The organism is Rhodococcus sp. 2G (assembly GCF_001886355.1).
GTDB lineage: Bacteria > Actinomycetota > Actinomycetes > Mycobacteriales > Mycobacteriaceae > Rhodococcus > Rhodococcus pyridinivorans.
In genome coordinates this window covers 3,850,556-3,965,898 of sequence record NZ_CP018063.1, presented here as the reverse complement: position 1 = coordinate 3,965,898, position 115,343 = coordinate 3,850,556, and the positions used below count along the sequence as shown (strand labels likewise).

The window sequence follows — 115,343 nt, the reverse complement described above, 5'->3', positions numbered from 1 at the left end:
ACCCGTCGGCGGTGTTGCGGGCGAAATCGCAGCGCGACGACATGTTCCGCTCGTTCGTGCAGGACCTGGAACGAGCGGCCACGTTGTGACGGCTCAGCCGGTGGTCGCCAATCCGGCCGCGAGCCCGAGCGCCACCGACATCGCGCACACCTCGAGGACGGCGTTGCGCAGCGACTCCTCCTCCGGGAGACGGTGGGACGCGGCAGCGGGGAGCCAGTTGCTCCGCCAGTTCCACGCGAGCCCCAGCAGGGCGCACAGCACGATCGCCTTCGCGAGCACGACGCGTCCGTAGCCGGTGCCCAGCAGCGCGGAGACCGAGCCGAGCCGTACCGCCGCGTCGACCACGCCCGTGATCACCAACGCCACCACGCACCGCAGGGCCAGCTGCGAGTAGCGCGGCAGCAGTTCCGCCCACGCTCCGCGGCCCCGCACGGTGACGGCCAGCGCCACGAGCACCCCGAACCACACCGCGGCCGCGAGCACATGCACGGCGTTGAACAGCGACCCCAGCGGTTGCTGCGCCATGTGGCCGGTGACTGGCCGGGCGATCAACGCGAGCGCCGCGGCGACGAGCACCGGCAGGGTGGACCACGCCGCCGACCGGCGGTACGCCACAGCGGCGACGACGACGATCGCGGCGATGCACACCCATGCCGCCGCATCCACGCGTCCCGTGGTGGTGCCGACGAACTGCCCGAACCGCCCCACGTCCAGGTCCGCGGCGGGAACATCGGCCGCGGTGGACGCGGCCCAGGCGAGGTCGATGCTCGCGAGCATGAGCCAGACACCGCCGAGCGTGGCGATCGTCCGCCACAGCGTGTCGGAGGAAACCGCGGGACGGCGTTGCCGCTGCACCATCACGGCCAGGACCGCGAGTCCGAGCACGGTCGAGCCGACACACAGCCCGATCGCCCGCACCGAACTCGAGGGGGCGGGCAGGGCGAGGGAACCGGCCACGGCGATGCCCGCGACGGTTCCGAAGGCAACGCCGGCAGCGGCCACGACGAGCCACTGCCGGCGTTCCGGGATCATGCGGGTCAGGCCTTCGGCTTGCGCAGCGCGAAGGCGAGACCTGCGGCGACCACGACGACACCTGCGACGACGAACCACCACACGGCAGGTCCGCTGCTGTCGCTCTCACCCGACTCCGCGCCGGTCTCGCCGGTCGCGGTGTCACCGGACGCCGCTTCACCGGGCGTGCCGGTTCCCTCCTGGGTGAGCGTGAAGGTGCGGGTTCCGCTGATGGGATGTCCGTCGGCGGAGGTCACCCGGTAGGCGATCGTGTACTCGCCCACGGGGCCGAGACCGTCTAGTTCGACGGATGCGTTCGCACCCTCGATGATCGGGTCGCTCTTCGACCACAGGTTGCCGTCCGGCCCGACGACGGTCAGAGCCGCGAACTGCTCCTGCAGGTTCTCGTTGAACGTCACGGTCACCCGATCGGGTGCCTCGGCGATCTGCTCGCCGTCCTCGGGCGAGCTCGACAGCACCACCGAGTGGGCGGCTGCGGAACCGACGGACAGGGTCAGCGCCGCGATCAACGCGGTGAGGAGAACGAGGATGCGCTTCATGCTCGCCGCCCCCGGATCACGGCGCCGAGGCCGAGTGCGGCGCCGAGCGCACCGAGCACCAGGCCGATACCGCCGAGCCACCGCGCGGTGCTGTCGGTGGTGTCCTCCGACGCGCCGGCGGTCTGCTCGGTCTCGGTGGCGTGGGCGTCACCACTGCCGCCGTGCCCGTCGCCGCTGCTCGCCGCGAGGGTCAGGCTGGGGGCAGGACGTTCGGGTTCCTCGTCGCCGGTCGTGATCTCGTCCCACGCCACGACCTCGCCGTCGCTGTAGGTCTGGATCGCGGGGAAGGCGATCTCGTCCTCCTCGGGCAGCGGCCCGACGGACAGGACGAACTGCTGGAACTGTCCCGGCCCGACCTGCACGTCCGGTTCGGCGGTCCACGTCACGGAGGTCGCGAGCTGCGACTCGGGATCCTTCTCGACGGTCGCCGTCCAGCCGGGCAGCGGCTCGGTGCGCGCCGAGCGCAGCCCCGGAAGCTCGACGGTGAGGGCGGTCGTGCCGGCGGTCTCGGACTCGGTGGGGACCCGGAAGGTCAGGACGGTGTAACCGCCCTGCTCGGCTCCGGGTGCGACGACGGTGACGTGGGCCGAAGCGATGCCGGCGCCCGCGACCATCAGCGCAGCGGTTGCTGTCGCGCCCACGAGGGCGCGACGGGAGAACTCGAACATGTATGGGTCTTTCTCGTGGTTGGAGGATCGATCGTCACAGCGCAGCCGTGGCGAGCGGTGGTCCTCTCCGCGAGATGGCCGGGGGTGCACGTCCCCACACGAGCCGGTCGGTCGACGAGGTCGGGGCGAGCACGGCGGGCGCGGCGACCCGGGGGCCGCGCAGCAGCACTACCCGCAGCGCGGTGCCGCACGCCGCGTACACGTGGGCCGCGGCGGTGAGCAGCACCGCGCACACGGCGACGGCGAGCATGTGGGCGCCCAGCATGGACACCGACAGGTGTTCGTGACCGGGCACCAGCACGGTGAGCGCGACGTGCGTGGCCGCCTGCCCACCGGCGAGGAGCACGAGCGGGGACAGCGACGGCTGGTGCGCGCCGAGGATCCCGACGATCGCCGCGACCGCGACCAGCAGTACCGCGACCGGTCCCGTCGGCACACCACCGCCGGCGGCGCCGTGGGCGGCCACCGCCAGCACCGCGGTGGCGATGCCCGCGGTGGTGCCGAGAACGGTCGGATACCTGGTCACTGTCGGTCGTGCTCGTTCCTGATGTGCAGGCCGTGTCAGCGCACGCCGAGGCGCGCGAGCAGATCCGCTTCGATGCCGTCGAGTTCCGACGAGATCGCCGTGTGTGCCGACTTCCGGCGCGCGGCCGGCATCTGCTCGGCCGTCTGCACGGCGGCGGTCAGATCGGTGAGGCGTTCGCGGGTCGCGGTGGCGAACTTCTGCGTCTCCGCGTCCTTGGGGTTGCGCTGCTCGACCTTCTCGAGCGCCTGCTCCGCACCCGCGATGCGGGCACTGAGCCGGGCACCGTGACCGGTGAACGAACCCAGTTCCTCGATCGGCACCCCGAGCTGCTGCGCGCGACGCGAGTCGAGCTGACCGCGCAGCGCCGTCACGGCCTGGTAGACGATCGGGACGAGCACCGGCGCGAGCAGACGCGCGACGCCGAGATAACGGCGCACCTTCGCCGCGGTGAGCCCCTGGTTCTCGGCGGCCTTCTTCTGTGCCTTGAGGGTCGCGATCTGTTCCTTCTCGACCTTGGCTTGCGACCTCGCGAGTTCCTGGTCGAGCTTGACCTGCGACTTCGCGAGTTTCTTGTCGATCTTCGCCTTGGCCTTCGCTGCCCGCCGGTCGTTCTCGAGCCGATTCTTCGCGACCAGTCTGGCCTCGATCTTCGCCTTGGTCCTCAGCGCCTTCGCTTCCGCCCTGCGAGTCGCGCGACGCTTCCGTGTGAACAACCCCATCGAACAGCACCCTCCATTCGGTACGACACGACGCTCCGGCGCCCCGCGTCAGCCTAACGTGACGGTGCTGCTGCGAGCCGTCGCCTGCGCAGGGAATACCCTGGAATGTCGTGGACGCAACCGGAGAACTACCGCGGCCCCGACGCGGAGTGTCACAGCGCACAGCCGTCTCCCTCGAGGCCGCTGCGCTGACGAGGTGCCGCCACCGGGTCTATCTCGACGCCACCTTCCCCGACGAACTCGCAGGTGCACCCGAGAATCCGGGTGCGCGGCAACGCCAGGAGGCGGCGGCTGCGCATCGCGAGGCGATCCGCCAGACGCTGTTCGACGCCGACCCGGACGGGTGGGTGCTCGTCGCCCCCGAAGGACCGATGTCGCAGCGCGCCGAGCGCACACTCGACGCGTGCCGCGCGGGCGCCGACCGCATCTGGGGTGCGGTGCTGCCGAGCGAACCCGACACCGGACGCCGCGGCCGCTCGGAGATCCTGCTGCGCGACGCCGAACACGGCGGCTACATCCCGGTGATCGTCGTCAACCACAAGGTCACCGATCCCGGACACGGCGCGCTCACCACCGATCTGTTCGCGTGGGCACCTGCTGTCGACGAGACCCGCAAGGTGCGCAGTCAGGTGCGCGACCAGATGCGCCTCGCGCACCTGTACCGGATGCTCGAACGTCACGGACTTGCGAGCCCCGCGAAGGTCGCCGGCGCGATCGGCTACGGCGGCGACTGCATCCTCGTGCACGATCTCGACCAGATCCTCGACGACTACGACGCCCGCCTGGCGGACCGACTCGAGATCGCGCGGGGTCTCACTCCGACGGCGCCGTCGCAGATCGGCGAGTGCAAGACCTGCCCGTGGTGGGACCGCTGCCGCGCCGAACTCACCGTCACCCGGGATGTGTCGCTCGTCGCGCCGGGGCAACGTGCCGTCGTGCTGCGCGAACTCGAGGTGCACACCATCGAGGGCCTCGCCCGGTGGGAGGGCGGGGAACCGGAAGCGTGGCCGCAGGGTTCGTTCGAGGACGCGATCGTCACGGCGCGGGCGTGGATCGCCGGTGCGCCGCTCGTGCGTCGCTACCGGCACGTGCACGTCCACCGCGCCGACGTCGAGGTCGACATCGATATGGAGAGCTACCACGAGCACGGCGCCTATCTGTGGGGCACGCTGCTCAATTCGAGATCGTCCTCCGAGTACATCCCGTTCGCGACGTGGGAGCCCGTGCCGACCGACGACGAGGCACGCTCGTTCGCCGAGTTCTGGCGCTGGCTGTCGGACCAGCGGCGCGCGGCCGAACGTCGCGGGAAGACTTTTGCGGCCTACTGCTATTCGCGGTCGGCGGAGGACAAGTGGTTGCTGTCGTCGGCGCGGCGGTTCCACGGTTTCCCGGGTGTGCCGGAGCTCGCGGAGGTCAAGGCGTTCATCGGTTCGAACGAGTGGGTCGACATCTTCCAGGCCGTCACCGACCAGTTCGTGTGTCCGAACGGCAAGGGGCTGAAGAAGATCGCACCGATCGCGGGGCATCACTGGCGCGACGCCGAGGCCGGGGGTGAGGCGTCGATGAGCTGGTACCGCGAGGCCGTGGGCATGGCGGGCGAGCCCGATCCGGCGCAGCGTGTGCGGTTGCTCGAGTACAACGAGGACGACGTGATCGCCACGAAGGTCCTGCGCGAGTGGATGAGTGATCGTGCGGTGCTCGACATCCCGTTCGTCGAGGACCTGTAGCGCAGAGCATGCCACGTGCGTGGTTCCGGCGGCCTCGGCCACCGGAACCACGCACGGGAGATCAGACCAGTGCGGCAAGAGCGAAGGCCGCCAGGGCGATGAGGACACCGCCGGTGAGGGTCTGGACACGACGGTCGACGACGCACATCGCCGACAGGAAGCCGGGCATCGAACCCCCGCGGTGGGTGTGCAGGATGGCCAGTACGCTCGGCATGCAGCGGCCGAGGCTGACGGTTGCGAACATCGCGGCGCCGAGCACCGGCGAACCCGAGGCGATCACGCCGAGGACCAGCAGGTAGTACGCGCTGGACCGGATGAAGATCATGAAGCCGGGGCCGATGAGCGCACCGAACAGCAGCGACACCTTCCACGGCGCCATCGTGCGCCGCAGGTGGCGGGGGAGCTGCTGACGCCGCATGGGCGTCGGCAGGGTGATCATGCCCAGCTCGTGCAGGCCGTAACCGAGCGCGATCACCCCCCAGGCCGCGAGCATCCACGCCCACGGCACCGAGCCGGTCACGAGCGCGCCGAGCGCACCGAAGAGCGCGCCGGTGGGGATGCCCGTCGCGAGCGATCCCAGGGCGTGCCAGCCGAGCCGGCGGATCGGGGTCGACGACCCACGGCGTCCCGGCTGCTTCGGTGCGGCGACCACGCCGGCCACCGACATACCGCAGGTCGACCAGTTGGCGGCCAGTGCGGTCACCGCGCCGGTGGCGATCACCGCGGCGGTCATGGCCGTCGGGGTCGAGGCGGCCGCGACGAGACCGGCGGCGGCGCCGACCACCGCGGCACCGGCGATCAGGCCGCCGCGGGTCTTCTTCGCGACGGCGCTCTCGAGCGTCGGGCGTATCTCCGGTACGTCGACTCCGAGGGGCGGGTGAGCCAGAGGCTCACGCACGAGTGTTTCTGTCATCGGGATGCTCCTTTGCTGTGGTGCTTACGGATACGACCGGACGGCGGACGGCGTTGTCCGTCACCCGGTCACGGTGACGGTTCCGGTCATGTACCGGTGGACCGAGCAGTGGTACTCGTAGACGCCCGGCGTCGTGAAGGTGTGCTCGAAGCTCCCTTCGGGGGTGATGCCGCTGTCGAACTCGCCCTCCGATCCGACGTGGTGCAGGACCCCGCCGTCGTCGAACGTCCACCGGACGGTGCCGCCCACCGGTACGGTCACGTCCACCGGCGCGAAGTGCACGTCGCGCACGACGATCTCCGCGTCCGGCCCGGTGGGGGAGCCGGCACACCAGGTCGCGGCCAGCATCGCGAACGCGGCCACCCCCCACCGGATCCGCATCATTCGACGATGATCGTGCCGACCATCGCGGGGTGCGGCGTGCAGTGGTAGGTGAACGTGCCGGCCTCGTCGAAGGTGTACTCGTAGGTGCCCTCGGTGAGCAGTTCGCTCTTCAGGTCACCTTCGAGCGGTCCGTCGCCCGCCACATCGTGCGGCAGTCCCGAGTCGTCGAAGTGCCACTGCACGGTCTGGCCCTTCTCGATGGTGACCGATGCGGGGCTGTACGACATGTTGGAGACCTCGATGACGACCGCGGGTTCGTCGGCGTCCGCACTGCCGCATCCGGTCAGCAGTCCCATCGCGAGTGTCGTGCCCGCGACCGCGGAAAGAAACTTCTTCATATCTCGTCCTCACCGGATGTACCGCAGATTCGCGGTCATTCCTGCCTCGAAGTGATAGGCGTTGTGACAGTGGAACATCCACTCGCCCGGATTGTCCGCGTCGAACTCGATGGCGAGTTCGGTCCCCGGAAGCACGTTGACGGTGTCGCGTCGCAGACCGCCGTAACCCGGTACGGCAAAGGTGTGGCCGTGGGTGTGCATGGGATGCCACATCGGCGACGAGTTGACCATCGTGATCCGGATCCGTTCACCCTCCTTCATCACCAGTCGGCCGGCGTCGGGGCCGGCCATGCCCCACACGTAGCGGTCGCCGGCCTGGATCAGCTCGACGCGGTAGTCGCGGTCGACGTCCCGCTTCTCGAGCAGCACCGATTCGGCGGGCCGCAGGTCGCTCTCGGGTACGAGTCGGCCGTTCAGCTCCGGGATATCCCCTCCCACATCGGGGTTCGACATCGCAACCGCGTCGTGGGACCGCAGCACGGTCGACGCGTAACCCCCGCGACCCTCGACCTTCGCCACGATCGGCCACGCACCGGAACGCACCGTGACGAGCACGTCCACCCGCTGCGCCATGCCGAGGATCACGGTGTCGGCGGTCGTCGGCTGCACATCGAAACCATCCACGGCGACGACGGTCAGTTCGTGACCGGCCACGGCGAAACGGTAGGGCGTCTCCGCGGCCGCATTGATGACCCGCAGACGCAACCGTTGCCCCGCAGCGGCTTCCACCACGGCGGGATCGTTCGGCGGACGCCCGTTGATCAGGTGCAGCCGGTACGCGATGTGCTGGGTCATGCCGCCGAGCGGGACGGAGTCCCCGTGGCCTGCCGACGTGATCTGTTGCGCCACCGAGGCATCGGCGTCCGTGTACTCGGCCGGCCCCGAGCCGTGCCCGGCATGACCGTCCCCGGCGACCTGCGGGTTGAGCGCGGCCAGGACCGCGTCGGGGGTGGTGCCCAGACCGTCGACCCAGTCGTCGAGCACGAGCACCGCGTCGGCGTCCGCGCCGGTGGCGTCGTTCGGGTCCTCGATGATCATGGCCCCGAACAGACCACGGTCGGCCTGCAGTCCGCTGTGCGAGTGGTACCAGTAGGTGCCCGGATCGGGTGCGACGAAGTCGTATTCGAACCGCCCACCGTCGGCGCCGATCGGTTCCTGCGTGACCGGAGCCGCACCGTCCATGTCGTTGCGGATCCGGATGCCGTGCCAGTGCAGCGTGGTCTCCTGCGGAAGCCCGTTGTCCACCGACACCCGCACCCGGTCGCCCTTCGACAACCGCAGCTCGGGTGCGACGGCGGCCCCGCCGTAGGTCCACGTGTTCACGATCCGCCCACCGAGGTCCACGGCGCCCACACCCGCAGCGAGCGCGAAGGCGGCCGTCGCCCCCGAGGTGGCGCGGGCCGCCTCGGCCGCGGCCACCTCGGGATCGGTGGGACGGATGTAGTCGAGCTCGGTGGCGACCGCCTGCTGTCCGGACGTACCGGAGCTGCAGGCGGTGGCACCGAACCCGAGCGCGCCGAGCCCCACCGCCCCGACACCGAGGGTGCCCAGGCGGAGGAAGCGTCGGCGAGCGAGCACGAGCCCGGAACCGGGTCGTGTCATCGGATCACCTGCGGGGTCAGGAGCGAACGGATGTCGTCGACGGTGCCGGTGACCTCGGCGGCACTGACCTCGGTGCCGTCGCTCGCCGAGACACCGACGATGCGCTGGGCCGACTCGCCGTCGACCTCGGGGCCCGAACCGACCACATACAGGATCGATCCGTCCACGGAGAAGGCCATGGACGCGATGTCCGTCATCCCCAGTGCCGCGAGATCGAGGGTGCGGATCGGAGCGAGGCCGGTCGCGTCGAACAGCTCGATCGTGACGATGTCGCCACCGCGCGCGGAGTGCGGATGGATCTCGCTGTCGGTGTACTCGATCGCGATCCGGTCGCCGGTGTTGTTGATGGCGTTCTCCGCGAAGCGGCCGCCGTCCTGTCCGGCGTTCCCGATGGGAGCGACGGGATCCTCCGGCAGACCGTTCGAGAAGTCGAAGACGAAGACGTCGCCGGTCGCGCCGACGAGCAGTGCCTTCTTCGCGTCCGCGGCCCAGGTCACCTTGCGGTTGCTGACGAAGTCGTCGGGCAGCACCTTCGTGCGCGCCGTCTCGGTGGGGACACCGGCATCGTCGATGGAGATCTGGATCAGCTCGCGGGTGTCCTCGCACACGCTGTAGAGCTCGTGGTCGACGAGCCAGGTGAACGGACCGCACCCGATGATCTGCAGCGCGCCGCTCTCCTTGCCGGCCTCGAGATCGACGACGCGGACGCCGTACAGGCCGTCGTCCCACGTCACGAAGTACTTCCCGTCCGAGGTGACGGCACTGGACCCGGGACGCGAGTGCGCGCGGGCGTAGTCGGGCAGTTCGATCTCGTCCGGCTCGAGCAGGTCGCCCGAGTAGGTGGTGACGGTGAAGTCCGCCTGGCCGCGCGAACCGCGCGGCCGCCACACTTCGGCGGCGAGAACCGCTGGGTCCGAGGAACTCTCGCCGACGAACCCGTGGATGACCGGATCCCAGATGCCGGGACCCACGACGATGCGACTGCCCGCGACACCGGTGACCGGGTCGAGGACGTTCACACCGATCTCGAGCCCGCCCGGAGTCCGGAGGACCGCAAGCAGGTCGTTCTCGCTCGCGGGCTGGATCTCCGAGACATGCACGGGTTCCGGGATGGTGTCGCCGATCTCCTGATCGTCGTGACCGAGGGAGATGCCCTCACCGGGAGTGGTGTAGGGGACGGTCGGGTAGGTGACCTCGCCCGCCGCGGAGGAGGAGTCGTCGTCGCTCGAGCACGCCGCGAGGGACAGTGCGAGAGCGAGCGGGACGGTCGCGGCGACCGCCCGTTGGGTGCGCTTCATGATCCGGCGCCCACCTTCGGTCGTGCGGCGGGACGGGTCTGGCAGTCCTCACCGATGATCGGTGCCATCGTGCAGGTGTACGACTGGGATTCGTCGGACACGCACCAGATGATCTCCTGGTCGAAGCTGCCCGAGACCGGGTTGTACATGATGGCCTGCATGTCGGGTTCACCGCAGAAGGCGTTCGAGCACGACGGTGCACCACAGCAGTCGTAGTAGGCGATCAGGTAGGTCTTACCGGTGTCGGGATGCGTGCAGCATCCAACCCAGAACTCCGCTCCGGGACGGCTTCCCGGCGCACAGGTGGTGACACCGCCGCCGTTACAGGCCGCGCACGAGGTGCCGTCCATGTTGCACCAGCGCCAGTACTCGCACTCGGCGGGGTCCTTGCCGTCGTAGACCGGAACGAGCGGTTCGGGTTCGGCGGGGGTCGGAGCCGGCGGCTCCTGCGCCAGCGCAGTGCGGGTGACGGGCAGCGAACTGATCAGTGCCACACCGGAAACACCCATGGTCCACCGGCCGATCTTGCTGATCACCGAACGGCGGGAGACCCGCTCGGACATCCTGCGGCCGGTGCGGCCGATGAAGGATCCGCCGCGGCCGGCCATCCATTCGGCTTGTTCCTTGACGGTGGCTTCGTCCACCGGATATCGATTCTCGTGCATCTCCGGTTCCCCGGATGAGGGTCTGAGGTCCAACGACGTACTCCGATCTCGAGAAGGGGATGAGATTCCGCCCGTACCGACGGGGCGGTCGGCGCTCGCAGATCACAGACCGGCTGCGGCGCGAGTCTTGGCTGCCTCGTGCAGGTGCTGCAGCGAGGGCGTGCCGGATTCGAGTGCGTTGAGGAGGGATTCGACCTGCGCCATGTGGTTGCACAGGCCCTTGGCCTGGATCTTGCCGTGCTCGTCGAGGATCACGCCGTACGGAGTGGTGCCCACCTGGTAGGCGATGCCCACATCGCGGGCGTCGACGTAGCTGAGCTCGGCACCGATACCCGAACCGGCAAGGAAACTCTGGTGCTCCTCGGGCGTGCCGTCGGAGATGATGACGACCTCGAGGTCCTTCTCCGCCTTCGCCATCGCCTTGACGCCGGGCAGCAGGCTCTTGCAGGTCGAGCACGACGGCGCGGTGAACAGCAGCAGCTGCGCCTTGTCGCGGTGGCCACCGACGCCGACCTCGCGGCCGAGGTGGTCCTGCAGGCCGCGGAAGCTCGGAGCGACCTGATCGATCTTCGGGCCGGTGTCCATCATCCGGGCGCCGAGGGGGCCGAGACGCACCTGCACGCGCCCGATCTCGCGGGCGAGGGCGAGCAGCATGAGGAACAGTGCCGCGACGGCGACGGCCAGCACGATGACCGCGATCAGCAGGAAGGTGTTCACAGATTTCTCCGTTCGGATGTGTCAGTACCGCGAGAGGGTCGAGGCGGCACGAAGTTCGATCGAGGCCTTCGTCAGGTGGTCGTCGACCGGGCGTCGGCCCGGATGCACGATCGACCGCAACTGCACCGCGGTGACGACCACGACCAGCACCAGTGCGGCGAGCGCGACGGCGAGGAGGTGCTCGGCGAGCGACGGTGCGCCGGCGGGAACGAGGGCCAGGGCTGCGGAGACGAGCACGAACGCACCGGCCCGCACCGCGTGGAACCACCCGATCCGCGGGATGTCGTGGGAACCGAATGCGAAACAGCCGCAGTCGAGGTCACGACGGCCTCGGAGAAGGTTGATCGTCAGGCCGCCGAAGAAGCACAGGAACAGCAGTGCGGCGCCTGCGGCCGCCCATCGTCCGGCGATGCCGGTGATGAGCGCGGCACCGAGGACGATCTCGGCCCACGGCAGCGCGAACGACACCGCGTCCTCGAGCGGCGCAGGCAGCAGCTTGTACCCGCGCACCGTGCGCAGCAGACCCTGGCGGTCCCGGGTCTTGGGGATGCCGGCGAGCAACAGCGTGCCTCCGACGATCGATGCGATCAGCACCCACAGCATGTGTGCGACCACTCCTTCCGTTTCGCTTCGGGACCTCGTCGAGGTCCCGGCGGATCCCTCGCAGGTGGGGATGGACACATCCTGCTGCGGTCTCGAGTCGGGCGTGCGACGCCGGAGAAACGAACGGGGACACCCTGAACGAGAACGCGAGCCTTCGAATTCAGGGACGTCGGGGCCCGGCGACGTGGGGTTTTGCGTTCGCCCGAGTCCGCGCGGAAGGCGGTGGCGTGATGCACCTCGCATCGCCTCTGCGAGCGGATTCCCACTTGGACGGCACGTCGTGTTCGCGCAGGTAATGCGGCTGTAACAGAACGGGGTTAGCGTCCGGACGAATCCAGTGAAAGGACCACGGCCGTGACGTCAGCACTCCGGGCGGCGATCGACCGCGCGCAGGACGCGGAACCCACCGGGGATCACGTGCGCTCACCCCTGCATGCGCTCGGCCGCCGGCAGTTGTCCCAGCTCGATCTGATCGGGCAGTCGCTGTCGACGATCGCTCCCGCAACCGGAATGGTGTTCATCGCCCTGTGGATGACCGTGAGCGCTCCGGGACTCGGGGGTGTGCTCACCATCGCCGCGACGACCGGCGTCGTCGTGCTGGTCGCATGGTGCATCACGCAGTTCACGCGACGCCTGGCCGCGGCGGGTTCGCTCTACAGTTTCGTCTTCCAGGGACTCGGTACGCGCGCGGCGCTCGTGACGGGCACGGCGCTCATCGTCGGATATCTCGGCATCTCGATCTCCGTGCTGGCCCAGGGAGCACGCACAGTATTGGATCTCGGTGAGCTTGTGGGACTGAATCTTCCGGGGACGGGACCGTGGCTGGTGACGGCGGCGGTGCTCGGTGGGGTCGTCGCCCTGATCGCGATCCGCGGCGTGCGGTTCGCGACCCGCGCGATCCTGCTCGTCGAAACGTGTTCGCTGGTACTGATCGTCGCGACGATGCTGGTCGCGCCGGCGGGCGGAACGACGACAAGCGAACTGCCGGTCTCACCGCTGAGCCTGCTGCCCTTCCTGGCGCTCATGACCGTCCTGTCCATGGCAGGATTCGAGAGCGCGGCGTTCTTCGGGCCCGAGGCCCGTCGGCCGCTCGTCACGGTCAGCCGGACGGTGCTGATCACCCCTCTCGTCGTCGGGGCGCTGTTCGTCTTCACGGCCGTCGCCTCGCTGACCGGGCGCGGATCGCTCATCATCGGAGCGTATTTCGACGGTGTCGACTCCGGTGCGTCGTGGGCGGTCGTGCTCGCCGTGAAGACGGGCATGGCGTGCTCGTGGTTCGCGTCGACACTCGGCTGCGCACAGGCAGGCTCGAGGCTCCTGTACTCGATGGGTGTCGAACGGGTGCTGCCGTCCGCTCTGGCCCGCGTACACGGCACCCTGCGCACCCCCTACCTCGCGGTGACGACGTTCGTCGCAGTGAGTGTCGCGGGTGCCGTCCTGTACACCCTGGTGGCGGAAGCGGATTCGTCCGTCTTCGACGGTGTCGTCGAGGTCGCGCTGGTCGCGGCGTACACGCTGGTCGCGGTGGCATCCCTGCGGTTCCTGCACCGCATCGGTGAGGACACCACGTGGACGCGGGTCGCGGCGGTGTTCGTCGCGTTGCTCGGTGGTGGTCTGCTGGTGGCCACGGCCGTCGACGGGGTCACGCACTCGCTGCTCGTCGTGCCGGTGGCGCTCGTCGCGCTCCTGGTGTCGGGACCCGTCTGGCGCGCGGTGCTGCGCCGGCTCCGCCCGCAGAGCCTCGCGACGATCGGAGCCTTCGACACCGTCGAGACCACGGATCTGCTGCCGGGTGCGGGGACACTGGTCCTCGACGAGCACGGGCGGCCGCGGATCGTCACGGGAGGCACACAGGAGGAGCGGATGTGACCGCCCACGTGCCCATCCGGTCCTCCGAGACTACTTTCGGAGGACGACAACCCCACGCCGTGCAGAAGGCGCTGGGGATGCTCGAGGCCGTCGCACAGCTCGGTCCCGGCACCACCGCCAAGGAGATCGCCGCGTTCGCCGGAGTGCCTCCCGCCACCGCCTACCGGATGCTGAACCTGCTCGTCGCGGACGGCTATCTCGTGCGTGTCCCCGACCTGTCGGGCTTCGCGCTCGGTCGTCGCACCGCCGAACTCGCCCAGGCCGCAGCGGAATCCACCCCGTCCGAGTCGCTCCACGACGTGATGGAGGACCTGCGGGGGTGCACGCGTTTCGGATTGCACGTCGCGTCCTTCGCCGGGAGCCGGCTCCGCTTCGTCGACCAGGATCCGGACCACGAGATCGTCGCCATCGCCACGCTGTCGAAGTCGTTGCACGCCAATGCCATCGGAAAGCTGATGCTGGCACACGTGCCGGGAGTGGGTCCGGATGCCGAGTTTCGCCGGCTCACCGAGTTCACGATGTGCGAGCGCGAGTCGCTGGCGCGGGAGCTGCGCGACATCATCTCGTCCGGTTACGCGAAGGAGTGCCAGGAGACACGGCTGGGCAGGGCGGCGCTGGCCGTCCCGATCCGCGACTCGTCGTCCTTCGTCGTCGGCGGCCTGTACCTGCACGGGTCGGCCGCGAAGGTGCAACCCGATCCCGATCTGGTGAGATTCCTCGTCGACGGCTCCGCCAGGCTCACAGGCCTGCTCTGAGCCGGATCAGGGCGTCCACCACGGGCGCGCCGAACATCGGCGGATCGTTGTGTTCGAGACCGTCGAGCTCGACCCGCTCGTGCAACAGCCGGGCGGCATCGGCGACTGCCGAGCTCTGGGCCGGCGGGACGATGCTGTCGGCGGTGCCGTAGACGACCGTGATCGGCACGTCGATGTGGCCGACGAGTTCGGCGACGGGGAACTCGTCCTTCAACAGTGCGGCGGGCACGAAGGGATAGTGGTGCCGGGCCACGGCGGCGAGATCGGTGAACGGCGAGCGCAGCAGCATTCCGGCGGGAGGTTCGTCGACGGCGAGCGCGGTGACCACGGCGCAGCCGAGGCTCTCCCCGAAGTACAGCACCCGGGCGGGGTCGACGTCGTCGCGTGAACGGAGATGCTCGAGGGCCGCGCGGGCGTCGGCGGCGAGACCCTCCTCGGTGGGGGAGCCGGGATTGCCGCCGTACCCGCGGTAGTCGAACAGGAGCGTCGAGAAACCCGCCGCGGCGAGGTCGGCGGCGGTGTCGACGCGGCCGAGTCGGTTGCCGCCGTTACCGGGAGCGAGGAGAACCGTGAAGCCGGCTCCGGGGCCGTCGGGAGCGCGACCGGGCACGAACCAGGCGTCGAGCGCGAGACCGTCGGAGGTGGTGAGCACGACGTCCTCCGCACCGGGCAGGACGGTCGCGGCGGACGGGGGAGTGGAGCTGTCGGGCAGGTAGATCAGGCGTCGTTGCAGCGCCCACCCGGCGACGCCGACGAGCGCGACGACGAGCACCACGGCGAGAACGATCCGCATGGGTCCGGTCTAACGCATGTGCGCGTTCCCGGCAGCCGGAACTGCCGGAAACGCGCACGGAAGAGGCGGGGTCACCGGAGGAAGGGTTACCGCGGCGCCATGCGCAGCGCGCCGTCCATGCGGATGGTCTCACCGTTGAGGTAGTCGTGCTCGACGATCATCTGCGCGAGCTGCGCGTACTCGGCGGGCTGGGCGAGCCGCGACGGGAACGGCACACCGGCCTCGAGGCCCTTGCGGTACTCCTCGGTGACACCGGCGAGCATCGGGGTGTCGACGATGCCGGGGGCGATGGTGTTGACGCGGATGCCGAACTGCGCGAGGTCGCGTGCGGCGGGGACGGTCATGCCGTGCACGCCACCCTTCGACGCGGAGTACGCGATCTGACCGATCTGGCCCTCGAACGCCGCCACCGAGGCGGTGTTGATGACGACGCCGCGCTGACCCGACTCGTCGACCGTCTCGGTCTTGGAGATCGCGTCGGCCGCGAGGCGCATGACGTTGAAGGTGCCGAGCAGGTTGACGGTGATGACCGTGCGGAACAGCTCGAGGTCGTGCGGGCCGTTCTTCGACAGGATGCGGCCGGCCCAGCCGACACCGGCGCAGTTGACGACGATGCGCAGCGGAACACCCGACTCGACGATGCGGTCGACGGCGGCCTGCACCTCGTCGCCGCTGGTCACGTCGGTGGCGAGGAGCGTGACACCCGCGGGTGCGGCATCGCCGACGCGGTCGATGGACTGCTGCAGGTCGAGGCCGAAGACGGTGGCTCCGGCGTCGGCGAGACGGCGTGCGGTTGCGGCGCCGAGACCGGATGCGGCGCCGGTCACCAGTGCGGCGGATCCCTGAATCTCCACTGTTCGTATCTCCTGTCCCGAGCCGAGGGCTGCGTGAACCCGACGGGTTCGGGCTCGTTGGCACCGAGTCCGACTCCGTCGGGTTCTCTCACAGAGCCCTACGGCGTGTGAGTGTCGTTCGTCACGAACCCTAACCGGTCACGGCCGCGGGTTCCGCGGGGGTCGCGGTCCGGCGGCGCAGTGCGACGACTCCCATCGCCGCGGCGACGAGACACACGACGGCACCGAGCAGCAATCCGGCCCGGCCACCCCACTGCTCGCAGACCCATCCGGCGATGGGACCGCCGATGGCCGTGGAGCCGAGGAAGGCGACCGACCACAGGGCCATCACCCGTCCGCGCATCGTCGGCGCGGAGGCGAGTTGCAGCGAACTGTTGGTGGTGGACGTGAACGTCACGCTCAGTGCGCCCACGATCACCATGAGCACGATGAGCGTGGTCAGGTTCGGGGCCGCGGCGGCGACCGCCATGGCGATGCCGAACGCGAGGGAGGTGAGGATCAGCGGCCGGGTTCCGGTGCGACCCCAGGTGGCGACGGCGAGGCCCCCCACCACCGATCCGGCGCCCATCGCGGCGGTGAGGAAGCCGTAGGCCCCGGCACCGGCAGCGAAGGTGTGGTCGGCCAGGACCGGCAGAACCACCTGGAACTCGAAGGCCAGACATCCGACGAGCGCCATCATCGACAGCGGGACGGCCAGGTCGGGCGTGCTGCGGACGTAGGCGAAACCCTCACGCAGCTGTCCCTTCGCGCGGGCGGCGGCGGGGGAGCGCTGGAGCCGGGAGACGTCGAGTCGCAGCAAGGAGGTGACGACGGCAACGAAGCTCGCGGCGTTGAGCAGGAAGCACACGCCGAGTCCGCCCGCGGCGATGACCAGGCCGGCGACGGCCGGGCCGATCATGCGGGAGCACGAGGCGAGGACCGACTGCAGGCTCACGGCGTTCCGCAGATCCTCCGGACCGACCAGTTCGAGCATGAACGACTGTCGGGCGGGGTTCTCGAAGCACTGGTTGAGGCCGAGCGCGACCGCCAGGACGTAGACGTGCCACAGGGCGATCGTGTCGGTGACGACGAGCAGCCCCAGGATCAGGGCCTGCACACCCATGAGGGTCTGCAACCCGATCATGAGCCGGCGTTTGTCGGAGCGGTCGGCGACCACGCCGCCGTAGGGGCCGAGCAGCAGCATCGGCACGGTCTGCAGTGCGAGCACGATGCCGATGGCGGTCGCGGAGCCGGTGAGCTGCAGGACGAGCCACGACTGCGCGACCGTCTGCATCCACGTGCCGATGAGCGAGACGGCCTGGCCGCTGATGTAGAGGCGGAAGTTGGGGCCGCGCAGGGCGGCGAAGGTCTGTCCTCTGATGTCGGCGAGCATTGTCACGGGCGACCCCTCTCGGCGGAGGGGCGCGGTGAATCGGCGACGCGCTGCGAGAGTGCCTCGAGGGCGGGCAGTGCGTCGTGCAGAGCTTCGAGGTGCCGGTCGCTCAGTTCGGTGAGGTGACGGGCGAACAGGGCGGTGCGGCGGTCGCGCAGTTCCGCCGAGAGTGCGGCACCGGCGGGAGTGATGTGGACGCGGACGACACGCTTGTCGTCGGTGTCGGGGGACCGGGTGAGCAACCCGGCATCTTCGAGTTTGCCCACCATGCGCGAACACATGGTGGGGTTGAGCCCTTCGATCTCCGCGAGGTCGCGGACTCCGATCGTCTCGTGGCGGGCGACGGTCGTGAGGAGGGTCGACTGCGAACGCGTCAGCCCTTCCTCCGAGGCGAACATGCCCATGCGGCGGGAGATCCGTCCGATCGCGATACGCAGACGATGGACGTCTTCCGCGTCGAACGGAGGAGTTTCGGATCGAGGGGTGCTGTCCGTGAGTTCAGACATGGAACCACCTCCGAATTTATTTGCCTATCGGCAAGCATACTCCTGTGCAGAGTGGAAAGACACTGTTCGGAACGGTGATCAGGGACGCATGAGCGCCGGGGCCTCGTCCTCCGTGATACGGCGGGCGCGCCGGCGGACGACCACCATCGCGGCGACGGACAGCAGCAGGGCCACCGCGCCGGCGATCGGTCCGACGACGCCGGTCGCCGGGAACAGGCCGTCGCCGAGCATCCACGCGCCGAAGCCGAAGAACAGGGCGGAAGCACCGTAGCGAATGGCGTTGTCGGGAAGATGCCGGCCGAACACGGCACCGATGACGATGGCCAGCGCGTCGGCGGCGACCATGCCGACGGTGGACCCGATCCACACCCCGGCCCAGTTGTTGTCGGTCGCGAGCGTGATGGTCGCGAGCATCGTCTTGTCGCCGAGTTCGGCGAGGAAGAACGCCGAGGTCACGGCGAGGAAGGCAGAGCGCGCGACGCGTCCGGCCTTGGATTGCTCGTCGTCGTCGAGGGAGTCGCCGCGCAGCGTCCACGCGCCGAAGATCAGGAAGGCGATGCCGCCGACGATGGAGATGGCGGTCGCGGGGATCGCGACACCCAGATAGTGCCCGACAGCCACCGACACGAGGTGCACCGCGGTGGTCGCGAACAGGATCCCCGACAGGACGACCCACCAGCGATACCGCAGGGCGAAGGTCATCGCCATGAGCTGGGATTTGTCGCCGAGTTCGGCGACGAAGACGACTGCGAAGGACAGGACGAGCGCGGACCACATATGCGTTTCCTCCTTTCGTGTGGAGGAAACGGGGCTTCCTCCGGACGCCGGACGCACGGTGCGACCAGCGGCCGAAGGTCTCGCCCACCGGAGGATGATCCGGTCCGCGGGGCCGGGCAGTGCCGTTGTCGGGCGCCGCCAGTATGTCGACCCTGCGATTGGGGGCTACTCCCCTTCGCCGACGACAACGTTAGCCCGGCGAACCGAATTCTGTAAAGGCAATGCTAACTTTCGGAGAACCGAACTCTCGTTTTCAGGGCGCCCTCACGAAGCGAGCAGCATGGCCAGAATCGCGGTGTCGGGGTCGTTGCCCGGATCCACTCCCACCTTGCTGACCAGTGCCGTCACCGTGCCGTCCGGTTCGGCCTCGACCCACGCGGCGCGATGCTCGAGTCCGAGATGTGGGATCCCGGGGAGCAGCACGCAGCCCGAGGCGGCGCCGGCGTTCTCCGGCAGTGACGGCGTCGTCTCCGACGGCGGATGCAGCATGATCAGTGCCGGCGGCTGATGCTCGGCGAACCGTCCGGGCTGCACGGCACGCTCGCCGAGCACCGGACCTTCGGCGACCACGAGGCCCACGGTTCCGGGCTCGGGGTCGTCGGGCAGTTCTTCTTTGACCCCGAACACCGTCGAGGTGGGCAGCAGTCCCGGCAGCGACGCGATCCGCACCGTCATCGCCAGCACCTGGGCCCATTCGCGGGTGGTCGCGGGCCATCTGCCCGAGACGACGAAACCTCGAAGCGACCCGGCGGACTGGAATGCGGACAGCTCGATGCGGCTGTGTTCCTCGGCGTTCATCCCACTCCTCCCTCTCGGTCGGTAAGGGGAGAATGCCCGTTTTCTTCGTTGGCACACAAGAGGTGCCGAGTGCCAGCACTGCCGCTACACCTTTTGCTATCCGCCTCGGCAATTGCTGCGGCGGATAGCGATTCCTGTAGCGGATAGGAAAGACCAGGCCCGGAGACGACGAAGGGCGCCGGTGTCCCGGCGCCCTCGCTGTCGGTCTCGCGACCTGTATGCCCGATCCGTACTAGACGATCAGGCCCGAGGTGGCGGTGCGAGCGCGCTCGAAGCGAGCCTGCACGTCCGCCCAGTTGACGATGTTCCAGAAGGCCTTGACGTAGTCGGCCTTGACGTTCTGGTACTGCAGGTAGAAGGCGTGCTCCCACATGTCGAGCATGAGCAGCGGGGTCAGGCCGATCGGGATGTTGCCCTGCTGGTCGTACAGCTGGACGATGATCAGACGCTGTCCGATCGAATCCCACGCGAGGATCGACCAGCCGGAGCCCTGGATGGAGTTCGCGTTCGCGGAGAAGTGATCGCGGAACTTGTCGAACGAACCGAAGGCGTCATCGATCGCAGCAGCGAGCTCACCCTCGGGCTTGTCGCCACCCTCGGGGGAGAGGTTGTTCCAGAAGACGGAGTGGTTGGTGTGACCACCCAGGTGGAAGGCGAGGTCCTTCTCGAGCTTGGTCGCCTGGGCCGCCATGGTGCCGTTCTCGCGGGCCTCGGCCAGCTTCTCGAGAGCGGTGTTCGCACCGGCGACGTAGGTGGCGTGGTGCTTCGAATGGTGCAGCTCCATGATCTTCGCCGAGATGTGCGGCTCGAGCGCTGCGTAGTCGTAGGGCAAGTCCGGAAGTGTGTATTCAGCCACGAAGGGTCCCTTCTTCACCGGGCCGTCCGGCCCGTGCAGTTATTCCGTACCTTCTCGGGTTTCCACCCAAGTCCATAACTACACCGTCCGCAACATTCCCCGTAATGCGGACACGATCGGACCGCGACTGTGTCGGAGAGCACCCGGAACGGCCCACGCGTCCGGAAAATAGCTCTCACCAGCGCAAACAGTCGGATATCGGGACCATCGGCAACGGCTGCGTGAACGGGACCTTAACATTGGCGCGTGTTTCGGCCCTTCCTGAACGAACCGACACGCGGGGCCGATGCACCGCGTGTGGATCTGCCGGGCGTCGATGTCGTCCGGTTCGTCGCGGTCGCGGCCGTGCTCTACTCCCACATCGCCTTCTACCTGATCGACGACCTCGGGACGGGCTGGTGGGGCATCGACCTCACCTACGAGGTACTCGTCAAGGGCGCCGGCCTCAACCAGCACCTGTCGTCCGTCGGGGTGACGGCGTTCATGATGCTCACGGGCATGCTCGTCACCCGGTCCGCGATCCGGCAGGACCGCCGGAAGTTCCTCATCGCCCGGGCCGCGCGGCTCCTGCCGGCCTTCTGGGTGGCGATCCTCGCCGCGGTCGTGCTCGTGTGGCTCGGCATCAACGGCACCTTCAGCGGCCACACCACGGTGTCGGTCTCCGAGGCGTTCCTGTCCTTCTTCCTGGCTGCGTTCTTCCTGAAACCACAGGTGATCGTGCTCGGCGTGGTGTGGACGCTCGCCGCACAGATCTCGTTCTACCTGTGGTGCGTGGCGGGACGGTCGCTGCTGCGGACGGCGCCGGTGGCGGTGCCGATGCTCGGCGCCGTGCTGTGCATGCTGGTGCTCCTCTACAACCTGTACGTGCCCGAGCCGTACACGGTGCCGTTCCTGTCGAAGATCGCGTCGACGCTGCCGACCTTGTTCCTGGGGCAGATCGTGTACTTCGGCTGGGCCCGCCTGATTTCGCTGCGCGCCCTGCTGGCGGCGATGTTCGCGCAGATCGCGGTGATCGTGATGGCCACGGACATCAACGTCTACTGGTCGGGCAGCCGCTATCTGTGGACGGTGACGGTGGTCTTCGCGGCGATCGTGCTGGTCGCGCGGTACGACGGGCGCCTCGCGCGCTCGACCGTCGTCTCCTGGGTCGCGACCCGCAGCTACTGCATCTACCTGACCCACACCCTCGTGATGTACCGGATCTACGAGAACACCGTGGGCATCGTCGGCACGACCGCGGCGATCGTGCTGCTGCTGATCGGCTGCGGTCTCGTCGCCGAGGTGCTGTACCGCAGCGTCGAGGTTCCGGCTGCGCACTGGATCAAGAGCCGCTGGCTCGCGCCGAAGCAGGTCGCTTCCGACGAACGGACTGTCGCTCCGACCCGCGCGTAGCATCGGGTCATGTCCTGGTTCGACGAGATCCTCGCCCGTGCAGGTTCGAAGTCGCAGATGGTGACGCGCGAGGACGCGCTCCCCGGTCGCGCCGAACCGCTGCCCGTCCCCGAGACCCACTACGTCAACGGCAACCGCATCGTTCCCCCCTTCCCCGAGGGCCTGCAGGCCGCAGTCGTCGGCATGGGTTGCTTCTGGGGCGCCGAGAAGGAGTTCTGGCAGCTCGACGGCGTCTACTCGACCGCGGTCGGCTATTCCGGCGGCTACACCCCCAACCCCACCTACGAGGAGGTATGTTCCGGCCGGACCGGGCACACCGAGGTGGTGCTCGTCGTCTTCGACCCGAAGGTGATCGGCTACGAACACATCCTGCAGCAGTTCTGGGAGAACCACGACCCCACCCAGGGCATGCGGCAGGGCAACGACCACGGCACCCAGTACCGCTCGGCGATCTACACCCACGACGAGACGCAGATCGAGGTCGCCGAGGCCACGGCCGAAGCGTTCGGCAAGCGACTGGCCGACGCCGGATACGGGCAGATCACCACGGAGATCGCCCCGCTCACGCAGTTCTACTACGCGGAGGACTACCACCAGCAGTACCTCGCGAAGAATCCCAACGGCTACTGCCCCGTCCACGCCACCGGCGTGAGTTGCCCGGTGGGCCTCGGCGCCTGAGAGAGCGTCGGGCCTCAGGGTTCGACGGTGTCGCGCACCACATCTCCGCTCGCAGTGCGAGTGTGAGATGCGTTGGCGTTCCTTGAACTTCCCCGAAGGCGGACGCATTCTGGAAGAAGGGATCATTCCAGAGGGGGAAAGGGACGGCTTGCCGACATGACGACCAGAGCGGGGTATCTGCGGCGTACACGGCGAAGTCTGCGCAGGCGGGATCCGCTCGTGCGTCGCACCGACAGGCTCGAGGCGCGCTGCTTCACCCTCATGATCGCCGTGATGGCGATCCTGATCCCCGTCGCGGTGTGGGTGTCCGCCACCATGTGGAGCTCCCAGCTCGAACTCTCCGAGAAGCAGAATGCCGAACGTGTCAGCGTCACGGCCGTCCTCGACGCCGATGCCCTGAGCGACTCCTCCGGATGGGGCGAGACCGTGAAGATCTCCTCGGCCCCGGCGACCTGGGGTTGGGGCGACGAGACGCGTCACGCGCTCGTCCAGGTGGACAGTCTCGCGACCGCGGGCAGCGAGGTGCAGGTCTGGGTCGAGGGGAGCACCGGCGAATACACGCAGCCCCCGCTGACCACCTCCGCCGCGAAGTTCACCGCCGTGCTGTCCGGGGTGTGGTTGTGGACGTTCTCCGCCGCCGCCGCGGCCGGGCTGTTCGCCCTCGCGCACTGGCGTCTCGAGGTGCGGCGCAGCCGCGAGTGGAGCCGGGACATCGAAGCGTTCCTCGGCTCCACCAGCAGCCACTGACCCGGCTAGGACTGCAGGCACCGCCTGCGCGTCAGAGATCCGCGACGGCGGGCATGACCTCGTTCGCCACCAGTTCGAGGTGCTCGAGATCGGCGAGATCGAGGACCTGCAGGTAGATGCGCTGCGTCCCGGCCTCGGCGAAGGTGCGGATCTTTTCGATCAACTCCTGCGGCGTGCCCGCGAGTCCGTTCTCCCGCAGTTCGTCGACCTCACGGCCGATCCGTGCCGCGCGACGCGCGATCTCGTCCTCGTCCCGGCCGCAGCACAGCACGAGTGCGTTCGAGTAGGTCAGTTCCTCGGGGTCGCGTCCGGCATCCCGGCAGGCCGAGCGCACCCGCTCGAACAGGACCTTCGTCTCGTCCAGCGACTTGAACGGCACGTTGAACTCGTCGGCGTAGCGCGCCGCCAGTGCCGGCGTGCGCTTCTTGCCTGCGCCGCCCATGACGATCGGTGGGTGGGGACGCTGGTACGGCTTCGGCAGCGCCGGGGAGTTCTCGATCCGCACGTGCTCGCCCTCGTACGAGAACGTCTCGCCCTCGGGGGTGTCCCACAGGCCGGTGATGACCGCGAGGGACTCCTCGAAGCGGTCGAACCGCTCCTTCAGCGTGGGGAAGGGGATGCCGTAGGCGAGGTGCTCCTCCTCGAACCAGCCGGCTCCGAATCCGAAGTCGACGCGTCCGCCGCTCATGGCGTCGACCTGCGCGACGGAGATCGCGAGCGGGCCGGGGTACCGGAAGGTCGCCGAGGTGACGAGCGTGCCGAGGCGGATCGTCGACGTGTCGCGGGCGAGACCGGCCAGCGTGATCCATGCGTCCGTCGGTCCGGGCAGGCCCTCGGCGTTCATGGCCAGGTAGTGGTCGGAGCGGAAGAACGCGCCGTAGCCGAGTCGTTCCGCGGTCTGTGCGACGGCGAGGAGGTCGTCGTAGGTGGCGCCCTGCTGGGGTTCGGTGAAGATGCGTAATTCCATGACCCGATCATTTCAGCGACGGAACCGGCGCGGGCCATCGGCGGGTGCTTGTCCACTGTGAGATGTCTCGAGCGTGATTCCCCATGCGTGGATAGGCCTGTTGATGAACCTGTGGAAACTGTGGATAACTCCAGCGGATGGGGTTGATGGGGAGTGTTGTGGAAGACCCACCTGCCCCACCTGCGGAACAGTATCGGTACGACCACACCCACATCCGTTCACGCCGCGTGCCACTATTGAGACGTGAGCTTTTCCGACGTGCCCACCGTGTCGGTCGACCTGGTACCCGAACTCGGCGACGAGGTCGTCCTCCTCGACGTCCGCGAGGACGACGAATGGGAACTCGGACACGCCCCCGGCGCGCTGCACATTCCGCTCGCCGACGTGCCCGCCCACATCGAGGAACTCGACCCCGACGCCGAGATCTACGTGATCTGCAGGCAGGGCGGCCGCTCCCTCGGAGCGGTCGAGTACCTGGCCCGCATCGGGTACGAGACCTTCCAGGTCGCGGGCGGCATGGTGGCGTGGCAGAAGCACGGACTCCCGCTCGTCTCCGAGCGCGACGAACCGGCAAAGATCTATTGATGTCGGCCTATCAGATCTGTGTGCGCTGTGAGAATCGCTGGCCGGTGACATATCAGCCGCGGCAGTGGTGCCCGGCCTGCCGCGGTGTGCTGCTCTCACCCGTCGCCCCCGACGGGACGGTTCCTCCGTCGCGCCGTAACTTCCGCTGGGTCGCGCGACCCGCGGGTGGTGCTCCGACGACCGAACCGACGTCGCCTGCGCACGGGTGTCCGGCTCCAGAGACCCCGTCCTATCGTGAGATGCCCCGCTGGGGACTGCTCGATCCGCTCCCGGACGAGGACGTCGAACCCGATCGCGCCGAGACCGCCGCCGACCTCGCGCCGACGCTGCTCGTCGGCGCCGCCGTCGTCTTCGGTCTCGCGGCGGTCGCCGAGGCCGTCCGGTACGGAGTGTTGCTGTACAACCGCACCCGTCTCGTCGACCCGCTCGTGCTCGCGTTGTCGGATGCCGCAGTGTGGGCGACCCAGGTGGTCGGGCCGGTCGTGGCGCTGGCCGCGGCGGTCGCATCCGGATTGCGGTTGATCGACCTGCGCCGGCGCATCTACGCCGAGCGTGGTCTCGCCGAGTCGCGGTCGCCGCTGTCCATCCTCGCGGGGCTGGTCGTTCCGGGCCTCAACCTCGCGATGCCCGGTGTCTTCCTCACCGAGATCGCCGACCGCGACCCGCGGTTGCTCCGCGCGATCCGCACCTGGTGGGTGCTGTGGGTGGTCAACGGTGTGCTCATGGTGGCGCTGCTCGCGTGGCGTCAGCGCGACACCCTGCAGGCCCGCGCCGACGGCGTCCTGCTCACCGCCGTCCTCGCGACGCTCGGGACGGTCGTCGCGCTGTCGACCCTGCACGTCCTGCGCCTGTTCGACGACGCCGACCTGTGGGGACGGCCGCTGCGCCGTCGCCGCTTCACCCACGCGGCAGGTCCGGCCTCGTCGCCGATCGCGCCCATCGTCCCCGCCGCCGTGCGCGAGCAGGAACAGGCCCGCGAAGAACAGGACGACGCTCCGGAATCGGCCGGAGAACGAGCGGACGACGAGGAGCGCGTTGAGGCGGTGGCGCCGTGACCCGCAGCGCGCATCCCCGGGTCGTCGCGCATCGCGGTGCGTCCGCCGCCCTCCCGGAACACACGATCGGCGCCTACGAGCTCGCGTTGAAGGAAGGTGCCGACGGCGTCGAATGCGACGTGCGGCTCACCCGCGACGGTCACCTCGTGTGCGTGCACGACCGCACGATCGACCGCACCTCGAACGGCACCGGTGTCGTCAGCGAGATGACCCTCGACGAGCTCGCGCAGTACGACTACGGACGCCCCGGCGAGCCCGCCGACCTGCTCACGCTGCGGCAACTGCTCGAACTCGTCATGGACTTCACGAGTGTCCCGGTGAAGGTCTTCGTCGAGACCAAGCATCCCGTCCGCTACGGCGGTCTCGTGGAGAGCAAACTGCTCGCCGAACTGGCCCGCTTCGGTCTCGCGACCCCGGCATCGGCCGATTTCTCCCGGGTGGTGGTGATGTCGTTCGCGGCGGGGGCCGTCTGGCGCATCCGCCGGGCCGCGCCGCTGCTGCCCACCGTGTTGCTGGGGGAGACCTCGCGCTACCTGCGCGGCAGTGCCGCGACCACCGTCGGCGCGACCGCTGTCGGTCCCTCGATCGCGACGCTGCGCGAGCACCGCGATCTCGTCGACCGGGCTGCGCTGTCGGGCCGGGCCACCTACTGCTGGACCGTCGACGACCCCGCCGACGTCGAACTGTGCCGCGAACTGGGCGTCGAGTGGGTCGCCACCAACCATCCCGGGCGCACCAAGCTGCAGCTCGACGCCGCCTTCGATCGGTGAGCACCCCCACCCGGTCCCGCGACCTCGACATCGCGACATGGGTCGCCGTGTAGTTTGACGCCGTGGCCAAGAAGAGCAAGAGAAACAGCGGACCCAAGCCCGGCAGCAACCGCGCCGCGAAGCTCGAGCAGCGCCGACTCGAGCGGGAAACAGCGGCCGCCGCGACGTCCCGGCCCTTCGAAGGACTCGCCTTCGAATGCGATCTCGTGGCACTGCGCGAGTTCGTGCCGTCGGCCCTCGCAGAGCTGCCCGCGGCCGAGGACGGCCGTCGCGTCGTGGGTGCGACAATCCTCCCCGGCGGGGTAGCGGCCCTGGTCCGCGAGGAGAACGGTGAGCCGGTCGCGTACGTCGGCTTGCAGCTCGCCGCCGGCTTCGGCCCGGACCCGGCGGGTGAACTGGCCGCGGCCCTGCGCTGGGCGCACACGGCCGAGCCGGGCTCGTCGCTGCAGGTCGCGAGCGTCGACGACGACACCCCGCCGCTGGCCGAGCTGATCGACCCTGCGGCCGTACCGGCGATCACCGTCCACAACGACTTCGACTGGTGGATCCCGGCCGGTGTAGAACCGAGCGCCGAGATCGCGCACACCGTCAAGCACGCGAACGAAGCCGTGCTGCCGTCCGCGCGTCTCGAGGGCGACGGTCTCCGCGGCGCGTGGTGGGTCGATCCGGGCGAGAAGGCGCACCTGCGCTGGGTGCGACCCGAGGACGAGGACGCGCTGATGGCGGCGCTGTCGCGCGTGCACGCGGCGGGCGGTCTGCACCTCGGTGAGGGATCGCGGTTCGCCGGTTCGTTCCGCACCCACGGTCTGCTGGTGCCGGTCTTCGACCTCGACCGCGAGAAGCACCCCGACGAATGGGTCACCCCGACCATCGAGTTCGGGCAGCGCCTCGACGAGGCCCTCGCCGTGGACGAACCGCTCACCGCCGCCGAGCGCCGGTCGCGCGACGGCCTGCGCAGCCGCCAGGTCACCCTGCGCTGACCCGCTCACGACAGCACGAAGGCCACCTCCTGCGGGAGGTGGCCTTCGTCGTTCCGGGTGGGCTGTCCCCGGATGGAGGAACGATCAGATGGCGCCGCCGGCGGCGAGCGGGGCATTGCCGCGCGGCTCGCGCACCTTCGAGTTGAGCTCGCGGGCCACGAAGTCCTCGAGGTTGAAGAGGTTGGAACCGGCACGGTCGGCCACGGTCAACAGGGTCGTCATCGTCGCAACCTCCTCGACCTGTTCCTGCAGGAACCACTGCATGAACTGCTCGCCGAGGTAGTCGCCCTCGTCGCGCGCGGTGCGGGCGAGCTCGACGATCTGGTCGGTGACCTTCTTCTCCTGGGCGAGGGCCAGCGCGATCGGCTCGCGGGCATCCTCGAACATCGACTGCACCGCGTCGACGCCGGTGAGGTCGACGGCCATGTCGCGGTCCAGGAAGTACTGGACGATCATCATGGCGTGGTTGCGCTCCTCGACGGCCTGCGCGTAGAAGTGCTTCGCCAGCTGCGGGAGATCGGTGTTGTCGTAGAAGACCGCGATGGCGATGTACTGATGCGACGCCGTGAACTCGTGGCGGATCTGGTCGTGCAGCAGCGTGTGGAACTTGGTCTTGGTCATGTCGCCCATCGTCGTCATGATCACGACGTTAGTGCAGGTCAACACGCTTTTCATCCAAGCCTTGGCTACCCTTGGGCAACGCAGCATCGGCTACCCTACGGAAAATTCGGACAGCCTTCCCCAAGATCGACGACGATTCGCGGCGTCCGTCAGGGGGCCGGAGCGAGCAGTTCCAGCGGGATCGGGTCGCCCTCCGAGATGGCTCCGAAGAACGGCACGGCGCGCTCACGATCCCACAGCAAGACGTTGCCGATGCCGTAGACGTCGTCGAATCCGCCCACCGGAACCGTCGTGGTGACCGTCTCGCCGCGCATCGCCCACGCGAGTCGTGCGAGGTTCCACAGGTGGTCGCCGTCGTCGACCCGCAGCGACCCGGCCGCACCCGACATCAGCGACCATGCCCGGAAGGGGTTCAGGAAGGTGCCGGGACTGGTGGCCTTGCTCAGCAGCGCCGACAGGAACAGGCGCTGGTTGTTCATCCGGTCCAGGTCGGCGAGCGGGGTGGCGCGGGTGCGCACGAAGCCCAGGGCCTGCGCTCCGTTGAGCTCCTGGCATCCCGGTTCGAGCCTGAGTCCGGCGAGGGGGTCGTCGATCGGATAGGGCACGCAGATGTCGACCCCGCCGACCGCGTCGACGATCGACGCGAACCCGCCGAAGCCGATCTCGGCGTAGTGGTCGATGTGCACGCCCGTGGCGCCCTCGACCGTCTGCACGAGCAGTTGCGGTCCGCCCAACGCGAACGACGCGTTGAGCTTGTCCTGGCCGAAGCCCGGGACGCTCACGTAGGAATCGCGGGGCAGCGAGATCATCGTCGTGGCGCCCCCACCGGGCGGGATGTGGACGAGCAGCACCGTGTCGGTGCGGTCGGCGCCGACCTCCCCGCCGGTCGCGAGTTCCTGTTCCTGCTCGGGGGTGAGGCCCACGCGGCTGTCGGAGCCGACGAGCAGCCAGTTCGTGCCGGGGGTGTCGCCGACCCGGCCGTCGTAATCGGCGAGCGCATCGACGCGCGCGAGTGTGCCGTCGAGGTAGACCATGCTCGCGCCCATCGAGACGACGAGCACCACCAGGACGATCGCGAGTCGCCGCAGGATGCGCCGGGCACCGAGCGGGCGGCGTGGTGCCGGTCGTGAGGGCGGGCCCGGTCGTGAAGGCGGTGCCGCAGGGCGTCGCGGGGGTGCGGGCGGTGGTGTGTTCCCGCGCGGCGGGCGACGGTTCGGGGCGGGGTCGGCGATCCGTTCGGGTCGCTGCGTCGGTGCCCAGTCGCGTCGTTGCTGCGGGGGCGGTTGCTGCCGGTCCTGCCGCGGAGCGGGCCGGTAGTTCGGGGCGGGTGCCTGCGACCATGCCTGCGGTGACTGCGGTCGTCCGTCGCGCCGGAGCACCTGGGTGCCCTCGGGGGACGGCGGGGGGCCGCCGCGACGCTGTGACGGAGGAGCGCCCCGTCGCTGTGACGGAGGAGCGCCCCGTCGCTGTGACGGAGGAGCGCCCCGTCGCTGCGGTGGCACCTCGCGCTGCGGGTTCGGCGGTACTGCCCGCCGGGCAGGAGGGCCCTGCGGGGGAAGTCCCTGCGGAGGCCGCGGCCGGTTCCGAGGGTCGCGAGGGTCGCCGTTCATCCGGACAACTCTACGTTCAGGGCAGCCAGGAGACGTGGCCTCTCAGTGCTTGGTAGCCCACGAAGGCGATGGTGTCGATGAGCGCGTGGGCGATCACGAGCGGCCACAACCGGCCGGTGCGCTGCCAGTAGCGCCCGAAGACCAGGCCCATGACGACGTTGCCGAACCCGCCGCCGACGCCCTGGTAGAGGTGGTAGCTGCCGCGCAGCAGGGCGGAGGCGAGCAACGACGAATTCTCCGACCAGCCGAGCTGCCGCAGGCGGGTGAGGAGATAGGCGACGACCAGGATCTCCTCCGCCCCGGAGTTGGCGATCGCCCACAGCATCTCGGTGGGCAGTCGCCACCAGTAGTCCTCGAGCAGGCTCGGCGCGACCGTCAGGTTCAGGCCGGCGGCCCGCGCCACCAGGTACAGCACCAGTCCGGGGAGTCCGATCAGGGCGGCCAGCCCCAGGCCGGGCAGCAGGTCCCGGCGCAGACCGGGTCGGGCGAGGCCCGCGAGTCGCGGTCCGACACCGCTGCGCCAGAGCAGGTACAGGCCGAGGGCACCCCAGGCGAGCAGGCGCACGATGCCGAGGAGTTGGCGGGCGAGATCGATGAACCCCTGCGACGAGCGTGGCGTGTTGAGGGCGACGGTCTGATCCGACAGCGGTTCTGGTGCCAGCGCCGCCTCGGCCAGCGACAGGATCGACGAGATCCCGCTCAGGCCGAAGGTGACGAGCAGGACGATGGTGATCTCGATCCACAGCGCGCGGCGCTCGGTGGGGTCGAGGGGCGGCTCGGGGTTGCGGGATGCGGGCCGCAGCCAGTCGCGAAGGGTCGTCACCGGAGCGATTGTGCCGGACCCTGCGTGGCCGGTCCTCTCGCCGCGGAGAGGCGCCCCACCGGTTCGCGGTGATGTGTCCAATTTGACAGCGGTCCATGTGACCCATCACACTTCACATCGCCCGACCGATCGATCGCTCGGGTGCGGATAGAGGCCTTGGGGGCCGAGGGGAATCTGCGACCCGGAAGTAGGGACATGAACATCGAAACACCTGAGAAGAATTCTGTTGCAACAACTTCGGTGACTCTCGCATCGAAGAAGAAGTCTCTTCTCGCCAGCTCCGTGGGCAACATCCTCGAGTGGTACGAGTGGAGCGCCTACGCTGTGTTCGCTCCGTTCATCGCCGCAGCGATGTTCAACAGCGACAATCCGGTCTCGGCATTGCTGTCCACACTCGCGGTCTTCGCCGTCGGATTCCTGATGCGACCGCTCGGTGGCATCGTGTTCGGCCGCATCGCCGACAAGCGCGGCCGCAAGTTCGTGCTCGTCACGACCATGCTCATGATGGCCGGTGGCAGCCTCGTCATCGGGCTCATGCCCACCTACTCGTCGATCGGCGTGTGGGCGTCGGTGCTCCTGCTGCTCGCCCGCGTGGTGCAGGGCTTCGCGCACGGTGGCGAGTCGGCGACCGCCTACTCGTACGTCAGCGAGATCGCGCCGCCGCATCGCCGCGGCATGTGGGGCAGCGTCGCCTTCGTCGCGATCTTCGGTGGTTCCGTGTTGGCGTACACGATCGGCGGAGCGGTCACCTCGACGCTCTCCGAGAGCGCCGTGGGCGAGTGGGGATGGCGCGTGCCGTTCCTCCTCGGCTTCTTCCTGGCGCTGTTCGCCCTCTACCTGCGACGCAGCATGGAGGAGAGCGAGGTCTTCGACCAGCAGGAGACCCGGGTCGACGAACCGCGCATCCCGCGCAAGGTGGTCGTGCGTGCGATCCTGCTGATGATCGGCATGACCTCGGGTGTCACGGCGGCGCACTACACGTGGACCTCGTACGTCTCGACGTACGCGATCACGCAGAAGGGCATGGACGCCGACACCGCCTACTGGATGCTCGTCATCGCCCAGGTCATCGCGCTGGTCTCGCTGCCCTTCTGGGGTCTGCTCTCCGACCGGATCGGCCGGCGCCCGATGCTCGGCGGCTTCGCGGTCCTCATGTTCGCGCTGCAGATCCCGCTGACATCGATGATCACGTCGGCCGGGTGGACGCTGCTCGTGTCGACCACTCTCGCCCTGCTCATCGTGTCGATCCCTGGTGCGATCCTGTCGTGCACCCTGTCGGAGAGCTTCCCGACCCGCCTGCGTACCCAGGCCATCGGCTTTGCCTACTCCTTCTCGGTGGCGGTCTTCGGTGGCACCGCGCCCTACCTGAATCAGCTGCTCACCGGCTGGGACATCGGCTGGGTCTTCGGGGTCTACATCATGGTGCTGTGCGTCGCGACCGGCATCGCTGCGCTGATCATGAAGGAAACGAAGGGTATCGACCTGCAGAAGGTCTGATCGTTCGGATGATCCCTGCCGCCGCGTACCGCTCAGGTGCGCGGCGGCAGTCCGTTGCGGAAGGGGCAGCCGACGAGCAGGCGCAGCGCGCGGCTCAGGGCGGCGGGATCGTCGACCGGTTCGTGGAAGGGGATCCGCACGTCGTGGTCGTCGCCTTCGGACTCGACGCGTAGCCGCAGTCCGTAGCGGTCGAGGCCCAGGGGGCGGATTCGTCCGCCGCGGTGCGCGGGCGGGATGCGTCGCGCGATCTGCCGCACGATGTCGGCGTGGTCCTCTTCGAGGTGCTGGAGCCACCCGGTCTCGAGTGCGGCGAACGGGTCGGGAGCGGCGTCGAGGACGTCGGCGACGTCGACGGCCTCGGCCCCGGTGGTGTCGGCGGCGACGACGGAGTCGAGCGTCAGGCACAGCAGTTCGGAGCGGTGTCCGACGTCGAGGAGTTCGGAATGCGGCAGGATCTCCGCGATCTCGGCGGCGACCCGGCGCGGATGCTCCACGGGACGCAGGGTGCCGCTGAGCCAGATGAGCGACCGGACCGGATTGCGCAGGGCGATCGGGGAGTGGTCGGTGAGCTCGAGCATGGCGGGGATGCCTGCGCTGCCGGACTGCCAGGCGAGTGCGACGGGGAGGCTGTCCTCGGCGACGACCACCGCGACCTGCCCGTCGTCGAGGAGATGATGAACCGAGGTGGGGAGTGGATCGCAGCCGTCGATCGCGAGCTGCGTCGTGTCGGCGCGGATGAGGGCGGTGCGTACGCGTTCGGCCGTGGTCGGCGCGGGGATGACGGATGTGGTGGTCTGCATGCCAACCCTCCTTCTCGATGTAGGTGAGGCAAACCTAAGTCATTGTGATCGCGGTCGCAAGTGGTCCGTCGGTAGCCTGGATCGGTGCCGATCCCACTTCCCCTCGGAATGCCGCCGTCCCGCGACGAGCCCCGCGGACTGCTCGACGCGCTGCTCACACACCGGCACGACAGCCTCACCGACGCCCTCGCCACGACCGGCCGCACGCTCGCCCCGCCGATCGTCCCGGCCGCTGCCGTCACCGGATCACCCACCCGCGAACTCGTCGTCGAGCTCGACGCCTCGGCCGAACTCCCCTCGCCCGCCGGGTGGCGTCCGGTCCGGTATCAGGTCGACTGCACGGCCGAGGACCTCGAGGACGTTCTCGCGATCACCGCGCCGGCACCGCTGGTCGTCTACCCGCACGTGCCCGACGCCGCGCTCGCCGACGCCGCCCGCGCGCTCACCGAGGCCGGTCACATCCCCGGCCTGACCGCAGGTCGCGGGGGCGACGCCGTCGCCGACTTCCTCTCCGTCCTCGCCCACGCCGACACCGGTTACGCCGCCCGCGCGACCGGCACCGACGACGTCGTCGCCCTACTCTCCGCCACCGTCGCGGCGCTGAGCGGTTTCGACGTCCGCGAAGCCCTCGGGACTCCCGACGTGGCCCGGCTCCGGCGACTCGTACCGGAGGCCGCCGCGGCGGTGCGGGAGATCCTGCTGGTCGTCGAGGTCGACGACACAGACGCCGTCGTCCGGGAGCTCGAGGCGCTCGACCTCACCACCGGCTGACACGGGCCACAGCTCGGGTGCGGTTCACGCAGAGTCCGCCTTCCCGTCACGACCGATGCGTAACCTCGTACACGTGCCACGTATCGCCTATTTCGGACCCTCGGGAACGTTCACCGAGATGGCCCTCGACCGCTTCGAGAGCCTCGGTGCACTCGACGTGCTCGGCGACGGATCCGCCGACGTCGAGCGCGTCTCGGCCGCCGGCCCGCCCGCTGCCCTGCAACTCCTGCGCGACGGGAAGGCCGACGGTGCCGTCGTCCCCATCGAGAGCTCCGTCGAGGGTTCGGTGCCGCCCACCATGGACGCCCTCGCGCTCGGGCCGCGCCTGCAGATCGTGTCCGAGGTCGAACTCGACATCGCGTTCACGGTGGTCACCCGCGAAGGGATCACCCGCGATCGGGTCCGCACTATCGGTGCCTATCCGGTGGCCGCAGCGCAGGTGCGTCGCTGGATCGAGGACCACCTGCCCTACGCCGAGGTCGTGACCGCGGCCTCCAACGCGGGAGCCGCCGAGGACGTCGCGTCCGGCAAGGTCGACGCGGCGGTGTCCACGGCGCTCGCCGGACAGCGGCTCGGCCTGTCCGTCCTCGCCGACAAGGTCGCCGACTTCGAGGGCGCCCGCACCCGCTTCGTGCTCATCACGCGGCCGCGGCCCGTGCCGAAGCGCACCGGTGTCGACCGCACCTCGGTGGTGCTGCAACTCCCCAACGAGCCCGGCTCGCTGGTGCGCGCCATCACCGAGTTCTCCACGCGCGGAATCGATCTGTCGCGTATCGAGTCCCGGCCGACCCGCAGGGAATACGGCACCTACTTCTTCCACTTGGACTGTGTGGGTCACATCGACGACGCGCTGGTCGCCGAGGCGCTGCAGGGATTGCACCGCTTCGCGCAGGTGCGGTTCCTCGGATCGTGGCCCGCTGTGTCCGAACACGGTGTCCCACCCGTGTCGGACGACGAGGATGCGCGGTGGCTCGACCGACTGCGGCGCGGAGAGGACTGACGGTGAGCGGCAGATTGATCCTGGCCCGGCACGGCCAGACGGTGGCGAACGTCGCCCGGAGGCTCGATACGAAACTCCCGGGCGCGGAGCTCACCGAGCTCGGCGTCGAACAGGCCCGCACGCTCGGGAAGAATCTCGTCGAGCGGACGCCCTCGCTGCTCGTCGCGTCGCAGGCGCTGCGGGCCCGGCAGACGGCCGACCACGCGGGATCCGCGGTGTCGCTGGAGACGAGCGTCCGCGAGGGCGTGCACGAGGTGCAGGTCGGGGAACTCGAGGACCGCAGTGACGAGGAATCGCACAAGCTGTTCATGAAGGTCTACGAGGAGTGGCACAACGGCGACCTGCGGGCGCGGGTCCCGGGCGGTGAGTCGGCGCTCGACGTGCTCGACCGGTACCTGCCCGTCCTTGAGTCGCTGCGCAGCGACTATCTCGATGCCGGTTCGGGTGACGTCGTGGTCGTCAGTCACGGTGCCGCGATCCGGCTCGTCGCCGCCTATCTGGGGAAGGTGCCGTCCGGCTTCGCCATCACCAACCACCTGGCCAACACCGAGACGGTCGAGCTGGTGCCGGTGGCCGGCGGTGGCTGGGAGTGCGCGCGCTGGGGAACCTTCTTCGCGCCCTTCCACGACACCGCGCGCGGTGGTGCCGACGACCCGATGGGGTGATACCGCCCACCTTTCGATCCTTCGAGCGCAAAACGTACGGGTATCCTCGGGGCGTCCGTATGAAGTAGCGATCGGTAGGTAGGTGCGGTTTCATGGGTGCTTCGAGCGACGGGGCCGACACCCTCACCAACGGTGAGGCGATCCCGGACTGGCGCATCCTCGAACCGATGCAGCTCAGTCCCATCCTCACCGCTGCCCTCGACGCCTTCTACGAGACCGGCTTCCACGGCACCTCGGTGCGGGAGATCGCGCGCCGCGTCGGCGTCACCGTCCCGGCGCTCTACTACCACCACGAGAACAAGGAAGGGCTGCTCATCGCCCTTCTCGAGCTCTCGACCAGCGACGTGCTCTCCCGAGCCCACGCCGCCGCCGAGGACGCCGACGGCGACCCGGTGCGCAGGCTGTCCAACGTCATCGAGGCGATTGTGCTGCGCATGACCCTGCGGGCCCGCCTCGCCGCGCTCGAGGGTGAGGCCCGCTACCTGAGCCCCGAGAACCGCCAGCGCTACCGTGCGGTGCGCAAGGGCGTCGAGCAGCTGGTGCGCCAGATCGTCGAGGAGGGCGTCGCCGCGGGCGTGTTCGACGTGGACGATCCCGCCGAGACCACGCGTGCCCTGCTCGGCATGTGCCAGTCGATCCCGCGCTGGTACCACGCGGAGGGCACGCTCAGCCCCGAGGCCGTCGCGCAGAAGTACGTCGGTATCGCCCTCAAGACCGTCGGGGTCTGACGGCCGGATCCGGTGTCGATCGAACTTCGGCGGTCGAAGTTCAGCGTCGGTCGAACCAGGTGACCTGCGTGCCGTTGCTGAACTCCTCGCGCGCGGTGACGTCGAATCGCGTGGGGACGAAGTTGCCCGACAGTGCCGGGATGCCGTCGCCCGCGATCACCGGATAGCTCTTGAAGATCAGCCGGTCGATCTCGGCGAACAGTTGCCCCGCGATGTTGCCGCCACCGCAGAGCCAGATGTCGAGCCCCTCTTCCGCCTTCAGCTTTCGGACCAGCTCGACCGGGTCGGTGTCGACGATCCGAACCTGCGGATCGTCGACCGGCGCGAGAGTGCGGGACACGACGTACTGCTGCATGTGGCTGAACGGGCTCGTGAGCCCCATCGAGAGACCGGGTTCGTAGGCACCGCGCCCCATGATCACCGTGTCCCATTCCTTGTTCGGCGTGTCGGCCGGCATGCCGACCTGTTCGCGGAGCGCGGTGGGGACGGCTTCCGGATATCTCGCGCTCATCGCCGCTGCCATGTCGTCGCAGATCGGATAGAAGTCGTACTCCCCGTTCGGCCCGGCGATATAGCCGTCGAGGGTCACTGCCACGTAGTAGACGAGCTTTCGCATGGTTGACCGCCATTCGTAGTACTATGAGTGAAGTGGTTTGAAGGTAGTACTACATATGGAGTGGTGTCAAGTGGTTCGGACGAATCCGGAACGACGACAGGCCTTGTTGGATGCCTCGATCGAGGTGCTGGCGCGCGACGGTGCGCGCGGGCTGACCTTCCGCGCGGTGGACAAGGAGGCAGGGGTCCCGACGGGGACGGCGTCGAACTACTTCGCCAACCGCGACGACCTGCTCGTCCAGGTGGGTCACCGCTACTACGAGCGGCTCCTGCCCGCCGACGAGGTCATGGCACAGTCGCGGGCGCCGCAGACCCGCGAATCCATGATCGAGCTGATGACGGAGGTGGTCGACCGGCTCATCCGGTTCCGCGCCGGCTATCTCGCGCTCCTCGAACTACGCCTCGAAGCCACCCGACGGCCCGAACTGCAGGCCCTGCTCACCGAGCGGGTCCGCGCCGACCTGGATTTCAACATCGCCAACTACCGGCACTCCGGCCTGCCGGGCGGTGAGAACGCCGTCGTGCTGCTCTATCTCGCGTTGAACTGGCTGGTGCTCGACCGGCTCACCCTCCCCGGGATCGTCGACGAGGACCGTGTCGCCGAACTGGTGCGGGCGGCCGTCGAACGCGTGATCCCCGACGCCTGAAACGACTTCGGTGGATCCGACCCCGCTCAGCGGGGCCGGATCCACCGGAATCGTCGACGGTTCAGCGACGGAAGTTCGCGGTGCGCTTCTCCTGGAAGGCCGTCACACCCTCGGTGAAGTCGGCGCTGCCGAGCAGGACGAGCTGCCCTTCGCGCTCGCGGGCGAAGGCATGGTCGAGTTCGGTGAGCGTCGCGTCGTTGATCGCATTCTTCGTCGAAGCGAAGGCGGTCGACGGGCCGTCGGCGAGCCGATGCACGAGAGTCTCGACCGCACTGTCGAATTCGTCGTCCGCGTAGACGTCCGAGATGAGTCCGGCGGCCAGCGCTTCACCGGCCGGAAGTCGCTCGGCCAGCAGGGCCATCTTCAGCGCCCGCGCGCGACCGATCGACGCGGCGACGAGCGCGGACGCACCCCCGTCCGGCATCAGACCGACCCGGGTGAAGGCCAGCAGGAAGTATCCCGACTCCTTTGCGACGGTGAGATCGCATGCCAGAGCGAGCGATACGCCGACACCCGCGGCCGCGCCGTTGATCGCTCCGACGACCGGCCGGGGGAACACCCGGATCGCGGCAACCGCGCGGTTGGCGGCGTCGATCGTGTCGGCGGAGGGCGGAGCGCTCAGGTCACGACCGGAAAGGTCGGCGCCGGAACAGAACGCGCGACCGACGCCGGTGAGCACCGCGACCCGCACGGAGGTATCGTCGGCGTACTTCTCGAACGCATCGGCGATCGCCTCGAGCGTCTCGGTCTTCACGGCGTTCATCCGCGAGGGACGGTTCAGGGTGACGCGCAGGACGCCGTCGTCGACGGTCGTGTCGACACCGGGCAGGTCGTCGGTCATGGCTGTTCTCCTAGGGTCGGGACGTCAGGGCGAGCGCGACCTTGCCGGTCGCGGAACGGTTCTCGAGCGAACGCAGTGCTGCCGGAGCTTCGTCGAGGGGATGGAGGGTGGGTTCGGGGACGACGAGCGTCCCGTCGCGCAGCAGCGGTTCGAGTGCGGCCCACTGCCGCGCCGGGTAGCCGGGGTCGGTGCGGAGGTACTCGCCCCACCCCGCGCCGACGACCGAAATGTTCTTCAGCAGATGGCGATTGACCTTCACGGTGGGAATGCTGCCGCCGGTGAATCCGAAAACGACGGCCCGTCCACCCGGCGCACCGTGGACGAGGACGGTCTCACCCGCCCGGTACCGGGCGCGCTCGTCGAGCGCGAAGTGCGCGGTGAAGTAGTTCATGAGCATCCCGGCGCCCGCGGTCAGCGACACGCTGTCGGGCAGCGGGAAGACCAGTTCGCGCGGCAGTGCGACGGTCTGCTGCCACGATCCGTCGATGGACAGCACGGCGACGCGTTGTCCGGCGGTGAGGCCGCTGCCCTCGGGTGCGCTGCGGACGATGCCCGCTGCTTCGGCGCCGAGCACGCACGGCAGCGGCCGGACCATCTGGTAGCCGCCGGTCGTCTGCAACAGATCGGGAAAGCACACGCCGGCGGCGTGTAGGTCGACGAGGACGAGCGAATTGCCTGCCTCGAGTTCGGGGATGTCGGTCACGCGGACGGCGTCGGGGCCGGCGTGTTCGGTCAATTGCGCTGCGCGCACGGGCGTCTCCTCGACTCGGGTCGTGATCCATCACTATCAGAGTGGCTTAGCGTGCGCTAGCTCTCAGAGATCATTGACCGAGCGCTAAGTCCGTGGTAGAGCTTTTAGCGATCGATAAGTACACCGCTGGGAACGTCTCCGGCCCGCACGCTGCACTTTCGAAAGGATCGTCATGACCAACGCTGTCATCGTCGACGTCGTCCGTACCGCTGTCGGTAAGGGCAAGCCGGGTGGTGCCCTGTCCGGCACCCACCCCGTCGAACTCCTCGCCCACGTCCTGCGCTCGCTCGTCGAGCGTAACGACATCGACCCCGCGCAGGTCGACGACGTGATCGGCGGCTGCGTCGCCCAGGTCGGCGAGCAGTCCCTCAACATCTCGCGCACCGCGCTCCTCGCCGCCGGTTTCCCCGAGTCGGTGCCCGCGACCACCATCGACCGCCAGTGCGGATCGAGCCAGCAGGCCGCGCACTTCGCCGCGCAGGGCATCATCGCCGGTGCCTATGACATGGTCATCGCGTGCGGTGTCGAGTCGATGAGCCGCATCCCGATGGGCACCGCCACCCTCGGCAAGGACACCCACGGCCCGAGCATCCGTGCCCGCTACCCCGAGGGCCTGGTCAACCAGGGCATCTCGGCCGAGCTCATCGCTGCGAAGTGGAAGTTCGACCGCGACGCGCTCGACGCCTACTCCGCGCAGTCGCACCAGCGTGCCGCCGCCGCCCACGAGGCCGGCCGCTTCGACAAGGAGATCGTCCCGATCACCGTCGAGAACGCAGCCGGTGAGCAGGTCGAGCACACCGTCGACGAGACGATGCGCGCCTCCACCACCGCCGAGGGCCTCGCCGGCCTGAAGCCGTCCTTCTACACCGAGGAGTACGCCGCCAGGTTCCCCGAGGCGCAGTGGGTCATCACCCCCGGCAACTCGTCGCCGCTCACCGACGGTGCGTCGGCCGCGCTCATCATGAGCGAGGAGATGGCGAACAAGCTGGGCCTGACCCCGCGCGCCCGCTTCCACTCGTTCTCCGTCGCCGGCGACGACCCGGTCTTCATGCTCACCGCCCCGATCCCGGCCACGCAGAAGGTGCTCGCCCGCGCGGGTCTGGGCATCGACGACATCGACGCCTACGAGGTCAACGAGGCGTTCGCGCCCGTGCCGCTCGCCTGGGCGCACGAACTCGGTGCGGATCCGGCCAAGCTCAACCCGTGGGGTGGCGCGATCGCGCTCGGCCACGCACTCGGCTCGTCGGGCACCCGTCTGTTGTCGACCCTCGTCAACCACCTCGAGGCCACCGGCGGTCGTTACGGCCTGCAGACGATGTGCGAGGGCGCGGGCATGGCCAACGCCACCATCATCGAACGTCTCTGACTTCTCGAAGTCTCGAAGATCTCCGAACCGCAACCACTCTCGAAAGGGTAATCAATGATCGTCAACGACAGCGTCGCCGTCGTCACCGGTGGTGCCTCCGGCCTCGGTCTCGCCACCGTCAAGGCCCTGCTGAACGACGGTGCCCAGGTCGTCATCATCGATCTGCCGTCGTCCAACGGTGAGACCATCGCCAAGGAACTCGGCGACCGCGTCCGCTTCGTCGCCGCCGACGTCACCGACGAGGCCGCCGTCACCGAGGCCCTCGACGTCGCCGAGTCGCTCGGACCCGTGCGTGTCGCGGTGAACTGCGCCGGCATCGGCAACGCGATCAAGACCGTCAGCAAGAAGGGTGCCTTCCCGCTCGACGCGTTCAAGAAGGTCGTCGATGTCAACCTCTTCGGCACGTTCAACGTCATCCGTCTCGCCGCCGAGCGCATCGCGAAGACCGAGCCGATCGACGGCGAGCGCGGCGTCATCATCAACACCGCTTCCGTCGCTGCTTTCGACGGCCAGATCGGACAGGCCGCCTACTCGGCGTCCAAGGGCGGTGTCGTCGGCATGACGCTGCCGATCGCCCGCGACCTCGCGTCGCTGCTCATCCGCGTCGTCACCATCGCACCGGGCCTGTTCAAGACCCCGCTGCTCGGCTCGCTGCCGGAGGAGGCCCAGGCCTCGCTCGGCGCACAGGTGCCGCACCCGGCCCGCCTCGGCGATCCGTCCGAGTACGGTGCCCTCGCCGCGCACATCGTCTCGAACCCGATGCTCAACGGCGAGGTCATCCGCCTCGACGGCGCGATCCGCATGGCTCCGCGCTGATCCGATCCGCATGGCTCCGCGCTGACCCGAGCACCGACTGTGAGAGGAGGGGGTCGATGACCCCGGCATACGAGGCCGAGGAATCCGACACGCCCCACGCGGACGTGCCGTGCGCGGACTGGCGTGAGTTCCAGCCTCTGGGGCTCGACCCCATCCTCGAACACGCCCTGGAAGCATTCAGCGAGAACGGCTTCCACGGCACCACCGTCCGCGACCTGGCCGGCCGGGTCGGCGTGACGGTGCCCGCGCTGTACTACCACTACGAGAACAAGGAAGCCGTTCTCGTCACGCTGCTCGACGCCGCCGTCCTCGACCTCATCGACCGTGTGTCGGCCGCGGTCGCGGACGGCGGCGACGACCCGGTCGCCCGCTTCGTCAACGCCGTCGAGGCGATCGTGCTGAACATGACCCACCGCGCACAGCGTTCGGGCCTGGATTCCGAAGTGCGCCACATTTCCCCGGAGAACCGCCGGACCTACGCCGCGACCCGCAAGCGTCTCGAGCTGATGATGCTCGACCTGGTGCGCGAGGGCGTCGAACAGCAGGTGTTCGACGTAGACGACGTCGAGGAGGCCGTGCGCGCCCTCCTCGGGATGTTCCAGTCCATCGTCCGCTGGTACCAGCTCGGCGGTCCCCTCACTCCCGCTCGGATTGCCCAGCGGTACATCGTGATCGCACTGCGGGTCGTGGGTCACCACCCGGCCGCCTGAGAGTCTTTCCAACCACCTCCACGCAAGGAGTCCATGCCGTGCTGACCACCGCCTTCACCGAAACCTTCGGCGTCCGCCATCCCATCGTGCAGGGAGGGATGCAGTGGGTCGGCCGTGCCGAACTCGTCGCAGCGGTCGCCAATGCCGGCGCGCTCGGCATGATCACCGCTCTGACGCAGCCGACCCCCGAGGATCTCGCTAAGGAGATCGAACGCACCCGCGAGCTCACCGACCAGCCGTTCGGCGTCAACCTCACGATCCTGCCGGCGATCACCCCGCCGCCCTACGAGGAGTACCGCCAGGTCATCATCGACTCCGGTGTGAAGATCGTCGAGACGGCCGGATCGAATCCCGCGCCGCACCTGCCCGACTTCCACGCTGCCGGAATCAAGGTGCTGCACAAGTGCACCAGCGTCCGGCACGCCGTCAAGGCGCAGGACATCGGTGTCGACGGCATCAGCATCGACGGTTTCGAATGCGCCGGGCACCCCGGTGAAGACGACGTCCCCGGCCTCGTGCTCATCGCCGCCGCGGCCGAGAAGATCACCATCCCGATGATCGCCTCCGGCGGCTTCGGTGACGGTCGTGGTCTGGTCGCGGCCCTCGCGCTCGGCGCCGACGGCATCAACATGGGCACCCGCTTCATGTGCACCGAGGAATCGCCGATCCACCGCACCATCAAGGAAGCCATCGTCGCGGCGAGTGAGACCGACACCGAGCTCATCTTCCGTCCGCTGCGCAACACCGCCCGCGTCGCGAGCAACACCGCCAGTCGCGAGGTCGTCGAGATCCTCGACCGCGGAGGACAGTTCGAGGACGTGCGCGAACTCGTCGCCGGTGCCCGCGGCCGCCTCGTCTACGAGAACGGCGATCCCGAGGCCGGCATCTGGACGGTCGGTACCGTCCAGGGAATCATCCACGACATCCCCACCGCGGGGGAATTGGTCGAGCGCATCGTCGCCGACGCCGAGAGTCTCATCGCGGAGCGTCTGAGCGGCATGATGTCGCGCGTGAACGCCTAGGAAGCCATGAAACGCACCCATTTCGACGACGATCGCGAGGTGTACCGGGAGACCGTGCGCGAGTTCCTCGCCCGCGAGATCGAACCGAACTACGAGCGGTGGGAGGAGGAGCGCCTCGTCGACCGGTCGGCGTGGATCGCCGCGGGCAAGTCCGGCATCGTCGGCCTCGGGGTACCCGAGGAGTTCGGCGGTTCGGGCGTGACCGACTACCGCTTCCGGCACATCGTGCAGGAGGAGATCGCGCGCACCGGAACGACCTCCTTCGGCGCCGGACTCGCACTGCAGGACGACATCGCGATCCCGTACATCCTCCACCTCGGCACCGAGGACCAGAAGGCGCGCTGGCTGCCGGCACTCGCCACCGGCGAACGAATCGGCGCGATCGCCATGACCGAACCGGGCGCCGGATCCGACCTGCAGGGCGTGAAGACCACCGCCGTACGCGAGGGTGACGAGTGGGTGATCAACGGACAGAAGACGTTCATCACCAACGGAATCCACTCCGATCTCGTCATCGTGGTGTGCCGCACCGATCCGAACGCGGGGTCGAAGGGCTTCTCGCTCATCGTCGTCGAGCGCGACACCCCCGCGAACGGCTGTGCCGTCGAGTTCGCGCGTCACCGGATCCGGGTCAACAGCGTGCTGCCGGGCCGGATCGCCACCGACATGACCGGTCCGTTGCAGGAGTCCGACGTCTTCAACTCGAACGTCATCGGCCGTGTGCCGCTCGGCCGGTGGGGCACCCCGGAGGATTTCGAAGGCATCGCCGTCTATCTCGCGAGCGATGCGTCGTCCTTCCAGGCCGGCAGCACGACGCTCATCGACGGTGGCTACAGCATGTTCTGACCGGTCCTAAGCTGGTCCGGTGAACCAGCACCCCGCGATTCGTGACCGTGTGATCAGAGTGAGCGCCGTCGTTCTCCGCAACGCCGCCGGTGAGGTGCTCACCGTGCGGAAGCGGAACACGTCGCGGTTCATGCTGCCCGGAGGAAAGCCGGATCCGGGGGAGACCCCCGCCGAGACCGCCGTGCGCGAGTGCGCCGAGGAACTGGGCGCCGAACTGGATCTGTCGTCGTTGCGTCTCGTCGGGGTCTTCGACGCCGAGGCCGCCAACGAGCCCGGTTACCGGCTCGAAGGAACCGTCTACGAACACCCGCTCGTGGAGGTCGCCGGCGCCGCCGCGGAGATCGCGGAGACGCGCTGGCTCGACCCGGCGGCCCTTCCGCTGCCCGACGATCTCGCGCCGCTGCTCGAGCACCACGTCCTTCCCGCTCTCGCCTCGGCCTCCCGATAATCCTGTTTCCGCAGAGGTATTGCGCAGTTCTCATCCATGGGGAAATGTGATGAGAGCAGTCACCTCGCACATCACGGAAGGTCTCCCATGGCGCTCACCGCTCTGCTCGAACTCGAATTCAAGGCCGACTCCCTCGACGACGCGAAGAAGGTCATGACCCGCGTGCTCGACGAGACGCGACAGTTCGACGGATGCGACGGCATCGAGATCCTTGTGGATCAGAAGAACGAGGCCCGTTGGGTGGTCATGGAGAAGTGGCGCTCGGCCGAGCACGACGCCGCCTACCGCAAGTTCCGCGCCGGCGAGGGTGCCATCACCGAACTCGGACCCCTCCTGGCGGGAGCGCCGAAGCTCGAGCACTTCACCACCCTCTGAGTCCCCCACCGGAGCGCGGGCGGAGTCGGTCGTCACCCGGCGGAACGCGGACGGTAGGGTGACCCCCGGGGCGGACGTGTGCCGTTTGCCTCGAAGTGACATCGACTGTGGAGGTAACCGGGCATGTTGGAACTCTTCGGCGTCATCGTCGTGTGGCTCACCGTGGCCGTCGTCGCTGTCGGAACCGTCATCATGTTCGTCGTGTCGACGCTCAGCCCGCACTTCGGTCAGCGCAAGGCCAAGGGACCCCGCCTCGACAAGGCGACCGCGGCCCGCAACAAGTAGCACCCGGTACCGATCGCGAAGAGCGCCTCAGCCCCAGCCCAGCTGGTGGAGGCGCTCTTCGTCGATTCCGAAATAGTGCGCGATCTCGTGGACGACAGTGACCAGTACCTCGTGCACGACGTCGTCGTCGCTCTCGCAGATGTCGAGGATCGCGTCGCGGTAGATCGTGATCGTGTCCGGTAGCGATCCCGCGTAGTGGCTGTCGCGCTCGGTCAGCGCGACGCCCTGATACAGACCCAGCAGGTCGGGTTCTTCCTCGTGGCGGGGCTCGACGAGGACCACGACGTTGTCGATCGCCCGCGCGAGTTCGCGGGGGATCTCGTCGAGCGCTTCCGAGACGAGCTCCTCGAAGTGCTCGTCCTCCATGTGCACCGGCACGTCACGACCCCGGCAGGGGAACGGCGCCCGGCAGCGGCGTCGGCAGCGACCGGCCTTCCGGCACGGGCGGCGGCGGCACGGGCGGCTGGCCGTCGATGAGGATGTCGCCCTTGGCGCTGCCGGTGATCGACGAGAATCCGCCCCCCTCGACCTGCTTGCCGATCGAGCAGTTCACCTTGCGGCTGCCGGCGAGCCAGCTGTCGTAGTCGAGGTTGTCCCAGAACAACGTGAGGGTCTTGTTGCGCAGAGCCTCGGGGTCGCCGAGGTACTCGTTCACCAGGCGCGTGCAGGTCTCCTCGAGATAGCCGTCCTGGTCCTCGATGCTCGGCAGACCGCCCGGGAACTGCCCACCGAGGTCGACGACCGCGACGACCTCGAAGGCGTGCGGCTTGGAACACTCCACCGGGTCGGCAGGCACACCGTTGTTGATGCCGATGCAGACGCCGACGTCCCAGGCCCGCGACTGGTCCTGATCGGCGACCCGGCCCTTGATGGGGAGCAGGTTGCCGGTGGTCGACGAGAACTGCAGGCCGCACCGCAGCGTGCGTTCGCCGGCCGCCCAGCCCGCCTCGCCGGGGTTGATGAGGCCGATGCTGAACTTGCCGTGCGGGTCGAACCGGCCGTCGAGATAGTCCATCGCGGCGGGTGCGCACTGCTCGTCGCGCAGCTCGGTGAAGCGTGTGACCGACGGGAAGCGTGATCCCGGTCCCCATTCGGTGCCGGGATACAGGCTCAGGTCGATGTCGGCGACCACCTCGAACAGATGCGTCTCGGCGCAGTCGACCTTCGCGAGGTCGCTCGCGTCGAGAGCACTCCAGGTCAGGCAATCGCCGGTGGTGGCGGTACCGAACGCTTCCCCCGCGACCGCGCCGGTCGTGCTGATGTTGGCGCCGGCGCTGTCGTCCCCGCTGCCGGCGCCCTGGAACCCCGCGACGACGAACGTCGCGATCGCCGCCAGGACGGCACCGGCCGCAACGAGCACGAGGGCGCGTCGGGTCAACCGCGCCGAGGGCGGGCGCCGGTCGGGCTTGGGCTTGTTGTCTTCGGCCATCACTTCCATCATGCCTGTTCGAGTGGACGCAGGTAGTTTCGGCTCATGGCCGACGACCCGATCGATCCCGAGACTCTCGAGATCGCCAAGCAGACCTTCGACGCCGCCCGCCAGGGAGACGTCGAGACCCTCACCGCGTACGTCGACGCCGGAGTACCGGTGAACCTCACCAACGAGACCGGCGACACGCTGCTCATGCTGGCGTCCTACCACGGTCATGCCGAGGCCGTACAGGTCTTGGTCGAGCGGGGAGCCGACGTGAACCGGCTCAACGACCGCGGCCAGTCGCCTCTCTCGGGGGCGGTCTTCAAGGGCGTCGAGGCAGTGGTGCGGGTGCTCGCCGAGGCCGGTGCCGACCCGCGTCACGGGCACCCCACCGCGGAGGACACAGCGAAGATGTTCGGGCGCGACGACTACCTGGAACTCTGGCAGCGGTAGGCTTCGATTCCGTGATCGACCTCAAGTTCCTCCGCGAGAATCCCGACGCCGTCCGCGAGTCGCAGCGTATGCGGGGAGAGGACCCGGGCCTCGTCGACGTGCTGCTCGAGGCCGACGCCTCCCGTCGTGCCGCTGTCCTCGCCGGCGACAACGCACGCGCCGAGCAGAAGGCCCTGGGCAAGAAGGTCGGCAAGGCGTCTCCCGAGGAGCGCCCCGCGCTGCTCGACGGCGCCAAGGAGCTGGCGGCGAAGGTCAAGGAACTCGAGGCCGAGCAGCACGCCGCGCAGGAGGCCTTCGATCGCGCGCACCTCGCGATCTCCAACGTCGTGCAGGACGGCGTGCCCGCCGGCGGCGAGGACGACTTCGTCACGCTCGAGACCGTCGGCGAGCTGCCCACCTTCGACTTCGAACCCAAGGACCACCTCGCGCTCGGCGAGTCGCTCGGGCTCATCGACATGGAGCGCGGCGCGAAGGTCTCCGGTGCCCGGTTCTACTTCCTCACCGGTTACGGCGCGCTGCTCCAGCTGGGTTTGCTGCAGCTGGCCGCCCAGAAGGCCACCGCGAACGGGTTCACCATGATGATTCCGCCCGTGCTCGTGCGCCCCGAGGTGATGCAGGGCACCGGCTTCCTCGGCCGGCACGCCGACGAGGTGTACCGACTCGAGGAGGACGACCTCTACCTCGTGGGCACCTCCGAGGTGCCGCTCGCGGGCTACCACTCGGGCGAGATCCTCGACCTGTCGAAGGGGCCGAAGCGCTACGCGGGCTGGTCGTCGTGCTTCCGTCGCGAGGCGGGCAGCTACGGCAAGGACACCCGCGGCATCATCCGCGTGCACCAGTTCGACAAGGTCGAGATGTTCGTCTACTGCCGCCCCGAGGAGGCCGCGGCGGAGCACGAGCGTCTGCTGGCCTGGGAGCGCGACATGCTCGCCGCCATCGACGTGCCGTACCGCGTCATCGACGTCGCCGCCGGCGATCTCGGGTCGTCGGCGTCCCGCAAGTTCGACTGCGAGGCCTGGGTGCCCACGCAGGAGCGCTACCGCGAGCTCACGTCGACGTCGAACTGCACGACCTTCCAGGCGCGTCGCCTCAACATCCGCTACCGCGACGAGAACGGCAAGCCGCAGACCGCCGCGACCCTCAACGGCACGCTCGCGACCACCCGCTGGCTCGTCGCGCTGCTCGAGAACCACCAGCAGGCCGACGGTTCGGTCAAGGTGCCCGAGGCTCTCGTCCCGTTCGTGGGACGTGAGGTGCTCGAACCCGGCGCCTGAGAACTGTCAGCGCAGGATCAGGCAGGTGGTCGAACCCGTCGCGAGCAGGCGGCCCTCGGAGTCACGGGCCTCGCCGCGCGCCGTCGCAGTGCGACGTCCGGTGTGCTCGCAGAAGCCCTGCACACGGATGACGCCCTTGCCGGTCTGCACCGGACGCACGTAGCGGACCTGCAGGTCGAGGGTCGTGTACCCGACCCCGGCCTCGAGGGTGCTCGACACGCAGAAGCCCATCGCGGTGTCGAAGAGGGTAGCGAGCACGCCGCCGTGGATGCTGCCCACCGCGTTGGCGTGGAACTCCTGCGGCTCGAGGGTGACCTCGGCGAAGCCCTCGCCGGCATCGGTGACGGTGAAGCCGAGCGTGCGGGAGGTGGGGTGGTGCGGGATCGTCCCGTCCATCAGCCCGCGCAGGAAGTCGAGTCCGTGCATGTCGCGGTTGGCCGCCGACGTCGGTGCCGGGTCCTCCCACGTGTAGGTACGCTGCCGCTGCTGTTGCTCGTCCGTGCTCACGATGACCGACCGTATCCCACCTCCGGAGGGGTGACATGTGGAGCCGGGCGTGCCATTCTCGTTGCATGCGCCGTCGATGTTGATCCGATCCGGTGACCTCGCTGTCCGCGCGGGTGGTCGCGTACGCGTCCGTCCGTGAGTTCGTGCCGCTCTACGGCCTGTACGCGTTGCTGTTCGAGGATCACGGTCTCGACACCCGTTCCATCTCCTCGCTGTTCGTCCTGTGGTCGGTGGTCGCCTTCGTCTCCGAGGTGCCGTCGGGTGCGTGGGCCGACACCGTCTCCCGTCGCGGTCTGCTGTTCGGCAGCGGAGCCCTGCTCACGGCAGCGTTCACGATGTGGCTGGTGTCGCCCGGTTACTGGGGATTCGCGCTCGGTTTCGTCCTATGGGGCATCAGCGAGTCGATGAAATCCGGCACCTTCGAGGCCCTCGTGTACGACGAACTCGTCGCGCGCGGGTGCGAACACCGGTACGCGGCGATCATGGGATACGCCAACGCGGGTGAGATGACGTGTGTCTTCGTCGCGATCCTCACGGCGGCACCGCTGTTCGAACTCGGCGGCTACGCGCTCGTGGGCTGGGTGTCGGTCGCGATCACCGTCGTCGACATCGCGCTCGTGGGAACGCTTCCCGCCGCACCGAAGGTGGAGGAGGCCGATGAGATCGCCGGCAGAGGCGACACCGTCCTCGTCCGCTACATGTCGTCGCTGCGCGCGGGAACGTCCGAGATCCGCACCGACCGGGTGGTGCGACGATCGGTCGTCCTCGCGGCCGCCCTGCTCGCCTGCCTCGCCTTCGACGAGTACTTCGCTCTCCTCGCACGCGAATCGGGAGCGGAGACCGGATTCGTGCCGGTGCTGGTCGCGCTGACGGCCGTCGGACAGGTGGTCGGTGCCGCGACCGCCGGACGGACTGCGACGATGAGCGGCCGCACCATGGGTGCCGTCGTGATCGTCGGATCGGCACTGATCGCCGGTGGTGCACTCGCCGGGGGGATCGCCGGATTCACGGCGATCGGTGTGGGCTACGGCGCGCTGCACAACACGGCGATCGTCGCCGAGGCGCGCCTGCAGGACACGATGTCCGGTCGTGCCCGCGCGACCGTCTCGTCCGTCGTCGGCCTGACGAGCGAGGTGCTGTCGGTGGCGGTCTTCGCCGCCTACGCGCTCGGCTCGCTGTGGTTGCCGATGGCGGCGCTGGTCGCGGTGACGGTGCTCCCGCTGGTCGGGTTGGGCGTGGTCGCGCCGAGGCTGTTGCCCGCGGCGCGACCCGCCGGGACCGAACGGGAGCGGTGACTACCGGATGCGGATCACAGCTTGGTGCTGCGCAGTTCGTGACCCTTCGAGGTCTTGCAGCGGCCCGATTCGAGATCCCACTGCCAGCCGTGCAGGTTGCAGGTCAGCGTGGTGCCGTCGACGACACCGAACTTCGACAGGTCGGCCTTCAAGTGCGGGCAGCGACGCTGGATCTCGTAGCCGCCCAACTCGATCGACGCCGAGTCGTCGTGCGCCTCGGCGAACCAGCCGTCGGCGTACGCGATGCGCTCGTCGGTCAGGCACTTGAAGAAGGTGTAGAGGAACTCGTTGTATCCGCCGATGCGCCAGGCCGTGAACCGGGTGGACAGGAAGATCGTGTTGACCCAGTCGGGCTCGTCGTCGCGCAGAACCGTGCGCACGAGCTCGGGAGCGATACGGAAACCGTAGCGGTACTTGCCTTCTCCCTCGATGGGTTCGCGCACGACGCGCTTGGGGAAGTCGAGCACCACGGTCTCGTCGCCCATCACCAGACCCACCGGGTAACCGATGCCGTCGCAGATGAGATCGGACTGCGCCATGATCGGCTCGAACTTCGCCTTGAGTGCGGGCAGCAGCGGCTCGCCCTCGGCGGGAGCCCAGGCCGCCTTCTGCGCCGCGATCACCGGAGCGAAGCGCTGCGCCATGTCCTCGATGTAGGCGGCCTTGTTCGTGAAGATCGCCTCGACCTGCTCGTCGGGGATCGGGTGCGTGAGCGTCATGTGCTCGCTGCCCTTCAGATCCACCACCGAACCCGGGATCATGAGCAGACCGCCCTCGCGGCCGTGGATGCGCAGTTGCTCGAGGAAGACCTGCTGGTCGGGGAAGATGTTGCCCTCGTCGCCGTGGTCGTCGTTGAGGTCGCGCAGGTCGTCGTCGAGGAAGACCGGCGGACCGGCCGACGGCACGATCCACGTCGCGTCGACCTGGTCGATGTAGCTGCGGCAACGGTCCATGCCGCGCTGGCGCTTCTGCTTGCCGAAGTTGGCCTTGGTCTTCTTCGGGATGTCGTAGACCATCGGGTACCAGATGGCGCCCGAGTACTGCAGCAGGTGGATGTCGATCTTCCCGAACGCCTCGTGCATGACGTCCATGTCGATCGGCCGCGCGTCGTTCATGTTGAACACGGTCGACTCACCGTCGGAGACGATCAGGCCCGAGTCGCCGATCGGTCCGTCGGCCGGCGCACGCAGCGCGATGATCATGATGTCGAGATCGCCCGGCGAGAGCGGAGCCTGCGGAGCGACCTCGATAGTGCCGTGCCGCAGCCGGTGCTTGACGGAGTCGGTGGTCTCGAAGAATTTCGAGAATCCGAGCTTCTCGAGCTCGCGACGCAGGTCCGGTACCGGATAGTCGGGCAGCAGGACGGTCGCGTCCTTGTTGACGTGCTTGCTCAGCGTGTCGGGATCGAAGTGATCCTTGTGCAGATGCGAGACGTACAGGTAGTCGACGTTGCCGAGAGCGTCCCAGTCGAGACCGGTGTTGTCCGGGAAGGGCACCCACGAGGCGAAGTACGCGGGCGTGACCCAGGGATCGCACAGGATGGACCCCGCTTCGGTCTGGATGTGGAAACCGGCGTGTCCGACGCTGGTGATCTGCACTTCGTACCCTCCTGACGTGCTGACCGACGCCTACCAGAGTAGGCGCCGCCCGTCAGTCCACTGCGCCCAGGCAGTACCCGTTGCTGCCCGTGGTGAGCAGGACCACCAGGTCACGGGGTGTACCGGCCTCGACGATCGGAATCGTCACATTCGTGTACACCTCCGAGACCGGGGTGACGGAAGCGGCCGCGGCGTCGAAGGATTCGAGGTCGCCGACGACGTCGGGATCGGTGGCCAGCGGCGGCACTCCGGGGTTCCCGGTGCCCCAGGGATCCCACGTGCCCCGCGCCTCGCACACCAGTGGGTACCGCTCCTCGGTGTCGTCCGGATCCACCGGCGCGCCGATCGCCCGTCCGAGGAATCGTTCGACGGCGTAGCGGGCGTCCTCGTCGGTGTAGCCCGGCGCGCCGGTCGGGTTCACGTACGGGCACGCGTAGCCGGACGAGATCTCGCTGCGCAGGACGGACAGGTCGATGCCACCGGCCGACCACGTCACCGCGTACTGGCCGTCCCTGCCCGGCTGCTGCACCGCGGCGGTGATCGCGTCGACGTCGGCGTACATCTGCCGGGCCCGTTCCGGGGCGATCGTCCAGCACTTGCCCACCACATCGACGCCGCCGACGAGGTCGTTCGTCCATGCCTGCAGCGCCGCGGTGGCGGCGGGATTACCGGGGACGTCCCCGACGACCACCGCGGGCGTCGCGGCGGGGGTGGTCTCCTCGACGGTTTCCGCCGCGGTCGGTTCCGGGCTCTCGGTCGGGATGCCGGACTGCCCGTCGCCCTCGCAACCGGCGACGGTGAGGACCACGGCGACGGCGAGGCCGGCGAATGCGAGTACGTCGGGCTTTCGGGCGAGGGTGCGCACAGTAGTGGCCTTTCGACGATGATCACGGTCGTTCCTCCACCGGGCCCCGCTAGGCTGACCGGCGTGGAACCCTTCTATCGGACCATCATCGGTGTCGCCCGCACGCTCTTCGCAGCGCAAGGGCTGAAGTTCGCGATCACCGGGGCGGAGAACATCCCGGCGACGGGTGGTGCGGTCATCGCGATCAACCACACCGGCTACATGGACTTCACCTACGCCGGGATCCCCGCCCGGGTCACCAAGCGGTACATCCGCTTCATGGCGAAGAAGGAAGTCTTCGACCACAAGATCTCCGGCCCTATGATGCGCGCGATGAAGCACATCCCCGTCGACCGCGGCGACGCCGGCGAGTCCTACCGACTCGCCGTGGAGGCGCTGCGTGCCGGTCAGCTCGTGGGTGTCTTCCCGGAGGAGACGATCAGCCGCAGCTTCGAACTCAAGGCGTTCCGGTCCGGCGCGGCACGGATGGCGAACGAAGCCGGTGTCCCGGTGGTCCCCATGGTCATCTGGGGGTCGCAGCGGGTGTGGACGAAGGGCCACCCGAAGCGGCTCGGACGTACGAACACCCCGATCACCATCGAGGTGGGCGCCCCCATCCATCCGTTCGAGCCGGCAGCGGAGATGACCGCGCAGCTCCACGCGACCATGGAGAAGATGCTTCACCGGGTCCAGGACGGTTACATCCACGAGGACGGTGCCTACTGGGTGCCCCGCCGCCTGGGCGGATCCGCGCCGACCCTCGAGGAGGCGACCGCCCTGGACGAGGCCGCGGCCGCCGAGCGTCGCGCCCGGAAGGCCCGCGAACGTGCCGCCCGTGAAGGTGCTGCCGGTAGCGGCAACGACGACGCAGGCGGCGACCGCGGTACTTCGGCACAATGACGGAGTGAACGCACAGTCGAGTCGAGAGCCGTATCGGGACCACATCACGGACGCGGTGCGTCCTGCTTCCACGGACGCGGTGCGTCCTGCTTTCACGGACGCGTCGCGTCCCGGATTGGTGGCCACGGACGTGGACGGCACCCTGATCGACGACACCGAGAAGGTGTCCGATCGGACCCGCGCCGCGGTACATGCGGTGGTCGACTCCGGTGTTCCGTTCGTCCTGGCCACCGGCCGCCCGCCGCGCTGGATCGCGCCGGTCGTCGAAGAGCTGGGCTACGCGCCCATGGCGGTGTGCGCGAACGGTGCCGTGCTCTACGACAGTTCCACCGACCGTGTGCTCAGCGCCGCGGTGCTCGAGGTCGACGAACTGGCGTGGCTCGCCGAGGTGGCCTCGTCGGTGCTTCCCGGTTGCGGTCTGGCCGCGGAGCGGGTGGGGGATCGGGCCCACGACGCGGCGACGCCGCAGTTCGTCAGCGCTCCCGGTTACGAACATGCCTGGCTGAATCCGGACAACACCGAACTCGCCGAGCACGAGGTGATCAGTGAGCCCGCCATCAAGTTGCTCGTCCGGCTCCCCGGCGCGACCAGCCGGGAGATGGCGGAGGCTCTCGTGCCGAAACTGCACGGGCTGGTCGACGTGACCTATTCGACGACCCACGGGCTCATCGAGATCTCCGCGGCGGGGGTCACGAAGGCTTCCGGTCTCCAGGAGATGGCGCGGCTACTGGGTGTCTCCCACGAGAATCTCGTGGCCTTCGGCGACATGCCCAACGACATTCCGATGCTGTCGGTAGCGCGTCACGGTGTGGCGATGGAGAACGCGCATCCGGACGCGAAGTCGGTCGCAGACGAAGTCACCGCCACCAACGTCGAGGACGGGGTGGCCCGCGTTCTCGAACGGTGGTGGCGGTGACTCGTTCCTACCGGTGCGCTGCGGGTCAGCCCGCGGGCGCCGGTTCGGGTGCCGGTTCCGGCGCAGGTGCCGGTTCGGGTCCGGGCGCAGGAGCACCCTCGGGTGCGGGTCCTGCGACGTCGGCCGGCTGATCCTGCATCGCCTGGTCGTAGGCGTCGTCGTAGGCGCGCAGCACCTTGGTGACGACACCCGTGACCTCGTTGAAGATCAGCGAGCCGAACTCGAAGTCCGAACGCCAACCGTCCGGCACCCGGTACTCGTCGCTGGTGGGCAACCCCAGCTCACCAGCGTCGAGTCCGTTCTTCTCCCACGCCTTGTAGATCTCGCCGAGTACCGTCCACGTGCCGCCGTTCGGTGACGTGTAGATGGCCCCGTTGACGAAATTCACTCGTTCGAAACCGCTCTTGACCGCGGGAAGGATCGAGGTCACCGCCTGTCCGAGCCGTCCGAGTTCGCCGCCCTCGGCGAGCCACTTCTGGACCAGCGGGTGACCGCTGAGGCGGATCAGCTCGTCGACGACACCTTCGGCGGTGCCGGCCGAGCCCGAGGCGAGCGCTCCGACGTTGATGTCCGGCACGTTCGGCGACGGATTGGACGGCGACGGGTTCGAGGGTTGCGGGTTCGAGGGTTGCGGGTTCGACGGCGACGGGTTCGAGGGCTGCGGGGCAGTGCCACCGCCACCGCCCTTTGCCGCAGCGACGGCGATATCGCGGATCTTGCCCATCTGCGAGTAGCCGGCATCACCCGGGCAGCTGGTGTTGCCCACGTCGCGGTGCGCGAAGATGATCGGCAGATCCACCGCCGCACCCTGCGGGTAGGGGGTGAACGATGTGCCCTCGGAGTACATCGTGGTGCGGCCCTTGGGGTTCAGTCCCGCGCGGGCCAGACGCCAGCCGAGGAACTTGCCGACCGACTCCACCGCGGCCTGCGGCGGGGCCTGGGTCGAGAAGTCGCCCATCATCGCGATGCCGTGGGTGTTCTCGTTGAATCCACCCGCGTGTGCGCCCTGGACGTTGCGGTCGAGACCACCGGCGCGGCCCTCGAAGATCTGGCCGTACTTGTCGACGAGGGTGTTGTATCCGATGTCGCACCAGCCGAGCGTGCGTGCGTGGTACGCGTAGATCGCGCGCACGATCTCGGCCGATTCGGCCTTCGAGTAGTTGTTGCTGCCCGCGGTGTGGTGCACGGTCGCGCCACCGAGGGAGTCGTCGTAGGTCGGGGTCTGGCAGCGCATCGACTCGTCGGCGCCCCACTGCTGGCGGGTGATCACCTTCAGGCCGGAGTTACCGAGCGGGCTCGCGATGTCCTCGAGTCGCGCGTCCGCTTCGCTGCTGCCGGGCGAGATGAGCACGGCACTGACCGCTTCGGCGGCCGCCTGCAGCGGGTTCTCGCGCAGCGGCTTGGACGAGGACGCGGGCACGTATCCGAGGTCGGGTGCATCGGCTGCGGGTGCAGCGACCGGCGCGGGTGCCTCGTCGGCGGGGACCGGGGCCTCCGCCGGGGCTGCAGGAGCAGGAGCTTCGGGCGCCGGTGCCTCCGGGGCGGGTGCCTCGGGAGTGGGAGCGGGGGCTTCGGGTGCCGGCGGGGCCTCCGCGCCGGCGAGATTCGGTTCGGGGCCGGGACGCGGCGTCAGCAGTACCTGCACCGCACGGGTGGCACCGACGTAGATCGGCTCCGTGCCCGTGCGTCCCTCGCTGGTGGCGTCGTCGGCGCGCGTCTCGATCGGCTCGGTCGCGGTCCAGGGACCCCAGCTGCCGTCGTCCTGCTGCGCGCGGATGAGCGCGTCGGTGGCGGCGACGTCCTCGGCGGCGAGCGCGACGAGGCTGAACGGGGTGTCGCGGGTGAGTTCCTTGACGGTCGCACCGACGCGCTGGACGAGTCCGCCGTTCGGGTCGGGAGCAGTCGTGATCTGCGGGAGCCCGTCGACGATCTCCTTCAGGCTGAGGTCCGGCAGGTTGAGACCGGTGAGCTCCTCGAGCGGGATGATCAGGTCGGGCACCGAGGCGAGCACGACTTCCGCGATATCGGGTGCCACTGCCTCGACGGTGTCGTTGGCATTCCGGATCTCGGGAGCGGTGCTGGTCAGCCCGGTGACGGCGAAGGGCGTCGCGACGGCCAGGGCGGCGACGGCACCCAGGACGATCGACGGCTTGGGGCGGCGATGCGGCACTGTTTGCTACTCCCTGTCGTTGGTGCTCCAGCGGACGGTTCCGACTTCGGATCGTCCCTTACGTGTCGCTTCCGTGGCCCGGTTCGGACACGAAAGTTCTGTAACTCGTGATTCTTGTGTTGCTTCTGTGACATTTGTTGCCTAGCTCCGTCACTCTTGTCACACTAGACGCAGCAAACCTTAAGCCTCAACCTGAGCTTGAGGATCGGTCGAAATTGTCCGATATCGCGGATCACGAGTTCGCGCCTACAGCGACAACGAGGGAGCAACGTCATGTCACGACAGTCCATCGGGCGCAGAGGCAAGATCCGGAGGCGGCGCATCATCCTCGGCAGGCCGCTGCGCAACGGATGGCGTCCCTCCGTCGCCCGTGCCGCCGCGATCGGGGTCGCTCCCGCGCTGCTCGTCGGAGCCGGCGTGGGCGCGCTCGTCCAGAGCAACCAGGCGGCACCAGGTGTCGTGCAAGCGGTTTCGGCCGACACGCCCTTCACGTTCAGTGGCTTCGGTCACGGCCACGGTCGTGGCATGGGGCAGTGGGGTGCCTACGGCTACGCCCAGGACGGGTGGACCGCCGAGCGGATCATCGGCCACTACTACGGCGGCACCGAACTCGGCACGGTCGACGACGCGATGATCGCGGTCCGTCTCATGGCGCGCGACGACCACACCCTCGACGTCTACTCCGACACCGGCATGATCGTCGCCGGTAAGCAACTCGCGCCCGGCGAGGCCGCGCACCTGACACCCACCCCGGACGGCGGCGCGAACGTCGTCGTCACCGAGGGCTGCAGCGGCGACGTGCTGTGGCAGGCAGCCACCGACCTGCCGTGGGTGGACCCGATCGACCTCGCCGAGGACCGTCCCGCGAACGAACACCTCACGATGTGCTCGGACGACAAGACCTACCGCGGTGCCCTCGGTGTGGTGCTCGACGGCACCGCCCCGCGCACCGTCAACCGCCTCCACGTCGAGGACTACCTGCGCAGCGTGGTCCCCGCCGAGGCGCTGCCCGCCTGGGCCGACACCGGTGGTGCCGAGGCGCTGCGGGCGCAGGCCATCGCCGCGCGGTCCTACGCCCTCGCCGAGAAGCGTCACGAGAAGTGGCAGACCTGCGACACCACGGACTGTCAGGTCTACGGCGGGTCGGGCGTCGAGGATCCGCGCACGGACGACGGTGTGCGCACCACCCGCGGAACCGTCCTGATGAAGGACGGCGAGGTCGTGCGCAGCGAGTTCTCCGCCTCCACCGGCGGCTACTCGGCCGGCGGCACCTTCCCGCCCGTCGAGGACGAGGGTGACAAGGTCGCCCCGAACCGCGAATGGGCCAAGACCTTCACCGCGGCCGAGATCGGCAGCAAGTTCGGCGTCGGCGACCTCCAGGCATTCGAGGTGCTCTCCCGCAACAATCTCGGACCCGAAGGCGGTCGCGTGACCCGGGTCCGCGTGGTCGGCTCCGACCGCACCATCGAAACGACGGGCGCCGAGGCACGGACCAAGCTGGGACTGCGTTCCGACTGGTTCACCGTCAAGGAAGGCATCGACGAGGACGCCCCGGAGATCACTCCGGCACCCGAACCCGGCCCCGAAACCGGCACCGATCCCTTCGGCAGCGGCACCGGCACCTCGCCCATCGAGCAGGCCTATCTGGACCTCGGCGGCGTCGACAGCGTGCTCGGCTCGCCCATCGGCCCCGAGCTGATGCTGCCCGACGAGATCGGCAAGTTCCGGATCTTCACCGGCGGCGCGATCGTGTGGACACCGGACCTCGGTGCTCAGGTCATCGACGCGAGCTTCCTGAAGGACTGGTTCCCGAGCACGGGTAGCGCCGAGTAACCCGACGGCACATCTCGACCGGCCGGTCGCCCCGAACAGGGCGGCCGGCCGGTGGCGTTCCGGCACCGCGACGACGATGGTTGACATTGACGCAACGTCAAGATGCACGCTGGGCGTAGCCGGAAAGAAGGAGGTGGGCACGTGCGGGAATGGTCGATCCAGCAACTGGCACGCGCCGCCGGTGTCACCAGCCGCACACTGCGGCACTACGGCGACGTGGGGGTGCTGCATCCGAGCCGCACCGGCAGCAACGGCATGCGGTTCTACGACGAGGACGCACTCGTGCGTCTCCAGCGCATCCTGCTGCTCCGCGATCTGGGACTGGCCCTGCCCGCCATCCGCGACGTGCTCGCCGGTCACGACGACACCGCGAGCGCACTGCGCACCCACCTCGACCTGCTCGAACACGAGCGCCGGCAGTTGGACCGCCGTATCGCGGCGGTGCGCACCACCTTGGCGAAGACGGAGAGAGGGGAGGAACTCGTGGCAGACGAAGTGTTCGACGGGTTCGACCACACGCAGTACCGGGACGAGGTCATCGAACGGTGGGGCAAGGACGCCTACGACTCGGGCGATCGTTGGTGGCGGGGCATGGACGACGCCGCCAGGCACGACTGGATGAAGCAGGTCGAGCAGCTGAACCATGACTGGATCGCGGCGGCCCGGGCCGGTCTCGATCCGGCGGGCCCCGAAGCGCAGGACCTCGCGCGGCGGCACGTCGCCTGGCTGTCGTCGATTCCGGGCACCCCGGGAGGCGGCACTGCGGCGGGCAGTCCGCGGGAGTACGTGCTCGGTCTCGCCGACATGTACGTCGAGGACGAGCGTTTCGCGGCGAACTACGGAGGACGGGAGGGCGCCGAATTCGTCCGTGACGCGCTCACCTACTACGTGTGAGTGTGACGGCCCTCTCGGTCCGCCCGGACCGAGAGGGCACCTCCGCGACGGAGTCGCATACCCTGGTCTCCCGTGACTGCTGCATCAGCGCCCCAGCCCTCCACCGGTGAGTACGACCTGATCGTCGTCGGCTCCGGATTCTTCGGACTGACGATCGCCGAGCGCGCGGCCACGCAGCTCGGCAAGCGAGTGCTCGTGATCGAGCGTCGCCACCACCTCGGTGGCAACGCATACTCCGAGCCCGAACCGGAAACCGGAATCGAGATCCACAAGTACGGTGCCCACCTGTTCCACACCTCCAACAAGAGGGTGTGGGACTACGTGAACCAGTTCACCGATTTCACCGGCTACCAGCATCGCGTGTTCGCGATGCACAAGGGCCAGGCCTACCAGTTCCCGATGGGTCTCGGACTGGTGTCGCAGTTCTTCGGCCGGTACTTCAGCCCCGACGAGGCACGCGCCCTCATCAAGGAGCAGGCCGCCGAGATCGACACCGCCGAGGCGAAGAACCTCGAGGAGAAGGCGATCTCCCTGATCGGCCGCCCCCTGTACGAGGCGTTCGTCCGCGACTACACGGCCAAGCAGTGGCAGACCGACCCGAAGGAACTGCCCGCCGGCAACATCGCCCGGCTGCCCGTCCGCTACACCTTCGACAACCGCTACTTCAACGACACCTACGAGGGCCTGCCGGTCGACGGGTACACGGCGTGGCTGGAGAACATGGCGGAGAACGAGCGGATCGAGGTCCGGCTCGACACCGACTGGTTCGAGGTGCGCGATGAAGTCCGTGCCGCGAGCCCGGAAGCCCCCGTCGTCTACACCGGCCCGCTCGACCGCTACTTCGACTACTCCGAGGGCCGGCTCGGATGGCGCACCCTCGACTTCGAGACCGAGGTGCTGCCCACCGGCGACTTCCAGGGCACCCCGGTCATGAACTACAACGACGCCGACGTGCCCTACACCCGCATCCACGAGTTCCGGCACTTCCACCCCGAGCGCGACACCTACCCGACCGACAAGACGGTCATCATGCGTGAGTACTCGCGTTTCGCCGAGAACGACGACGAGCCGTACTACCCGATCAACACCCCCGAGGACCGCGAGAAACTCAACGCCTATCGCTCCCTCGCGAAGAAGGAAGCCGCGGACAACAAGGTGCTCTTCGGTGGCCGGCTCGGCACCTACCAGTACCTCGACATGCACATGGCGATCGCGAGCGCGCTGTCGATGTTCGACAACGTCCTCGCCCCGCATTTCGACTCGGGAGCGCCCATCGCCGGGGACGCCTCGTGAGCGCCGCGAAGCACGCGGCCGTCGCGAAGCACGAGGCGGCGAGTACCCCCGCCACGGAGGACGAACTGCTCGGCCGGTCGCTGCTGCAGCGCATCATCCTGCCGCGCCCGGGCGAGCCCCTCGACGTGCGCACGCTCTACCTCGAGGAGTCGCCCACCAACGCGCGTCGCGCCCACGCGACGAGCCGGACGACGCTGGCGATCGGCGCCGAGTCCGAGGTGTCGCTGTGCACCTACTTCAACGCCTTCCCGGCGAGCTACTGGCGTCGCTGGAGCACGCTCGGCTCGGTGGTGCTGCGACTCGAACTCACCGGCCACGGCCGCGTCGACCTGTACCGCAGCAAGGCCGACTCGAGCCGCATCCACGTCACCGGCCGCGAGTTCCGCGGGTCCGACACGGTCGTCGAGATCGAAGCCGACCTGGGGCCGTTCGAGGACGGCGGCTGGCTGTGGTTCGACGTCACCACCGACAGCGAGGTCACGCTGCACGCCGCCGGCTGGTACGCACCTGTCGAGGCGCCCGGACACGCCTCGGTCGCAGTGGGCATCCCGACCTTCAACCGCCCTGCCGACTGCGTGAAGGCGCTGCGTGCGCTCGCGTCCGACCCGCTGGTGATGGACGTCGTCGACGCCGTCATCATCCCCGACCAGGGCACCCGCAAGGTTCGCGACGAGGCCGACTTCGCGGAGGCCGCCGAACCCTTCGGCGACCGTCTCGTCATCCACGACCAGGGCAACCTCGGTGGCTCCGGCGGCTACAGCCGCATCATGTACGAGGCGCTGAAGACCACTTCCAGCCCGTACATCCTGTTCATGGACGACGACATCGAGATCGAACCCGACTCGATCCTGCGCGCGCTCGCCCTGTCGCGATTCGCGAAGAAGCCCATGCTCGTCGGCGGGCAGATGCTCAACCTGCAGGAACGCAGCCACCTGCACACCATGGGCGAGGTCATCCACCGCTCGAACTTCATGTGGGGTGCCGCGCCGAACGTCGAGTACGACCACGACTTCTCCACCAAGCCGCTGCGCGACCGGGAGAACTCGAAGCTCCTGCACCGACGCATCGACGTCGACTTCAACGGCTGGTGGATGTGCATGATCCCGCGTGTCGTCGCGGAGGAGATCGGCCAGCCCCTGCCGCTGTTCATCAAATGGGACGACGCCGAGTACGGCCTGCGGGCACGGGACGCCGGCTACCCCACGGTGACGATGCCCGGCGCCGCGATCTGGCACATGGCGTGGAGCGACAAGGACGACGCCATCGACTGGCAGGCGTACTTCCATCTGCGCAACCGGCTCGTCGTGGCCGCGCTGCACCAGCACGGCGACGCCAAGCCGATGGTGCTCGACACGATCAAGGCCACGATCAAGCACCTCGTGTGTCTCGAGTACTCGACGGTCGCGATCCAGAACAAGGCCATCGAGGACTTCCTCGCCGGTCCGGAGAACCTGTTCGACCTGCTGCCGCGTGCCCTCGGCGAGGTGCACGCGCTCCGGAAGAACTTCCCCGACGCCGTGGTGCTGCCGTCGTCGACCGAACTGCCGATGGCATCCGGCGCCGAGGTCGGGGCCGTCGGACTGCCCGAGGGTGCGGTCGCGAAGGTCAGGCGTCTCGCGAAGGGTGTGCTGCACAACGTGCGCCCCGAGAACCGCGAGCACCACGAGCGGCCGCAGCTGAACGTGCCCACCATCGACGCGCGGTGGTTCCTGCTCTCGCAGGTCGACGGCGTGACGGTCACCACGGCGGACGGTCGGGGTGTCGTCTACCGTAAGCGCGACCGTGCTCAGGCCCAGGCCCTGCTCACCGAGGCGCTCAGGCTGCGACGCGAACTCGCGCGCCGGTTCCCCGAGATGAAGAAGCGGTACCGGGACGCGGTTCCCGCCCTGACCAGCAAGGAGGAGTGGGAGCGTGTCTTCGGAATCGGCAACTGACCCCGGCACTGCGGCTGCACGTCACTGGAAGAGCACCGGCACCGAGGTGCGGGTGCTGCAGACCGTCCAGGCCACCGCCGGTGCCGTACCCGCAGCGACGACGATCGCCCGCGGCATGTCGCACTTCGGTGAGCACGCTCTCGGCTGGATCGCGATCGGCGCCGCCGGCGCCCTCGTCGACCGTCCCCGTCGCCGCAAGTGGGCGAGCGTGGCGGTCGGCGCGTTCGGTGCCCACGCGGCGTCCGTCGTCATCAAGCGGGTCGTGCGCCGTCCGCGGCCGGTGGACCCGACGGTGCAGGTCAACGTGTCCACGCCGAGCCGGCTGAGCTTCCCGTCGTCGCATGTGACGTCCACGACTGCGGCGGCCGTGCTACTCGCCCGCACCACCGGGCTACCCTTTCCCGCGGTGCTCGTGCCGCCCATGATGCTGTCCCGCCTGGTGCTGGGCGTGCACTATCCGACGGATGTACTGGCGGGTGCGGCACTCGGTGCGGCGTCCGCGGCCGTCGTGGCGCGGGCAGAGACGAAGTGGGGAGATCGATGAGCGAGGAACCGGCGCCCGTCAAGGAGGCGCCCAAGAGCCTGGGCGCCGGGATCGTCAAGGCGGTCCGTCCCCGACAGTGGGTGAAGAACGTCCTGGTGCTCGCGGCCCCGATGGCGGCCGGCTCGGTCACCCAGGTGGACGTGCTGCTGCCCGTCGCGCTCGCCTTCGTCGTCTTCTGTATGGCCGCCTCGGGCATCTACCTCGTCAACGACGCGATGGACGTCGAAGCCGACCGTGCACACCCCACCAAGCGGTTCCGGCCCATCGCGGCGGGCGTGCTCCCGGTGCGACTCGCGTACATCCTCGCGACGGTGCTGCTCGTCGGCTCGATCGCGCTGTCGTTCATCGCGAACTGGCAGCTCGCCGTCGTCATGGCGGTGTACATCGGCATCCAGCTCGCGTACTGCTTCGGGCTCAAGCACCAGGCCGTGCTCGACATCTGCATCGTCTCGTCGGGCTTCTTGATCCGTGCCATCGCCGGTGGCGTGGCCGCCGAGATCCCGCTGTCGCAGTGGTTCCTGCTGATCATGGCGTTCGGGTCGCTGTTCATGGCGGCCGGCAAACGGTACGCCGAGTTGCGCCTCGCGACCCGCACCGGCGCGAAGATCCGCAAGTCGCTCGAGTACTACACCGAGACCTACCTGCGGTTCGTGTGGACCGTCGCGGCGACGGCGGTCGTGCTCTGCTACGGCCTGTGGGCGTTCGAACAGGACAACGTGGCCGGTTCCAACTGGTACGCCATCTCGATGGTCCCGTTCGTCGTCGCCATCCTGCGCTACGCGGTCGACGTCGACGGCGGTGAAGCCGGCGAACCCGAGGAGATCGCCCTGAAGGACCGGGTGCTGCAGTTGCTCGCAGTGGTGTGGATCCTGGTGGTCGGCGGTGCTGTCTACCTCTTCTGACGTCGTGCGCGGCGTCCACGACACCGAGGCCGGACCGTCCAGTACGGTCGGGCCCGTTCGGCGTGACCGCCTCACCGGCGGTGTGTTCGCCGCGGGTGTGGTCGTCTCCGCGTTCCTGATGTTCTGGGGAGCGTGGGAGCGGCGCTGGATCGCCGACGACGGTCTCATCGTCCTGCGAACCGTGCGCAACCTCCTCGCCGGCAACGGGCCGGTGTTCAACGCGGGGGAGCGCGTGGAGGCCAACACCTCCACCGCGTGGACGTACATCGTCTACGCGGGCGGATGGCTCACCGGCCTCCGCCTCGAATACGTGGTGCTCACGATCGCGCTCGTGTTGTCGACGGGCGCGATCGTCCTCGCCATGCTCGGCGCCGCACGCCTGTACCGGTGGCGACTGCGCGCGACCACGGGCACCGTGCTGCTCCTGCCCGCCGGTGTCCTCGTCTACATCGCGGTGCCCCCGGCCCGCGACTTCGCCACCTCGGGCCTCGAGTCCTGCCTGGTGATCTGCTGGCTCGGCCTGCTGTGGCTGCTCATGGCCCGGTGGGCGACCCCCACGCCGGGAGGGGACGGATCGCTCCCGGGTACCGGGCAGATCCTCGCCACGGCGTTCGTCGCCGGACTCGGCCCGCTCGTGCGACCCGAACTCGCGCTGGTCGCGGTGCTCGCACTCGCGATGCTGTTCCTCGCGCCCGGCCTCGACCTGCGCATCCGGGTCGCGATGGTCGCGGTCGCCGGGATGATCCCGATCGGTTACCAGATCTGGCGCATGGGCTATTACGGACTGCCCTATCCCAACACCGCGGTCGCCAAGGACGCCGGTGGTGCCAAGTGGTCGCAGGGCCTCGAATATCTCGGCAACCTCGTCTCGCCGTACCTGCTGTGGCTGCCGCTGCTGGTCCTCGCGGTCCTCGCCGCGCTCGTCCTCGCGACCAGCCGTGAGGTGGTGGGCCTCACCGCAGCGGCGGCGCGTCCCGATCCGCGCGACGTGCGGGCCATGCTGACCTGGGCGCAGAAGCTGTTGCGCACGCCGACCGCCGTCGTCGTGCTGTTCCTCGGCTCCGGTGTGCTGCTCGCGCTGTACTCGCTGCGTGTGGGCGGCGACTTCATGCACGGCCGCGTCCTCCTGCCGCCGCTGTTCTGCCTGCTCCTGCCCGTCGCCGTCGTCCCGCTGCGGATCCCGGACCGGGCGGAGCTCGGCAACAACCGGCCGACGCAGGTCGCGGGTGCGTTGGCCGTGCTGTGGCTGGGCACCGTCGTGTGGACGGCCGCCGCGGCCAACACGACCGGCATGACCGAGGGCGCCGTGGTGGGCCGATCCGGCATCGTCGACGAGCGCGCCTTCTACGCCCTCAACACCGGGCATCTGCATCCCATCCTGGCCGAGGACTATCTCGACTACCCACGTATGCGGGCCATGGTCGAGGCCATCGCGAACACCCCGAACGGCGGGCTGCTGCTGCCGACCCCCTCCTTCGACGCGTGGGACGTCGTGCCGCCACCCGAGCCCATCCCACCGGGCGGTGCCGGGCACACGGTGTTCTTCCTGAACCTGGGCATGACCAGCATGAACACCGGTCTGGACGTGCGGGTCGTCGACCAGATGGGCCTGGCCTACCCGCTCGCCGCGCACACCGAGCGTCTCGAGGACGGCCGGATCGGCCATGACAAGATCCTGTTCCCCGACTGGGTGGTCGCCGATTCGGGCATGGTCGACGTCCATCCGTGGATGCCGGGCTATCTCGACGAGGACTGGGTCGCGATGGCGAAGACCGCGCTGACCTGTCCCGAGACCCGGGAGATGATCGATTCCTCGAGCGCCGAACTCACGTGGGCACTGTTCAAGAGGAACCTGCGCAACGCGTTCGACTACGCCTCGTACCGGATCGAACGGGTGCCGAAGTACGAGATCCAGCGCTGTGACCTGCCGATGCCACCGCCGCGGGGGTGACGGCCGGACACCGAGATCAACTTGGCCCCCTTCGACTGTCTCGATAGGATCACGACGCATCACGGATAGGTAACATTCCGGCAGCGCGTGCTTGACCTATAGGTCAAGAGGTGCCCAAGAGCTGTTGAAACCAGGGTTTGTCAGAGATCACGCGGTCCTTTACAGTTTTGACCGCAGTGTGACTTGGGGCGGCCTTCCGCGGTCGTCATCGCCGGAATCCGGGGGACGCGAACGCGGACGCCGCAGACGAGAAAGAGAGCATTGTTCATGCGTTTTGTCCCGAGGTTGAGGCAGGGCCTTCGACGGCGACTGCTCGGCACCGCCGCCGCAGCTCTGGTCCTCCCCGTGGCTGCCGGCCTCGTCGGAACCACCGCCGCCGTCGCCGCGCCGGCGCAGGGAGCGCCGGTCTCGCACCGCGCGCCTGCAGGGGGCTTCGAAGAGGTCTTCGTCGAGTCCGACATGGGCCCGATCAAGGTTCAGATCCAGTGGGCCGCGCGCGGTGGCGACGCGGCGCTCTACATGCTCGACGGCCTGCGCGCTCGGGACGACGCGAACGCCTGGACGTTCGAGACGAACGCCCTGCAGCAGTTCGCGAACGACAACGTCAGCCTGATCATGCCGGTCGGCGGACAGTCGAGCTTCTACACCGACTGGTACGCGCCGTCCAACCTGAACGGCCAGGACATCACCTACAAGTGGGAGACGTTCCTGACGGAGCAGCTGCCCGACTATCTCGCCACCCGTGGCGTGTCGCGCAACAACAACGGCATTCTCGGCCTGTCGATGGGCGGTTCCGCCGCCCTGACCCTGGCCGCCTACCACCGCGACCAGTTCAAGTTCGCGTCGTCGTTGTCCGGCTACCTGAACCTGTCGGCTCCCGGCATGCGTGAGGCCATCCGCGTGGCGATGCTCGACGCCGGCCGCTTCAACGTCGACTCGATGTGGGGCCCGCCGTGGAGCCCGGCGTGGCTGCGCAACGACCCGTTCGTCTTCGCTCCGAAGCTCGAGGGTCTGTCGCTGTACATCTCGGCCGCCAGCGGTCTGCCCGGTGAGCACGACAACCCGCAGGGCTTCGTCGGCTACTACAACACCGCCAACGGCATGGCGCTCGAGGCGCTGTCCCTCGCCCAGACCCGCGCGTTCCAGCTCAAGCTGGCGACGCTCGGCATCCCGGCTACCTTCGACTTCCCGGCGCGCGGCACGCACGCATGGAAGTACTGGGAGGATCAGCTGTGGAAGGCACGCCCGCAGATCCTCGAGGCGCTGAACGCGTTCTGATCTCCGGTACGCACTGCTAGCAACGACGCCGCCCGCTCACCGATCCGGTGAGTGGGCGGCGTCGTAGCTTTCTGCAACAATTTTCTCACCTGTCACAGCGCGGCACCCGCGATTCCGGGTGCCGCCGGTGTAGAAACAACATCCGGGACTCCGGTATCCCGAGTCGGCATACCCAGCCGGGGCGCCCTGCCACTGCCGCCGTCGCGGTCCACCCGAAGCCGCACTTCGGCAGGAAATCCGGCAACGCAGAAAGTGAGCGATGCAGATGCGAACTGAGCTCGAGCACGGTGAGCGACGGACGGGTCCGAGCAGGAGAGCGGCTCGCGTCGCGGGTGCGCGGCGCAGAAGATCCCGTGCGCTCGCACTGATCGCCGCAGCCCTCGTCGCGCCCGTCGCCGCAGGTCTGACCACTGTCTCGGTGGCCACCGCCGATCCGCTCATCGCCCAGTCCGGCCCGACGAGCACTGCCGGTGCGACCGTCCGCTCTGTCGACTGGCTCACCGATCGCCGCGTCGCTCTGTGGATCGACTCGCCGTCGATGGGGACGCCGATCCAGGTGCAGCTGCTGCTCGCGCGCGACTGGAACAGCAAGCCCGACGCGAAGTTCCCGTCGGTGTTCATGCTCGACGGCATGCGCGCGCGCGACGACGAGAACGGGTGGACGCTCGAGACCGATGCGGAGGCCTTCTTCGCCGACAAGAACGTCAACGTCGTGCTGCCGGTGGGCGGCCAGTCGAGCTTCTACTCCGACTGGATCGATCAGAACAACGGACAGAACTACAAGTGGGAGACCTTCCTGACGAAGGAACTCCCTCCGCTGCTCGAACGCGACTGGCGTACCACTGACAAGCGTGGCGTCGTCGGCCTGTCGATGGGCGGTACCGCCGCGATGTTCCTACCCGCCCGCAACCCGGGCTTCGCGCAGTTCGCGGCGTCGTTGTCCGGCATCCTCACCACCACCACCCTCGGCATGCCCGAGGCCATCCACTACGCGATGCAGGACGCCGGTGGTTTCGACTCCGAGGCGATGTGGGGTGCGCCCGGCTCCGAGGGCTGGGAGTCGCACGATCCCTACCTGCTCGCCGACAAGCTCGAGGGCGTGAGCCTGTACGTCTCGAGCGGCAGCGGCACCACCGGCCCCCACGACGATCCGTCGGGCATCCCCGGGGTCAGCACCAACTACGCCGGCATGGGCCTCGAGATCCTCTCGCGCCTCACCTCGCAGGCGTTCGCGACGAAGCTCGAGAAGCAGGGCATCCCCGCCCAGATCGTGTACCGGCCGTCGGGCACCCACACGTGGAAGTACTGGGAGTTCGAACTGCACCAGCTGTGGCCGCAGCTCGCCAACACCCTCGGGGTCGAGGTCGACAAGCCCGAGTGCAACCCCACCGGCGCCTTCGGCGATGTGGCGAACGTGAACGGTTGGCTCGGCGACTGCCTCACCGGTGAATACGACGTCGCCGGTGGCAAGGTGCAGGACTTCCGCTTCGGCCGCGTCTTCTCGTCCGACGGCACGACGGTGCCGGTCGCGGGTGCGATCGGCGGCGCCTACCAGGGTGTCGGCGGTCCGGCCGGGCAGCTCGGCTATCCGACCACCGAGGAACGCGTCGCACCCGACGGACGCGGACGGTTCAACCATTTCCGGAACGGCGCGATCTACTGGACGCCCGAGCACGGCGCCCACGCGGTCCGCGGAAAGATCTTCGAGGAATGGAAGAACCAGGGCTGGGAGGGCGGACCGCTCGGCTACCCGATCCTCGACGAGGCGGCGACCCCCGACGGCCGCGGCGCGGTCCAGGGCTTCGAGATCGGCGCCATGTACTGGAGCGAGGACACCGGCGCCCACGGCGTGCAGGGCATGATTCTCGACAAGTACTCCCAGCTCGGCTACGAGACGGGAGTCCTGGGCTACCCGACGGCCAGCGAGCAGCCCGCAGGGCGTGACGGTCGCTTCAACGAGTTCCAGCACGGCAACATCTACTGGAGCCCGCTCACCGGTGCCTGGCCGGTCCGCGGCAAGATCCTCGAGGCGTGGCTCGCCGAGAAGGGTCCCGAAGGACGTCTGGGCCTGCCGATCAGCGACGAGTTCCCGGCCGTGGACGGCAAGGGTGTCCAGCAGAACTTTCAGAACGGCTTCATCACCCTCGACGGCGACGAAGTGAAGCTGCAGCCGTAACCGAACGACAGCAGGGTCGGCCCGTGTAACCGGGGGAGGAGGGACGCTCCTACCGGCCGCACGGGCCGCTCTGTAGCCTGGGGCGCATCTGACCAAGTTCGACCGACATCCCGGATGTGAGGACCCCACCACATGCCTGCACGGACCCGCTCACGCTCGACCCGAGTCCTCGGCGCCCTCGCTGCGGCACTGACCGCCACGGCCGTTCTCTCCGCGTGCGGAAGCGACGACTCCACCGCGACGAACACGCCGACGACGTCTGCCGCCACGGAAACCTCGGCGTCGACATCGACCTCCGCGGCCGAGACATCCCCCGGCGCGGCCGGGGCCGAGACCACGGGCGAGACCGAGACGAGCGAGGCGTCCCCGGCTCCGTCCTCGCCCGCTGCCGGAGACGACGATGCCGGAGAGGACACGGGCGCGGCACCCGCTCCCACGCCCGGCGCACAGGCCTTCCTCGACGGTCTCCGCGCCGAGGGCGTCGAGCCCAGCGACGAGACCGGCGCGGTGAACATCGCCGACTACATCTGCAGCGCCCAGGCGCAGGGCGGGTCGCCGGAGGAGATCAAGGTGTTCGTGACCGCGCTCGTGGGTAGTGATGCTGCAGCCGGTGGTGTCGAGTTGTCGGAGGATCAGGCCTCCTCGACGGCCGACACGTACATCGCCGTCGCCGGCGAGACGTACTGCAACTAGGGAACGCGGGGACAGCACGAATGGTCAGGACGAAGCAGCGTCGCGGACGCAGGATCGTGGTCGTGGGGGCGCTGCTCGTCCTGGCGATCGTGCTGGTGCTCTGGTACATGCTCGCGGGGCGGCTGGACATCCCGTCGCCGATTCCTACCCCGCCCGGGCCGGAGGAGCCGCAGTCGCAGCCGGCCTCGTGCCCCGACGTGCAGGTCGTCGCGGTGCCGGGCACCTGGGAGTCCGCGGTGGGCGACGATCCGTACGCTCCGGCCGCGAACCCGTACTCGCTCATGCTCAACGTGACGAGGCCGCTGCAGGAGCGTTTCGATGCCCAACGCGCCGATGTCTACACGGTGCCGTACGTCGCGCAGTTCTCGAACCCCATTGCGATCCCGCCGGACGGCCAGCAGTCCTACAACAACAGCCGCAGTGAGGGATTCGCGGCCACCACCGACATCCTCGCGCGACGCTCGGCCGAGTGCCCGCTGACCACCTACGTGCTCACCGGTTTCTCGCAGGGCGCCGTGATCGTGGGCGACGTCGCCGCGCAGATCGGTGCCGGCAACGGCCCGGTCCCCGCCGACCGGGTGCTCGGTGTCGCACTCGTTGCCGACGGTCGCCGCGACGGGGTCTCGGGCACCGACATCGGTGCGCCCGTCGCCGGAGTGGGCGCCGAATTGTCGCTCGACGGCCTGCGGCTGCCGGGGATCACGATGACCGGCGCGCGTCCCGGTGGCTTCGGGGAGCTCGACGACCGCACGATCCAAATCTGCGCGCCCACGGACAGTATCTGTGACGCACCACCGAACGCGCTGAATCCCGCCAACTGGATGTCGGCCGCTCCGCGCCTGCTCGAGTACGTCAACAACCCGATCCACGCGATGTACAACACCTACGTCGTGGACGAGAACGGCACGACCGCGACGCAGTGGATCGCGAACTGGGCGGCGGAGAAGATCGATGCCGCACCGGAACCCGCAGAAGAATGAGGTGCGGCCGTCGCTGCACGAGGGGGAGGTTCGGGCCCAAGTGAACCCTCCCACATATTACTCGCCGGTAGTGTCCGATCTCACCACCCGGTACACTCGAAAGACGGGCTGCCTTTAGACTCATCCCTCGGCTGCGGCCCGGCCGTCCGGGATCGTGGCGCACGACGACTGCCACAGGAGAAGAGGTTCATGGTGCCAGTGACGGCACGGCGAACGGCCGGCCCCCTCCGGGGGCGTAGCGACGGCCCGCGACCGGGAATGATCCTTGTCACGAGCTCTCGCCTCGGTCGGGCGTACGTACCGGGGCGCCGATCCTGGGCAGCAGAGGGCGGCGGGTTGCACCGTCGGTCGGTGTCGGCGTCGAAAAACCCTCGCACACAATCGGATCGTGTGCTCGTCTCGTTCGACGGGCGCGGAATGTGTGTGTGAAGACGACCATGTCGTATCTTTGTGTTTCCCGTGTGCGAGGGGAAGCGTTCTTCCCGGCGACCGCACTTTGCGTGGGTGCGCGTGATGCCGATCTGTAACATATTCGTGATCTGGGGTCGATGGACACGTTCGAGGAACGGACCGCCGGAAGCCGTGGGGGGCGGTATCGGTACGACGATCCGCCGGCGCGGAGGAAAAGTTAGTGGCGCAACCATGTCGAGTGGTTGTGGGATCGCTTCGACAGGGAGAAGGAATTGAGCGTCGGGTTCGAAGAGTTCATCGATGAGAACGGGCGGATCAGGCTGCCTGAAGGGCAGACCCTGCTCGATCACCTCGAGGGGAACTTCGCTTCAAACGGTGACGACCTCGCCTACCGGTACATCGACTACTCGCGGGAACGCGACGGCGAGGTGCACGAGCTGACCTGGGATCAGTTCGGCGTGCGCATCAAGGCCATCGCCGCGCGCCTGCAACAGGTCACCGCTCCCGGCGACCGCGTCGCGATCCTCGCTCCGCAGGGCCTCGACTACGTCGTGTCCTTCTTCGCCGCGATCTACGCCGGCACCATCGCCGTGCCGCTGTTCGATCCCGACGAGCCCGGCCACACCGATCGCCTGCACGCCGTTCTCGGCGACTGCACCCCCAGCGCGATCCTCACCGCCACCTCGTCCGCGGCCGGCGTGCGGCAGTTCTTCCGCCCGCTCCCCGCTGCGCAGCGTCCCCGCGTGATCGCCGTCGACGCCATCCCCGACTCGGTCGCCGAGTCCTGGAACCGGCCGCCCATCGGCACCGACGACATCGCGTACCTGCAGTACACCTCCGGCTCGACCCGCGTTCCCGCCGGCGTCGAGATCACTCACCGCTCGGTGCTCACCAACGTCATCCAGATGGCCGACTCCATCGAGCTCGACGAGTCGTCGCGCGGCGTGACCTGGCTGCCGCTGTTCCACGACATGGGCCTGCTCACGGTGATCCTGCCCGCGGTCGGCGGCAAGTACATCACCATCATGAGCCCGCGTGCCTTCGTGGCCCGGCCGAGCCGCTGGATCCGCGAGCTCGCCGCCGTCTCCGACGGTGCCGGCACCTTCGCCGCCGCCCCGAACTTCGCGTTCGAGCACGCTGCGGCACGCGCGGTCCCCAAGCCGGGCGAAGAACTCGACCTGAGCAACGTCATCGGCCTGATCAACGGCAGCGAGCCGGTCACCACGTCGTCGATGCGCAAGTTCAACGAGGCATTCGGGCCCTACGGTCTGCCTCGCACGGCGATCAAGCCGTCCTACGGCATGGCCGAGGCCACCCTGTTCGTCTCCTCCACCCGTCACAGCGACGAGGCGAAGGTCATCTACGTCGACCGCACCGCACTCAACGCGGGCCGGGTCATGCGCGTCGAGCCCGATGCCGAGAACGCTATCCCGCAGGTCTCCTGCGGTTACGTCGCACGCAGCCAGTGGGCCGCGATCGTCGACGCCGAGACCGGCACCGAGATGCCCGACGAGCAGGTCGGCGAGATCTGGCTGCACGGCGAGAACATGGGCATCGGCTACTGGGGTCGCAAGGAAGAGACCGACAACACCTTCCACAACCGCATCACCAAGCGTCTGGCCGAGGGCAGCCACGCCGAGGGCACCCCGGACGACAGCAAGTGGCTGCGCACCGGCGACTACGGCGTCTACATCGACGGCGAGCTCTACATCACCGGTCGCGTCAAGGACCTCGTGATCGTCGACGGCCGCAACCACTACCCGCAGGACCTCGAGTTCTCGGCGCAGGAGGCCAGCTCCGCGCTGCGTCCCGGCTTCGTCGCGGCGTTCGCGGTGCCGGCCAACCAGCTGCCGCGCGAGGTGTTCGACAACGACGCCTCCGGCCTGCAGTTCGATGCCGACGATTCGTCGGAGCAGCTCGTGATCGTCGCCGAGCGCGCTCCCGGCGCCGGCAAGGCCGATCCGCAGCCGATCGCCGACGCGGTACGTGCCGCGATCTCGTCCCGGCACGGTGTCACCGCCCGCGACGTGCTGCTCGTGCCGGCCGGTTCGATCCCCCGTACGTCCAGCGGAAAGATCGCGCGTCGGGCGTGCAAGACCGCATATGTCGAGGGAACGCTGCGTGGTGGTTACCAGCAGCAGGCCTTCCCGGACAGCGTGTAAGAACGAATGTCCTCTTTCCCGGGTAGCGTGGTGGGTTGATGTCTGACACTGAAATGACGGTTGCGCAGCTGCGCGAATGGCTGCGCAACTGGATCGCCGACGCGACCGGGCAGCCGGTCTCCCAGATCTCGGACGATCGTCCGATGGAGGAGTTCGGGCTGTCCTCCCGGGACGCCGTCGCCATGGCGGGTGAGATCGAGGAACTCCTCGGTGTCACCCTCAACGCGACGATCGCCTACCAGCACCCGACGATCGCGTCGCTCGCGACGCGCATCATCGAAGGTGAGCCCGAGGCACCCGCCGAGGACGACTCCGCCCTGTACACGGTCGGTGCCGCGGCGGGTTCGAAGGACGTCGCCATCGTCGGTCTGTCCACCCGTTTGCCGGGCCACGTCGACACCCCCGAACAGATGTGGGAGCTGCTCGCGTCCGGACGCGACGGCATCTCCGATCTGCCCGAGGGCCGCTGGTCGGAGTTCGAGAACGATCCCGCCGTGTGGGAGTCGATCCGCAACGCCAACACCAGGGGCGGCTACCTCGACGACGTCAAGGGCTTCGACGCCGAGTTCTTCGCGATGTCGCCGCGCGAGGTCGAGATGGTCGACCCGCAACAGCGCCTCGCGCTGGAGCTGACCTGGGAAGCACTCGAGCACGCGCACATCCCGCCGAGCGACCTCAAGGGCGGCTCGGTCGGTGTGTTCATCGGCAGCTCGGCGAGCGACTACATGCTCCTCGCGGTCGGCGATCCGTCCGCAGCGCATCCCTACGCGCTCACCGGCACCTCCACCGCGGTCATCGCGAACCGCGTGTCGTACTTCTACGACTTCCACGGCCCGTCGGTCACGCTCGACACGGCGTGCTCGTCGTCGCTGGTCGCCGTGCACCAGGCCGTACGTGCGCTGCGTAACGGCGAAGCCGACGTCGCCCTCGCCGGTGGCGTCAACATGCTGCTCGCCCCGGCCGGCACCCTCGGCTTCGACGAACTCGGCGTCATGGCACCCGACGGCCGCATCAAGGCGTTCTCCGCCGACGCCGACGGCATGATCCGCGCCGAGGGCGGGGGTCTCGTCGTGCTCAAGCGTCTCGAGGACGCCGAGCGCGACGGCGACGACATCCTCGCGGTGATCGCCGGTTCGGCCGTCAACCAGGACGGCCGCTCCAACGGCCTGGCCGCTCCCAACCCCGAAGCGCAGGTCGACGTGCTGCGCCGCGCCTACCGCGACGCGCAGATCCTGCCGTCCGGTGTCGACTACATCGAGGCGCACGGCACCGGCACGGTGCTCGGCGACCCGATCGAGGCCGACGCGCTCGGCCGCGTCGTCGGTCGTGGCCGCGAGGACGACAAGCCGGTCCTGCTCGGTTCGGCCAAGACCAACTTCGGTCACCTCGAGTCCGCCGCGGGTGCGGCCGGTCTCATCAAGGTCGTTCTCGCGATGCAGAACGATCAGCTGCCCCCGACGCTCAACTACACCGCGCCCAACCCCTACATCCCGTTCGACAGCGCGCACCTGAAGGTCATCCCCGAGGGCGCGAAGTGGCCGCGCTACACCGGTCGCGCCGTCGCCGGTGTATCCGGCTTCGGTTTCGGTGGCACGAACGCGCACGTCGTCGTGCGCGAGTACACCGGCCCCGAGGGGCTCGAAGCGTCCGAGGCCGAGGTCGAGGTCCTGCCGGAGGAGATCCCCGCCGCGGAGACCACCGAGCAGGCCCGCGAGCTGCCCGTCCTGCTCGCCGTCTCCGCTGCGATGCCGTCGCGTCGCCGCCGTGCCGCCGCCGATCTCGCCGACTGGCTCGAGACCGAGAAGGGCAGCACGACGCCGCTCGCCGACGTCGCCCGCACGCTCGCTCGTCGCAACCACGGCCGGTCCCGCGCGATCGTCGTGGCGAGCAACCACGGTGAGGCGATCGCCGGTCTGCGTGCCGTCGCCGCCGGCAAGCCCGCGCAGGGCGTGTTCACCGCCGACGCTCCCGCCTCCAAGGGCGCGGTGTGGGTGCTCTCCGGCTTCGGTGCCCAGCACCGCAAAATGGCCAAGCAGCTGTACCTGGAGAACCCTGTCTTCGCGGCGGCCGTCGACGAGGTCGACGAGCTGATCTACGACGAGTCGGGCTACTCCATGAAGGAGAAGTTCCTCGACGACGCGCAGGACTACGACGTCGAGACGGCGCAAGTCGGCATCTTCACGATCCAGATCGGTCTCGCCGCGCTGCTGCGCCACCACGGTGCCGAGCCCGCCGCGGTCGTCGGCCACTCGATGGGTGAGGCCGCCGGCGCCTACATCTCGGGCGGACTCTCGCTCGAGGACGCCGTGCGCGTCATCTGCTCGCGTTCGCGTCTGATGGGTGAGGCCGAATCCGGCCTGACCGGCGACGACATCCGCCTCATGGCGCTCGTCGAGTACAGCGCCGCCGAGATCACCGACGTGCTGCCCGACTTCCCGCAGCTCGAGGTCTGCGTCTACGCGGCGCCGACGCACACCGTCATCGGTGGCCCGCAGGAGCAGGTCAACGCGATCGTCGCGCGTGCCGAGGCCGAGGAGAAGTTCGCCCGGGTCCTGCAGACCAAGGGTGCGAGCCACACCTCGCAGGTCGATCCGATCCTCGGCGAGCTCGCGGCCGAGCTCGCCGGCATCGAACCGCACCGCCTGAAGGTCGACCTGTACTCGTCGGTCGATCAGGAGACCCTCTACCGCGCAGGTCACGAGGGCATCCACGACGTGGAGTACTGGACCAAGGGCATGCGCCACAGCGTGTACTTCACGCAGGCGATCCGGCAGGCGCTGTCCGACGGGCACACCACCTTCGTCGAGCTCAACGCCAACCCCGCGACGCTCATGTCGGTCGCGGCGACGGCCTTCGACGCCGGTGTGCAGGACGGCCAGTTCATCCAGACGCTCAAGCGCAAGGAGGACGAGTCCCTCGGTGTGCTGACCGCGCTCGCGCAGTTGTACGTGCACGGGCAGTCCGTCGATCTGAGGACGCTGCTGCCGGAAGGCGACTACGCCGACCTGCCGCGCACCGCCTTCCTGCGCAAGCCGTACTGGGTCGACGCCAGCATCGGCACCTCCGGCAACGGCCGCGCGCCCGGCGCCCGGGTCGCACTGCCCGACGGCCGCTACGTGTGGGAGGTGCAGGCATCCGCCGTCACCGATGCGGCCGAGCTGGTCGTCGCGGCGGCCTCGCAGGTGCTGTCCGATGTCACGCTCACCGCGTCCATCCCGCACACCGACGTTCCCGCGACCGGCACCCTCACCACGACGCTCACCCGGCACCCGGGTGGCGCGTCACTGCAGGTGCACGCGAACACCGGCGACGGTTTCACGCTCGTCCACGAGGGTGTCGTCACCTCCGGTGAGCCGCTGCCCGCGCCCGTCGCGGTGGCCGCGAAGCCGGCCGCGCAGGCCGAGGAGCTTCCCGAGGTCGTCGAGTCGTTCGGCGACCAGTGGGATCCCAACGGATCGCAGAGCCTCGACGACCGCCTGACGCTGATCGTCGCCGAGTCCATGGGTTATGCGCCCGAGGATCTGCCCGCCGAGATCCCGCTCATCGAGCTGGGCCTCGACTCGCTCATGGCGGTCCGCATCAAGAACCGCGTCGAGTACGAGTTCGACATCCCGCAGCTGCAGCTGTCGGCGGTCAAGGACGCGAGCCTGCGCGACGTCGCGAAGTACCTGCGATACGCCGTCGAGAACCGCGAGGAGGTCGCGCAGCTCGCCGAGCAGCAGGCCGCCGAGAAGGCAGCCGAACGCGCCGCCGCTGCGGAACAGGACGATCTTCCCGAAGTCGAGGACACCACCGCGGTGGGCGAGGCCGAGCAGATTCTCGCCGAAGCCGAAGCCGAAGCCGAAGCCGAAGCCGAAGCCGAAGCCGAAGCCGAAGCACAGACCGCGCCCGAGACGGCCGAGTCCGAGCAGGAGTCGAGCGGTGTCGACGTGCCGCCGCGCGACGCCGCGGAACGGTTGACCTTCGCCTCGTGGGCCGTGGTCACGGGCAAGTCGGCCAAGGGCATCTTCAACCGGTTGCCGAAGCTCGACCGCGATGTCGCCGAGAAGCTCGCGGCACGGCTGACCGAGCGGGCCGAGGGTGAGATCACCGTCGACGACGTGCTCTCCGCCCCGACCGTCGAGCAGCTCGCCGAGACCGTCCGTCAGCATCTCGAATCCGCCGATCGCATCGACGGACTCGTGCGCACCCTGCGGCCCCGCGCCGAGGGATCGGACACCGTGCCGGTCTTCGTCTTTCACCCCGCGGGTGGTTCGACGGTCGCGTACGAGCCGCTGCTGCGCCGCCTGCCCGCGCACACCCCGGTGTTCGGTTTCGAGCGCACCGAGGGCCCGATCGACACCCGCGCACAGGCGTACCTGCCGCTCATCGAGGAGATCCAGGGCGACGGCCCGTACGTGCTGTGCGGCTGGTCGCTCGGCGGTGTCCTGGCCTACGCGGTGGCCCGTCTGCTCCGTGAGGAGGGCAAGGACGTGCGTCTCGTCGGCCTCATCGACACCGTCATGGCCGGTGAGAAGGTCGAGGACACGCCCGACGAGATCCGCAAGCGCTGGCAGCGTTACTCGGCGTTCGCGAAGAAGACCTACGGGGTCGACGCGCCGCTGCCCTACGACCTGCTGGCCGAGGCCGGCAGCGACGAGGAGCAGATCGGCATCCTGATGGGTCTGCTCGAGCTGAGCGGGGCGCAGATCCCCGGCGGCATCATCGAGCACCAGCGCACGTCGTGGCTCGACAACCGCGCCATCCAGACCGCGGAGCTGCTGCCCTACGACGGCAAGGTCGTGCTGTACATGGCCGACAAGTATCACGACGACGCGATCGATCTCGAGCCGGCCTTCGGGACCCGGCAGCCCGACGGTGGGTGGGGCGAGGTCGTCGCGGATCTCGAGGTCGTGCACGTCGGCGGCGATCACCTGCAGATCGTCGACGAGCCGTACATCTCGAAGGTGGGGGAAGACCTGACCCGCAAGCTGGCCGACATCGAGGCCTCGAGGAGCTGAACGAAGAAGTGAGCACCACGGCACAGAAGCTGGCCGAGTTGCGCGAGAAGCTGGAGATCGCGAAGGAGCCTGCCGGCGAACTCGCGGTCGCCAAGCGCGCGAAGAAGGGCATCCCGAGCGCTCGCGAGCGCATCGACATGCTGCTCGACAGGGGCAGTTTCGTCGAGATCGGCGCGCTGATGAAGATGCCGGGCCGCGACGATGCGATGTACGGCGACGCCGTCGTCGTCGGGCACGGCACGGTCGACGGCCGCCCGGTCGCGGTGTTCTCCCACGACCAGACCGTCTTCGGCGGCAGCGTCGGTGAGATGTTCGGCCGCAAGGTCGCCGCGGTCCTCGACTTCGCCCTCAAGATCGGTTGCCCCGTCGTCGGCATCAACGACTCCGGTGGTGCCCGCGTGCAGGACGCCGTCACCTCGCTCGCCTGGTACGGCGAGATCGGCAAGCGTCACGAGCCGCTGTCGGGTCTGTGCCCGCAGATCTCGGTGATCGTCGGCAACTGCGCCGGTGGTGCGGTCTACGCGCCGATCAACACCGACGTCGTGGTCGCCACCGAGGGTTCGCACATGTTCGTCACCGGCCCGGACGTCATCAAGGCGGTCACCGGTGAGAACGTGAGCCTCGAGGAGCTCGGCGGTGCCCGTCAGCAGGCCGAGTACGGCAACGTGCACCACGTCGCGCCGGATGAGAAGGCCGCTTTCGAGTGGGTGCGGCAGTACCTGAGCTACATGCCGTCCAACGCGCAGGAGAAGCCTCCGATCATCAATCCCGGTCTCGAACCGGAGATCACGCCCGACGATCTCGAACTCGACACGTTCATGCCCGATGCCGACAACTCCGGCTACGACATGCAGGACATCCTGCTGAAGATCTTCGACGACGGCGAGTTCCTCGAGGTCCGCGCACAGACCGCGCCGAACATCATCACCGGCTACGCCCGCGTCGACGGCCGGGCGGTGGGCGTGGTGGCGAACCAGCCTCTGTACCTGTCGGGTGCCCTCGATGCGGCTGCTGCCGACAAGGCGGCGCACTTCGTGCGCGTGTGCGACGCCTACGACATCCCGCTCGTGTTCGTCGTCGACACCCCGGGCTTCCTGCCCGGTGTCGAGCAGGAGAAGATCGGCGTCATCAAGCGTGGCGGCCGCTTCTTGTTCTCATATGTCGAGGCGTCGGTCCCGAAGGTGACCGTCGTGGTCCGCAAGGCCTACGGTGGCGGTTACGCCGTGATGGGGTCGAAGCAGCTCGGCGCCGACATCAACTTCGCGTGGCCCACCGCGCGTATCGCCGTGATGGGTGCCGAATCGGCTGTCGCGGTGATCGGGCGCCGGCAGATCGAGGCCGCGGGCGAGAACGCTCCGGCGGTCCGTCAGCAGCTCATCAACTTCTACAACGAGCATGTCGCGACGCCGTACATCGCGGCCGAGCGCGGATACGTCGACGCGGTGATCGAGCCGTCGACCACCCGTCTCGAGATCCGCAAGGCGCTGAACCTTCTTCGCGACAAGGAAGTGTTCAAGAACCCGCGGAAGCATCACCTGCTGCCGCTGTAGAGCCGTTGCCGACGGGGCCTGTGCACCAGTGCGTGCACAGGCCCCGTCGTGTGTATCCGACGCCGCCCCACCGGGCCGGGGGTCAGGGAACGGTCCAGGAACCCCGGCCCGGCAGGAAGGTGATGTCGGTGGTCGTCACGACCGCCTCGATACGTCCGGAGCCGGTCTCGAACCAGGGGTATTCCCATCCTGCGGAGGGGATGGGCGGGTAGATCGGCAGGGTGACGGTGCCACGCTGTCCGGTGGTGACGTTCGTCCAGTTCACGAGGCACGGGCACTGGAAGCTGCTGCCGAATCGCGAGAAGCCGGGACGCTCGGGGTCCACACCGACGGTCACGCCCTCGTTGACGAGGAGACCTCCCCACCCTGCGGAACCGGTGCCACCGACCGCGCCGATCACAGGACTCAGGGTCGTAGCCGCCACAGGCTCCGCGGACGCTGCGGGAGCGGTGACCACACCGAGCGCGAGCGCCGCGCCCAGGGCTGCCGTGAATGCGATCTTTCTCGAGGTCGTCATGCCCTGTGTGTCGCCCGTCGGCGTCACTTCCGTTACTCGCGCCTCATCCGTCACTCGTAGACGCGCATCGGCGCGGGTTTCCACAACCCGGACCTCGTCACCTCGGTGGTGGTCAGTTCGGCCGGCTGCGCATTCGGGTAGAAGCGCACGTACCGCTCCACCGAACCCCAGTCGCGCCCCCAGTCGTTCTCGAGGTAGGTGGGCACCTGCTCGGGTCGCGCCAGGACCTCCGCGAAGCCGAGCGGGCCACCGTTGTCGGCCGACTGCCAGGTGTCGGTCGACGACACCGCGAGCGGACGGTCGGGGAGGACCCGGTAGTTCGGCATCTCGGCCACACCGGCCCAGTGGTCGAACGGCCGCTGGCACGGGAACTGCAGACCCACGGCCCAGTCCAGCAGGAGCGGCTGCTCGGAACCGAGCTGGGCGTCGAGCCGCTCGAGGGTGGGGACGCGCGGCGGCGTGAACGCCAGCCACTGGTCGCCGGTGAGGTTGGGGTCGTTGGCGACGATGCGGACGGCGTCGACGTCGTCGGGCAGGTCGGCGAGCGGCACACGCAGGTTCCGCCACGACGGTGCGGGGCCGATGTCGCGCGGCAGGTAGGTGCCCTTCGCCTCGACGCTGCCGTCGGCCTGGCGGGTGCCGTACTCGACGAGCAGCGACTGGCCGTAGGTCAGTGCACCGGTGTCGTCGTACGACCAGATGCGACCGGCCGCGGAGATGATCACCAGCGGCGTCTCGTCGGTGATCCCGGGAAGGGCGTACCAGCTGGAGGTGAGCGCGGCGGGTTCCTGCACACCCTCCTGGTAGCTGCCGAGCACCGGGGTGACGGACGGGTCGAGCCCGAAGGGCAGACGCACGGTGCTGCCGTTGACGGTCTGCTCACCGGAACCACCCGTGGTGCCGCCGCCCGCGCCCGTCTCGAAGGTCGGGCCGACGCTCTGGTTGTCGGTGTTGCCCTGGCCCGGCTTGACCTCGACGTAGTCGGCGGTCAGGTCGGACGGCACGCCGTCGGGAGTGAAACCGCGCGGCGCCGCACCGGCGAGCGGGTCGTCGTTTGCCGGCGGATCGGCGGGGTCGATGATCGGTTCGAGGCGTCCCTCGTTGGGGTCGGTCTCGACGAGCACGTCGTTCGCGAGACCGCAGGTCTGCCCGGCGACCGCCCCGATGTTGGAGCGAGCGAGCGAGTACGCCGGGTATTGCGACACCGCGCCCTTGAGCAGCGACAGCACCTCGAACAGCACCATCACCGCGGCGACGACCGTGAGCGGCGCAGCCGCGAGGGCGCGGATCCGCCGGCCCTTCTTCGTCTCGGGCGACTCCGGCGGCGGTGCGTAGCCCTCGCGGAGGTACTGCCACGCGACGAGCACCAGGGCGAGACCGAACAGGACCAGGAACAGCGAGCTCGACTGGTAGCCGCTCAGCGAGACGGTCTTGTCGAACCACGGCACGCCGTAGCTCGAGACGTACCACCAGCCGTTGATGCCGGCGAACGACACCGCCAGGACGAACAGCACTCCGGCGAGGAAAATCGTGCGGTTGCGCCGCGACCGCAATGCGCTCGCGGAGACCACGACGGCGGTGACCGTCGCGAGCGATCCGGCGATGCCTGCGTACGCCCCGAAGTGGTGGGTCCACTTCGTGGGGTTGAACATCATGAAGAAGATCGTGCCGAAGACGATGCCGAGCAGACGCCAGGTCGGGCTCACGGCGACGCCGGGGATCCGGCGGCGGCGCAGCAGCACGAACAGCGTCGTGAACAGGCACAGCAGCATCGTGAGGAACGCGAAGCGGCGCGGCAGCGACCCGTCGACGGTCTGCACCATCAGGTAGTAGTAGCGGAGGAAGTCGTTCCACCACTCCTCGTTGGGGCCGATGATGGTGCGCACGCGGGTCGCCTCGAGGACCGCGGCGAGGGTCTGGTCGGAGAACACCACGACGAGCACGAGCATCCCGGCGGCGCCGATCGGGGCGAGCAGTGGCAGGGTGCCGACCTCGCGGTGGCGGCGCACGATGATCCGCGTCATCGGCCGGATGCCGGCGATGAGCGCGGCGATACACATCAGGCCGGTCGGTGCAGCGGCGAGGGTGAAGGCGCCGATGAACACCGCCGTCGCGGCGGGCAGCAGACGACCGGTCGCGATGGCGCGTTCGATCGAGCACCAGGTCAGCAGCGCACCGAGCGCGACGATCGGCTCGGGCCGCAGACCGTTGTTGTAGGGCAGCCAGAAGGCGAGGAAGACCAGTCCGCCGGTCCACAGTGCGATGCGATTGTGCCGCACGGCCCGGCCGAGACGCGGCACCACCTCACGGCTGATGACCATCCAGCACAGGATTCCGGCGATCAGTGCCGGGATGCGCATCCATGGGCTGGCCGTGGAGATCTTCGCGAACGCCGCCAGCACGTCGTAGTACCAGCCGAAGGGAGCTTCGGGGACACCGAACCAACGGAAGTAGTTGGCCATGTAGCCGGAGTTCTCCGCCGCCCGGGCCATGGTCAGCAGGTAGCCGTCGTCCGAGGTGTTCGCGCCGAAGAAGTGCCAGCCGACGAGCGTGAGGACCACGACGACGTCGACGCCGGTGAACTTCCACCAGCGAGACGGCAGGAAGCGGCGGTGACCGCGACCGTCCGTACCGTCGAGCTTGGCCAGCGCGCCGAGCGCGAGTGCCGTCGACAGCACCGCGAGGACCATCGCGAGGGACTTGACCAGCGTCGGCGACGACGTGAACCGGGAATCGACATCGACGGTGACGTCGAGGCCGGGAACCGCGGTCGGCAGGTCGCTGAACACGCCCACGACGAGCGGCCGCAGGTCGCCGGTGAGCTCACCCGACCGCGGGTTGCCGTTCTCGTCCGAGAGGCCGACGAACTCGGCGGTGGTGCGTTCGGAGTCGGAGAAGATCTGCAGTTCGCTGCACGCACCCGACTCGACGTCGGCGCGCGGCGCGGTCGCGACCACCACGTTGCGGTCGAGCACGTCGACGTTCTCGGCGCCGACCCGCACGAACATCGCGTTGAGGGCGGCGTCCTGCCCGTTGGTGGGGGCGGTCGCGAGCAGCATCCCGCCGTCGCCGGGCATCTCCGCGACGGCGCTGCACGGCACGGTGGCGCGGAGCTGGAGGGGGACCTGCGACATCAGCGGCAGTTCGACGTCGGTCGCCGCCGCGTCCTGCGGCCACGACATCGTCGCCTCGGTCACGCGGACCGGGAGAAACGGTGTGGCCAGCGCCAAGATCATGCCGAGCAACCCGGCGACGACGGCGACGAGTCGCGCAGTCCGGTACCGAGTGCGAAGGTCCTCGCCCATCGACCGGGGGGCGGTCGGAGCGGGCGCGGGTGAGGTCGTCACGTCGTCGGGCACGGGAGTCGATGGTATCCGGCGACGTGGTGTGACGGCACTCGCCCTTACTCCAGCAGGACGGGGACCCCGTCACGGATGCGGCCCGGCGACCACAGGCCGGAGCGGGTCGTCACGTCGGTGGTGACCTCCGCGGGGGAGGCATCCGGGTCGATCGGACGGTACTGCTCGAGCGATCCCCAGTCGCGATCCCAGTCGTGGTTCAGATAGGTGGGGACGGCCTCGGCGTTCAGCAGAAGCGGGATCCAGCCGAGCGGTCCGCCGCCGATGTCGTCCTGCCAGCCGTTCGTCGCGTCGGCCCCGACCCGGTCCGGGAGGATGCGGTACTCGGGGACCTCGGCGACACCGTTGCGGTGCCCGAAGGGTCGCTGGCACGGGAAGGCGAGACCCACCGACCAGTCGATGAGGACCGGGGCGTCGGATCCGACGACCTCCTGCAGGGTCTGCATGCGCGGCATCCGCGGCGGCGTGACCGCGACCCACTGGTCGGGGGAGAGGTCACCGTCGTCGACGACGATCCGCACGGCGTCGGCGTCGGCCGGGATCGCGTCGCTCGGCACGCGCAGGTTGCGCCAGGACGGCGACGGGCCGATGTCGATCGGGGCGAGCGTGGCCAGCGGCGTCACGTCGTCCCCGGATGACGAACCGAACTCCAGCAGCACGTCCTGACCGGGGGTGATGACACCGTCGGGGTCGACGTAGCGGACGCGTCCCGCCGCGGTCACGACCAGCAGCGGTGTCTCGTCGGTGCGCTCCGGCAGCCCGTACCAGCCGGATTCGAGTTCGGCGGACTGCTGCACCCCGGAGCGGTAGCTGCCGAGGACGGGCGTGGTCTGCGGGTCGAGGCCGAAGGGCAGCTTCACGGTGCTGCCGTTGATGCCCTCGTCGCTGGTGCGGCCGCCCTCGGTGCCGGCGCTGGTGGATGTGGTGGTGCCGCCCTCCTCGCTGTCGACGGTGTTGGCGCCACCGGTCGTGGTGGTCTCCGCGTCGGCGGTGAGGTCGAGGGCCACGCCGTTCGGGGTGAAACCGACGGCCGTGCCCGCACCCAGGGCCTCGCCCGCATCACCGTCGAGAGGCTGCAACATCGTCGCGTTCGGTTCGGACTCGACGAGCACCTCGTCGGCGAGTCCGCAGGAGTTGCCCGTGAGGGCCGCCGCGTTCGACTTGGCGATCGAATAGGCCGGGTACTGCGAGACCGCGCCCTTGAGCAGCGACAGCACCTCGAACAGCACCACCGCCGCCGCGACCAGCGTGAGCGGGGCCGACGCCAGGGCCCGCACCCTGCCGTTGCGGTCGGGCCGCGGCGTGGTGAACGGCTCGCGCAGGTGGAACCACGCGGCGAGGAGCAGGGCGAGCACCGTGAGGCCGAGCAGTGCCGTGGAGAAGGCGTAACCGGAGATCGACGGCGGCTTGTCCCACCACGGGATGCCGTAGCTCGAGACGTACCACCAGCCGTTCGAACCGGTGAAGGCCATCGCCAGGACGAACAGCACCCCGGCGGTGAACAGCGCCCGGTTGCGGGCCGATCGGATGCCGACCGAGCCCACTCCGATCGCGGCGAGCGCAGCCACCGACGCGGCCAGGCCCGCGTACACACCGAAGTGGTGTGTCCACTTCGTCGGCGTGAGCATCATGAGCAGCAACGACGCGAAGACGATGCCGAGGATGCGCCGCGAGGGTCCGATAGCGGTGCCCGGGATGCGGCCCTTGCGCAGGATCAGCATGACGCACACGACCAGGCACAACAGCATCACGAACACGCCGAACCGGCGGGCCAGCGAACCGTCGGGGGAAACGGTGAGCAGTGCGTCCCACCGCAGTCGCTCGTCGAACCACGGCACGTTCGGGCCCACGGCCGAACGCACGCGGGTCGCTTCGAGGACCGACGCGAGCGTCTGGTCGGCGAAGACGGCGATGAGCACGACGGTGCCCGACGCCAGGATCGGCGCGAGGGGCGCGACGACACCGACGAGATGCCGGCGCGCGACAAGAACCTTCACCAGCGGGCGCATCCCGGCGACGAGCGCGGCCACCGCGATCAGGCCGGTCGGGCCGGCGGCGAGCGAGAAGGCCGCGATGAGGACCGCGATCGCGGCGGGCAACATGCGCCCGGTCGCGATGGCGCGTTCGATCGAACACCAGGTCAGCAGCGCACCGACCGCGATGATCGGCTCCGGGCGCAGACCGTTGTTGTAGGGGAGCCAGAAGGCGAGGAAGACCAGCCCGGCCGTCCACAGCGACACCCGGCTGTGCCGGACAGCGACACCGAGCCGGGGGATGACCTCGCGGCTGATGACCATCCAGCACAGGATCGCCGCGATCAGCGTGGGCAGGCGCATCCACACACTCGACGTCGAGACCTGCGCGAACACGACGAGCACGTCGTAGAACCAGCCGAACGGCGCCTCGGGCACACCGAACCAGCGGAAGTAGTTCGCCATGTATCCGGCCTCGCCGGACACCCGCGCCATGTTGAGGATGTAGCCGTCGTCCGAGGTGTTCGCGCCGATGATGTGCCAGAGCAGCAGAGTGCCCACGACCACCGCGTCCACGAGGGTGAACCGCCACCAGCGGGCCGGCAGGAACCGGCGCGCGCGGCGCCCGTCGATCCCGTCCAGACGATGCAGGGCGACGAGCGAGACCAGCGTCGCCAGCGCGCACACGATCATCGCGAGGAGCTTGAGCACCGTGGGGGTCGAGGTGAACCGCGAGTCGAGCTCGGCGCGCACCGACAACCGTTCCGTGGAGTCGTCCCCCTCGGGTTCGAACGCAGTCGCGGCGCCGGTGAGGTCGCTGAAGACACCGACCATCTGCGGCCGCTCGTCACCTTCGAGCTCGATCGCGACCGGAGGGTCCGCGCCCACGATCTCGGCGGCGGTGCGTTCGGAGTTCGATGCCACGGTCACCGCTGTGCACGGCTCGTCGAGCGGCGCCGAGACGAGCACCGAGTTGCGCAGGACGGCCTCGACGGTGCGGGGGGCGCCGTCCTCACCGGGTACCGCGCGGATCACCAGGCCCTCCGCCGTCGCGTCGGGGGATCCGGACGGGATGGTCGAGACGAGCGTGCCACCGTCGGAACCGACCTGCTCTGCCGCAGCGCACGGCACGCTGACCCGCAGCGTGAGCGGGGCGTACGTGACGAGCGGCGCCTCGACACTGTCGATGCTGCCGTTCTGCGGCCACTCCAGTTCGCCGGTCTCCTGCCGAACCGGCAGGAACGGCAGGGTCAGAGCCAGCACGAACCCGAGCAGTCCCGACACGATCGCGACGATCCGCGCTGTGCGGACGCGCGATGTCGGGTCGGACGAATCGGTTTTCCCGGGCGAAGCGGTATCGGCTGGCACAAGGGTCGATGCTAGGCGAGTCCCGGCACGGTCCGGACTCGCGCCGCTCCGCTCGCACTACTCGTGGGTACTCCACGGTTCTGTCCGACCACGTCCGGAGGGATACCTCCCGCCACTAGCATCGCTGTCTATGAGGACCTCGACCCCGATCGGGCGCGCTCTGCGCGCGGCGGGCATCGGGGAGGTCTGCGACGACTCGACCACGCGCGCGCTGTACTCGTCCGACGCTTCTCTCTATCGCGTCCCGCCACAGGCCGTGGTGCGCGCCCGATCGATCGACGACGTCGCCACGACCCTCGACGTGTGCCGCCGGGAAGGTGTCCCCCTCACCTCCCGCGGCACCGGCACCTCGCTCGCGGGCAACGCTGTCGGGCCTGGCGTGGTCATCGACTTCTCGCGTCACCTGAACCGGGTGCTCTCCGTCGACCCAGAGACCCGGACCGCGCGGGTGCAACCGGGTGTCGTGCAGGCCGAACTGCAGCGCGCCGCGGCACCGCACGGTCTGCGCTTCGGCCCCGATCCGTCCACCCACAACCGGTGCACGATCGGCGGGATGATCGGTAACAACGCGTGCGGGGCGCGGGCGCTCGGCTACGGCCGCACGTCCGACAACGTCGTCGCGCTCGAAGTGCTCACCGGCACCGGGCACCCGCTGACGCTGCCCGGCGAGGATCCGGTGCTGGAACCGTTGAGGGAGATCGTCGCCCGCGACCTCGCGACCATCCGCACCGAATTCGGTCGCTTCGGCCGGCAGGTGTCGGGTTATGCACTCGAGCATCTGTTGCCGGAGAACGGTTTCGACGTCCGGAAGCTGTTCGTCGGTAGCGAGGGCACACTCGGGATCACGACCGAGGCGACGGTGCAGCTGGTCGCCGACCCTGCCGTCCGCACGATGGTCGTGCTCGGCTATCCAGACATCGTCGCCGCCGGCAACGCCGCGCACGGACTACTGGGTTTCCGGCCCACGGCGTGCGAAGGGCTCGACTCGCGGATCGTCGACATCGTCCGGCACCGGCGCGGACCGCAGGCGGTACCGCCCCTGCCGTCGGGTGCGGCCTGGCTGTTCGTCGAACTGGCCGGTGACGACGCCGACGAGGTGCGCGGCCGGGCGAAGGCACTCGCGCAGGTTGCCGCCGCGACCGACGTCCTGCACGTCGAGGACCAGGCGCGTGCCGCTGCGCTGTGGCGTATCCGGGAGGAGGGAGCCGGCCTGTCGGCGAGAAGTCCGAAGGGACTGCCCGCGCACGCGGGATGGGAGGACGCCGCCGTCCCTGCCCACCGCGTCGGCGACTATCTCCGCGACTTCGAGGAACTGCTCGCCGGATACGACGTCACCGGCTACCCCTACGGGCACTTCGCCGACGGCTGCATCCACATCCGCCTCGACATCCCCCTCGAGGTTCCGGGTCTGTTCCGCGAATTCCTCTTCGAGGCAGCTCAACTCGTCGCCGAATACGGCGGGTCGATGTCGGGGGAGCACGGCGACGGGCGTGCCCGGAGCGAACTGCTGCCCGTGATGTACTCACCCGACGCGCTCGCACTGTTCGGGGCTGTGAAGTCGGTCTTCGATCCGGAGAACGTCCTCAACCCCGGCGTACTCGTCGACCCGCGGCCCGTCGACGCCGACCTGCGCGTCCCGGCGGCCCGGAAGATCCGGGAGGGCCTGGCCTTCCGCTATCTCGAGGACGGCGGCGACTTCACGCAGGCCGTGCACCGGTGTACCGGGATCGGCAAGTGCCGCGCCGACAACACCGGCACCGGCGGGGTGATGTGCCCGTCCTTCCTCGCGACCCGCGAGGAAAAGGACTCCACGCGCGGACGAGCACGGGCGCTGCAGGAGATGCTCAACGGTCACCTCGTCGCCGAGTCGTGGCAGTCGCCGGAAGTGCACGAGACGCTCGATCTGTGCCTGTCGTGCAAGGGATGTCTGTCCGACTGCCCGACCGGGGTCGACATGGCAACCCTCAAATCCGAAGTGCTGCACCAGACCTACCGGGGACGGCGACGGCCCGCCAGTCACTACGGTCTCGGCAGGCTGCCGCAGTGGGCGGCGATTGCCTCCCGTGCGCCACGCGCCGTCAACGCCCTTGTCCGCGCTCCGGGGGTCGCCCCGCTCGGGTTGACCGTCGCCGGTCTCGACCGCCGCCGCCGTGTACCGAGGTTCGCGCCCCGCACCTTCCGGAAGTGGTTCGCCGACACCCTCTCGCGACGATCCCGCACGGGCGATCCGGTGCTGCTGTTCGTCGATACTTTCACCGAGTACTTCACCCCGGAGATCGGGGTTGCCGCCGTGCGCGTGCTCGAAGCCGCCGGACACAGCGTGCACCTCACCGACGAACCCCGCTGCTGCGGCCTGACGTGGATCACCACCGGCCAGCTCGACCAGGCCCGGAAGATCGTGGGCCGCACCGTCGCCGAACTCTTCCGCAGCGGCATGCCGATCGTCGGGCTCGAACCGTCGTGCACCGCTGTCCTGCGCTCCGACGCGGTCGAACTGCTCGGGTCCGCACCCGCGCGTCTCGTGGCCGACAGCACCACGACCCTCGCCGAACTCCTCGCCGACTGGGAACCGCCCCCGCTGGAGGGGACACGGATCGTCGCACAACCCCACTGCCACCACCACGCCGTCATGGGCTGGGGTGCCGATGCCGCCCTGCTGCGACGCGCGGGTGCCGACGTGCAGCGCCTCGCCGGCTGCTGCGGCCTGGCCGGGAATTTCGGCGTCGAACGCGGGCACTACGACGTGTCGGTGGCGGTCGCGCGGGCCCAACTGCTGCCGGCCGTCGAGGCGGCATCCGACGACGCGGTGATCCTCGCCGACGGGTATTCGTGCCGTACCCAGCTGAGCGACCTCACGACGCGGCGCGGCACGCACCTGGCCGAGTTGCTGGCCTCACGACTGCCGTAGGTACGGCGGGCTCATCATCTGCGGCGTCGCCCTCTGGTGCGCTCGCTTCGGGAGGGGCGCGGCCCGAGATCGTAGGGGATCTTCAGGATGTGGCGGGTCTTGGCATCGATGTCGCAGTGGCCCGACGCGACGGAGTGGAGGATGCCGTTGTAGACGAGGTCCCACAGGTCAGGGTTGCGCTGGATCTCGCTGATCTTGAAAGAGTGGATTTTGTTGCCGTGGGCGTCTTTCAGTCGCAGGACACGACTGGGCCCATCAGCGGAGAAGCGGATGCGAGTGAGATGGTAGGTATCGACCCAGCTGTCGTGCCATTGGACCCAGGTGGCACCGGCTGCAGTCCAGTGGTTTCCCTTGCCGAAGAACAACAATAGTGAACTTCCAGGGATGATGACCCACATGATCCACCAGTGGATCCAGCGAAAGTCTCCATTGATGACGGTGAGGTACACGACCAAGATTGCCGCTATGAGGAATGCGCCGATGTATCGGTCGCGCACGGTGGGCTGGAGCCATTCGAGAACGGGGCCGAGATGCTCCGGTGCATCTGGTGGGTTCCGTGGATTGCGTTCGAGCGGTGTGTATTCCGTGCCGTGGTAGATGCGGGGCGCCCGGGGTGGGCGGGGTTCGCCTGTGATCGAATCCGGCATCGGTGGTAGATCGATGGGGTTCACCCTCTACGCCCCCGTCCTCTGGTGCGTTCGCTTCGGGTGGGGCGCGGCCCGAGTTCGTAGGGGATCTTCAGGATGTGGCGGGTTTTGGCGTCGATGTCGCAGTTGCCGGACGCGACGGAGTGGAGGATGCCGTTGTAGACGAGGTCCCACAGGTCAGGGTTTCCTTGAATGTCGCTGATCTTGAACGAGTGGATCTCGTTGCCGTGAGCGTCTTTGAACCGGAGGACGCGGTTCGTTCCGTCGGCGGAGAAACGTATACGGGTGAGGTGGTAGGTGTCGACCCAGCTGTCGCGACATTGCACCCATGTGGATCCTGCTGCCGTCCAATAGTTCCTGATCCCGCGAAACATCAGCCAGCCACCCGCAGTGATGATGAGCCACGCACCCCACCAGTGAATCCAGCGAAGATCCCCGTTGGAGATTGTGAAGAACGCGACCGTAATGGTCATCAGGGTAAATGCGCTGATGTATTTTTCGCGGACGTGAGGTTGGAACCATTCGAGAGTGGGACCGAGATGGTCCGGTGCATCTGGTGGGTTCCGTGGGTTGCGTTCGAGCGGTGTGTATTCCGTGCCGTGGTAGATGCGGGGCGCCCGGGGTGGGCGGGGTTCGCCTGTGATCGAATCCGGCATCGGTGGTAGATCGATGGGGTTCACCATCTGCGGCGTCGTCCTCTGGTGCGTTCGCTTCTGGTTGGGCGCGGCCCGAGTTCGTAGGGGATTTTCAGGATGTGGCGGGTTTTGGCGTCGATGTCGCAGTTACCCGACGCGACGGAGTGGAGGATGCCGTTGTAGACCAGGTCCCACAGGTCAGGGTTGCGCTGGATCTCGCTGATCTTGAACGAATGGATTTCGTTGCCGTGGGCATCTTTCAACCGAAGAACACGGCTGTAGCCGTCTGCGGAGAACTGGATGCGGGTGAGGTGGTAGGTGTCGACCCAGCTACTGCGCCACTGCACCCAGCCGGCACCGGCTGCCGTCCAGTGATTCCCGGAGGACCGAAACATCATCCACGGGAAGAACGCGAGCAAACCCCACGCCCACCATTCGAGAATCCAGCTGAAACCCCCTGCGCTTATCGTCCCGAATACCGCGAGTAGTCCGGCAAGCATCGCGGCATCGCCGTACTGGTCGCGAAGGGTGGGTTGGAGCCATTCGAGGGTGGGCCCGAGGTGATCCGGTGCCTTCGGCGGATTCCGTGGGTGCCGGTCGGTCGGTGTGTAGTCGGTGCCGTGATGGAGGCGCGGTGCGCAGGGTGGTCGCGGCTCTCCGGTGATCGGGTCAGGCATCTGAGGCAGGCCGGTTGCATTCATTCGTGACCTCAGAACAAGTTTCCAACCCAGCGGGCTGCGGAACCCGCCGCACCGGAGATGTCGTCCCAGTGCTCGATCACTTCACCCACACCGAACGCGACCCCGACTCCGGCGCCAACTGCCAGGAGTGTCACGGGTCCGCCTGCTGCGCTGGCAAGAATCAGTTCGGTCGCAACTGTTCCCGCGACGAAACCTCCCACATTCTTGGCAACCGCCTCGACCGCCTCGGTACTGTCATCGGCATTGCTGACATCGTGGAAGGTTTGCAATCCAGTCAAGGCCAACCCGACAACAGGAATCTTGGATCCGATTTTCGAGAGAGCTGACCCTTCCGGAAGGAAGCTGTCGACGTTCTTTCCGAACAGCTGGACGAACTTGTTGTCACCGAGCCCCGCAAGCAGTCGAGAGTTCTCTGCGGCGAACCGCGCAGCATCGTCAGCTCCGCCTTGGAAGGCTCGAACAGCCCTGGCGGCTGTTGCTTCCGGGTACGGATCGCCAATTCGCGCCGCCTCGGCAGCAAGCTCACGCAGCCGGGCGAGGGTCGCACCTCGCGTAGCGGCTTCGTTGCCCCATTTCGACAGCTCGGCGACTGTCGCCGCTATGTATCCGCCCACGGTATGCGCCAAGAGCCATCCCCACTGGGCTTCTGCGTCCTTCAGGATCGTCGTCGGCCCGCGCAAGGCTTCTGCGAGCGCGCTGTGCGCTGCGGTTTCGGCCGCGCGACCTTCCGCAACGAGCCCCGCAGACGCCTCGTAGGCTGCGATCTGTTTCGCCCGAAGTACCTGGGGTGCAATGTCGTACGAGTTGGGGTCGATATCGATCGGATCACCGATGCCGACGCCGAACTCCACAGGAATGCCGGCTTCGGCTGCTGTCGCCTCGGCCTGCGACATGCGTGACCGGGCGGTGACGAGCCCGTCGGCGAATGCGCGTAGGGCAGCGGAGATCACGTCGATCTGGTCTGCAGCCTCGGTCGTCCCGGTGATGATGCGGTCGAGCGTCGTACGGAACGCATCTCCCGCAGGACTTCCGAACTCGAATTCGGACTCGGTGCGTCCGTCACGTGCCGACTTCAGCCGGTCGTTGACTCCCGTGGCGAGGTCGGCGAGCGAATCCGCACAGGCGTAGCAGGAGGTGGGGTCGCCGAAGACCCGGGTGTCGAGACTCATCCCTCACCGGCCTTCGCGATCTCCTGAGCAGTGTGCGACTCGACGTCCTGGTAGGCGCGCAGACTGTCCTGGGTGGCGTCGGCTGCACCGGCCAGCGACCGGACCGCCGCGTCCAGTGCGGAAGCAATCGACCCGAGAGCTTCGACGAGCAGTGCGGTGGCGGCACCTGCGTCGGGTATCGGTGCGGGATCGGATCCGAGCTCGTCGATTCTTATCGCTCCGGTGGCCAGGAGCTTCGCGACCGCGTTGAGGTCGCCTATGTCGATGGTCACCGGGTCGCTCTCCTGCCGAGTGGATCCTCGAACGGACGGTCTTCGTCCTCGACAGCGGGTGGCGGTGGTTGTCGGCCGTCGAGCAGGACCACGTCGTACCCGGTGGTCCGGTGGATCTCCTGCAGCCCTGTGCTGTCGACGCCCATCCACGGCTGCTGCGGTCCGCAGCAGCGGGCCAGTTCCTTCGGTGAGGTGTAGGCGGGCAACGCCAGCCGGCCGTCGGGCAGTGTGCGCATCTCGAGCCGAACCTGCCCGGAACTGTCGCGGCGTCGGATCGGCACATACAGAACGTCGCTCATCGAATCCCCCGATTCCGTCGTACCCCCCGTACGACTCGCCGCGACCTTACCGCAGCGGCGATGAGTTTCCGGCTCCTGCCCGGTCGGTATCTGCGACAGCACCGCTGCCCACCTACCAGGAGGCCGTCATGAACACCTTCACCGCATCCACCACCGGCACCCGCGACGACACCGTCGCGGCGCCCTCACGCGCCGCCCGCATCGCAGGCCTGGTCGTCAGCGGTCTCGTCGTCCTGTTCCTGCTGTGGGACTCGATCATCCACATCGCCAACGTTTCGCAGGTGCAGGAAGCGATGGCCGATCTCGGGTTCGATCCGAGCCTCAACCGCGTGTTCGGCGTGGTCCTGCTGATCTGCCTGATCGCCTACGTCCTGCCGCCTACCGCGATCCTCGGCGCCGTACTCCTCACCGGCTATCTCGGCGGTGCTGTCGCGACGAATCTGCTCACCGAGCAGCCGATCGTCAGCACGACTCTCTTCCCGATCTACACCGGAATTCTGGTCTGGGGTGGATTGTGGTTGCGCGACATCGGGGTTCGTCGCATCATGCCGGTTCGTCCGTCGCGGTGACGACGACGAACGGCCCCACCTCGGTCACGGTGAATCGGGGATCGTCGAACAGTTCCTTGGGGAAGGTCACCGTGTACCGCCGCACATTGGGATCGTTCGGGTAGACGTCCTCGGCCAGACGCAGCGTGTAGCCCTCGGCGCCCTGTCGGAAGACGACGGCGTCGGGGGCTCTCCACGGCAGCTCCTCCCAGGCGGCGAGCAGTTCGCCGGGGGAGGAGAGTTCCGACCACTCCTCGATCGCTGCGGCCCGCGCGGAGAACTCCGCCAGCGGGTTGGCGTAGTGCGAGGTCAGGGCTTGGAAACCGAAGTACGGGTAGTAGGCGAGGAAGGACGTATCGGCCGTGAGGACCACGTGGTCGTCACGCTCGCCGCCCAACTGCGACAGCAGGACGTCGTCCACCTCGGCGTAATAGGACGCGGCACCGGCGGGTCGCTGGTCGGCGCGTTCGCCGGCCCCGTCGGTATCGGTGTAGGCGACGGTGATCTCGCCGGCGAGTACCTGCGGAATGTTCTGCGCGAACGCCAGCGCACCCAGAGCCCCCACCGCCACGAGCACCCTGCGCACGCGCGGATTCTCGCTGGTCGCCAGGCTGATCCACCGCGAGAAGTCGACGAAGGCGAATGCGCCTGCCGCAGCGAGCAGTACGAGCAGGATCACCTCGAGCCGGAACGCGAGCAGGGTGTTGCCCACGGCGGTCAACGCCATCGAGGCGAGGTACCACAGGTAGACCGCGATCACCCCGAGCCCGAGCGCCTGCGCCCGATGCGACGACGACGCCCGGCCCACGAGCCACACGGTGCCCAGCAACGACAACAGTCCGATCAGGGACATGTGGAACATCGGCAACGGCAGTCGCGCACCGGCATCGGGGAGATAGTGGGTCGCGGTCCCGGACTCGGACGGGGGATTACCGCCCAGCACGTCGAACACGAACGGCGCCCACACGATCAACGCGACGAGCACCGCGATCGACGCCATCACCACGAGACGGACGAGCACCGGAAGGACCGCGCGCCACGACCCGGTGGCGCGACGCGCGAGGTACGCCGCGACGACGGCCATCACCGTCACCGCGAACGCCGCGATACCGAGATAGAGGGTGTAGAAGGTCGCGGCGAGACCGAGGAACAGGCCCGTCCCCACGACTGCACCCCAGCCCTGCCGTCCCCGCCCACCACGCGTAGCGGGCAGGAAACCGCCCCAGGCCAGCACCAACGCCGGCGCGACCAGCACGGCGATCACCGCTCCGTAGGGTTCCGGCGAACCGTAGGCCAGCACGACGAGCGTCGTCGCGGTGGCGGCGAGCACCGCCAGGTCGGAGCGGACCAGTTCGGACCACAACACCAGGGCGACGACCGCCGCGACCGCCAGCGAACCGATCGCATACGGCTTGAACGCTTCCCAGCCGTCCATACCCAGCACGTTCGCGACACGGCCACCGATCCAGAACCACCCGGCCGGATAGAACGACGGTAGATCGGCGTAGTTCATGTCGCGCAACGCCGCGCTGTCCGTCAGCCGCGTGAGGAACTGGGTGCGGAACTCCTGATCGACGGAGATGCCGTGCAGATAGAGACGGGTCGCGGCCAGCGGCATCCCGAGGGTCGCGGTGACCAGACCGGACAGCGCCGCCCACGACAACACCCGAGCCCCCGTCACCCATCTGCGGCGACGCAACAGATAGATCGACAGGCCGAGCACGGCGAGTGCCGCGAACTGCATCACGGTGGTGACGGCCTGCGTCACGTTCGACGAATTGAACGCCGGCCACTGCACACGGTCGAAAGCGAACAGCCCCACCGCGGCGACGAGTGCTGCGACGAGCGCTGCGCAGACGAACTGCACGAGCGTCGAGACTGCACGGCGTAACGGGGCGACTGCTACAGGAGTGTCGGCGAGCACCCCACGAGCATAGAGATGCGTCCGCGAGACGAGTGGTGGCCCGATCCGCGCCGCAAAACGCCGCCGTCCACCGGTCGGGACGTTCATCCTGGAAGTTGCGTCGGGAAACCGGGCTGTCGGTACCGCCCGGGGAATCCGAACGGAAGGCTCAGATCATGACAGGTAAAGCGGTTCGTGCGGCCCTTGCAACGCTCGCGACGGCACCTCTCCTCGTCTTCGGGGCGGCGCAGGCCTCGGCGTATCCGGTGATCGAACCGGGTGCGCCCGGCGGTCCCATCGACGGCCGGTTGTACGACCACCACGGCGTCGATCCCTACCAGTGCATCGTCGTCGGGGCGCCGGGTGTCGGCTACGCGACGAACGAGGCGGGGCAGGACGGCATCGTGAACGGTGTCTTCGTGAACGAAGGGTCGATCAACCACTGGTGCTACGGGCCGCCCGGGATGATCCACAGCGAAACCGGCTACGTCCGGTAGACCCCGAAAAGACGACTGCCCCGCCGAAACGGGTCCGGCGGGGCAGAGGGTGCACGTCTGTCAGATCGGCAGCTTGCGGAAGATCGCGCGCGGCAGGTGACGCAGCACGATCATCACGAACCGGAAGGTGCCCGGCGCCCAGACGATCTCCTTGCCGCGATCGGAGGCCGCGACAGCGAGCTTCGCGACATCTTCCTTGTTCACGGTGAGCGGGGCCTCGTCGACGTGCGCGCTGAACTGCGTGCGCACCTGGCCGGGGCGCACGACGGTCACGCGCGGCCCGAACGGGCGCAGCGCCTCACCGAGTCCGAGGAAGAAGCCGTCGAGGCCGGCCTTGGTGGAACCGTAGACGAAGTTGGCGCGCTTGACGCGCTCGCCGGCAACCGACGACATCGCGATGATGCGCCCGAAGCCCTGCGCCTTCATCTTCTCGCCCACCAGCACACCCACGGAGACGGCGGCCGTGTAGTTGACCTCCGCGACCCGCACGGCCTTGCTCTGGTTCTGCCACAGCTCCTCGGCGTCGGCGTCCAGACCGAAGGCGACGATCGCGATGTCGACGTCGCCGTCCTTCCACGCCTGGTCGATGACGGCCGGGTGGCTCGCCGTGTCGAGCGCGTCGAAGTCGATCAGGTCGACCTGCGTCGCACCCGCGGACTTCGCCTGGGCGACGGCGTCCTCACGACGCGGGTCGCCGGGCAGGGCCGCGAGGATCACGCGGGCCGGTGCCTTGCGGAGGTACTCCTCGACGATGGCCAGGCCGATCTCGGAGGTGCCACCGAGCAGCAGCAGGGTCTGGGGATTGCCGACGGCGTTGATCATCAGTGGAGTTCCAACCTTCTGGACATATCGGAGGCGAAGACGTTCGTGGGGTCGACGGAGCGGCGCACCTTCAGCCACTCGTCGATCCGCGGGTACATGGCGTGGAAGGTCTCCGCGTCGGTCCGCGAATCCTTCGCGGTGTAGAGGCGACCACCGAACTCGAGGACCCGCTTGTCGAGTTCGCGCACGAACTCGTTCAGGCCCGGCTTGATCCGGAAGTCGACGCAGATGTTCCAGCCGGGGATGGGGAAGCTGAGCGGAGCCTTGTTCCCTTCACCGAACAGCTTGAACACGTTGAGGAACGAGTGATGTCCCGACGCCTGGATGTCGCGGATGATCTTCTTGAACTCCTCGACCGCTTCCGGCGGCACCACGAACTGGTACTGCAGGAAGCCGTTGGGTCCGTAGCCGCGGTTCCACTCCCCGAACAGGTCGAGGGGGTGGTAGAACGCCGTCAGATTCTGGACCTGGTTGTCGGCGTTCTTCGTCTTCCGGTAGTACAGCTCACCGATCACCGAGAAGTTGAACTTGTTGGCCAGCCCGTTCGGGAATACGTCGGGCAGGGTCAGCAGGGTCGGCGCGTCGAACTTGAGCGGGTCCTTCTGCAGCTTCTTCGGCAGCTGGTCGAGCTTCGCGAGGTTGCCCCGGGAGACTGCGGCGCGGCCGAGCTTCGGCTCCGGCGAGATGGCGTCGAACCATGCGCTGGAGTAGTCGTAGTTCGCTTCCGAACCGTCGCTGTGCAGGGCGATCGTCTCGTCGAGCGACTCGGTGCGGCGGCTGTCGGCGATGAAGTACGCCGTCTCCGTGGGGGTCATCTCGATGGTCGCGCGCAGGATGATGCCTGTCAGACCCATTCCGCCCACGGTCGCCCAGAACAGCTTGGCGTTGCGCCCGGTGGGGGTGCACGTGCGGACCTGGCCGTCGGCGGTGAGCAGGTCGATGGACTTGACGTGGTTGCCGAAGCTGCCCGCGCTGTGGTGGTTCTTGCCGTGGATGTCGGCACCGATCGCACCACCGATGGTGACCTGGCGCGTGCCCGGCAGGACGGGCACCCACAGACCGAACGGCAGCGCGGCGCGCATGAGCTGGTCGAGGCTCACACCACCGTCCACCACGACCTTGCGGGAGTCACGGTCGATGCTGTGGATCTTGTTCAGCGCCGTCATATCGACGACGAGCCCGCCCGCGTTCTGCGCGGGGTCGCCGTAGGAGCGTCCGAGCCCGCGTGCGATCACGCCGCGCCGCAGGTGCGACGGCTTCGACTCGTTGTCTTCCGCGACCCGCGCGACCGCCTTGGCGATCACTTCGATGTCGGGGGTGGACAGCACCTCTGCGGTGGTCGGCGCAGTGCGCCCCCAGCCGGTCAGGGTGCGGGTCTGGGTGGGGAGCGGCTCGCTCGCCTGCTCCGTAGCTGTCGTGGACATCGGGATAAAGGCTACCCGTGTGTCCTGGTCACCCGGCAAGATGCTGTTCCTCACGGGCGTTACCCTCGTCTGCGTGCCGGAATCCCACGACCATGTGCAGCCGCTGCCGGAGCATCACGCCCCACTGGCTCCCGAACTGCCGTTGACCGATTCGACGGCCGACGAAGCGCTGGACCTGAAGACGCAGCTCACCCGGTTCGTCCTGACCGGTGGGTTCTCGGCGATCGTCGACTACGGCCTGTACGTCCTGCTCATGGCACTGGGCGTCACGCGCGACGTCGCGAAGGCCCTGTCGTTCGTGGCCGGCACCACCACCGCCTACCTGATCAACCGCCGCTGGACCTTCAAGGCCCCGCCGAGCCGCGTTCGTTTCGCAGCCGTGGTGGTCCTCTACGCAGTGACGTTCGCCGCACAGGTCGGCATCAACCGTGTACTCAACGAAGCCCTCGGCGACGAGTGGTGGGTCACGCCCTTCGCCTTCGTCGTCGCCCAAGGCGTCGCGACGGTGATCAACTTCGTCGTCCAGCGGGTCGTGATCTTCCGCCTGCGCTGATCTGGTTGGTTCGACGGCGACATACACGGTCGGACCAACCAGATCCGAGCTGTGTGGAACCGGTCCGGCTCCTGTGGCGTCGAACCGGATATGTCACGCTCCCGAGCACACGCGATCATGGCCAGGCAGGACGGTGTCGTCACCCGCGATCAGGCGGTGCGGTGCGGTCTGAGCATCGCAATCATCGATCACTACGTGCGGTCGGGTGAATGGGTCTCACTGGTTCCCGGTGTGTATCTCCGTGCCGATCGGGAGCGGACCCCTTCGGTGCACCTTCGCGCCGCTGTCTACGGTGCGGGACGTGCGGCGACGGCATGGGGTCCGAGCGCCGCGTGGTGGCACGGAATCCTCGACAGGCCTCCCGCCCGTTACTTCGTCACCGTCCCACATGGGCGGGCCATCGTGAGAAACGGGAATGTGCACCTCCGTCGCAGGGACCTGCACGCCGACGACATCGTGACCGTGCGCGGGCTGCGGGTCACAGGTGTACCTCTCACGGTGTTGGAGGCAGCGGTCGAGCTGAAAGAGGGTTCCGTCCTCATGGACAGAGCACTTCAACGACACACGTCGTTGGCTCTGCTGGAGCGGTCCCACCTGAGGAATCCGGGACGTCGTGGGTCGCGCGCTGCGGAGAAATTGTTGTGCACCGCCCGGGACGGCGGGCATTCCCAGGCCGAACGCATCTTCCATCGGCTGCTACGTCAGGCAGGGTTCACCGGCTGGCGTGCACACGTGATGAGCTGTGGATACGAGATCGACGTCGCGTTCGAGGCCGAACGGGTGGCGATAGAGATCGACGGCTGGGCGTGGCATCGTGACGCAGACCGTCACTGCCACGACATCGAAAGACAGAACGTCCTGATCAACGCAGGATGGCACGTTCTGCGATTCACCTGGCACATGTTGACGCAGGACCCGGACGGCGTCGTACGCCGGATCCGTGCGGCACTCGGCCGCACCCGATGATCTGGTTGTTCCGACCGCGCTGAACGCCGTCGGAACAACCAGATCTGCTATCGGGCGGTCCAGTTGGCGACGCCACGAACGGCGGTGACGCTGACGTTGCCGTCGATGGTGACGTATGCCGAGATCTCCCCGGCACCCGTTTCCGAGGGGAGCAGAGTGCTGTTGGCACGTACCCTCCCGCGCTCACCTGTGGTCTCGTTGTGCCAGTGCACGGTGCACGGGCAGAACGGGGAGCCGATACCACCGACCCACAGCGGCAGTTCGGGAGAGGCGGGGTCGGTTCGGAGCACGACCGGTGCATCGATGAACGGGGTTGCGTTGCCGGCATACCCGCTCGAACCCGTATCGAGGTGCAGACCCACCGTATTGGTGAACGTGGTCCAGTTCGAGTCCGCGGAAGCGGTGGAAGTTCCGGCAACAGCGAGGCCGGCGGTAACGGCGGCTGCGACGCCGACGCTCGCTACCCGTCCGAGGGTGGTCTTCAAGTTCACGGTCGGATCCTGTCTCTTCGGTATGTCGGTGCGGAAGCACTGCCCTGGCTATCGGGAAGAGCCCCAAGATGTTACGGATCGGTGGCTGAGTCTTGTGCGTGCGGGAGACGACCCGCTTCGCGGGCGTCGGCGAGGGTGGGTGCCGTCCGGTCCTTGGCCGACAGTTCGTAGGTCAGCGACCTGCCGTCAGGTCCTGTTGTGGGCCAGTCGATCCCGATCTCCGGATCGAACGGGTTCACCTCGTGCTCACGGTCGGGGTCGTAGCCCGTCGAGCACAGGTAGACGACGGTCGAGTTGTCCTCGAGGGCAAGGAAACCGTGGCCGAGGCCCTCGGACAGGAAGATCGCGCGCCGGTCCTTCGTGTCGAGCAGCACCGAATCCCACTGCCCGAAGGTCGGCGACCCCACCCTCAGGTCGACGACAACGTCGAGCACCGACCCCGACACGCACGTGACGTACTTCGCCTGTCCGGGAGGGACATCCGCGTAGTGGATGCCGCGCAGTACTCCGGCGGCGGAGACCGAGCAGTTTGCCTGCGCCAACTCCAGGGGCCGGCCGACGGCGTCGACGAAGGTCTCCTGCTTGAACCATTCGAGGAACACGCCCCGGTCGTCGCCGAACTGTTTCGGCGTAATCTCCCACGCCCCGGCGACCTTCAGTTCGCGGTACTGCACCTAGCGGTCCTTTCCTCGTTCGAGCAGATCCAGCAGGTAGCTGCCGTAGCCCGACTTCACCAGCGGCTCGGCCGCGGCGCGCAACTGCTCGTCGTCGATGAACCCGAGGCGCCACGCGACCTCCTCGGGCGCACCGATCTTCAATCCCTGACGTTGTTCGATGGTGCGCACGTAGTTCGACGCGTCGAGCAGCGAGTCGAAGGTGCCGGTGTCGAGCCAGGCGGTGCCACGCGGCAACACCTCGACCTGCAGTTTCCCCGCTTCGAGATAGGTGCGGTTGACGTCGGTGATCTCCAGTTCGCCACGCGCCGACGGCTTCAGCGAGCGTGCGATCTCGACGACGTCGTTGTCGTAGAAGTACAGCCCGGGCACCGCGAAGTTCGACTTCGGGTCGTCGGGTTTCTCCTCGAGCGACAGGGCGCGGCCGGTGGAGTCGAACTCGATCACCCCGTAGGCAGACGGGTCGGACACCCGGTACGCGAACACCGCACCACCGTCGATGTGCGCGAAGCGTTTGAGCTGGGTGCCGAGGCCGGGGCCGTAGAAGATGTTGTCGCCGAGGATCAATGCGACCGGCTCGGTTCCGATGTGGTCGGCGCCGAGCACGAAGGCCTGTGCCAGGCCGTCGGGTGAGGGTTGGATCGTGTAGGTGATGTTCACGCCGAACTGCGAACCGTCGCCGAGCAACCAGCGGAACTGTCCGGCGTCGTGCGGGGTGGTGATCATGAGGATGTCGCGGATCCCGGCGAGCATGAGCGTCGAGAGCGGGTAGTAGATCATCGGCTTGTCGTAGACGGGCACGAGCTGCTTGCTCACGCCCTGGGTGATCGGATGCAGACGCGAGCCCGTCCCACCCGCGAGGATGATTCCGCGCATGTCGGACAGTCTCGCATGAGTAGGCTTGCGCCAATGAGGCTGCTCGTCACCGGTGGTGCCGGTTTCATCGGCGCGAACTTCGTCCATCAGACCGTCGCGGAACGACCCGACACGCAGGTCACCGTGCTCGACAAGCTCACCTACGCCGGCAACCGCGCCTCCCTCGACCCGGTCGCCGACACGATCACCTTCGTCGAAGGTGACATCGCCGACGCCGAGCTGGTCGACCGGCTCGTCGCCGACACCGATCTGGTGGTGCACTTCGCCGCCGAATCCCACAACGACAACTCGCTGGCGAACCCCGCGCCGTTCGTGCAGACCAATCTGGTGGGTACCTTCACGCTGCTCGAGGCCGTCCGCAAGTACGACGTGCGTTATCACCACATCTCCACCGACGAGGTCTACGGCGACCTCGCCCTCAACGACCCCGCCCGCTTCACCGAGACCACCGCCTACAACCCGTCGAGCCCCTATTCGTCGACGAAGGCCGGCTCGGATCTGCTGGTGCGCGCCTGGGTGCGCTCGTTCGGCGTCCGCGCGACCATCTCCAACTGCTCGAACAACTACGGCCCCTATCAGCACGTGGAGAAGTTCATCCCCCGCCAGATCACCAACGTGCTCACCGGTGTGCGCCCCAAGCTCTACGGCACCGGCACCAACGTGCGGGATTGGATCCACGTCGACGACCACAACAGCGCCGTGTGGACGATCATCGAACACGGCCGGCTCGGCGAGACCTATCTGATCGGCGCCGACGGGGAGACCGACAACCGCACCGTCGTCGAAACCGTCCTCGAGCTGTGCGGCAAGGGCCGTGACGAGTTCGATTTCGTCACCGATCGCCCCGGCCACGACCTGCGTTACGCCATCGACGCGACCCGCCTGCGCACCGAACTGGGCTGGGCGCCCCGCTACCGCGACTTCCGTGAGGGCCTGGCCGCGACCATCGACTGGTACCGCGCCCACGAGCAGTGGTGGACGCCACAGAAACGGGCCACCGAGGCCGCCTACAGGCGCGTCGAGCGCGTTCTGGGCGGATAACCCGCGCCGTTCGGGGTGGTCCCGGCACAATTCGCGAATGGGTCGAAACACCGGTACACGACGCACACAACCGTGGAGCTCCTGTTTCCGCTGCTACTGTCGCATCGAAAACAGCGGATCGACCACGAGCGGGGAGTAGCCCGATGGAGCAGGCAGCTGCCGGCGACACAAGCACGATCGGACATGAGGCGGACACACTGGACGAGGTTCTCACCGAACCGGTGCGTCGCGACCGGCTGATCGTCCAGCGCGGTGTCTTCGCATCTCTGTCGCCGCGCGTGCCGGAGAAGATGTACGTCCACACGAAGGGTGGCGCGGCGTCCGACCGCTACGGGCTGCAGCTCGCCGACGGCGCGACCGCCCACACCAACACCTATTTCGGCCGCTTTCCCGCGACGTTCTGGCAGCGCTGGACCGACGTGAAGACCGTGAACCTGCAGCTCACCTACGGCTGCTCCGGTACGGCTGAGTTCACCGTGTGGGCGTCCGATGCACGCGGACGCGAGCGGATCGTGACGGTCGAGACGGTGTCGGGTTCGGGCGAGCTCGACCTCGAGCTGCCGATCGAACGGTTCGTCGACGGCGGTGCGATGTGGTTCTCCATCGATGCCGGCAACGGATCGGTGCTCGTCTCCGACGCACGTTGGACGGTCGCCGCTCCCGAGCACCTGCGTCCCGCGGCTGTGGTCATCTGCACGTTCAACCGCGCCGACGACTGCACCGTCACCGTCGGCACTCTCGCCTCGGACGACGGGGCGATGGCCGACATCGAAGCGGTGTGCATCGTCGACCAGGGCACCGACCAGGTGCGCTCGCGCTCGGCGTTCGCCGAGGTCGCCGACAAGCTCGGCGACAAGCTCATCTACCTGACCCAGCCGAATCTCGGTGGTGCGGGTGGCTTCTCGCGCGGCATGTACGAGATCACCGGTTCCGCCAAGGCCGAGCACGCCAACGTCATCGTCATGGACGACGACATCCTGTGCGAACCCGAATCGGTGTTGCGTCTCAACGCTTTCGCGAACATGACGGTGCAGCCGACGATCGTCGGCGCCCAGATGCTGTCGCTGAGCAATCCCCAGGTCCTGCACGTCTCGGCCGAGCGTGAGGTGCTCGACGAGATCACCGCCGGCGCACTGACTCCGGGTGCTCGCATGGGCATCGACCTCGTGAAGAAGAAGCAGGACATGCGTTTCGACGCCGGCTGGAACGGCTGGTGGACCTGCCTGCTGCCCGCCGAGATCATCGCCGACTGCGGTCTGCCCATCCCGCTGTTCTTCCAGTGGGACGACATCGAATACGGCATCCGTGCCCGGTACGCGGGGCATCCGACGGTCACCCTGCCCAATGCGGGTGTGTGGCATGCCGACTTCTATCTCAAGGACTACGACGACTGGGCGCGCTATTTCAGCATCCGCAACGGCCTGATCGTCTCGTCCATCTACGGGCGCTTCGACGGTAACGACATGTCGAAGTACCTGTTCCGCAAGATCAGTGAGCTCATCGTCTCGATGCAGTACGGTCTCGCCGCGACCTTCATCAAGGCTGCGGAGGACTTCCTTGCCGGACCGGACTTCCTTTACGACGGCGGCCAGTCCGTGCTGAAGGAACTGCGCGAACTGCGCGACCGCTATCCCGAGACGAAGCCGCTTCCGGCCGCGCAGGTGGGCAAGGAATCCGATCCGCACACGCAGATGTCGGTCTGGCAGTTCGAGCCCGACAAGAAGCGCGAGGGCCTGGTGCTGCTCAAGCGTGCCGTGCAGCAGTTCGCCGGCAAGGTCGACCGCCGGACGGTCACCGTTCCCGCTCACTTCGCATCGTGGTGGCACGTGTCGTTGTTCGACAAGGCCGTCGTCACCGACGCCTCGCAGAACGCCGTGCGGGTGCGTCACCGCGACAAGGACACCGCCGTCGACCTCGCGAAGCAGGCCGCGAAGGTGTGCTGGCAGCTCCGCAAGGAAGCGCCCCGGATGAAGACGGTCTGGCAGGAAGCGCTCCCCAAGCTCACGAGCCGCGAGAACTGGGCGCGCCTGTACGGCATCGACGGGTAGACCGTGAGGGCATGGTCGTTTCCCCTGCTGATCGGGGTTGCGACCGTGCTCGTCGCAGGGGCGTTCTCGTGGGTCCCCTCGCTGTGGTGGGACGAGGCCGCCACCATCTCGAGTGCCGACCGGTCGGTCGAGGGGATGCTCCGCGTCCACACCCGGATCGACGCCGTCCACGGCTTGCACAATCTGCTGCTGCACTACTGGTTCTCCCTCGTGGGCGTCGACGAGTTCACCGCCCGCCTGCCCGGTGTGCTCGCGCTCGGGGTGGGTGCAGCAGCCGTCACGGCGACCGGCCAGGTGCTGGCGGGTCGTCGCGTGGGGATCGCCGCCGGGGTGCTGTTCGCGCTGTCGCCGCGGGTGACCTGGGCGGCCACCGAAGCGCGGTCCTATGCCTTCGCTGCGGCGCTGGTCGCGGTGTTGTCGCTGCTGGTCGCGCTCGGCTGCGCGACCGGCCGTAGACGGTGGTGGGCGCTGTACGCCGTCGTCCTGCCGGTCGCGACGGTGATGTTCGTGTACTCCGCGACGGTCGTTGTCGCGCATCTCCTCACCGTGCTGGTCCGTGGTCGTGGGCGCGGTGCGTTCCTGTTGTCCGCAGGGGTGGGCGCGGCCTTGTCGACGCCGTTCGTCCTGCTCGCCTATTCGCAGGCCAAGCAGGTCGCCTGGATTCCTCCGCTCGACTCGACGATCGTCCGCACGATCGCTCTCGATCAGTGGTTCCCGCAGGCCCCGTGGACGGCCGCCTTGTTCGCCGCGATCGTCGTCGCCGGGGTGATCGCCGCGTGCCGTCGTGGCGCGGAGCCTGGGGAGCGGACCCTGCTGTGGCTCGCTGTGCCGGGTTTCGCCGTGCCCATGGTGCTGTTGCTCGGCTACTCGCTGCTCGAGGACAACATGTACCTCGAGCGCTATCTGTCGTTCACGGTTCCCGCGATGGTGCTGCTCGTGGGCTGGGCGGCGGCCCGCATCGCAACCCGCTGGTGGTCGATGCTGGTGGTGCTGACTGCGGTCGCCGTCAGCGTTGCGCCGGCCTACGTGCAGCAGCGACAGCCGTTCGGCAAGGCCGGCGGGATGGACTACAGCGTGATCGCCGACCGGCTGGTCGAACGCTCGGAATCCGGCGACTGTGTCGCTTTCGAACCGCGCGTCTCGTGGGCACCGACCTCACTGCGCGCGGTCGTTGACGCCCGGCCCGACGCGGTGGAAGGACTCGACGACGTGGGGCTCGGCTACGACGCCGTCGACCGAGTGAACCTGTGGTCGACCGACGCTCCGCCGCCGGAACTCGCCCGACGCGCGGCGGCCCGATGCGAGGTGCTGTGGGTGGTCGCCGACGGCGAGCGCGAGACCGGCTTCCGGGTGTGGCACCCGAACAACGTGTGGTGGCGGTTCGAACCCCACCGGTTCACCGAGACCGACACCTACCGGGAGCTCGAGGCCGTCGGTTTCCGGATCACCGACCGGGAGCCGATCCACCGTTCACAGCTGGTCCGGCTCGAACCGGCTCAGACCCAGTAGGCGACGCGCGAGCGGTAGTTGCGCAGCGCGAGCAGGGCGATACCCCAGCCGACGACGGTGATGATCAGGACGATGACCCAGTGGTAGAGCTGCTGGTCGCCGCCGAGCAGTGGGGTCCGCACGATGTCGAGGAAGTGGTAGAGCGGGTTGATCTCCGCGATCCGCGCCCGCCCCTCGTTGCCGGTGCCCTCGAGCGTCTTCTCCGTCCAGATGATCGGTGTCATGAAGAACAGCAGCTGGACGATGCTGCCGAGCAGCGGCGCGATGTCGCGGTAGCGCGTGGCGAGGATGCCGAACACCAGCGACACCCACACCGCGTTGATCGCGATCAACGCCAGCGCCGGGATGGCGAGGAAGGCCGTCCAGTACAGCTGACGTGGGAAGAAGATGAAGATGCCGATGTAGATGACGATGTTGTGCGCGAACAGGATCATCTGCCGCCACACCAGCCGGTAGACGTGCACACTGAGCGGCGTCGGCAGCTGTTTGATCAGGCCCTCGTTGGACATGAACACGTCCGCGCCCTCGAGGATCGACCCCTGGATCAGGTTCCAGATGATGAAGCCGAGCGCGACGTACGGCAGGAACTCCGGGACATCGAGGTTGAACAGCGTGCCGTAGAGCACACCCATCGCGATCGCCGACACACCCGTGGCGATTGTGATCCAGAACGGGCCGAGCACCGACCGGCGGTAGCGCTGCTTGATGTCCTGCCAGCCGAGCAGCAACCACAGTTCGCGGTGGTTGAAGCCTTCGCGCAGATCCTGGAACGCGCGCCGGAACGAACGTGAGGACGACTCGATGGGTTCGTCGTCGACGGTGAGGGCATCAGACACGGGTCCCGAGCCTACCCGCGGCGTAAATGTGACCTGCCGGGGCGCGGGGTCGACGGGACCGCCGTGCGTGTGCAGGTCCTGTCGATCTTGCGCGGTATTCACGACGAGAAGTGCACGCCGGAGCCGGGGCTACAGGCCCCACGTCTGACGGCCGAGTACCCGGTTCTCGTAGTGGTAGACGTTCACGCGACTCGCGACGTAGAGCCACAGGCCGAGTGTGAGAGCGGTGTCGACGGTCGAGGGCAGCGCCAGCGCGACGACGAGGAGACCCAGCACGAGGCCGACGCCGAACACCACCAGCGCCTTCTTCCACAACCGTAGATACAGCAGATAAAAGATACCGAACAGGAACCCGAGCAGATTCATGTTCAGCTTCATGCGCTGCCGCAGCGGCAGGGCGCGGAAGGCCGCGGTGTATTCGGGAGACGTCTTCAGCGATCCCGGGACGCCGTATGCGGCGAAGAATTCGAAGCGGAACCGCCACGTCTCGCTCAGACCCTCGAACCTGTCGGAGCCGGCTGCGGGCATGCTGAGGTCGGTCATGATCCCCCTGATCGTCGCGGTCGTTCCCCCTGAACGACCCGCAACAGTATGCACATCTGTCACGCGGGAAACACGATCGGGTGCAATCGAGTCCGGCGTTGTTGTCGAGTTCTCGGCGTTTCCTCGCACACAAAGTCGGACTCGATGGCTCCTCGTCAGTCGCCGTCGTCCATATGGCCGGAGTCGCCCAGCCACTCGTACAGTTCCGACGTCGGTTGCATCTGCACCTGCTGCGTCTCGCCGAGCCATGCACCGGCGACGAGCGCGCCGAGGGTGATCGCGTACTTGTTGCGGCGAGGCCTCGGCGTGCGGGACTCGACGTCGGGATCGATCTGCCGCAGCGAAGCCTCGAAGTCGGGATGCCGATCGTTCATGTCCGCTCCTCCGGGCCGATGACCTGAACTGCTGACCTGCTTCGATCGTCGCATATCGGCGAGTTGCACGGAATCACTCGTCGGTTTCGCTTCCTGCATTACGGCAACGCCCTGTCGGGACATGTCGGCTACCGCGTCTATACAGTTCTGTTGGTCTCTTTCGAGTGGTCTCTTTCGAGCAGGACAAGGTGGTAGCGCCGAGTGATTACCGGTGACGTCAGAAGCAAGGTCGACGCGGTCTGGGATGCCTTCTGGACGGGCGGCATTTCGAACCCCCTCGAGGTGATGGAGCAAATCACATATCTGCTGTTCATTCGTCGCCTTGACGACGAGCAGACCCGCGCGCTCAACAAGGCCAACATGCTCGGGCGTGAGCCGGAGGGCAACCCGTTCCCGATCGGTACCGACGCGGAAGGACGTGACTACAACGACCTGCGCTGGTCGGTGTTCAAGAACATGCAGGCCGACGATATGTTCTACACGGTCGGTGAGCGTGTCTTTCCGTTCATCAAGAACATGCGTGGTGAGGAGTCGACCTACGCGCACTTCATGAAGGATGCGCGTCTCACGATCCCCAACGCCGCAATGCTGGTGCGAGTGGTGGACCGGCTCGACAAGGTGCCGATGGAGAACCGCGACACCAAGGGCGATATCTACGAGTACCTGCTCGCCAAGATCGCCAGCGCGGGCCAGAACGGCCAGTTCCGCACGCCGCGCCACATCATCCAGCTGATGGTGGAGATGACGCAGCCCAAGCCGGGCGACCGCATCGTCGACCCCGCGTCGGGCACGTGCGGCTTTCTCGTGGCTGCGTCGGAGTACATGCGCGAGAACCATGCGGACGAGATCAACTCGGGTGCGGGTCGCGAGCAGTTCCACCACGATATGTTCCACGGCTTCGACTTCGACAACACGATGTTGCGAATCGGTTCGATGAACATGCTCCTGCACGGCATCGAACAGCCCGACGTTCGTTACCGGGATTCGCTGTCGGAGGCCAATACCGATGATGCGGGCGCGTATTCGTTGATCCTTGCCAATCCGCCGTTTGCCGGGAACCTCGATTACGAGAGCACCGCGAAGGATCTGCAGCAGATCGTCAAGACGAAAAAGACGGAACTGTTGTTCATGGCGCTGTTCCTGCGTCTGCTGCAGCCGGGCGGTCGTGCGGCGGTGATCGTCCCCGACGGCGTTCTGTTCGGTTCGTCGAAGGCGCACAAGACGTTGCGGAAGGTCCTCGTCGAGGATCACAAGCTCGACGCTGTGGTGAAGTTGCCGTCGGGTGTGTTCAAGCCGTACGCCGGTGTGTCGACGGCAATCCTGTTCTTCACGAAGACGGATTCGGGTGGCACCGACAACGTGTGGTTCTACGACGTGCAGTCCGACGGTTATTCGTTGGACGACAAGCGCACTCCGCTGCTCGACGAGAGCAAGCTTGGTGTTCTCGCGGGCGAGCTGTCCGGCGAAGACCACCCGAAGAACAACCTGCCGGACGTGTTGAAGCGCTGGTTCGATCGCAACGACGGCGAGCTGGAACGTCCGCGCACGGAACAGTCGTTCTGCGTGCCGAAGGAAGACATTGCGGCGCAGGACTACGACTTGTCGCTGAACCGCTACAAGGAAATCATCCACGAAGAAGTGGAACACCGCACCCCTGAGGAGATTCTGGACGAGCTGGATCAGCTCGAGAAGGAGATCGTCGATGGGATGGCGCAGCTGCGGGGGATGCTGGCGGGGGGTGCGAAGTGAGACAATGGCCGATGGTGACTTTAGGAGAGCTCGCCGCCACCTCCCCCCAGTATGGGGTTGGTTTGTCCTCAAGAGAATGGACACCCGGGCGACCGCGATATATCCGCATCACTGACATACAGGACGACGGTGAGTTAACAGGGTCAAAGGTAGCCCCTGACGGTTCCAAGGAAGATTGGCAGAAGGCACTTCTCAAACCCGGGGACCTTCTTTTTGCTCGATCCGGAGCGACAGTTGGAAAAACCTACCTCCATCGGGAAGTAGACTTCGATGCTGTCTACGCCGGTTATTTAATCCGATTTCAATTCGATGCCGACCGGGTCATACCAGAGTACGTCTTTCGTTACACACAGAGCGTTCAGTACCGGTCGTGGGTTGCTGCGAGCCAACGTGCCGTGGCCCAACCGAACGTGAATGCTAAACAGTACGCATCACTCGCCATCCCGCTTCCGCCGCTTGAAGTCCAGCGTCGTGTAGTGGAGATTTTGTCCCACGCCGACTCCCTCCGCGCCAAGCGCCGCGAAGCGATCGCCCACCTCGATGAACTGACCCAATCGATTTTCATCGACATGTTCGGTGATCCGGTTGTGAACAGGAAAGCGTTCCCGGTTGTACCCCTCACTCAAGTGGGGCACCTCTACAGTGGGGGGACGCCGTCGAAAGCCACGCCAGGCAATTGGGAGGGGTCCTTGCCGTGGTTCTCGCCGAAGGACCTTAAAAGGGATGATCTGTTCGATTCGCAGGACCACATCAACGAGCGGATCACAGAGCGCACATCGCTGAAGTTGCTACCACCGAATACGGTGGTATTTGTTGTCAGAGGGATGATCTTAGCGCACTCCTTCCCCGTGTCCATTCTGCGCGTACAGGCAACTATCAACCAAGATATGAAAGCAGTTCTACCGAGTATTGATGTGACTTCCGACTTCCTCGCGCACAATTTGCGTGTACAGACGAACAACATCTTGGCGCAGGTATCCACGGCGGGTCACGGGACCAAAAGACTGGATTCTGATGGAATGTCACGAATTCCGGCCCTCCTTCCGCCAATCGAATTGCAACGCGAGTTCGATGCCCGGATCGAAATTATTCGACATTTGAGAACGCGGCATCAGGTCGCGCTCTCAAGCCTCGATATGTTGTTTTCGGCGTTGCAGGCACGCCTCTTCCGCGGTGCGTTGTGACGCCTCATGCGCCGCAGGGTCGTAGACGGTGACCAACTGCGGCTGGTCTACTGAGTGTGTTCACTCCTAACGTTGTCGCGGTCGACGAGAGCTAATTTGAATAGCAAGGACAACAATGGCTTTGAACCCAGCAGCCTCGGAAGAGAACTTCCGCAGGCTTGAACGAGACGAAGAGATGTTCGCGGGGTCCATCGGCTTGATCTCGGCCTACCTCGAATGCGCGTTCCCTGATCCGGTGGCCGAAGAGGTCGAGCAGTGGACGCTCAGCTGCCTGCCGTCCACCAACCGCGGCGCGCGACTTTTCACTCTCAACATCGGCCCGATGGAAGTGCTGTTTGTCGAGCGGGCCGATGCTGTAGGCGACGATCTCGCAGCAGGTTTCATGTCGCTGTACGTGTCGCGTTCCGCGCTCGAAGAAGAGAGCGGTACGTCGATCGACGCGGTGGCGCAGTCCGCTGCGGCGGTCGAGCTGGTGCCCAGTCGACTCGCATCGGCCGACGGGGATGCGATCAGATTGGTTGCCGATCTCGCGGATGAAGCTGCTGCAGATGAACTCGACGCGCTCATAGGTAGTGGACTCCCGATCCGTCGGCTGGCCGAAAAGCTGGTGGCGAAGGGAAAGGGTCCATACGAGCAGTACCACAACCCGTGGTTCGCTGCTGCCGTGCTCGAGGAGATCGAACGTAGCGCTGAAGCCGAGAAGAGATAAAGAAGCGGGCGCCCTTCGGGCGGCTGCGCCAACCGATCGGAGACCCTACGGGTCCCTGAGTCTTCGGCCCCTCCCCCAACGCTGCCCGGTCGCCATGCCCCGATAGACCGTCTCGGCCAGCACTTCTGGCCCCACGTCGCAGAGGACGTGCGGCTTGTACTGGACCCGGTCGTTCGTGTCGACCCTCACGATCGGGTGCTCCACCACCAGCTGTGGAGACGAAGGGTACTGGTGCCCAGTCGGTTTCGAATTCGGGGAATGTCACCCGAGATTCGCAGCGTCGAGCGCTGACGTCGGACTGTGGGAGACGAGCGACGAATGCGCCCGATGTGCCTCGGTCACCGGAACGGCCCTCGTGCACATCGATGCGCAAGAAATGACTCGAGCCCTCCGACCACGGTGGTCGAAGGGCGAAACAGTCAGAGCGTCAGAGAGGAACCTGGCGGCCAGGTGAAGCAGCGGCAGGCGACGGCCGATTGCTGGTGCACGCCTCTGATAGGCGTGTGGATAGAATCCACCCTACGGTGCATGACAGTCCTGTTCTGTCTTGTGCCCAGACCCCGGAGTGGTGTTCCCGCACCTTCCGGGGTCGACCTGTATTCAGGCCGGTGGTGGGATGATCGCACGGGTTGACTCCAAGGTCAACTCGAACACGCGTTCGTCCCGGGGCATTATCAACTTTTATATGGTCAGTCCTTATAAAGGCTGATAAATTCTGATACATGGATCCGGTGCTCAATCCGTTCAAGCCCGGCGCAGGCCTCCGCCCTCCGATTCTCGCAGGTAGAGACTCTCTTTTCGCCGACTTCGACGTGGTTCGGCGGAAGATCGCAGAGCTGGGCGAGGGAGATCGAAGCTGGATCCTCACGGGTCTCCGTGGTGTCGGCAAGACCGTGCTCCTTGGCGAGCTCCAGCGGATCGCTCTCAATGAGGGGTGGATCGTTGCCAAGTTCGAGGTCCGACGTGAGCATTCTTTCGCCGAAGAGTTGGCTACCGCTCTGTTCAGCAGCTTGCGGACTGCGAGACGGCAGGATAGGGAGGGGAAGCTGCACAACGCGCTGCGTGTGTTCAAGTCGTTCACTCTGTCGATGAATCTGGGTGTACTCGCGTTCGAGGCGGAGCTCGAACCCGCTGCGGGCTATGCAGCCTCCGGGCGCCTCTCGACAGACCTGACCGACCTGCTCGTCGAACTCGGCGACGCAGCACGATCTATCGGCATCGGTGTCCTGATCCTCGTCGACGAGCTGCAGGAAGCCGAGAGTTCCGAGATGGCGGCATTGAGTACCGCCGTGCACCAGATCAACCAGACATCGCCGGTGCTGCCCGTCTTCTTGGTCGGTGCAGGCCTGCCGTCCCTGCCCTCCCAGTTGGCATCGGCGAACAGCTACGCCGAACGGCTCTACCAGTTCCGCACGCTGTCCGTCCTCGGGGACCGGGATGCACGAGCTGCCCTGGTTCAGCCCGTCATCGAACGGGACGTCTGCTGGGATGAAGACGCTCTCCGGATCGCGCTCGATGCCGCTACCGGCTACCCATACTTCCTGCAGGAAGTGGGAAAGGCTGTATGGAACAACGCGCGAAGACCGGTATTCACGGTTGAGGATGCCGAGTACGGTACCGATGACGCCAGACGTGAGGTGAATGCCGGCCTGTATCAATCACGGTGGGATCGAGCGACTCCCGCGCAGAAGGAGTTGTTGCGTGCGCTGGCGCAGGAAGGGGGAGGCGAGGGAGTCGTAGTTCGTCAGCTTGCCTCGGCAATGGGTAAATCGAGCGCATCGGCTCTGTCGGTGCCGCGGGACGAACTGATCAAGAAGGGCCTTGTCTACGCTCCGGAACGAGGAGTACTGGCTTTTACCGTCCCGGGATTTCACGACTTCATCCTTCGCCAGGATTGACCGTCGTACCTTCGAACCTCGGTACCTCACCCGAGCGGACGATACATCGCACAATTCGTGTACCGCTATGCAGCTCGGCCAGAGGTTCATCTCGTCAGCCGATGTGCCGTTAGGGCAGGGAGCCATGCGAACCAGTGCGCTATCGGCCTCATCCAGAGGGTCCGTAGCCATGAGCAAGCAGAAGTGGTAGACACCTATCCGACTCCACCGAGGCCCATCAGCAGGACTGTACAGAACGACGTCGATAGATATATCGAGGCCGCCGTAACGATGTTCGGCCTCTGCGGCGTCGAACTCTTCGGCAACCCCCCTACAACGGAGCAGGCTACTCAACAGTGTGAGCGGCCGGCTCCGAAGCAGGGTGGCCGTGCTTCCTCATCTGTCCCGGAGCGTACGACCGGCGTTTCCGCTGCCGGAGAGAAAGCACAGTACGACGAAGACATGCAACTTCTCCTCCGTCTCGGGCTATTGAAGCCGAGCCAGGTACTCCGATTTCCGCAGCCACGAAAAAGATTGACACACAAGGCAACTGTGGAGTCAGACGGAACATTGAGGTTCCAGAACACTCGCTACCACTCGCCAACCGGTGCTGCCAATGCTGCGGCTGGAACCTCCAACAACGGCTGGCTTGTATGGCGTCTTGCGGATGGACGAAACCTTGATGCTCTGCGTGCCAAGGCTCGTAGAGAGATGAAGCGGAAGTAGCAGGCACGCCGAACGGATGGTCAGGATTGAAGCCGCACTTCGATCGGGAACTCCGCCAAGCAAACGGGGGTAGCCCCTGGGTGGTGAACACGCTGACACTGGCCCATACTGGGCCGGAGAATGCAGGACATCACCATGACGAAGAAGAAATACTCTGACGAGTTCAAGGCCGACGCCGTGCGACTCTACGAGAGTCGCCCGGAAGTGTCGTACTCGTCGTTGGCCGCGGATCTGGGAGTCGCTCGGGGGTCGTTGAAGACGTGGGTGCATTTGGCGCGTAAGAAGGCCGCGATGGCGCGGTCTGCGCCCGAGAAGAGCGTGGATGCCTCGGAGACACCCGAGGAGCAGTGTGCGCGGATGCAGGCCGAGATCGAGCAGATTCGGGCCCGCAACCAGGCTTTGGTCGCGGAGAACGACAAGCTCAGCGAGGAACGAGACATCCTGCGCAAGG

110 protein-coding genes and 1 pseudogene (2 of these 111 running past the window's edge) are annotated in these 115,343 nt (G+C 67.9%); 59 read left to right on the top strand and 52 right to left on the bottom strand.

The window, feature by feature from the left end:
* On the top strand, positions 1 to 89 hold the 3' end of the coding sequence (locus BO226_RS18635) for a UdgX family uracil-DNA binding protein (RefSeq protein WP_024102626.1). It extends 550 nt beyond the left edge of the window; the window shows 89 of its 639 coding nt (coding positions 551-639); the start codon falls outside the window, past its left edge; it ends in the stop codon at positions 87 to 89.
* A gap of 4 nt (positions 90 to 93) precedes the next feature.
* On the opposite strand, the gene BO226_RS18630 is transcribed toward BO226_RS18635, so the two are convergent.
* The 5 genes from BO226_RS18630 to BO226_RS18610 are packed head-to-tail and all read right to left on the bottom strand — an operon-like array spanning position 94 to position 3,484.
* The gene (locus BO226_RS18630) at positions 94 to 1,032 is read right to left on the bottom strand and encodes a copper resistance D family protein (RefSeq protein WP_064256883.1); all 939 of its coding nucleotides are present in this window, start codon (positions 1,030 to 1,032) and stop codon (positions 94 to 96) included.
* Between the two features lie 5 nt (positions 1,033 to 1,037).
* Positions 1,038 to 1,571: a copper resistance CopC family protein gene (locus tag BO226_RS18625; RefSeq protein ID WP_064256882.1), complete on the bottom strand. Its 534-nt coding sequence runs from the start codon at positions 1,569 to 1,571 to the stop codon at positions 1,038 to 1,040.
* The gene (locus tag BO226_RS18620) at positions 1,568 to 2,239 is read right to left on the bottom strand and encodes a YcnI family copper-binding membrane protein (protein WP_006553374.1); all 672 of its coding nucleotides are present in this window, start codon (positions 2,237 to 2,239) and stop codon (positions 1,568 to 1,570) included. The genes BO226_RS18625 and BO226_RS18620 overlap by 4 nt, the downstream gene beginning before the upstream one ends.
* Before the next feature lie 34 nt (positions 2,240 to 2,273).
* Positions 2,274 to 2,765 carry a hypothetical protein gene (locus BO226_RS18615; RefSeq protein ID WP_024102630.1) on the bottom strand — a complete coding sequence of 164 codons (492 nt, stop codon included), beginning with the start codon at positions 2,763 to 2,765 and terminating at the stop codon, positions 2,274 to 2,276.
* Between the two features lie 35 nt (positions 2,766 to 2,800).
* Complete coding sequence (locus BO226_RS18610) at positions 2,801 to 3,484, bottom strand: DUF6474 family protein (RefSeq protein WP_071935896.1); 684 nt, start codon at positions 3,482 to 3,484, stop codon at positions 2,801 to 2,803.
* Positions 3,485 to 3,633: 149 nt separating this feature from the next.
* Between BO226_RS18610 and BO226_RS18605 the strand changes: the two genes are divergently transcribed.
* Positions 3,634 to 5,211, top strand: coding sequence for a TM0106 family RecB-like putative nuclease (locus tag BO226_RS18605; RefSeq protein ID WP_064256880.1), 1,578 nt, complete (start codon positions 3,634 to 3,636; stop codon positions 5,209 to 5,211).
* Positions 5,212 to 5,272: 61 nt separating this feature from the next.
* Here the strand turns inward: BO226_RS18605 and BO226_RS18600 are convergent, their stop codons facing one another.
* From BO226_RS18600 to BO226_RS18565, 8 genes are all read right to left on the bottom strand, one after another.
* Complete coding sequence (locus tag BO226_RS18600) at positions 5,273 to 6,124, bottom strand: hypothetical protein (protein WP_064256879.1); 852 nt, start codon at positions 6,122 to 6,124, stop codon at positions 5,273 to 5,275.
* Between the two features lie 60 nt (positions 6,125 to 6,184).
* The gene (locus tag BO226_RS18595) at positions 6,185 to 6,508 is read right to left on the bottom strand and encodes a cupredoxin domain-containing protein (protein WP_082921077.1); all 324 of its coding nucleotides are present in this window, start codon (positions 6,506 to 6,508) and stop codon (positions 6,185 to 6,187) included.
* Positions 6,505 to 6,846, bottom strand: a complete 342-nt coding sequence (locus tag BO226_RS18590) for a cupredoxin domain-containing protein (protein WP_006553380.1) — start codon at positions 6,844 to 6,846, stop codon at positions 6,505 to 6,507. Before BO226_RS18590 ends, BO226_RS18595 begins: the two co-directional genes overlap by 4 nt.
* A gap of 9 nt (positions 6,847 to 6,855) precedes the next feature.
* A complete protein-coding gene (locus BO226_RS18585) occupies positions 6,856 to 8,448 on the bottom strand; it encodes a multicopper oxidase family protein (RefSeq protein ID WP_064256877.1) in 1,593 nt (530 codons plus the stop codon).
* Positions 8,445 to 9,746: a hypothetical protein gene (locus BO226_RS18580; RefSeq protein ID WP_064256876.1), complete on the bottom strand. Its 1,302-nt coding sequence runs from the start codon at positions 9,744 to 9,746 to the stop codon at positions 8,445 to 8,447. Before BO226_RS18580 ends, BO226_RS18585 begins: the two co-directional genes overlap by 4 nt.
* Entirely contained in the window at positions 9,743 to 10,411 is a 669-nt protein-coding gene (locus BO226_RS18575) for a methylamine dehydrogenase light chain (protein ID WP_033097867.1), read from the bottom strand. Before BO226_RS18575 ends, BO226_RS18580 begins: the two co-directional genes overlap by 4 nt.
* Before the next feature lie 102 nt (positions 10,412 to 10,513).
* Positions 10,514 to 11,128, bottom strand: coding sequence for a redoxin domain-containing protein (locus tag BO226_RS18570; RefSeq protein ID WP_006553384.1), 615 nt, complete (start codon positions 11,126 to 11,128; stop codon positions 10,514 to 10,516).
* A 21-nt stretch (positions 11,129 to 11,149) separates the two neighbouring features.
* On the bottom strand, positions 11,150 to 11,731 hold the full coding sequence (locus tag BO226_RS18565) for a MauE/DoxX family redox-associated membrane protein (RefSeq protein ID WP_033097895.1): 582 nt from the start codon (positions 11,729 to 11,731) through the stop codon (positions 11,150 to 11,152).
* A gap of 354 nt (positions 11,732 to 12,085) precedes the next feature.
* On the opposite strand from BO226_RS18565, the gene BO226_RS18560 reads away from it, so the two are divergent.
* Positions 12,086 to 13,600: an APC family permease gene (locus BO226_RS18560; RefSeq protein ID WP_064256875.1), complete on the top strand. Its 1,515-nt coding sequence runs from the start codon at positions 12,086 to 12,088 to the stop codon at positions 13,598 to 13,600.
* Positions 13,597 to 14,355 (top strand): IclR family transcriptional regulator, encoded by a 759-nt coding sequence (locus BO226_RS18555; protein WP_064256874.1) that lies wholly within the window; start codon positions 13,597 to 13,599, stop codon positions 14,353 to 14,355. Before BO226_RS18560 ends, BO226_RS18555 begins: the two co-directional genes overlap by 4 nt.
* On the opposite strand, the gene BO226_RS18550 is transcribed toward BO226_RS18555, so the two are convergent.
* The 7 genes from BO226_RS18550 to BO226_RS18520 form a co-directional block, all read right to left on the bottom strand.
* On the bottom strand, positions 14,339 to 15,148 hold the full coding sequence (locus tag BO226_RS18550) for an alpha/beta hydrolase (RefSeq protein WP_064256873.1): 810 nt from the start codon (positions 15,146 to 15,148) through the stop codon (positions 14,339 to 14,341). The two genes, BO226_RS18555 and BO226_RS18550, sit on opposite strands and share 17 nt — an antisense overlap.
* 86 nt (positions 15,149 to 15,234) lie before the next feature.
* Positions 15,235 to 16,002: an SDR family NAD(P)-dependent oxidoreductase gene (locus BO226_RS18545; RefSeq protein WP_006553390.1), complete on the bottom strand. Its 768-nt coding sequence runs from the start codon at positions 16,000 to 16,002 to the stop codon at positions 15,235 to 15,237.
* Between the two features lie 130 nt (positions 16,003 to 16,132).
* On the bottom strand, positions 16,133 to 17,380 hold the full coding sequence (locus BO226_RS18540; protein ID WP_197481878.1) for an MFS transporter: 1,248 nt from the start codon (positions 17,378 to 17,380) through the stop codon (positions 16,133 to 16,135).
* Positions 17,377 to 17,880 carry a MarR family winged helix-turn-helix transcriptional regulator gene (locus BO226_RS18535; RefSeq protein WP_006553392.1) on the bottom strand — a complete coding sequence of 168 codons (504 nt, stop codon included), beginning with the start codon at positions 17,878 to 17,880 and terminating at the stop codon, positions 17,377 to 17,379. The genes BO226_RS18540 and BO226_RS18535 overlap by 4 nt, the downstream gene beginning before the upstream one ends.
* Before the next feature lie 78 nt (positions 17,881 to 17,958).
* A complete protein-coding gene (locus tag BO226_RS18530) occupies positions 17,959 to 18,657 on the bottom strand; it encodes a TMEM165/GDT1 family protein (RefSeq protein WP_064256871.1) in 699 nt (232 codons plus the stop codon).
* 264 nt (positions 18,658 to 18,921) lie between these two features.
* Complete coding sequence (locus tag BO226_RS18525; protein WP_024102643.1) at positions 18,922 to 19,455, bottom strand: hypothetical protein; 534 nt, start codon at positions 19,453 to 19,455, stop codon at positions 18,922 to 18,924.
* A 232-nt stretch (positions 19,456 to 19,687) separates the two neighbouring features.
* On the bottom strand, positions 19,688 to 20,311 hold the full coding sequence (locus BO226_RS18520) for a superoxide dismutase (protein WP_006553395.1): 624 nt from the start codon (positions 20,309 to 20,311) through the stop codon (positions 19,688 to 19,690).
* Positions 20,312 to 20,608: 297 nt separating this feature from the next.
* Here BO226_RS18520 and BO226_RS18515 point away from each other — a divergent pair, with 297 nt between their 5' ends.
* The 3 genes from BO226_RS18515 to BO226_RS18505 all read left to right on the top strand — a co-directional run bounded on the left by BO226_RS18515 (position 20,609) and on the right by BO226_RS18505 (position 23,128).
* The gene (locus BO226_RS18515; RefSeq protein ID WP_064256870.1) at positions 20,609 to 21,703 is read left to right on the top strand and encodes an acyltransferase family protein; all 1,095 of its coding nucleotides are present in this window, start codon (positions 20,609 to 20,611) and stop codon (positions 21,701 to 21,703) included.
* A gap of 9 nt (positions 21,704 to 21,712) precedes the next feature.
* Positions 21,713 to 22,381 carry a peptide-methionine (S)-S-oxide reductase MsrA gene (gene msrA, locus BO226_RS18510; RefSeq protein WP_006553397.1) on the top strand — a complete coding sequence of 223 codons (669 nt, stop codon included), beginning with the start codon at positions 21,713 to 21,715 and terminating at the stop codon, positions 22,379 to 22,381.
* Positions 22,382 to 22,537: 156 nt separating this feature from the next.
* Positions 22,538 to 23,128, top strand: coding sequence for an Rv1733c family protein (locus BO226_RS18505; protein WP_231912062.1), 591 nt, complete (start codon positions 22,538 to 22,540; stop codon positions 23,126 to 23,128).
* Between the two features lie 31 nt (positions 23,129 to 23,159).
* On the opposite strand, the gene BO226_RS18500 is transcribed toward BO226_RS18505, so the two are convergent.
* Positions 23,160 to 24,095, bottom strand: a complete 936-nt coding sequence (locus BO226_RS18500; protein ID WP_006553399.1) for an LLM class F420-dependent oxidoreductase — start codon at positions 24,093 to 24,095, stop codon at positions 23,160 to 23,162.
* Between the two features lie 258 nt (positions 24,096 to 24,353).
* On the opposite strand from BO226_RS18500, the gene BO226_RS18495 reads away from it, so the two are divergent.
* The 4 genes from BO226_RS18495 to BO226_RS18480 all read left to right on the top strand — a co-directional run bounded on the left by BO226_RS18495 (position 24,354) and on the right by BO226_RS18480 (position 27,485).
* Complete coding sequence (locus BO226_RS18495; RefSeq protein WP_006553400.1) at positions 24,354 to 24,680, top strand: rhodanese-like domain-containing protein; 327 nt, start codon at positions 24,354 to 24,356, stop codon at positions 24,678 to 24,680.
* Complete coding sequence (locus BO226_RS18490) at positions 24,680 to 25,735, top strand: DUF4328 domain-containing protein (RefSeq protein WP_064256868.1); 1,056 nt, start codon at positions 24,680 to 24,682, stop codon at positions 25,733 to 25,735. The genes BO226_RS18495 and BO226_RS18490 overlap by 1 nt, the downstream gene beginning before the upstream one ends.
* Positions 25,732 to 26,505 carry a glycerophosphodiester phosphodiesterase gene (locus BO226_RS18485; protein WP_016694581.1) on the top strand — a complete coding sequence of 258 codons (774 nt, stop codon included), beginning with the start codon at positions 25,732 to 25,734 and terminating at the stop codon, positions 26,503 to 26,505. Before BO226_RS18490 ends, BO226_RS18485 begins: the two co-directional genes overlap by 4 nt.
* Before the next feature lie 62 nt (positions 26,506 to 26,567).
* Complete coding sequence (locus tag BO226_RS18480; RefSeq protein ID WP_064256867.1) at positions 26,568 to 27,485, top strand: DUF5926 family protein; 918 nt, start codon at positions 26,568 to 26,570, stop codon at positions 27,483 to 27,485.
* An 84-nt stretch (positions 27,486 to 27,569) separates the two neighbouring features.
* Here the strand turns inward: BO226_RS18480 and BO226_RS18475 are convergent, their stop codons facing one another.
* From BO226_RS18475 to BO226_RS18465, 3 genes are all read right to left on the bottom strand, one after another.
* On the bottom strand, positions 27,570 to 28,115 hold the full coding sequence (locus tag BO226_RS18475) for a ferritin (RefSeq protein WP_229568520.1): 546 nt from the start codon (positions 28,113 to 28,115) through the stop codon (positions 27,570 to 27,572).
* 140 nt (positions 28,116 to 28,255) lie between these two features.
* Positions 28,256 to 29,485, bottom strand: coding sequence for an LCP family protein (locus BO226_RS18470; protein WP_231912061.1), 1,230 nt, complete (start codon positions 29,483 to 29,485; stop codon positions 28,256 to 28,258).
* A 247-nt stretch (positions 29,486 to 29,732) separates the two neighbouring features.
* The gene (locus BO226_RS18465; protein WP_064256866.1) at positions 29,733 to 30,539 is read right to left on the bottom strand and encodes a CPBP family intramembrane glutamic endopeptidase; all 807 of its coding nucleotides are present in this window, start codon (positions 30,537 to 30,539) and stop codon (positions 29,733 to 29,735) included.
* A gap of 195 nt (positions 30,540 to 30,734) precedes the next feature.
* Between BO226_RS18465 and BO226_RS18460 the strand changes: the two genes are divergently transcribed.
* Positions 30,735 to 32,036: an MFS transporter gene (locus BO226_RS18460; protein WP_033097859.1), complete on the top strand. Its 1,302-nt coding sequence runs from the start codon at positions 30,735 to 30,737 to the stop codon at positions 32,034 to 32,036.
* Between the two features lie 32 nt (positions 32,037 to 32,068).
* On the opposite strand, the gene BO226_RS18455 is transcribed toward BO226_RS18460, so the two are convergent.
* Positions 32,069 to 32,836, bottom strand: a complete 768-nt coding sequence (locus tag BO226_RS18455; protein ID WP_064256865.1) for a DUF2470 domain-containing protein — start codon at positions 32,834 to 32,836, stop codon at positions 32,069 to 32,071.
* Between the two features lie 108 nt (positions 32,837 to 32,944).
* Between BO226_RS18455 and BO226_RS18450 the strand changes: the two genes are divergently transcribed.
* From BO226_RS18450 to BO226_RS18435, 4 genes are all read left to right on the top strand, one after another.
* Positions 32,945 to 33,607: a hypothetical protein gene (locus BO226_RS18450; protein WP_064256864.1), complete on the top strand. Its 663-nt coding sequence runs from the start codon at positions 32,945 to 32,947 to the stop codon at positions 33,605 to 33,607.
* Between the two features lie 73 nt (positions 33,608 to 33,680).
* Entirely contained in the window at positions 33,681 to 34,607 is a 927-nt protein-coding gene (gene pheA, locus BO226_RS18445) for a prephenate dehydratase (RefSeq protein ID WP_064256863.1), read from the top strand.
* Between the two features lie 2 nt (positions 34,608 to 34,609).
* Positions 34,610 to 35,272, top strand: coding sequence for a histidine phosphatase family protein (locus tag BO226_RS18440; protein WP_197481877.1), 663 nt, complete (start codon positions 34,610 to 34,612; stop codon positions 35,270 to 35,272).
* Positions 35,273 to 35,364: 92 nt separating this feature from the next.
* Positions 35,365 to 36,000 (top strand): TetR/AcrR family transcriptional regulator, encoded by a 636-nt coding sequence (locus tag BO226_RS18435; RefSeq protein ID WP_006553412.1) that lies wholly within the window; start codon positions 35,365 to 35,367, stop codon positions 35,998 to 36,000.
* A gap of 40 nt (positions 36,001 to 36,040) precedes the next feature.
* Here BO226_RS18435 and BO226_RS18430 read toward each other — a convergent pair whose 3' ends face one another.
* Entirely contained in the window at positions 36,041 to 36,616 is a 576-nt protein-coding gene (locus BO226_RS18430) for a dihydrofolate reductase family protein (protein WP_064256862.1), read from the bottom strand.
* Positions 36,617 to 36,686: 70 nt separating this feature from the next.
* Here BO226_RS18430 and BO226_RS18425 point away from each other — a divergent pair, with 70 nt between their 5' ends.
* Positions 36,687 to 37,262: a TetR/AcrR family transcriptional regulator gene (locus BO226_RS18425; RefSeq protein ID WP_064256861.1), complete on the top strand. Its 576-nt coding sequence runs from the start codon at positions 36,687 to 36,689 to the stop codon at positions 37,260 to 37,262.
* 61 nt (positions 37,263 to 37,323) lie between these two features.
* On the opposite strand, the gene BO226_RS18420 is transcribed toward BO226_RS18425, so the two are convergent.
* A complete protein-coding gene (locus BO226_RS18420) occupies positions 37,324 to 38,103 on the bottom strand; it encodes an enoyl-CoA hydratase (protein WP_064256860.1) in 780 nt (259 codons plus the stop codon).
* A gap of 10 nt (positions 38,104 to 38,113) precedes the next feature.
* A complete protein-coding gene (locus BO226_RS18415) occupies positions 38,114 to 38,854 on the bottom strand; it encodes an alcohol dehydrogenase catalytic domain-containing protein (protein WP_064256859.1) in 741 nt (246 codons plus the stop codon).
* Positions 38,855 to 39,026: 172 nt separating this feature from the next.
* Between BO226_RS18415 and BO226_RS18410 the strand changes: the two genes are divergently transcribed.
* The 9 genes and pseudogenes from BO226_RS18410 to BO226_RS27785 all read left to right on the top strand — a co-directional run bounded on the left by BO226_RS18410 (position 39,027) and on the right by BO226_RS27785 (position 44,722).
* Entirely contained in the window at positions 39,027 to 40,220 is a 1,194-nt protein-coding gene (locus BO226_RS18410) for a thiolase family protein (RefSeq protein WP_064060559.1), read from the top strand.
* Positions 40,221 to 40,274: 54 nt separating this feature from the next.
* Positions 40,275 to 41,036 carry a 3-hydroxyacyl-CoA dehydrogenase gene (locus BO226_RS18405; RefSeq protein ID WP_019290368.1) on the top strand — a complete coding sequence of 254 codons (762 nt, stop codon included), beginning with the start codon at positions 40,275 to 40,277 and terminating at the stop codon, positions 41,034 to 41,036.
* Between the two features lie 56 nt (positions 41,037 to 41,092).
* Positions 41,093 to 41,746: a TetR/AcrR family transcriptional regulator gene (locus tag BO226_RS18400; RefSeq protein WP_006553419.1), complete on the top strand. Its 654-nt coding sequence runs from the start codon at positions 41,093 to 41,095 to the stop codon at positions 41,744 to 41,746.
* A gap of 38 nt (positions 41,747 to 41,784) precedes the next feature.
* Entirely contained in the window at positions 41,785 to 42,768 is a 984-nt protein-coding gene (locus tag BO226_RS18395; RefSeq protein ID WP_064256858.1) for an NAD(P)H-dependent flavin oxidoreductase, read from the top strand.
* 6 nt (positions 42,769 to 42,774) lie between these two features.
* Positions 42,775 to 43,356 (top strand): annotated as a pseudogene (locus tag BO226_RS18390) (acyl-CoA dehydrogenase family protein); the annotation flags it as partial.
* 51 nt (positions 43,357 to 43,407) lie between these two features.
* On the top strand, positions 43,408 to 43,614 hold the full coding sequence (locus tag BO226_RS28180) for an SDR family oxidoreductase (protein ID WP_231912064.1): 207 nt from the start codon (positions 43,408 to 43,410) through the stop codon (positions 43,612 to 43,614).
* A 49-nt stretch (positions 43,615 to 43,663) separates the two neighbouring features.
* Complete coding sequence (locus tag BO226_RS18385; protein WP_170318549.1) at positions 43,664 to 44,062, top strand: NUDIX hydrolase; 399 nt, start codon at positions 43,664 to 43,666, stop codon at positions 44,060 to 44,062.
* 87 nt (positions 44,063 to 44,149) lie between these two features.
* A complete protein-coding gene (locus tag BO226_RS18380) occupies positions 44,150 to 44,437 on the top strand; it encodes a putative quinol monooxygenase (protein ID WP_064256857.1) in 288 nt (95 codons plus the stop codon).
* A gap of 123 nt (positions 44,438 to 44,560) precedes the next feature.
* On the top strand, positions 44,561 to 44,722 hold the full coding sequence (locus BO226_RS27785) for a hypothetical protein (protein WP_016933301.1): 162 nt from the start codon (positions 44,561 to 44,563) through the stop codon (positions 44,720 to 44,722).
* A 27-nt stretch (positions 44,723 to 44,749) separates the two neighbouring features.
* Here the strand turns inward: BO226_RS27785 and BO226_RS18375 are convergent, their stop codons facing one another.
* Both BO226_RS18375 and BO226_RS18370 read right to left on the bottom strand, forming a co-directional pair.
* A complete protein-coding gene (locus BO226_RS18375) occupies positions 44,750 to 45,088 on the bottom strand; it encodes a metallopeptidase family protein (RefSeq protein WP_033097890.1) in 339 nt (112 codons plus the stop codon).
* Between the two features lie 13 nt (positions 45,089 to 45,101).
* Positions 45,102 to 46,160, bottom strand: a complete 1,059-nt coding sequence (locus BO226_RS18370) for a septum formation family protein (RefSeq protein ID WP_037217412.1) — start codon at positions 46,158 to 46,160, stop codon at positions 45,102 to 45,104.
* Positions 46,161 to 46,196: 36 nt separating this feature from the next.
* On the opposite strand from BO226_RS18370, the gene BO226_RS18365 reads away from it, so the two are divergent.
* Both BO226_RS18365 and serS read left to right on the top strand, forming a co-directional pair.
* Positions 46,197 to 46,589, top strand: coding sequence for an ankyrin repeat domain-containing protein (locus BO226_RS18365; protein WP_064256856.1), 393 nt, complete (start codon positions 46,197 to 46,199; stop codon positions 46,587 to 46,589).
* 11 nt (positions 46,590 to 46,600) lie between these two features.
* Positions 46,601 to 47,863, top strand: coding sequence for a serine--tRNA ligase (gene serS, locus BO226_RS18360; RefSeq protein ID WP_064256855.1), 1,263 nt, complete (start codon positions 46,601 to 46,603; stop codon positions 47,861 to 47,863).
* Positions 47,864 to 47,869: 6 nt separating this feature from the next.
* Here the strand turns inward: serS and BO226_RS18355 are convergent, their stop codons facing one another.
* Positions 47,870 to 48,370 carry a PaaI family thioesterase gene (locus BO226_RS18355; protein ID WP_006553428.1) on the bottom strand — a complete coding sequence of 167 codons (501 nt, stop codon included), beginning with the start codon at positions 48,368 to 48,370 and terminating at the stop codon, positions 47,870 to 47,872.
* Between the two features lie 92 nt (positions 48,371 to 48,462).
* Between BO226_RS18355 and BO226_RS18350 the strand changes: the two genes are divergently transcribed.
* Positions 48,463 to 49,665 carry an MFS transporter gene (locus tag BO226_RS18350; RefSeq protein ID WP_064256854.1) on the top strand — a complete coding sequence of 401 codons (1,203 nt, stop codon included), beginning with the start codon at positions 48,463 to 48,465 and terminating at the stop codon, positions 49,663 to 49,665.
* Between the two features lie 14 nt (positions 49,666 to 49,679).
* Here BO226_RS18350 and BO226_RS18345 read toward each other — a convergent pair whose 3' ends face one another.
* Positions 49,680 to 51,263 (bottom strand): Rieske 2Fe-2S domain-containing protein, encoded by a 1,584-nt coding sequence (locus BO226_RS18345; RefSeq protein WP_019290360.1) that lies wholly within the window; start codon positions 51,261 to 51,263, stop codon positions 49,680 to 49,682.
* A 52-nt stretch (positions 51,264 to 51,315) separates the two neighbouring features.
* Complete coding sequence (locus BO226_RS18340; protein WP_064256853.1) at positions 51,316 to 52,128, bottom strand: hypothetical protein; 813 nt, start codon at positions 52,126 to 52,128, stop codon at positions 51,316 to 51,318.
* Between the two features lie 63 nt (positions 52,129 to 52,191).
* On the opposite strand from BO226_RS18340, the gene BO226_RS18335 reads away from it, so the two are divergent.
* Together BO226_RS18335 and BO226_RS18330 are read left to right on the top strand one after the other, a co-directional pair.
* Positions 52,192 to 53,007: a lysophospholipid acyltransferase family protein gene (locus tag BO226_RS18335; RefSeq protein ID WP_006553432.1), complete on the top strand. Its 816-nt coding sequence runs from the start codon at positions 52,192 to 52,194 to the stop codon at positions 53,005 to 53,007.
* Positions 53,008 to 53,086: 79 nt separating this feature from the next.
* Positions 53,087 to 53,923, top strand: a complete 837-nt coding sequence (locus BO226_RS18330) for a Cof-type HAD-IIB family hydrolase (protein ID WP_064256893.1) — start codon at positions 53,087 to 53,089, stop codon at positions 53,921 to 53,923.
* Between the two features lie 25 nt (positions 53,924 to 53,948).
* Here the strand turns inward: BO226_RS18330 and BO226_RS18325 are convergent, their stop codons facing one another.
* The gene (locus BO226_RS18325; protein ID WP_024102670.1) at positions 53,949 to 56,093 is read right to left on the bottom strand and encodes an N-acetylmuramoyl-L-alanine amidase; all 2,145 of its coding nucleotides are present in this window, start codon (positions 56,091 to 56,093) and stop codon (positions 53,949 to 53,951) included.
* 273 nt (positions 56,094 to 56,366) lie between these two features.
* Here BO226_RS18325 and BO226_RS18320 point away from each other — a divergent pair, with 273 nt between their 5' ends.
* The 14 genes from BO226_RS18320 to BO226_RS18255 all read left to right on the top strand — a co-directional run bounded on the left by BO226_RS18320 (position 56,367) and on the right by BO226_RS18255 (position 79,694).
* Positions 56,367 to 57,926 (top strand): SpoIID/LytB domain-containing protein, encoded by a 1,560-nt coding sequence (locus tag BO226_RS18320; RefSeq protein ID WP_024102671.1) that lies wholly within the window; start codon positions 56,367 to 56,369, stop codon positions 57,924 to 57,926.
* A gap of 141 nt (positions 57,927 to 58,067) precedes the next feature.
* Entirely contained in the window at positions 58,068 to 58,820 is a 753-nt protein-coding gene (locus BO226_RS18315; protein WP_006553436.1) for a MerR family transcriptional regulator, read from the top strand.
* A gap of 72 nt (positions 58,821 to 58,892) precedes the next feature.
* Positions 58,893 to 60,113 (top strand): UDP-galactopyranose mutase, encoded by a 1,221-nt coding sequence (gene glf, locus BO226_RS18310; RefSeq protein WP_006553437.1) that lies wholly within the window; start codon positions 58,893 to 58,895, stop codon positions 60,111 to 60,113.
* A complete protein-coding gene (locus BO226_RS18305; RefSeq protein ID WP_082921076.1) occupies positions 60,110 to 62,047 on the top strand; it encodes a glycosyltransferase in 1,938 nt (645 codons plus the stop codon). The genes glf and BO226_RS18305 overlap by 4 nt, the downstream gene beginning before the upstream one ends.
* Positions 62,048 to 62,093: 46 nt before the next feature.
* Complete coding sequence (locus tag BO226_RS18300) at positions 62,094 to 62,591, top strand: phosphatase PAP2 family protein (RefSeq protein WP_024102673.1); 498 nt, start codon at positions 62,094 to 62,096, stop codon at positions 62,589 to 62,591.
* The gene (locus BO226_RS18295; RefSeq protein WP_033097846.1) at positions 62,588 to 63,493 is read left to right on the top strand and encodes a decaprenyl-phosphate phosphoribosyltransferase; all 906 of its coding nucleotides are present in this window, start codon (positions 62,588 to 62,590) and stop codon (positions 63,491 to 63,493) included. The genes BO226_RS18300 and BO226_RS18295 overlap by 4 nt, the downstream gene beginning before the upstream one ends.
* 4 nt (positions 63,494 to 63,497) lie before the next feature.
* Entirely contained in the window at positions 63,498 to 65,444 is a 1,947-nt protein-coding gene (gene zomB / locus BO226_RS18290) for a flagellar motor control protein ZomB (RefSeq protein ID WP_082921075.1), read from the top strand.
* Positions 65,445 to 65,711: 267 nt separating this feature from the next.
* Positions 65,712 to 66,722 carry an alpha/beta hydrolase gene (locus BO226_RS18285; RefSeq protein WP_006553442.1) on the top strand — a complete coding sequence of 337 codons (1,011 nt, stop codon included), beginning with the start codon at positions 65,712 to 65,714 and terminating at the stop codon, positions 66,720 to 66,722.
* Between the two features lie 259 nt (positions 66,723 to 66,981).
* Positions 66,982 to 68,898 carry an alpha/beta hydrolase-fold protein gene (locus BO226_RS18280; RefSeq protein WP_064256851.1) on the top strand — a complete coding sequence of 639 codons (1,917 nt, stop codon included), beginning with the start codon at positions 66,982 to 66,984 and terminating at the stop codon, positions 68,896 to 68,898.
* A 132-nt stretch (positions 68,899 to 69,030) separates the two neighbouring features.
* Positions 69,031 to 69,591 (top strand): DUF732 domain-containing protein, encoded by a 561-nt coding sequence (locus BO226_RS18275; RefSeq protein ID WP_033097843.1) that lies wholly within the window; start codon positions 69,031 to 69,033, stop codon positions 69,589 to 69,591.
* Positions 69,592 to 69,611: 20 nt separating this feature from the next.
* On the top strand, positions 69,612 to 70,571 hold the full coding sequence (locus BO226_RS18270; RefSeq protein WP_006553445.1) for a cutinase family protein: 960 nt from the start codon (positions 69,612 to 69,614) through the stop codon (positions 70,569 to 70,571).
* A 683-nt stretch (positions 70,572 to 71,254) separates the two neighbouring features.
* Positions 71,255 to 73,144, top strand: coding sequence for a long-chain-fatty-acid--AMP ligase FadD32 (gene fadD32, locus BO226_RS18265; protein ID WP_006553446.1), 1,890 nt, complete (start codon positions 71,255 to 71,257; stop codon positions 73,142 to 73,144).
* A 53-nt stretch (positions 73,145 to 73,197) separates the two neighbouring features.
* Positions 73,198 to 78,144 (top strand): polyketide synthase Pks13, encoded by a 4,947-nt coding sequence (pks13, locus tag BO226_RS18260; RefSeq protein WP_156666122.1) that lies wholly within the window; start codon positions 73,198 to 73,200, stop codon positions 78,142 to 78,144.
* 8 nt (positions 78,145 to 78,152) lie between these two features.
* Positions 78,153 to 79,694: an acyl-CoA carboxylase subunit beta gene (locus tag BO226_RS18255; RefSeq protein ID WP_064256849.1), complete on the top strand. Its 1,542-nt coding sequence runs from the start codon at positions 78,153 to 78,155 to the stop codon at positions 79,692 to 79,694.
* Between the two features lie 82 nt (positions 79,695 to 79,776).
* Here the strand turns inward: BO226_RS18255 and BO226_RS18250 are convergent, their stop codons facing one another.
* The 3 genes from BO226_RS18250 to BO226_RS18240 are packed head-to-tail and all read right to left on the bottom strand — an operon-like array spanning position 79,777 to position 86,911.
* Positions 79,777 to 80,211, bottom strand: a complete 435-nt coding sequence (locus BO226_RS18250; protein ID WP_033097841.1) for a hypothetical protein — start codon at positions 80,209 to 80,211, stop codon at positions 79,777 to 79,779.
* Between the two features lie 50 nt (positions 80,212 to 80,261).
* Positions 80,262 to 83,570: an arabinosyltransferase domain-containing protein gene (locus BO226_RS18245; RefSeq protein ID WP_064256848.1), complete on the bottom strand. Its 3,309-nt coding sequence runs from the start codon at positions 83,568 to 83,570 to the stop codon at positions 80,262 to 80,264.
* Positions 83,571 to 83,614: 44 nt separating this feature from the next.
* Positions 83,615 to 86,911, bottom strand: a complete 3,297-nt coding sequence (locus BO226_RS18240; protein WP_064256847.1) for an arabinosyltransferase domain-containing protein — start codon at positions 86,909 to 86,911, stop codon at positions 83,615 to 83,617.
* A gap of 130 nt (positions 86,912 to 87,041) precedes the next feature.
* On the opposite strand from BO226_RS18240, the gene BO226_RS18235 reads away from it, so the two are divergent.
* Positions 87,042 to 89,819 carry an FAD-binding and (Fe-S)-binding domain-containing protein gene (locus BO226_RS18235; protein WP_064256846.1) on the top strand — a complete coding sequence of 926 codons (2,778 nt, stop codon included), beginning with the start codon at positions 87,042 to 87,044 and terminating at the stop codon, positions 89,817 to 89,819.
* Positions 89,820 to 89,833: 14 nt separating this feature from the next.
* Here BO226_RS18235 and BO226_RS18230 read toward each other — a convergent pair whose 3' ends face one another.
* From BO226_RS18230 to BO226_RS18205, 6 genes are read right to left on the bottom strand one after another with little or no spacing between them, the layout of a single operon-like run.
* Positions 89,834 to 90,466: a hypothetical protein gene (locus tag BO226_RS18230; RefSeq protein WP_071935894.1), complete on the bottom strand. Its 633-nt coding sequence runs from the start codon at positions 90,464 to 90,466 to the stop codon at positions 89,834 to 89,836.
* A gap of 20 nt (positions 90,467 to 90,486) precedes the next feature.
* Positions 90,487 to 91,149 (bottom strand): hypothetical protein, encoded by a 663-nt coding sequence (locus BO226_RS18225; RefSeq protein WP_232237991.1) that lies wholly within the window; start codon positions 91,147 to 91,149, stop codon positions 90,487 to 90,489.
* On the bottom strand, positions 91,143 to 91,778 hold the full coding sequence (locus BO226_RS18220) for a hypothetical protein (RefSeq protein WP_071935893.1): 636 nt from the start codon (positions 91,776 to 91,778) through the stop codon (positions 91,143 to 91,145). The genes BO226_RS18225 and BO226_RS18220 overlap by 7 nt, the downstream gene beginning before the upstream one ends.
* A gap of 32 nt (positions 91,779 to 91,810) precedes the next feature.
* A complete protein-coding gene (locus BO226_RS18215; RefSeq protein WP_064257659.1) occupies positions 91,811 to 92,971 on the bottom strand; it encodes a hypothetical protein in 1,161 nt (386 codons plus the stop codon).
* Positions 92,968 to 93,243 (bottom strand): hypothetical protein, encoded by a 276-nt coding sequence (locus tag BO226_RS18210; protein WP_064257660.1) that lies wholly within the window; start codon positions 93,241 to 93,243, stop codon positions 92,968 to 92,970. The genes BO226_RS18215 and BO226_RS18210 overlap by 4 nt, the downstream gene beginning before the upstream one ends.
* Positions 93,240 to 93,542: an SAV_915 family protein gene (locus tag BO226_RS18205; RefSeq protein WP_064257661.1), complete on the bottom strand. Its 303-nt coding sequence runs from the start codon at positions 93,540 to 93,542 to the stop codon at positions 93,240 to 93,242. The genes BO226_RS18210 and BO226_RS18205 overlap by 4 nt, the downstream gene beginning before the upstream one ends.
* Positions 93,543 to 93,670: 128 nt before the next feature.
* Here BO226_RS18205 and BO226_RS18200 point away from each other — a divergent pair, with 128 nt between their 5' ends.
* A complete protein-coding gene (locus BO226_RS18200; RefSeq protein WP_071935892.1) occupies positions 93,671 to 94,111 on the top strand; it encodes a DoxX family protein in 441 nt (146 codons plus the stop codon).
* On the opposite strand, the gene BO226_RS18195 is transcribed toward BO226_RS18200, so the two are convergent.
* Positions 94,086 to 96,014: an arabinofuranosyltransferase gene (locus BO226_RS18195; RefSeq protein WP_198040576.1), complete on the bottom strand. Its 1,929-nt coding sequence runs from the start codon at positions 96,012 to 96,014 to the stop codon at positions 94,086 to 94,088. The two genes, BO226_RS18200 and BO226_RS18195, sit on opposite strands and share 26 nt — an antisense overlap.
* Before the next feature lie 155 nt (positions 96,015 to 96,169).
* Here BO226_RS18195 and BO226_RS18190 point away from each other — a divergent pair, with 155 nt between their 5' ends.
* Entirely contained in the window at positions 96,170 to 96,490 is a 321-nt protein-coding gene (locus BO226_RS18190; RefSeq protein WP_071935890.1) for a hypothetical protein, read from the top strand.
* Positions 96,491 to 96,550: 60 nt separating this feature from the next.
* On the opposite strand, the gene BO226_RS18185 is transcribed toward BO226_RS18190, so the two are convergent.
* Together BO226_RS18185 and BO226_RS18180 are read right to left on the bottom strand one after the other, a co-directional pair.
* The gene (locus tag BO226_RS18185; protein WP_006553461.1) at positions 96,551 to 97,312 is read right to left on the bottom strand and encodes a decaprenylphospho-beta-D-erythro-pentofuranosid-2-ulose 2-reductase; all 762 of its coding nucleotides are present in this window, start codon (positions 97,310 to 97,312) and stop codon (positions 96,551 to 96,553) included.
* A complete protein-coding gene (locus BO226_RS18180) occupies positions 97,312 to 98,736 on the bottom strand; it encodes an FAD-binding oxidoreductase (protein WP_071935889.1) in 1,425 nt (474 codons plus the stop codon). The genes BO226_RS18185 and BO226_RS18180 overlap by 1 nt, the downstream gene beginning before the upstream one ends.
* Positions 98,737 to 98,755: 19 nt before the next feature.
* Between BO226_RS18180 and BO226_RS18175 the strand changes: the two genes are divergently transcribed.
* Both BO226_RS18175 and BO226_RS18170 read left to right on the top strand, forming a co-directional pair.
* A complete protein-coding gene (locus tag BO226_RS18175; RefSeq protein ID WP_006553463.1) occupies positions 98,756 to 99,289 on the top strand; it encodes a GtrA family protein in 534 nt (177 codons plus the stop codon).
* Positions 99,290 to 99,406: 117 nt separating this feature from the next.
* Positions 99,407 to 100,255 (top strand): DUF559 domain-containing protein, encoded by an 849-nt coding sequence (locus BO226_RS18170; RefSeq protein ID WP_387398664.1) that lies wholly within the window; start codon positions 99,407 to 99,409, stop codon positions 100,253 to 100,255.
* A gap of 47 nt (positions 100,256 to 100,302) precedes the next feature.
* On the opposite strand, the gene BO226_RS18165 is transcribed toward BO226_RS18170, so the two are convergent.
* From BO226_RS18165 to rfbA, 3 genes are all read right to left on the bottom strand, one after another.
* On the bottom strand, positions 100,303 to 100,746 hold the full coding sequence (locus BO226_RS18165) for a hypothetical protein (RefSeq protein WP_024102697.1): 444 nt from the start codon (positions 100,744 to 100,746) through the stop codon (positions 100,303 to 100,305).
* Positions 100,747 to 100,817: 71 nt separating this feature from the next.
* Positions 100,818 to 101,420, bottom strand: a complete 603-nt coding sequence (gene rfbC, locus BO226_RS18160; protein ID WP_071935887.1) for a dTDP-4-dehydrorhamnose 3,5-epimerase — start codon at positions 101,418 to 101,420, stop codon at positions 100,818 to 100,820.
* Positions 101,421 to 102,296 carry a glucose-1-phosphate thymidylyltransferase RfbA gene (gene rfbA, locus BO226_RS18155; protein WP_071935886.1) on the bottom strand — a complete coding sequence of 292 codons (876 nt, stop codon included), beginning with the start codon at positions 102,294 to 102,296 and terminating at the stop codon, positions 101,421 to 101,423.
* A 33-nt stretch (positions 102,297 to 102,329) separates the two neighbouring features.
* Between rfbA and rfbB the strand changes: the two genes are divergently transcribed.
* The 3 genes from rfbB to BO226_RS18140 all read left to right on the top strand — a co-directional run bounded on the left by rfbB (position 102,330) and on the right by BO226_RS18140 (position 106,894).
* Entirely contained in the window at positions 102,330 to 103,337 is a 1,008-nt protein-coding gene (gene rfbB, locus BO226_RS18150) for a dTDP-glucose 4,6-dehydratase (RefSeq protein ID WP_071935885.1), read from the top strand.
* A gap of 143 nt (positions 103,338 to 103,480) precedes the next feature.
* Positions 103,481 to 105,385, top strand: coding sequence for a glycosyltransferase (locus tag BO226_RS18145; RefSeq protein WP_006553469.1), 1,905 nt, complete (start codon positions 103,481 to 103,483; stop codon positions 105,383 to 105,385).
* A 3-nt stretch (positions 105,386 to 105,388) separates the two neighbouring features.
* Positions 105,389 to 106,894 carry a glycosyltransferase family 39 protein gene (locus BO226_RS18140; RefSeq protein ID WP_064257680.1) on the top strand — a complete coding sequence of 502 codons (1,506 nt, stop codon included), beginning with the start codon at positions 105,389 to 105,391 and terminating at the stop codon, positions 106,892 to 106,894.
* On the opposite strand, the gene wzm is transcribed toward BO226_RS18140, so the two are convergent.
* The 3 genes from wzm to BO226_RS18125 all read right to left on the bottom strand — a co-directional run bounded on the left by wzm (position 106,882) and on the right by BO226_RS18125 (position 108,647).
* Positions 106,882 to 107,730: a galactan export ABC transporter permease subunit Wzm/RfbD gene (gene wzm / locus BO226_RS18135; RefSeq protein WP_006553471.1), complete on the bottom strand. Its 849-nt coding sequence runs from the start codon at positions 107,728 to 107,730 to the stop codon at positions 106,882 to 106,884. The two genes, BO226_RS18140 and wzm, sit on opposite strands and share 13 nt — an antisense overlap.
* A 129-nt stretch (positions 107,731 to 107,859) precedes the next feature.
* Positions 107,860 to 108,273: a DUF2628 domain-containing protein gene (locus tag BO226_RS18130; protein WP_039583440.1), complete on the bottom strand. Its 414-nt coding sequence runs from the start codon at positions 108,271 to 108,273 to the stop codon at positions 107,860 to 107,862.
* Positions 108,274 to 108,428: 155 nt separating this feature from the next.
* On the bottom strand, positions 108,429 to 108,647 hold the full coding sequence (locus BO226_RS18125; RefSeq protein WP_041803521.1) for a hypothetical protein: 219 nt from the start codon (positions 108,645 to 108,647) through the stop codon (positions 108,429 to 108,431).
* A gap of 201 nt (positions 108,648 to 108,848) precedes the next feature.
* On the opposite strand from BO226_RS18125, the gene BO226_RS18120 reads away from it, so the two are divergent.
* The 6 genes from BO226_RS18120 to BO226_RS18090 form a co-directional block, all read left to right on the top strand.
* Positions 108,849 to 110,396, top strand: coding sequence for a type I restriction-modification system subunit M (locus BO226_RS18120; protein ID WP_064257681.1), 1,548 nt, complete (start codon positions 108,849 to 108,851; stop codon positions 110,394 to 110,396).
* A gap of 11 nt (positions 110,397 to 110,407) precedes the next feature.
* Complete coding sequence (locus BO226_RS18115) at positions 110,408 to 111,580, top strand: restriction endonuclease subunit S (protein WP_071935884.1); 1,173 nt, start codon at positions 110,408 to 110,410, stop codon at positions 111,578 to 111,580.
* 115 nt (positions 111,581 to 111,695) lie between these two features.
* Entirely contained in the window at positions 111,696 to 112,289 is a 594-nt protein-coding gene (locus BO226_RS18110; protein WP_064257683.1) for a hypothetical protein, read from the top strand.
* A 722-nt stretch (positions 112,290 to 113,011) separates the two neighbouring features.
* Positions 113,012 to 114,187: an ATP-binding protein gene (locus BO226_RS18105; RefSeq protein ID WP_071935883.1), complete on the top strand. Its 1,176-nt coding sequence runs from the start codon at positions 113,012 to 113,014 to the stop codon at positions 114,185 to 114,187.
* A gap of 270 nt (positions 114,188 to 114,457) precedes the next feature.
* Positions 114,458 to 114,892: a DUF4357 domain-containing protein gene (locus BO226_RS28730; RefSeq protein ID WP_071935882.1), complete on the top strand. Its 435-nt coding sequence runs from the start codon at positions 114,458 to 114,460 to the stop codon at positions 114,890 to 114,892.
* 135 nt (positions 114,893 to 115,027) lie between these two features.
* Positions 115,028 to 115,343, top strand: a protein-coding gene (locus BO226_RS18090) for an IS3 family transposase (protein WP_153008490.1); it runs 934 nt beyond the window's last position. Within the gene, positions 115,028 to 115,343 belong to an annotated coding region that runs on past the window's edge; the region does not span the whole gene.

Coding starts and splice junctions, on each gene's coding strand:
- BO226_RS18630 (WP_064256883.1), bottom strand. CDS start 1,032: ATGATCCCGGAACGCCGGCAGTGGCTCGTCGTGGCCGCTGCCGGCGTT.
- BO226_RS18625 (WP_064256882.1), bottom strand. CDS start 1,571: ATGAAGCGCATCCTCGTTCTCCTCACCGCGTTGATCGCGGCGCTGACC.
- BO226_RS18620 (WP_006553374.1), bottom strand. CDS start 2,239: ATGTTCGAGTTCTCCCGTCGCGCCCTCGTGGGCGCGACAGCAACCGCT.
- BO226_RS18610 (WP_071935896.1), bottom strand. CDS start 3,484: ATGGGGTTGTTCACACGGAAGCGTCGCGCGACTCGCAGGGCGGAAGCG.
- BO226_RS18600 (WP_064256879.1), bottom strand. CDS start 6,124: ATGACAGAAACACTCGTGCGTGAGCCTCTGGCTCACCCGCCCCTCGGA.
- BO226_RS18595 (WP_082921077.1), bottom strand. CDS start 6,508: ATGATGCGGATCCGGTGGGGGGTGGCCGCGTTCGCGATGCTGGCCGCG.
- BO226_RS18590 (WP_006553380.1), bottom strand. CDS start 6,846: ATGAAGAAGTTTCTTTCCGCGGTCGCGGGCACGACACTCGCGATGGGA.
- BO226_RS18585 (WP_064256877.1), bottom strand. CDS start 8,448: ATGACACGACCCGGTTCCGGGCTCGTGCTCGCTCGCCGACGCTTCCTC.
- BO226_RS18580 (WP_064256876.1), bottom strand. CDS start 9,746: ATGAAGCGCACCCAACGGGCGGTCGCCGCGACCGTCCCGCTCGCTCTC.
- BO226_RS18575 (WP_033097867.1), bottom strand. CDS start 10,411: ATGCACGAGAATCGATATCCGGTGGACGAAGCCACCGTCAAGGAACAA.
- BO226_RS18565 (WP_033097895.1), bottom strand. CDS start 11,731: ATGCTGTGGGTGCTGATCGCATCGATCGTCGGAGGCACGCTGTTGCTC.
- BO226_RS18550 (WP_064256873.1), bottom strand. CDS start 15,148: ATGCGGATCGTTCTCGCCGTGGTGCTCGTCGTCGCGCTCGTCGGCGTC.
- BO226_RS18535 (WP_006553392.1), bottom strand. CDS start 17,880: ATGTCTGAACTCACGGACAGCACCCCTCGATCCGAAACTCCTCCGTTC.
- BO226_RS18530 (WP_064256871.1), bottom strand. CDS start 18,657: ATGTGGTCCGCGCTCGTCCTGTCCTTCGCAGTCGTCTTCGTCGCCGAA.
- BO226_RS18525 (WP_024102643.1), bottom strand. CDS start 19,455: ATGAACGCCGAGGAACACAGCCGCATCGAGCTGTCCGCATTCCAGTCC.
- msrA (WP_006553397.1), top strand. CDS start 21,713: ATGTCCTGGTTCGACGAGATCCTCGCCCGTGCAGGTTCGAAGTCGCAG.
- BO226_RS18505 (WP_231912062.1), top strand. CDS start 22,538: ATGACGACCAGAGCGGGGTATCTGCGGCGTACACGGCGAAGTCTGCGC.
- BO226_RS18500 (WP_006553399.1), bottom strand. CDS start 24,095: ATGGAATTACGCATCTTCACCGAACCCCAGCAGGGCGCCACCTACGAC.
- BO226_RS18490 (WP_064256868.1), top strand. CDS start 24,680: ATGTCGGCCTATCAGATCTGTGTGCGCTGTGAGAATCGCTGGCCGGTG.
- BO226_RS18475 (WP_229568520.1), bottom strand. CDS start 28,115: ATGGGCGACATGACCAAGACCAAGTTCCACACGCTGCTGCACGACCAG.
- BO226_RS18460 (WP_033097859.1), top strand. CDS start 30,735: ATGAACATCGAAACACCTGAGAAGAATTCTGTTGCAACAACTTCGGTG.
- BO226_RS18455 (WP_064256865.1), bottom strand. CDS start 32,836: ATGCAGACCACCACATCCGTCATCCCCGCGCCGACCACGGCCGAACGC.
- BO226_RS18450 (WP_064256864.1), top strand. CDS start 32,945: ATGCCGCCGTCCCGCGACGAGCCCCGCGGACTGCTCGACGCGCTGCTC.
- BO226_RS18435 (WP_006553412.1), top strand. CDS start 35,365: ATGGGTGCTTCGAGCGACGGGGCCGACACCCTCACCAACGGTGAGGCG.
- BO226_RS18430 (WP_064256862.1), bottom strand. CDS start 36,616: ATGCGAAAGCTCGTCTACTACGTGGCAGTGACCCTCGACGGCTATATC.
- BO226_RS18420 (WP_064256860.1), bottom strand. CDS start 38,103: ATGACCGACGACCTGCCCGGTGTCGACACGACCGTCGACGACGGCGTC.
- BO226_RS18410 (WP_064060559.1), top strand. CDS start 39,027: ATGACCAACGCTGTCATCGTCGACGTCGTCCGTACCGCTGTCGGTAAG.
- BO226_RS18405 (WP_019290368.1), top strand. CDS start 40,275: ATGATCGTCAACGACAGCGTCGCCGTCGTCACCGGTGGTGCCTCCGGC.
- BO226_RS18400 (WP_006553419.1), top strand. CDS start 41,093: ATGACCCCGGCATACGAGGCCGAGGAATCCGACACGCCCCACGCGGAC.
- BO226_RS18380 (WP_064256857.1), top strand. CDS start 44,150: ATGGCGCTCACCGCTCTGCTCGAACTCGAATTCAAGGCCGACTCCCTC.
- BO226_RS27785 (WP_016933301.1), top strand. CDS start 44,561: ATGTTGGAACTCTTCGGCGTCATCGTCGTGTGGCTCACCGTGGCCGTC.
- BO226_RS18375 (WP_033097890.1), bottom strand. CDS start 45,088: ATGGAGGACGAGCACTTCGAGGAGCTCGTCTCGGAAGCGCTCGACGAG.
- BO226_RS18370 (WP_037217412.1), bottom strand. CDS start 46,160: ATGGAAGTGATGGCCGAAGACAACAAGCCCAAGCCCGACCGGCGCCCG.
- BO226_RS18365 (WP_064256856.1), top strand. CDS start 46,197: ATGGCCGACGACCCGATCGATCCCGAGACTCTCGAGATCGCCAAGCAG.
- BO226_RS18320 (WP_024102671.1), top strand. CDS start 56,367: ATGTCACGACAGTCCATCGGGCGCAGAGGCAAGATCCGGAGGCGGCGC.
- BO226_RS18295 (WP_033097846.1), top strand. CDS start 62,588: ATGAGCGAGGAACCGGCGCCCGTCAAGGAGGCGCCCAAGAGCCTGGGC.
- BO226_RS18285 (WP_006553442.1), top strand. CDS start 65,712: ATGCGTTTTGTCCCGAGGTTGAGGCAGGGCCTTCGACGGCGACTGCTC.
- BO226_RS18280 (WP_064256851.1), top strand. CDS start 66,982: ATGCAGATGCGAACTGAGCTCGAGCACGGTGAGCGACGGACGGGTCCG.
- BO226_RS18275 (WP_033097843.1), top strand. CDS start 69,031: ATGCCTGCACGGACCCGCTCACGCTCGACCCGAGTCCTCGGCGCCCTC.
- BO226_RS18270 (WP_006553445.1), top strand. CDS start 69,612: ATGGTCAGGACGAAGCAGCGTCGCGGACGCAGGATCGTGGTCGTGGGG.
- pks13 (WP_156666122.1), top strand. CDS start 73,198: ATGACGGTTGCGCAGCTGCGCGAATGGCTGCGCAACTGGATCGCCGAC.
- BO226_RS18250 (WP_033097841.1), bottom strand. CDS start 80,211: ATGACGACCTCGAGAAAGATCGCATTCACGGCAGCCCTGGGCGCGGCG.
- BO226_RS18235 (WP_064256846.1), top strand. CDS start 87,042: ATGAGGACCTCGACCCCGATCGGGCGCGCTCTGCGCGCGGCGGGCATC.
- BO226_RS18230 (WP_071935894.1), bottom strand. CDS start 90,466: ATGCCGGATTCGATCACAGGCGAACCCCGCCCACCCCGGGCGCCCCGC.
- BO226_RS18225 (WP_232237991.1), bottom strand. CDS start 91,149: ATGGTGAACCCCATCGATCTACCACCGATGCCGGATTCGATCACAGGC.
- BO226_RS18220 (WP_071935893.1), bottom strand. CDS start 91,778: ATGCCTGACCCGATCACCGGAGAGCCGCGACCACCCTGCGCACCGCGC.
- BO226_RS18215 (WP_064257659.1), bottom strand. CDS start 92,971: ATGAGTCTCGACACCCGGGTCTTCGGCGACCCCACCTCCTGCTACGCC.
- BO226_RS18205 (WP_064257661.1), bottom strand. CDS start 93,542: ATGAGCGACGTTCTGTATGTGCCGATCCGACGCCGCGACAGTTCCGGG.
- BO226_RS18200 (WP_071935892.1), top strand. CDS start 93,671: ATGAACACCTTCACCGCATCCACCACCGGCACCCGCGACGACACCGTC.
- BO226_RS18190 (WP_071935890.1), top strand. CDS start 96,170: ATGACAGGTAAAGCGGTTCGTGCGGCCCTTGCAACGCTCGCGACGGCA.
- BO226_RS18185 (WP_006553461.1), bottom strand. CDS start 97,312: ATGATCAACGCCGTCGGCAATCCCCAGACCCTGCTGCTGCTCGGTGGC.
- BO226_RS18180 (WP_071935889.1), bottom strand. CDS start 98,736: ATGTCCACGACAGCTACGGAGCAGGCGAGCGAGCCGCTCCCCACCCAG.
- BO226_RS18170 (WP_387398664.1), top strand. CDS start 99,407: ATGGCCAGGCAGGACGGTGTCGTCACCCGCGATCAGGCGGTGCGGTGC.
- rfbA (WP_071935886.1), bottom strand. CDS start 102,296: ATGCGCGGAATCATCCTCGCGGGTGGGACGGGCTCGCGTCTGCATCCG.
- rfbB (WP_071935885.1), top strand. CDS start 102,330: ATGAGGCTGCTCGTCACCGGTGGTGCCGGTTTCATCGGCGCGAACTTC.
- BO226_RS18145 (WP_006553469.1), top strand. CDS start 103,481: ATGGAGCAGGCAGCTGCCGGCGACACAAGCACGATCGGACATGAGGCG.
- BO226_RS18130 (WP_039583440.1), bottom strand. CDS start 108,273: ATGACCGACCTCAGCATGCCCGCAGCCGGCTCCGACAGGTTCGAGGGT.
- BO226_RS18125 (WP_041803521.1), bottom strand. CDS start 108,647: ATGAACGATCGGCATCCCGACTTCGAGGCTTCGCTGCGGCAGATCGAT.
- BO226_RS18115 (WP_071935884.1), top strand. CDS start 110,408: ATGGTGACTTTAGGAGAGCTCGCCGCCACCTCCCCCCAGTATGGGGTT.
- BO226_RS18110 (WP_064257683.1), top strand. CDS start 111,696: ATGGCTTTGAACCCAGCAGCCTCGGAAGAGAACTTCCGCAGGCTTGAA.
- BO226_RS18105 (WP_071935883.1), top strand. CDS start 113,012: ATGGATCCGGTGCTCAATCCGTTCAAGCCCGGCGCAGGCCTCCGCCCT.
- BO226_RS28730 (WP_071935882.1), top strand. CDS start 114,458: ATGTTCGGCCTCTGCGGCGTCGAACTCTTCGGCAACCCCCCTACAACG.